This window comes from Leptothoe sp. ISB3NOV94-8A (genome assembly GCF_043421595.1).
GTDB lineage: Bacteria > Cyanobacteriota > Cyanobacteriia > Phormidesmidales > Phormidesmidaceae > Leptothoe > Leptothoe turfae.
In genome coordinates this window covers 115,344-230,686 of record NZ_JAXSQW010000001.1, presented here as the reverse complement: position 1 = coordinate 230,686, position 115,343 = coordinate 115,344, and the positions used below count along the sequence as shown (strand labels likewise).

Sequence of the window (115,343 nt, the reverse complement as noted above, 5' to 3'; positions counted from 1 at the left end):
GTATTCGTCTAGAAGAGAAGCAAAAGCTTCGTTATAACTACGGTGTGACTGAGCGTCAGCTACTGCGCTATGTGAAAAAAGCACGTCGTGCCAGTGGTTCTACTGGGCAGGTAATCCTGCAACAGCTAGAAATGCGCTTGGATAACACTATTTTTCGATTGGGTATGGGACCTACGATCCCCGCTGCTCGCCAAGTCGTTAACCACGGCCACATTACCGTCAACGGTCGCGTTGTTAGCATCCCTAGCTACCAGTGCCGTCCTGGTGATGTCATTGGCGTTCGTCCAAAAGACGTTTCGAAGAAGCTAGTGGAAGCAAACCTGGAATTTCCTGGTTTGGCGAATATCCCCACTCACCTTGAGTTTGATAAAGCCAAGCTCGAAGCTAAGGTGAACAGCATCATCGAACGTGAATGGATTGCCCTCAACGTCAACGAACTACTCGTAGTTGAGTACTACTCCCGTAAAGCGTAGACCTACTGTCGCTCTACTTGAATACTTTAGGCATACCCTGCTGTATTCTTACCGCGCTAGTTTAGTAATTTCCATTAGCCCCTGAGGTCCGTCAGCCCTAGGGGTTTTATTTATGGTTAATAGCCGCCAATAGCCGATAGCTCTTTGTCTACACTGGCATCCACGACAAGACAATCAGCTCGCCCTGGACCACGCCAATGCGTAGCTCATAAATAAACTCATAGCGGTCTTCGTTTCTATCCCAGGCTGTAATCCATAGCTCGTAGGCCCGAGTATCGCGCTCATGACAGGGGAGCTGTCGCAGAACATCAATTTGATAACCTCGGTAGCTCTGTAGAAGATCGGCAACAGCAGTGGTCACGGCTGACGAATAGTGTTGCTCTGAGTAAATTCTCGGAAATGCCATGAATGGACGCCTAGATGCGAGAGTGATTCTATTCTTAGCCTACGTGACGTTACGGATGGGGGTCAGGGTTTCGGGTAGTGTGTGAAGTTTTTGAGAAGAAAATCATAGTTTGGATTAGCAATGCCAAGTAAAATATTGACTTACAACCGCATGGATTCTTAGCTTGATGAGCATAGATACAGAAAGACTCCAAACCTTACTCAGCCGTGCTCAGCAGTTAACCGAAGCAGAAGCACTGGCGGATTTGCCAGCTGCGATCGCTGAGCGCCTAAAGACAGAAACTGCTACACCTTTAGTGGCAGCCTTGAATTTGAGCGATGCCCTATGGATTGATAATCCCTATAAAGCGGAAAAGGGGGCTTCACGGGCAGTGCGGGTGATCCAGCGCGACCAAGCCGTAATCCGTGCGCTGGCATTTTATCGCCTTAAAGGTGGCACTGATTTAGAAAAAACAGCAACATTTTTTGAAGAGACGTTTGCGGCTGCCACCAAACATGACGGACAGGTGAGCCATTCCGAATAGAAAACCTGTAGGGGCGCACCGCCTTGCGCCCTCTAGCAACAACCGCCGTACGCCCCTACGAAAAATCTCTTATGTGTGGTGATCGATGACGTGGGGAATCAGCGAGTGAGGTTTTTCTAAATCATAGGTGTGCATTAAGTCATTGTCTCCCATAATCTCTCTGGGAGGACCATCGGCAACAATTCTACCTTGGTACATGATCAGGGTGCGATCGCAAACCTCCAACAAAAACTCTAAGTCGTGGGAAGCAATTACCATAGTTTGTTGCAAGCCTTGCATAAAGGTGATCAAACGTCGTCGACTGCGGATATCAAGGCTGGCGGTAGGCTCATCGTATAAAACAATCTGGGGATTCATGGCCAAGAGACCAGCAATGGCCACCATTTGTTTCTCTCCACCCGATAGGTGATGGGGAGGGCGCTCAGCTAAAGGCTGTAACCCCGTCAAAGCAATTGCTGCATCTACTCGCTCATCTACCTGTTGGGGCTGTAGATCCATATTTGCTGGGCCAAAACGAATATCGTCTCGTACCGATGCAGAAAATAATTGGTTGTCGGGGTTTTGAAACAACAATCCAATTTGAGGATTAAACCCACCAGTCACAACAGGTTTATCCATCAGTCGCACAGTGCCAGACATGGGGGTAAGCGCTCCGCAGAGAAGCATAAACAAGGTGGTTTTCCCACAGCCATTGTGGCCGATAATCCCCACCCGTTCGCCAGGAGTAACCTGTATGCAAATATTATCAAGTATCTGGGGCCGATCAGGATAGGAAAAACAAAGATGCTCAATGGCAATCGCTGCTGTTATAGCCGGAAAAACAGCAGGCGCTACTGGCTTCTTGGGTAGCAGAGACGTCATAGATACTACTCAGAGAGTGGGCGTTTGTGCTTTGAAGAGAGATTGAAATGAATGTCAAGTTTTTAATGTTGAATTTTAAGTTGGAGAATCTGTTTAGAGAATTAAGATTTATAAAAATGAGGAAGAATAGACTTCAACGGAGATCTTGGATGTGATCAAAATTGAGTGGGCCATTCAGAACTCAAAACTAACCTATCCCCCAGGAACTACTGGCCAAATTTGCAGACTCATTAAAATCAGAGCAATGGTAGCGCATAATCCAATGGCTGCAATGTCAGGGGCACGCCCCCAGCCTTGAATCTGAGAGGACATGTTGCTACGACCATTACTATAACCTCGCAGTCGCATGGCTTTGTACACCCGCTCAGATTGTTCATAGCTGCGCACCAATAACGTGCCAGTTACGGCTGCCAATTGTTGCCAACTTTGACGATTACCCCCTGGTTGAAAGCCTCGCAGCCGCATGGCCTGACGTAAAATGGCGAGCTGGTCGGCAATGTCAAATAAATATCGATAGGCCAGCAGTGCCATTTCTGCCATTAATGTTGGCAACCCCAGGGAGACTAATGTATCAATCAGTTTTAACAGTGGGGTAGTGCCCAATAACAGCATGCCAATGGTGACGATAGAGAGAAATCGCCCTGCAATTAAACCCATGGCCATCAGGCCTTCTTGTCGGATGGCGAGGGGACCCCACTGCCAGAGAATGGTGCTGCCTGATAACAGGGGTAACGCGATTACCATGCCCAGGACAAAGAGCCCAGGATAGCGGAGGCGCGATCGCAAAAATGACCAGGGTAACCCGGAGAGCATATACAGCACAGCGGTCACCAATAAGCAAATTGGCACTAGCTGCACCTGTTGCACACTGGTAAAGCCCAGCATTAACAGCCCTAAGCCGACTAATTTGCTACGGGGCCACCAGCGATGCAGGGGAGATTGCAATGCTGTATAAGAGTCGAGGGTTAGTCGCATAGTTGTTCTCCCGATGAGGGCATGGGCTCAACGGGTCTGATATCTAAGCCGGTCAACAATTCTGGTTTTGTCCGCTGTAAAAATGTCACCAGCAGTGCAGTAAAAATGCCCTCAACAATCACCAAGGGTCCATGGGCGATCGCCAGGGTGAACAGGGCTGCCCGTTCAGTGGCGACATCAAAGCCAGCAGGCACCGTGAAAGTCAGCAGACTGATAAAAATGATCACCGCCAGTGCCATGCCAACAGCTCCCGCTAAAAATCCGCTCAGACCATAGCGCATTGATGGTTTTATAGAGCGGGGCAACCAATGCCGCAATTGAAAAATGCCATGGCCCACTAAGGCCGGTACACCAATGATGATGGCGTTTAATCCGAGGGTGGACAACCCGCCGTGGCCTAAAAATAAGGCCTGAAAAAATAAACCAATCAAGATCGCTAAAAAAGCGTAATAGCCCAAAATTGCTCCTAGTAGTCCACTGAGCACCAGATGCAGGGTCATGGGCGGGAGGGGGATCTGAATGGATGAGGCAACAAAAAAGGCCGCTGTCAGCATAGCCGCTTTGGGCATTTGGGCCGTCGGGTTGGGTTGCCGGTTAATTTTTCGCAGACATTGCCAGGTAACAAACCCGCTGACACCATACCCGATGATGCACAGTTGGGGGGGGACAAAACCATCTGGAATATGCACTAAGACTGTTTACCTCGCGAAAAAAATAAAACTGTCCCGATCAGGCCCCACAGTGCGGCTCCAGCACTGGCCCAGCGTTGTAGGGGATTAGTCAATGGTTCCGATGACGATACCAGAGCCGTTGTGCTCCTGGCGACAGCTTGAGGATTTTCTACCTGTGCCACCGCCTGATTAGTGACGGGAACGTTGACGGTGGTACCATGGCCCGCTTGCCGAATAACAACTTCCCAATCGCCTTCTGTGTCAGGACTAAATTCAAAATTCCCTTGTTCATCGGTTTGCCCCGTTAACCAAGGCTCATCGGGGTTGTCAGGCCTGTAAACCACCACCTGGGCTGAAGCCATGGGTTCTCCAGAAGAATAGCTGGCTTCGACGGAAAAGGTTTGGGTAACGGTTGCGATCGCACCGTGGCTCCAGCCCGGTTGCCCCCATAACAATACCAACCCCAAACCATTGAGCCACCATAACCACAATAGCCATCGCCCATTCAAACTAAAGGAAGATTCCCTTGAGTATTGTTTAGCTGAACCCACCATAGATGCACATAAGGAATTTCCCCAATTAGTTAAGCGTCTTCTCTTTTATGGGTTCAATGCCCCAGGGGGGGACATGGGCTAACTAAAGTCCCAAAATCGTAAAGTCGCTGGTGCCCAATGGAGAACACCAGCGACTTTAAAGGAAATTGGAAGACTCAATTAACCCTGAGCAAGGGATAAAGAAGTTAACAGTAGAGGGTCGAGCCAGGCAACATTTCTTACCTATCGAATGCTTGTGTTCGACAACCGACTTGCCAACAGTTCAGGTGCAGTTAGAACCTGGGCATAAAAAGGACCGTGGTCTGCATCTTGAGCAAGCCGAATATTCTGCACACGGCTAGCAATTTCAGTGCTTTTCACATCGTAGGTTTGAGTCGCCAACTTAGGGTACAAACCGATGCCAATGATGGGCACTAGCAAAGAGACAGCCACAAATGCTTCGCGAGGCTTGATATCCCAGGAGGTGTTGTTGGGAATTTCCAGCTCACCAGGAGTACCAAAGAAGATGCGACGCAGCATGGACAGCAGATAAATCGGAGACAAAATCACACCGATAGCAGCCAAAATTACGATGATTGCCTTAAATAAGGTGCTATAGGCATCACTGGTGGAGAACCCAAGGAAGACAGCTAGCTCAGCCACAAAACCACTCATACCGGGCAGCGCCAAAGACGCCATGGCACCGGCAGTAAACATCCCGAAGGCCACGGGCATGGCTTTGCCCATGCCACCCATTTTGTCCATCGCCAGGGTGTGAGTACGCTCGTAAGCCACCCCAGAGAGGAAGAACAGAACTGCCGCAATCAGACCATGGGAAATCATCTGTAGCAGAGCACCGCTTATACCCAAGGTAGTAAATGCTGCCAAACCGATGAGGACAAATCCCATATGGGCCACAGATGAATAAGCCATGCGGCGCTTGAGATTGTCCTGACCAAAGGCTGCTAAAGAAGCGTAGACAATGTTAATTACGCCAAGGATTGCCAGGATGGGTGCGAAGTAAACATGGGCATCCGGCAACATCTCGATGTTCATACGAATGAGGCCATAGCCTGCCATTTTCAGCAGCACACCTGCCAAAATCATGGACACAGGCGCAGGGGCTTCGCTATGGGCATCCGGTAGCCAGGTATGAAATGGAAAGACCGGTAGCTTGACGCCAAAGGCAATCAAAAAGCCCGTGTAGGTCAGCAGCTGCATCGGTAACGAATATTCCTTAGCAGCCAGCTCGCTGAAGTTAAAGGTGAGATTGTCACCGTAGAAGGCCATTGCCAGAGCTGCCAACAAAATAAAGATGGAGCCGATAGCCGTGTAGAGAATAAATTTAGTCGCCGCATAGAGACGCTTCTGACCGCCCCAGATAGAGATCAGCAGATAGACCGGTACGAGTTCTAGCTCCCACATGATGAAGAACATCAACATGTCTTGGGTCAAGAAAACGCCGACCTGGGCGCTGTACATCAGCAGCAGCAGTGAAAAATAAAGTCTGGGCTTCATGGTGATATTCCAGGAAGCAACCACTGCCAGCGTTGTGACTAGTCCGCTCAAAATCACTAAAGGCATGGACAGCCCGTCAGCCGCCAGTGACCAGTTAAGACCGATTTGAGGAACCCAAGCAAAGTTATCAACTAGCTGTAAGCCGGTCTGATTGAGATCGTAGTAGTTAGCAAATGTATAAAAAATGAGGCTCAGTTCGGCCAAGCAAGCGCCAAGGGTATACCAGCGGATAGTTTTACCCTCGCTATCTGGCAGCAAAGGAATAGGGATAGCCGCTAGGAGGGGGAAAATAACTAGCGCTGTTAACCACGGAAAGTGTTCAACAATCATGCCAACTCATGCGTACAACTCGTAGAGGCGCATTTTGCCGAGAGGCAGTTGGTCTAGCTTGAAGCGAAAAGGCTTGTTGTTTACAACGTACCCCCTGTCAGGGGAGCTACTGTCTTCGCGGCGGCCTTGGTCGAAGAGGTCGGAGGAATTCAGGAGCACGATGTACTAAAGAAAAACTAGGCTAACTAACCGGACGGCAATGAGGAAAAATACCTATTGAAATACGCCCAGTCACAGTATATGTAATTTGGTTAACTTTTGATAAGGTCTAAAGTCTTAAAAATCATTTGTTTTCTTAATCGGCCAGATATATAAAGCTCTTGGCAAGATGTTAGAGCATCACACATAAAAAAAAGATATAGAGGTAATCAATCACATTTATGTAAATTTGTATTTATAAAAATGTGAATAAATAAAAATATGTAATGTGACTAACCCTGTCTGTGGGGGCACTTGTGATGCGGCTTAGCTAATGAGGTTAGCTTGGGTGCCCTGGTGATCAATGGCGAGTTGATGAACGGTATAGGGGATATTGACTGATTGCCAGGATTTACCCAGGGTTTGCTGGATAGTGGGTGCGGTTTCTGGACTGGCTAGGGTCAATAGTGTGGGGCCAGCGCCGCTGATGACAAGGCCCCAGGCTCCGGCATTAAGGGCGTCTTGATGGATGTCGTCGTAATTTGGAATGAGGGTTTTGCGGTAGGGCTGGTGGATGCGATCGCACAGTGCTGTTCTCAACCAGTCGCCATTGCCAGTGGCTAGGGCTTGAGTTAGTAGACCCAGGTGAGCCGTATTAAAGATGGCATCAGCGCGGCTATAGCTTTCGGGTAGAACTCTACGGGCTGCAGATGTCGATAGCTCAAAGTCTGGAATGGCGACGATGGGAATGATGGATTCATGCCAGGGCAGTTGGCAGATGGCGAGAGGTATATTTTCACTATGGACAGCGAGTTGGCAGCCGCCAAGCAGGGCGGGGACAACGTTGTCGGGGTGACCTTCTAATTCGGTGGCGAGGCTAGCGAGCTGACTGTGAGTTAGGGGGCTGCCTGCTAATAGGTTTGCGCCGACGATGCCGCCAACAATGGCGGTAGATGAGCTGCCTAGTCCACGGGATAGGGGAACGTGGAGGTCAATCGCAATGTGGACAGGTGGGGCGCTTTTTTGTAAGTGGTTATAAAAGGCTTCGTAGGATTTGTAGACGAGATTGTCGGGGCCGGTGCTGAGGCGATCAGCTTCTTTACCGGTGATGGTAATGGTGAGAGTGTCGGCAGGGGTAAATGTGAAGTGGTTGTGGAGGGTGAGGGCTGCACCAAGGCAGTCGAAGCCGGGACCAATGTTGGCGGTGGTTGCGGGGACTGTTACTTGGGCGGTTTGAGGCATTGTGATTTGGTTAAAAGTGTCTTGTTTGAAAGGAAGCTGCAAGGGGCCTCCCCGTTTGGGAAGGGGCCCAACGGGCGGTGTGGGTTAACTGAGACAAACACAGCCGATACCCCGTAGGGTGGGTTGAGCCCATGGAAACCCACCAGGTCAAACCCCATAGAATTACCCCAAGTAACCCCAAAAACGTTCCCCCGTAGGGGCTCCCCTTGTGGGTGCCCTAAAGGCGAGGGCCAAGCAATTCAGGCACCCCGTAGGGGCTCCCCTTGTGGGTGCCCTAAAATCAAGGTTCCAAGCAATCAGTATTCCAGATTAGAAGTACCCGTGGCTATCCAACGCCGCTTTTAATCGGGCAATCACATCCGGCACCGAAATCGCCCCCAAATCCCCTTCCTGCCGTGTACGAATGCTGAGGCTATTGTTCTCAACCTCTTTAGCACCAATCACCGCCATCACCGGGATTTTCGCCTTTTCAGCATTACGCACCATCTTGCCTAGGCGCTCGCCACTGCGGTCAACCACAACGCGCATACCTAGCTGTTGCATTTGCTCAGCTACTTGCTCAGCAAAGGGCAGCTGCTCAGCAGTTACAGGCATTAGCCGTGCTTGCTCGGGGGCGAGCCATAGGGGGAAGAGGCCAGCATATTCTTCGATCAAAATACCGATCAGACGCTCTAACGACCCAAAGGGAGCTCGGTGGATCATCACCGGACGCTGACGGGTGCCATCCGCAGCGACATATTCCAAATCAAACCGTTCTGGCAGGTTGTAATCTACCTGGGTGGTGCCCAACTGCCACTCACGACCCAGGACGTCGGTAAAGATAAAGTCGAGCTTCGGTCCATAGAAGGCGGCTTCGCCAATGCCTTCAAAGTGCTCCATGCCTAAGGTTTCAACGGCACGGCGGATGGCGTTTTGGGATTTTTCCCACACGTCATCGGAACCAATGTATTTGTCAGAGTCGGGATCTCGGAAGCTTAGGCGAGCTTTAAAGTTGTCTAGCTGCAGGCTCTTGAAGACCGCCAGAATCAGATCGACCACCTTGAGGAATTCGTCGTCTAACTGGTCTGGGGTGACAAATAAATGGGCGTCATCAACGGTAAAGCCGCGTACCCGTGTAAGACCACCCAGCTCACCGGACTGCTCATAGCGATAAACTGTGCCAAATTCGGCCAGGCGCATAGGCAGCTCTTTGTAAGAGCGCAGTTCATCTTTGTAAATCTGAATGTGGAAGGGACAGTTCATGGGTTTCATGACGAAGCCCATTTCATTGGCTTTGTCCTCTTCTGTTTCCGCCATCATCGGAAACATGTCTTCGCTGTACTTTTGCCAGTGGCCTGATGTTTTGAACAGGTCTACCTTGGCAATATGGGGGGTGACAACGGAGAGATAACCGCGCTTAACCTGCTCCTGCTTAAGGAAGTCTTCTAGGGTAGAGCGCAGCAGGGTACCTTTGGGTGTCCAAAGCGGTAGGCCAGGGCCAACATCCTCAGAGAATAAAAATAATCCCAGCTCTTTGCCTAACTTGCGGTGATCCCGCTTTTTGGCTTCTTCACGACGGCGTTTGTATTCTTGCAGTTGCTCAGGGGTTTCCCAGGCAGTTCCGTAGATGCGTTGGAGCTGTGCTTTAGTTTCGTCACCACGCCAGTAGGCTCCAGCAACGCTTTCTAGATCAAAGGCTTTGGGATGTAATTTGCGCGTGCTTTCTACATGGGGACCAGCGCACAGGTCCCACCACTGATCGCCCAGATGGTAAAGGGTTATGGGCTCTTCGATACTATCTAAAATTTCGAGCTTGTAGGGTTCTCCTAAAGCTTCAATGCGTTTTTTCGCTTCTTCTCTCGATACTTCTTCCCGTTCAACCGGATAATCCTTTTTGATAATCTTGATCATCTCCTTCTTGATCGTTTTTAGATCTTTATCAGAGAAGGGATCGGGATTATCAAAATCGTAGTAAAACCCGTATTCGGTCCAAGGACCAATGGTGACCTGAGCTTTAGGGAATAAACGCTGTACAGCCATTGCCATCACGTGGGAAAACGTATGGCGAATGCGCTTAAGGTCTTCGGACTCGTCCGTTTTGGGAAGGTATATGTTTTCAGACTCAGCCATAGGAACTGTTCGGGTTCGATAACATCTGTCAGATTAGCTAAGACACTGGGTATCCCTATAAGCTTATAAATTAAAACGCTAATCTGATTCGCAATCAACGAATGTATCCGTTGATTGGGACACGTGCCGCATCCTAGCTTAGACAGGCGCTATGGCTTTGGCAATATGCATGCAAATTCAGTAAACATCGTGTGGGGTGATGTAGGTTTATCAGGGTATCAGAGTTCAATAACATCGATATCTGAGTTGCAATCTTTCTAAAGAGTTGTGCCAAACGGAAATCGGTGTGGTATCGTTGATGCTTGTGAAATTCAGCGCGTGTATTAGTTAGCGTTGCCCCCCGATTGAGGGCCTGAATTTTTAATGTACGACACAGTTTTTTCGGAAAACTAAATCCTTTCGTTTATGGCTAAAACCACAACAGCTGCCCCATTGGTATTGCATCCAATGGCTAAGTTTCAGCGTCAAGTGAAGTCCCTTGTAGAATCTGACGTCATCAAGTCCACCGATAAGCTCTGGAAAATAGCGTTCTTGTTTAGAAATAACTGGGAGCACTGGAAGCATGAGCTTGAAGAGTTTGAGTTTTCTATGCAAGATCCCATTAGCGATTTACTAGCTGTGGAGAGTTGGGAAGAAGAGCAGTAAGGCTGCCCATGGCGTCTGTCATTCTGTTGATCTGCTCTCAGGCAAACAGCATTGAGGATAGCCATAGCGCCAGAAATGGCAACAGGAAGAATAGTCCCATGACATAGCCAATGGCAACGATACGATAGTTGCGTGTAGCAGTGGCTAGCTGCTGTGCTAAGGCTAAAGGCACACTGCGTAAAGCTGGGATGCTATAAATCAAAATTACAGCTGCCAAATTAAAGCTTAAGTGCACTATCGCTAGCTGCAATGCCACTGGGCTGTCAACGGCCAAAGTGGCGATGAGGGCTGTAATACATGTGCCGATGTTTGCCCCTAAAACAAATGGGTAAATACTTTCCAATGTGGTAATTTCAGCGGCTGCTAGGGGCACCACTAGACTGGTGGTCATGGAGGATGACTGTAGCACTGCTGTCAACCCTGTACCTGTGAGTAAAGCACCCAACTTTGAGCCATGGCCCAGTGCCCAATACATGGTCTCCTTGGCAAAGGTGCTTAACCAATGTTTCATTAGCCAGCCTAAGGCGGTAACACAGATCATTAGGCCGCCAACGCTAGTCCCAAATAGCAGCAAAGCATCCCATGGTCCGGACAATGTATTAATGCCATAGGCTGCTACCCAATGGACGGGTTGCAATAGCCAGTCTATGGGAGATACAACGCTGGTGGGAAAAATAGCGAGCTGATTGCTTTGCTCTAAGAGTATTTGGCTTAGTCGCTCTAGGGGGTGCAGCCATAGTTCTATGGGAAAGAAAATAACCAGGGCAAGCAGATTAAAGCAGTCGTGAATGGTGGCAGCGGCGAACCCCCGTTCAAATTCGTCATCGCTGCCAAGGTAGCCCAGGCTGACTAGGGTATTTGTAATGGTGGTGCCAACATTTGCCCCCATCACCATGGGAATGGCCGTGGCTAAGGGGAGACCACCAGCAACCAGGCCCACCAATAGGGTGGTAATAATGCTGGATGACTGCACTAAAGCAGTGGCTAGAATGCCCAGTAACAGGCCTAACCAGGGAGTGGCGGCTAAGTTCAACCAGCTTTCTATCTGGGGACCAAAAATCGATTGAAACCCAAGATTTAGTAGATCAATAGAGGCAAAAAGGCCATAAATGGCTGTTAGGATACCGCCTGCGTAGAGCCAGGATTGACCTAAACTAGGTGTCTGAGACTCTAATGGGCTATTTTCTACTGAGGATAGTGTTTCAGCGGCTGCATTAGCCGTTGACGATAGATCAGTTGCTGCTGCTGTTGTTTTGTCGGTTTCAGCAAGAGCATTGGAGTCACTTTGAGAAGAAGAAGTTGCCATGAACGTTGATGCGCTAATTAACTGGGTTGAAGCCTGGGCTCCACCTGCGTGGCAGGAGGCTTGGGATAATTGTGGCTGGCAAATTCAGCCTGGTATTCTGTCTCAACCGGCGGGGGTCTTAGTCTGTCTGACGCCAACGCTGGCGGTCATGGCCGAGGCGATTCGGCTTAAAGAGGAGGGTGCCCCAGTTAACCTTATCTTTGCGCACCATCCCTTAATTTTTAGTCCACTCAAATCTGTGGCAGCGGGGGATACGGTTGGGGATATGGTTCGTCTCAGCATTACCCATGGCATTGGGGTGTACAGTGCCCATACTAATTTTGATCAGGTCGCTGATGGTACGGCTGATGTTTTGGCCCAGTTGCTACAGCTACAAAATTCGGTACCGGTGGTGCCCACCCAAGATGGTTTAGGCTATGGTCGAGTGGGTGATTTGCCAAGTGCTCAGTCTTTGGATGAGCTGCTGGCGTTGATTCAGGCTAAGCTCAACCCGCCAAATTTAATTCATTCACCGACGGCGGATTTACAGCAAGTGATTGACCGGGTTGCTGTGTTGGGTGGTTCCGGTGCCAGTTTTATGTCGGCGGTTGCGACAACGGGAGCCCAGGCCTATCTGACGTCCGATTGTAAGTTTCACCAGTTTCAGGAAGGACGCGATCGCAACCTGATCCTGATCGATGCAGGCCACTATGCCACCGAGCGCCCCGCCTGTGACAAACTTGTGGAGAAATTTCAGCAACAGGGCGTTACCTGGACCCAACTTAGCACCACCGACGAAGACTTCCGTCAGTTTTGGTGAGACATTTAGAGTCTAGACACTCTTCTTTACTCGCTTTAGTCCTTCTGCACCACCGACCCTGCTCACATCCTGTTCCAGCTTGGTCACTTTAATATCCTTAATCTCATCCTCCATGGCTTGGTCCAGGTTGCTGATGTAGTAAGACATGCTGTGATCAGCAATCAAGTCAAGGCCTGACTCGAATGCGCTTTTAACTAAGCCCATAAACCCATCAAAGGCTCGGTAAATAGCCTTGTAGTTATCGACTAAAAATCCCTTTGAATTAAAGTACTTTTCGGTTCCCAAGTGACCATAGAGATGCATTGGGTTTCGCAATGAAAACGGCGGTGGCACATGGGGAACAACATCATTGTTGTTAACAAAGCGAAAAGCCCGACCTGACAAGTTTTTATTGAGTTGTCGGCTAAAGGTAAGATCGCCTACACGAGGTTGTCCAAAGGTGTATAAGCCTGCAACATTAAAACCATTTTCTTGCAGTGATGCTGCAGCCATGGTGGCTAATGCACCTCCCAAACTATGCCCAGTAATGATTAATGGTGGTAGTTTTGCGGCAGTACCACTGACCTTTTGCCAACGTTCAATTTGTTTGAGAACGTCTCGTTCAATATCTGCCCAACCAAGAAAGAATCCTGTGTGAACTTTACCCTTGTAGGACGATACGGTGGTTTTGCCAGCCCGCCGAATTGTAAAGTTACGCAGTTTCATATCTAAATTTGTGGTCCAATCACGGATCTCTTGAGTACCGCGAAATACTAACACCATGCATTCGTTAGTTCGAAAGATAAAAGCCTGGGTATCACGTTTCCTAGCGTTGAAATATCGAAAGTTATTACGAATGTCGATTTTCCATAGCTCTGCGATTTTAGCCACATATCTCACATCTTCGTATACCAGCCGAGATGCTTTTGCCAAACTGAGGGCAAGCTTAGTGCTGTAATGGCTAACATCTCCTAGTTTCTCAAAATCACCTTCTTTATAGGGAGATCGCAAAATGCGATAACCAAACTTTTCAAACAGCTGTCTGACACCGTCAAAACCGTGGTCATAAATGTAGTTATAAAGCTGATCGTAAACTCTCGAATCACAGTTATGACGATAGGTCTCGTCTGCAATTAGCCTGATCCAATAGTTGAGCCAGGGTTTTACTTCCTTTACACTAAATGCCTTAGATTCAACCATGTAGCCAAAATGCTCTAGACCGTTGAGCATTTGGTTAAACCAGTCCCGCATCGATGTTTCTGCGTAATACTCTTCTATGTCAGATATCTGCTTTTCATGGTCAGATGTCGATTGATCAAGTTTTTCCTTACGATTTTTTCGCTCTTTAGAACTGCCCAAAGCTTCGTTCAAGAGCTGATTTGTTACCTTAAATGTCTTGCTTTTTGTTGCTGTTGTCTCAGGTATGTTGAGCGGATAGTCTCGATATTCCTCAAAGGCCAAAATACTTAACGCGCTGGAAATACCAGGATCATTTTCAAACTCCCGTGTGGCTCGCCGTAGAAAATCAATGCGTTGCCATTGGTGGTACTTACTATAACTACGGACGCCATAGGCCAAGGCGATGGCACTAAGGCCTACTGCGGCGGCAAATGCCCCCTGAATCCGTAAAAACCATTGCCGTTGAGTGGCTTCAATGGTTTCAAGGCTATCGCCATTTGGGGTTTGCGGTGTCTGAGCTTCATGGTCAAGCAGTGGCGAAATGCTGTCTTCAACCTGATTGATGGCAATGTTGCTTTCTGCCTTAGGTTCTGGAGTTGCTGGAGCGGCTCCCATCAACAGTACACTACCCATAAGTGCTGCTGTTCTGACTGAAAGAATACTCACTGAAAAACGCACCATAGTCTACTAATGAACCAAATTGCTTCGATGCTACCGAAGCCTGAACTCGTTTGTCGTAAAGGATAATGAAAATTGATGTATCTGATACCTGGCCGCAGGATACTGGGGGTGCGATCGCAATTCAAAACCGTCTGCGCAGCCAGGTAATCACCACCGACCAATTTGCAGCAATCACCACTGTGGCAGGCATTGATGCAGGCTTTGAGCAGGATGGCACCATCACCCGTGCTGCGGTTGTGGTTTTACAGCTGCCGGAACTAACACTGCTAGAACAGGCAATCGCCTATCGCCCCACGACATTTCCCTATGTGCCTAGCCTGCTATCGTTTCGCGAAATGCCGACGGTATTAGACGCCCTCAAGCAGCTAACCCTGGAGCCCGATTTAATCCTCTGTGATGGTGCAGGCATTGCGCATCCCCGCCGATTAGGCATTGCCAGCCATCTGGGGGTGCTGATGGATAAACCCACCATTGGTGTCGCTAAATCTCGTTTGCTAGGTACCCATGGAGAGTTACCTGCTGACAAAGGAGCCTGGGTGCCGCTAATGGATCGTGGTGAGCGGATTGGGGCTGTGCTGAGAAGCCGCACCGGGACTAAGCCGCTGTTTGTTTCCGCAGGACACCGCATTAGCTTGGAAACTGCCGTTGACTATGTGTTGCAATGTACGCCTAAGTATCGTTTGCCAGAAACCACACGGTTGGCCGATCGGTTAGCATCAAATCGAGGCCCCATGCCCTCAGTTGGCACCTCTGCAACGGATGGCACAGAGCAAATGGAATTATTTTGAGAAGGTCTTGAAATTGGATTTGCGCCCCCGTGTAGAGGCGTTCCCTGGAACGCCTCTACACGGGGGAATTTTGCAAGGCTAAATATGTTGAACCTTATCCTCTACAGGAAAACGTACCTTGGGTAAATGGGCATATTTATCCTCGTCCAAACGGTATCCGGCAGCGCACACCACCACCGAGCGATAGCCCATCTCTGGCAACCCCAGAATTTCGTCGTACTGATCCGGCATAAATCCTTCAATGGGGCAGGTGTCGATACCCAGTAAGGCTGCACTGACCATCAGCTGCCCCAGGGCAATATACACCTGACGGGTGGACCAGCTATCAACATCGGGTATCCCCTTCATAAAGCCCTTGACCACATTACTGAAGCCTTGAAGGGACTCCAGGTCCACACCCCGGACTTCTGATATACGAGCCATCGAGCGATCTACATCTGTTTCGTCTAGCCCAGTTTTGATGGCGAGCACCACCAGATGAGACGCATCCAGGACCTGAGACTGCTTCCAGGTAAATTCCAGTAGCTTTTGTCGAATGGCTACGTCATCCACCACAAAGAATTTCCAGGGTTCTAGACCAAATGAGGAGGGGGCTAAAACTAAACTTTGCTCCAGGGCTGACCAGGTCTCTGCTGGAATTTTTTTACTTGCATCAAACATCTTGGTGGCATAGCGCCAGTTAAGGGCTTCGAGGACAGATTCACTTGAAAAATTTGGGGCAGCCATGAAAAATACCGGTTCAACATGGCTTTTATAGCAGTTATGGGGGGATTTCAACACACAACTAAGATACTCAACCAGAATTAACGCTATGGGCATGCTGATGAGATATCATACGCAATCCTGACTGATAGCGTTCGGTATCGAAGGGCATCCACAAGGGAATGCCCCGACAGGGTTGTCCATTTTTAATTGGATTGAATGAATTCGGATTTGGTATCAGTTGCTCCTAATGGCCATAGCAGTTGTATGGCAGAGTTTGTTCTATGGTTGTCTCTTTATGGGATTGCGATCGCGTTTGCAACGCTTAGGATCTTTTAGAATGTCTTAAATTTTTGAGTGCCGCTAACGCAAACTGCTCTTCAGCTTCCCCTTGCAGTAGGTGAACCATGAATTTTCCCAGTTCGGTTTTAGGACTAATACCTGTTTCCTTTTCAAAAATAACGGCTAAATTCTTCACAGCCTCTGCTCTGCTGAAACAATAGTGCATTTCCTTGTCAAGCGTATCTTTGCTAGTCTGTAGCTTCTCATTGAGTTGGCTTTGGATGGATGCTTGCAGCTGAGCCCATTCCTGGGTCTGTTTAGTTGGATGACCTAAGACATGCATGCTCCACTCGTGCTCAATTTCACAGAGCCAAAAATTTAGGGGGGCATGATAGGTGGCTTTTACAAGAATCCGCAGTAATGTATATCGATCTTTAGCCTGGGTTAGTGGCGATGTCCATAACAATTGGCAATACTTAGTGGCGTCTGATGGAATCTCAACAGATTCTATGGGGGTTTCTATCTTAGAGGGCTTATTGCGGTGGTTACGAAATTGAGTCCAGCCCTTATGCACAAGACGGCGAATCTCTTCAATTGAGAAATCCATGCCCTGAAGCTCATAGATTTGTTGAATTTGAGCTTCAGTAAAACCGCTAATGTATTTGAGTCTTAGCGCTGTGAACTGTGGCGAAAAGCTGGCGGTAGAGAGATGATTCATCGCTCTACCGATTTTTGCTAAGCAGTCACGGGCACGGCTATCTGGTAATGAATCTTTTGCAAGAGAGGGTCCGTCTGTGTGTAACTGCCATTCATTTTCTAAATTAGCCTGGTTTAGCAAAAGACAATAATTGATCAAACGGCTCAAGGCGCTGAGGCTATTAACATAGCGATCAGGACGAATATAACAGTGTTGAAAAACCACCGACATAGACGCTATTAGATCCTTAACCATCAACGCCTGCAGTGGCTGAGTCCGTAAGCTATCGATTTTTTGATAAATAGCGTAATTGAAGGCGAATAATGAATGTAAGACATCACTACGGGGAGAGAATAGTCCCTGTAATCTTCGATATATCAATATGTCAGACAGAGCAGAAGAAATACTTTGAGTAGAGGGTTTTATGATCTCCAGTTCTTCTTTGCCAATTCGCTCTAAAAGATCGCTTCTTGAGGAATACCCAAGTTTTGTGGCTAACTTTTCTAAACGTTCCCAAGCATTGTCAGAGAGAGAAATATTACGGCGTTTGCGTCGCTGACTTTCATCGGTCAAGGTTGGTGGACGACCACGCTTGGGTTTGGAGATAGGGACAGGTGATACGCTCTCGGGTGAGTTAAAGGATTCAGCATCAGGTTTTGCTGACAAGGGCATGTGCTTTTACCTTGAATCTGCAGCTAAGCACCTATTGAATTAGGTTACGTAATAACCAGGTATAACATTAATCTATACAAATAATGTGGTCAGACTGGCCCTTGTATTAATCATTCATGACTATTTATCACGGCTAACCAAAGCCGACTGCTTTAAAGTTACGTAATTAATAGGCATATTGCCATCAGTGGATGGCTCCATAGGACTTCATTTTCAATTATTTGATGTTTAGAGACTATTTAAAGCTGAATTATATTTACACGTAGGTAATTTTGAAGTGACCTTATTTGTAAGGATTGCTCGCACTTTTAATGCACAAATGAGTAGAAAAACCTATAAAGAGTAGTATTACTTATATGAAACCATGATAAATTTAATTGCGTAACTTACGTAGCCTAATTATGCTTGCCTGCCAGTTAAGTATTTGTGGTTGGTGAAAGGCAAGTTTCAGGATATAGAAAGGTGGTTTTCTTGAATGTCTGTTTTAGCGATCGCATGCCAGTTTTTCGCTTGGCTGTGATGCTTTTGAAGCATCGTTTGAGAATGGTGGAGAGTTTCTGTAGATGTTGCTTTTGAATAGTCTTTGGTTATTGGGCCGATGGATCGAAAACAGCTGGAATGTATGGCGGTTAGTGAAGTTGTTGTTGAATTACTAAATGGATCACGATTAGTGATGCCAGAAGGCGTCGCTATCATCTTTATTCACTGGCTTAAATGTTTGACTGCTAATGGTTTTAGCGATGTGACTATTACCAGTAAAAAGCAGAAACATGAAATTGTGATGCAACTGGGCGCAGGAAGTGTTATCCAAACTAAGGTTCCCTTTCATCAAGCTGAAGATATCCGAAAGCGCCTGGCGAGCTGATCTTGTAAGGGTTCCTGATTTCTGCTGGAGGTGAGTAAGTTAGCTTAGACAGTAACAATAAATATGGTTGTTGATTGCAGAGAATGCAACAGGCCGGGCTCTGATGACTATGAGCTCGGCCTGTCCTTTAAGTAAAGGCTTTTAGAATATAGTTTGGAGATGATCTCAATGAGCTTTAAAAAAGAGTATCGTCAACTATCTACAGAAGGAATAGTGGTTGAGATTGTTCGTAAAAGTGAAGAGTGGCGTGTTCAGGTATATGGTGTGTATTGGTTTGCCAAGGCAAACAGGCATCTAGACTTTAATCCAGGAGATATTGTTCGAGTTGTTGGCCGTAGAGGGAATAAACTGATTATTGACAAGCAAAAATGTGAATCACTTTACAATATTGACGATCACTGACACAGCAAGTGTAATATGGGTTCCAATAATTACTCAAAGTCAGACGCCAGAAACCAGTAAGGTTCTGCATTCTGGCGTCTGACTTGTGGCATCTGACTCGTGGCATCTATAGCGCTTTGCTCTTCATCGTTCGCCCTTAGCGTTCTCGAAGAGTAGAGTAGTCTACCCTTGGGAAAAAAGTCCCGTTTTGAGTTGATACCCGTGATTAGAGCTATGAATCACCCAATAAACATCCGATTATGCTGTCGGTCATAGTGCAATTCGCCACAGGTGATCATGTTGTGTAAACTGCTACCTAATGAAGGCATAATTTCACAAATGGGGGAATGTAGCTGCTGAGAACATTCCTGGGCTAGTTCATAAAGACCATAAGAATGTGCTTTGAGTAATTTAGGTACTAACTGGCTAATGTTCGACACTAGACTTTTATCAGAGGTGAATTTCATGAGCACATATACCTAACGCTTCCCCTTAATTACGCCATAGGAATCGTTAATCTAGTGTGAGCTTGTACAGTCTGTTGAGAAAACTTCAAGATCCCACACCAGATGTTATTTTTCTTTGAATTTCCCTCAGAGACAACTTTGTTTTGAGGGTCTGATAGCCAATCCGAATAAAGAAAAAAACAGCCCTTGACAGGATTGTCAGAGACTGTTGGGTGTGTTGTATTAACGTTGTGTTCGGTCTCAAATAAGAAGCCCTCTATGGACGCTAAGGCTCACAGAGGACTTCGGTTTAGATATAAAGTTTAGGCGATAAGGCCATATGTTTGTATAGACATATGGTCAGAGATAGAGCGTTATGCAATAAATCGTTTCATCTATGAATCCACCCTATGACAGCATGAACCATGCGACATAATATGAGCGGTGAACCCCACTGACCCTTAATATAACCGTCAATTTTCCTTGGATTGTGCTTGGGCTCACAGCCAGATAAGAGCGTTGCCTCTGTGATTCATGCAATTTACGCATGAATCTAATTATGACCTATCCCTACCTGCCATAATCGGAGTGTCATCCAGCCCCCACGGTTATGAAACTAGTGCTCAAAGCACTCATTCGCAGCTATCAGATTTTAATTTCCCCCCTGTTGCCAGCGACCTGCCGCTATACACCTAGCTGTTCAAGCTATGCCCTGGTTGCTATCGAGCGCTTTGGCCCGTTGCGTGGTAGTTGGATGGCTATTAAACGCATTGCCCGCTGCAATCCTTGGCATGAAGGGGGCTACGATCCGGTCCCTCCGATGCCGATGGTGGGCAAAACTGACCTCAGCGATTTAGTGCTCTCTAACGAAGTGTCCGCCGAAGTGTCGGCTACCTCCCTGGATGACGATCAAGAGACATCCACACCCAGTCAAAACCAATAGTTTCTACCAACTCAGCTCTAGACCAGGTAGAGCCTTTCTAACCCAGCCCCAGCCCCAGTATGAAACGAGTCAATCTCAATGATTTAAAGGACCAGGGAGTTTCCCACAATACCGCCATTCGTAAAAAAGTCATGCTGCAGCCAGGGGATATTCCTCACCTGACTAACTTTTCCCAGGCGACATTTGCTCCGGGGCAGGTGGCTAGCGCCCATGCCCACTCGGATATGTATGAGGTGTTTTTTGTGTCAGCGGGTAGTGGCACAATGGCTGTGAATGGCATGGACCAAGCCCTGTTGCCAGGGGTATGCATTCTGGTGGAGCCCGGCGATGTTCATGAGGTGACCAATACGGGGGCAGAGCCCCTGGTGCTGACTTATTTTGGGATCACATAATGCCCTATGATGTGCTGCCGCCGCCGTTGGATAATCCTGTTTACCTAAACCATCGGCGTTGGATGCTGCGGGCCTTGGCACTGGCAGAAGTGGCTGGGGAGGCAGGCGAAGTGCCGGTGGGTGCTGTGCTGGTGGGTCCTAATGATGACGTCATTGCTGAAGCCGTTAACCGTCGAGAGCGAGATCATGACCCCACCGCCCATGCCGAAATTTTAGTGCTGCGTCAGGCGGGACAATCGTTACAGAATTGGCATCTCAATGACTGTCGTTTATACGTCACGTTAGAACCCTGTCCGATGTGTGCTGGTGCAATTGTGAATGCGCGGTTGGGTTTACTAGTGTATGGCGCAGACGACCCCAAAACCGGGGCCGTACGCTCTGTTATCAATGTGCCAGATGGACCAGCGTCTAATCATCGATTAGCCGTACAGGGGGGAATTCTCGCATCTTCCTGCCAGCAGCAGTTAAAAAACTGGTTTCGGCAGAGACGGCGGTAAAACTGTCCTGTCCACTGACAGAGCTAACCTAAAGATAGGTATATGGTATGTATACAAATGTGGAGTTGAGTATCGTCGGGCACATGGCTCACAATACCTATATCCCCTTTGGGTGTTTTCTTCATTGTCCTGAGTATCGCTAATGGCCTTTAGTCCACAATTTTTGCTTCCTAGACAGCCAGCACCCCAATCACGGACTATCCTCTGTCAATCGAAGCTATCCCCCTGGCTTACTCCGTTAGCCTACAAAATTGGTGAGAAGGTTCTTCTGCCGAACTTTTTTAAGACTATTCGCATCACTGGTCAGGAAAATATCCCCACCAGCGGTCCGGTTGTGTATGCGCCGACCCATCGTTCCCGGTGGGATCCTTTGTTGATAGGGTTGGTGGGCCATCAGTCAACGGGGCGTTACTTGCGGTTTATGGTGACGGCAGATGAATGCTTGGGTCTACAGGGCTGGGCTATTAAGCAACTGGGTGGGTTTCCGGTGAATGTGAGGAGACCTGCGATCGCAACTCTACGCCATGGCATGCAGCTCCTGAAAAACCAAGAAACCCTGGTTATTTTTCCAGAGGGTAATATTTTTCGGGAAGAGCAGGTCCAGCGTCTTAAACCTGGCCTAGCCAGATTAGCCCTACAGGCTGAGCAGTCTACACCCAATCTGGGGGTTAAGGTTTTACCCATTTCTCTAGCCTACGACAGCCTTCATCCCAGCTTTGGTAGCAGTACCGAGATCCGCATTGGTCAGCCATTAACTGTTAGCAACTACCTGCACACAGGGTCAGCTAAGCGACAGGCAACCCTCCTGACAGCAGACCTAAAGCAATCGTTAGAAGCGTTATCTCGATGTGAGCAACCGTTAGCATTGGCGGCGTAATCGCCCCTGAAAAATTTACGGCTCTCAGCGGCTACAAACGGCCTCAATTATCTGTTGTTGCATGGCAGCCAGTTCTGCCGAGGGCGTGTTGACGTTAAATAACGCTTGAATAGCATCTAAACGCAGTCCCTGGTCAACAAAATAGTCAGCGTGCTGGATGGCCACCCAATCTTCAGTGGGGCTCCAATCTTCAGTGAGTAAATCAGGATCTTTGGGAATGGTATTTAATGCCAGCTCGTTACTAATCTGTTGACGGAAATCTTCAGGTAACAGGCGAAAATCGGGAAACTTGGCTGGATTCTCGGCACCAGCATCTAAATAAACCTCTAACCGATAAATGGTATCAGATTGTAGTGGCTCACCACCGTACATCACATGACTGGTGGTCGATGCAGGGATATACTCCCAGAAGACTTCATTCGTGGCCTCATCCCGTAGAGCTAGCTTTTTAATGCTGCCGGGTTTGAAAACCATCACAGGCTGCTCGTGCCAAATTGCCGGCGTCCCTTCACCCGCCGTAGCCGGTGCGATAATGCACAGGTCGCCACGGGAAATTAGCGGTGGATCTTCATCGTCATTATCCAACAGACGTCTGACGATACTGTTTAACTGTGAGGCTGCCTGTGCCTCAGCAGTGGGCACCGTGGTAGGCACGATTGATGCCAATAGAACCCCTAAGGATGAACATAGTAATTTGGTATATACAGATGCTCTAATCATTGTTATTTCCTCTTGAATTGTGCAAGTTTTTGTCAGGAAAATTGTGTTTTAGAGTTTCTCTAGCATTGAACTATTGCTGTTTAGGACGAATGCGTTGAAAACCTGGCAAATGGTAAAGCCAGACTGTTGCCGTTGGTAATAACCATGGCATCAGAACAGATGCTGTAATATGCATTTGCAAACCAACTAAACCAGAGGCGGCGCTAAGGAGAATAATGCTGAGCCAGCGCTGTCGCTGCGATAGGTCATGTCGCCTCGCGACAATGGCTGAGCCCGCACCCAGAAAAGACGCCACACCCACCATCCACAGGGTGGGAATGGGAACAACCTGATGACGTTCTAAGAAATGATGTATGGCATAGGCATGGGCTTCAGTGCCTGTAAATCGTCCGGGTGGATAGGTCGATTGTGCAGGATAACGTTGGTGATGCCAGTAAACGACCGCAGGGGGTGGTTCTGTGTAATCTTTGGTATCTCCTAATCCAGCACCACCATAACCACCGGCCCCAATTAAAACAATCTGATTTTTCCAGGTCAGTGATGCAGATGGCTCCAATAGCTCAGACGATGAAATGGCTTGGTAAACCTGGTCGGCTGGGATAGAGAAATCTAAAATTGGCTGTAACCAACGCTGTTTAAGTAGTCGTGATAGAGCAGGGAGATGTTGCTGAGAGAGATTCTGTAATAGTGGATTGTTGGTTGGGCGAGAACTGACGTTAAGAAGTTGTGTCCTTAGATCTGTTGTACTTGAGATCGAGGGCGACAATGAACTGCCGCCTGCCTGTGCCAGGGCGGCTAAATAAGCAAATGGGCAGCGGGTTTGGCAGTCGGTGAGGGGGGGCCTCAGGTAGTGCCACGGGGCGTTGGCATATCCCTGCATGCTCCAGGCCAGATCGGTGACGCCTGACCGGGGACCAATTTCTTCCCCTCGGCTCAGAACCGAGCCTAGCACCAGCCAGATGCCTTGTTCGGCAGCATTTTGCAAGGATTGTCTTAAGATAGGCTCGTTTTCGTCCTGGCGTCGATCAAACAGATAATCAATGCCAATGACCGAACTTTGACCGGATGAAAGAATATCAATCAGTTGAGCAATATAGCGCCAATTCATCTGATATGGGGTAAAACCATCAATTTCCGAGACAGCTTTGTCGTCGATTTGCACCAGTAGTATGGGAGGAGTAGATGATGTGGGAATCTGTTGGGTGACCTGGCGATAAACTGACTGACTGTAGAGACGCTGGGATAGGAGCCAATCTCGTATGGAGGGTGTGATGGAAAGAAGTGCGATCGCACCCAACATCACACCCTGTCGCACACTGGGTAGCCAAGGGTCTAACCGTGCTTTCCAACCAAGCGGTTGTAGTTGAAAGAATGCTGCCCCACGATGACTAAATAAAGAGGGAATTAGGTGTGCCGATGGATAGGTTAACGTACTTTCTGAGCGAAGCGATTGGCTAGCTTTCTGTAAGGCTCTGTGGACATCGTCAAATTGAACTAACCGTCGTAGAAACTGGTTTAAAAAGGCCTGAGCTACCTGATTATGTATCGGTTCTCGCATTACCACAACCTGGTTTAAACCTAAATCCACCAGGGTGTCGGCAATATCAAGACCTTTGCAAGAGTTAAACAGGGCAAACTGTAAGCCATTTTGTTGGGCCTGTTTTAAGTAGGGACCCAGCTCGCGCATCGAGATATTGGCATTGGGGGCAATGGCAATTTCACCCCCAACGCTATCGGCTTCATTACTGTGGCCAAAAAAGAACAACATGTCCCAGCCGTTAGAATCGCTGATCTCACGACAAATCGCCTGGCCCAGATCTGCTACATTCATCCCCGGTCGCCAGCCCACCTGATGGATTTCGGCCAACGTACTCAACGTCTCGATAGCTTGTAAATCTCCAGAGAGATCGAGACCAGTTTCGTCACCAATGATCACCAATACTCGGGCTTTACGTCGATGTTTTTTGGGGGGTGTTGCTGCTGTGCGAATGTTGGCCGGTAAGCGGGCAATACAAATAGACTGATGCTGACTAAACTCAGCACTGACCTCCCAACTCTCCCAAGGCAGCCGAGAAAGATGTATGGGATTACAGGTGATAAATAGAGTAATGGTTTCAGGGCTGGTTGGATCGATTGTGGCCGCTTTACCCAACTGACGACGAATGGGAAACAGCGGTTCACTGCGGAGCCAACGATGAAATTCCGAAAGAAATTTGGCTTCTGCCTGCACCAACTGGCTATGCCAATCAGTGCGCTTAGAAGAGATTTGGCCAGTAACCCCGGCTCGCCCTCGCATAGGTTGCTCATTATTACCAAAGGCTGACTGGTAATAGCCTAAATAAGCCCGTTGCCAACGCTGGTAGAGTACCGTCAGCTGTTCTGGATAAGGCAGTTGTGCCATGAGCTGTTGCCCCTGTCCCCAAGTCAGCTCAAAGAAGCAGGTCTGGCTTATTTGATTAACGGCTAGGCGATAGGTTTGGGCCATTACGTTCCGGATTGACTAAATCGCAGTATTGCCAATTGTTTGAAAGTTATTCAAGTCGTGAATAAGTTCTAAGTAACCAGAAATATGATGATTTGACACAGTCAATAAATAGACTTATCTGTATTTTCACTGTTTAGATAATAATAAGTATACATAGCTCTATGGATTGAGAAATAAGCGTGAAAACCACTGATGTAGGTGAATGTTCATGTTTATGAACATTTTTATCTATTGGAATATTTATTACTTCTTAATACCTAGCCCCTGTCCTGCTCAAAACTCCTTTTTTGGTTGTAGAGATGATGCATGTCTCCGTCTATCTCAAGTGTTTTCTGGCTAGTGTGGTGTGGTTAGTGTCGACTGTAGTATCCCCTGTGGTGATAGCCCAGGGGGTAGAACCGTTGCCCCCTGAGCCTGTGACTCCACTGCCTGAACCGGAGCCATTGCCTGCCCCAGAGGATTTGTTGCCTCAACCATCGGTGCCATCAGATTTGCCTGAACAGGGGATAGCTGTGCCAGGTACCTTTGTGGTCAGTGCTTTTCGAGTGGTGGGTAGTACTGTCTTTAGTGAGTCGGAGCTAGGGGCGGTAACGGCTGACTATGTCGATCGACCCATTACGTTTTCTGAGCTATTTGAGGCGCGCGCAGCGATTACGCAACTCTATGTCGATGCCGGGTATATCTCTTCAGGGGCATTTATTCCATCCGACCAATTGATTGGGGATGGTGTGGTCACGATTCAGGTAGTGGAAGGTGGTTTAGAAGATATTCAGATTACTGGCCTCAAGCATTTGGACCCTGGCTATATTAGTTCTCGCATTGAGGTGAGAAATGACGCTCCACTAAATGTCAATCGTTTAGTGGAATCGTTACAGTTGTTACAGATTAATCCACTGATTGAGAATTTGTCGGCGGAGCTAGCCGCTGGCACCCAAACTGGCAGTAGTATTCTTAACCTGCAAGTGAAGGAAGCGCCGAGATGGGGCGGCACGATCTCTTTAGATAATTTTCGCTCAACAAGTGTGGGGAGTTTTCAGCGGCGGGCGACTCTCTCCAATATCAACCTGCTGGGTAAAGGGGATAGTTTTGTAGCGAGCTATGGCTACACCAATGGCAGTGATACCTGGGATTTGGGATACACCATCCCCCTGGGGCCTCACAACACGTCGTTGGCCATTGACTACAGCACGACCGACAGTCGCATCATACAAGATGCATTTGAGGTGCTAGATATTGAGTCGGACTCGACGAATTTAGCATTGAGCCTGCGCCAGCCAGTGATTGCAACCCCTACCGAAGAACTGGCTCTGGAATTGGCGTTTGACTACAGACGCTCCGAGAGTACGTTCCAGTTTGGGGATATTCGGTTGCCATTGCAAACGAGTGGCAGTGACGATGGAGTTACCCGTATATCGGCGATTCGGTTTAATCAGGAATGGACGCAGCGCAGTGCACGGGAAGTGTTGGCACTGCGATCGCAATTTAGTTTGGGTACTGACTGGTTCGATGCCACCCGTAATTCTGGCGATCGCCCCGATGGTCAATTTTTGAGCTGGCAAGGGCAGGCCCAGTGGGTGAAAGCGTTTGATAACGATCAGCTCTTTCTCGCCAGGCTGACGGGGCAGCTATCTGACGGGCCGTTGCTGTCGCTAGAACAGTTTCGTTTAGGGGGGCAGGGCAGTGTGCGGGGTTATCGTCAGGACCAGGCCACCACTGACAATGGGGTGTTTGCCTCAGTGGAAATGCGTTTCCCACTGTTTGAGGTGCCTAGTATTGATAGCGCCATGCAGATCGCCCCGTTTATTGACTATGGCGTCGGTTGGAACAACGGCGAACAGGTGGATCCCGATCCCAATAACCTGCTGAGTATGGGCACGGGGTTGCTATGGCAAACGGGCGATCGCATCAGTGCTCGTCTAGATTTTGGCATGCCTCTGATTGATCCAGGAGAAGAAGGAAACTCCTTTCAAGAGAGTGGTTTTTTGTTTAGCATCACAGGTCGCCTTTTTTAAGGGGCAGTCTCGTAAATTTACTGAAACTTTATTTCCCCACCAAATCGAGAAATGCTACCATTCTGCCTAAATTATCTGGACACAAAATACGCGCGCATCTCAGGCGCATCTGGTTTATCTAAGTTGAGTTTTGTCGGTTTCCGTAGGTCTGTCATGGCTGGGAGGTTTTGCGTGGAAAATATGCGATCGCAATGGTATTTTGCTACTAAACTAGCTGCTGTAGCTTTATTGGGTGGTTTACTCACACCGACGACAGCTAACGCCCAAATTGTGCCCGACAATACCCTCGGCAACGAAGCCAGTGTTGTCACTCCCGATACGCTTATTCGGGGAGAAAACGGAGACTTGATTGAAGGGGGAGCCGCCCGAGGTGACGATCTCTTCCACAGCTTTGAAGACTTTAATGTCAATGATCTCCAGCGGGTGTACTTTGCTAATCCAGAGGGGATTGACTCTATTTTTAGTCGGGTCACTGGCAACAGTATTTCGGAGATTTTAGGCACCCTGGGTGTGGATGGTGATGCCGATCTATTTTTCCTCAATCCCAACGGCATTGTTTTTGGCGAAGATGCGCAGTTAGACATTAGCGGATCATTTTTTGCCACCACTGCCGACGGTTTTGAATGGGGTGAAGGGCTAGTGTACAGCGCCACTAATCCCACTGCGCCACCTTTGTTGGCCGTAACGCTGACGCCAGGGCTACAAATCAGTGCCGCACAGCGGGCCATTGAAAATCGCGGCAGTCTTTCAGTGGGTCAAGACTTAACGTTAGCTACAGGAGATTTGACCCTGACCGGTGCACTATTGGCTGGAGAAAATCTGAGGTTATTAGCGACCGACACGCTGGAGATACGGGATAGCCAGACTCAGTCTTTTATTGCATCCGCTGATGATACATTGTTACTACAAGGCGATAGCTTAGTAGATATTTTTGCCCTTGCGCACCCCGATAGTGGACTGTTTTCAGGGGCAGATATGATACTACGCTCAGATAATACGGTCATTGGAGATACCCATTATTTTTCCGGTGGTTCATTCAGAATTGAACGACTAGATGGGACTGTGGGTGATCTAACGAGCCCTAACGATCCCGTGATTCTGGCTGTGGGTGATATTGCTATTGGTGACTATCAAGACGGCGCATCTTTACATGTTTTAGCCGGTGGCAGTGTGATTTTGGGGAATGTGGTCATCAATCAACCCGGCTCCGTTGATGACACCATTGGTCCTAACAGTACTAATCCTCTTTTTCGAGCTCTGTCCAACATCACGTTGAGCAATGGCAATACAATTGTTATCGATGGATCAGCAAAACCGACCCTAGATGTTCGGGCTGGAATTGATTGGAGTCAAGTGCCAGGGTTCCCAGGAGGGTCTGTCGAGACTCCACCGGGTTCTATTGGTCCCACATTAAATCCCACACCCAATGGCAGTCTGATTTTAATTGGCAATGTGGATGCCAGCCGAGAGAATGCAGCTGTCTTTGAAAATTCTAGTGTCTTTATTACCAATCAATTCAATCGTAACGATGCCCTACCTAGGGACGCTGTCACAAGTAGTATCTCCATCGGTAATATTGATACATCTACTAGCCAAAATCAAACGACCGAAATTGTTCAGGCTGGTGATGTTGCTATTGATGCCTTTGGCAATGTTAGTACCCGCAACATAAATGCATTTGTTGCTGAAGGTAGCGAAGGCATTGCAGGGGCGATCTCTATTCGTAGTGGAACTGGTTCGATCGATACAACGGCCAATGGAGATCCGAACGAAGGAACACTTTTGAGCTCAGCTGGGCGAGGATTTGCTAACTTTATCAGTTTAGAAGCGGCTGGTGATATTGATGTAGGTAACTTGCAAACGTTCACTAATGGCCTATTTGAAAATGGCACATTGAGGGGAATTCCTGTCGTAGATATTCTCAATGACCCTTCATCTGATATTCCCTCAGGGCTGGCTGGCAGTATTGCCGTACAGAGTGGCGGTAGAGTACGGATAGGGGATAATAATGCCATTAACACCCGTGGCATTGATGGTGCAGATGGTGGTAGCGTCAGCATCCGTAGCAATGAGATTCTATTAGATAATGGATTGATTATTTCAGATACGTCTCCATTTCCTCAAGAAAATAACAATATCGGCGCATTGGGGACATCGCAGGCAGGTAATATCTTGTTGGAAACGCAGGCCCTCAGGCTAATTAATGGCGCAGAAGTTTTGACCCGTTCTTTCAATGGTGGTACTGCGGGTGATGTTGTAGTCCGCCCCATTAATCCGAACCAACCATCGTTTGTGTTTATTGATGGTACTGTTGACATTGAAACAGACCCCACTACGGGAGCCTTTGTGAATGGAGGATTTTCGAGTGGATTGTTTTCAACAGCAGAAGAAACCTCCAGGGCAACTGAACGGGGGGAAGTTAGAATAACCACTGATGTTTTAACCATTCAAAATGGTGGCGTGATTAATGCCCGTACCCGCAGTGACAATGGTGCACCTGGCAGTAATGTATTGATTGATGTCAACAACTTGAACCTGTTGCGTGGTGGTCAAGTCCTTGCCGTAACCTTTGGTAATGGTGCTGCGGGGGATATTGATGTTGATGCTAACAATAGGGTCAATATTTCCGGTTTTGACAGGACCTTTAATCAACGGCAGGCGGACATGTTTAGGGCTCAATTTATCCGAGCTGCCGCTGCTGGCTTAGGGGCTGAAGAAGCCTATCGCGAGGCCCAGGATGCTACGGACTTTACCATTGACCCAGTGGCCGCATCCAGTGGCATATATGCTAATAACCGCCTAAATTTTGGTGTTCAGGCAGTGGGTAATGCCATTGTTCTTGAACCTACCACCCTGGGTCCTGGTTTACCAGGGGATGTGAATATCACAGCTCCGAATATTACCCTAGCTGATAGTGGACAGATTTCAACCAGTACTGCCCGCTCAGCCCGTAGCGGTGATGTCAACTTAACAACTCAAGTATTGCAACTGATAGACGGTGGGCGTGTGGCCGCCCAGACCTTTGGTCGTGGCATTGGCGGCAATATCCGAGTGAGGCCACTAAATGTGAATCAACCGTCTCGCATCGTAGTGGATGGTGTAGCACCGGTTCAAACTGAAAATTTTACGGTGAATGGTGCGACTTTTGTACGACCCTTTGGTGGTTCTTCCAGTGGGCTAGTGGCATCAACAGAAGATCAGGATATCTTCTACCTAGAAAATCCGTTTGTGCAAATACGAAACAATCTGTCATCTGAGATTGATGGCATTAACTCGACAACAGGTGACGGTGGCAGCATTTTAATTGAAGACATTGATACCGTTGAAATTCTCAATGGAGGCGTTTTAACGGCTCGTTCCCGTAGTCGGGCTGATGGTGGGGATATTATCATCCGTGGTGCTGAAACCGTAAGTCTAAGAGACGGAGGGCAGATCATTGTTGGTGCTTTAGATTATCGTCGAGGTGCTGCTGGGGATCTGATCATTGATGCGACATCTGACATTGAAATTGTCGGTGAGGATGAAGACTTTCTTTCTCGTAAAACAGCATTTGAAACCGGCTACCAGGCCTATCTTGAGGCTTTATTTAATAACACTCTTTTGATCACGGGGCAGACTGGTAATGCTGCTCTGATTGCTCAGGAAAGGGCACCGATTGCGGCTGCATTTAATGCGGATCCCATTAGGGCCAATAGTGCTCTTATTGCTCAGGCAGGTATCAACAGTAGGGAGAGTGGTGATATTCGATTAACAACGGAAGGGTCTTTACGCTTAAGAGATTCTGGGCAGATTGCTTCAGATACCTTTGGCCTAGGAGCTGCTGGTGATATTTTGCTAAATATTTCTGGTGATGTAGAGCTTTCTGAATTAAGTCGAATTTCTAGTCAAGTGCAGTCTAGGGGCGGGACAGAGGCATTTTTACTGATAAACGGAGATGAAGCTCAACGTCCTGTGCCGCTTACTGAGCAAAATCAAATTGTTATTAATAACGCTCGTAATATATCTCTTCAATCTGGCAGTGTGATTGCAGCAGGTACCTTTGGTCGAGGGGATGTCGGCACAATTCAGATCGCGACCACGGACAGTGTCGAACTAGATGGTGGCAGCACCATTCGAGGTAGTGTAGAAACCGGTGGGATTGGAGATGGTGGTGATATTAATGTGAATAGTCGCCGCCTTAGTTTAACTAATGGTGGTCAAATTCAATCGGGTGTTTTTAGGGAGCAAGAAATTAATGGGGTGTTGACCCCTGGTGGGCGAGGTGAGGGGGGAAGCATTAATATCAATGCTACAGATGTCACTATTGATGGCTTTGGTGAAAATCGTAGTGGATTGTTTGTAAGTACAGAACGTGGTGCTGTCGGTTCTGCTGGTACGATTCGAATCGGATCTACGGAAAACCCAACTGAAAATCTGAGGGTCACCAACTTTGGGATTATTAATGCAGCTACTAGTAATGGCAGCGACGCGGGAGGTATAGAACTAAATGTTGGTACACTTCGATTAGAAAACAGTGGACTTGTATCAGTCGATGGTACTCCTCTTGGTTCAGCAACTAATAGCCCTGGAAATCCAGGCAACATCGATATCTTTGCCGATAATGTTGGTTTATTTCAAGGTGGAAAGATTCAGGCGACAACGGCATCCATTGAAGACAGCGGTAATATTAACTTAACCATTGAAGGAGCTTTGGTGTTAGACGGTACCCAAACTTCTAGTAATCCGTCGGGTAGCTGTCTCACCTGTAACCTAATTTCTACTGAAGCCTTTGGTATCGGGGCTACAGGAGGCAATATTAGGATTCTTACCAATTCAGTGGCGGGTAATCTTTTTGAAAACAGCGATATTGTTGCTAATGCCCAGGGGCCTGGTGGTTCAGTTGATTTGTTAGCCAACAACTCCCTGGGCATATTTATCGGCTCAAGACCCCTGAGGGAAATATTCACCTTGCGCAGTGGCCGATCTTTGCAAAGTGATTTAGATGCGAGTTCTGAACTAACGGTCGATGACGGTACTGTGGCGACCGGCGAACAGCAAGATCTGCCTGAAGTGACTATTCCAGACATTGTTGATCCGACTGACCTGGTTGATCGTCGATGTGATCTGCTGGCCAGACAACAAAGTAATCGCAGTGAGTTTACGGTGACAGGCAGGGGTGGCCTGCCCTTTACCCCCGATGAACAGCTTGAGGGCAGTGACCTGCTAGAAGACTTTGGTCCTTTGGGCAGCCCCCTAGATGAAATACCCGATGGCTCTGAAGGCGATGATGTGTCAACCATACCGCCCGTGCCGGAGATTATTGCTGAGCCCCAAGGTTGGACCATGACTGAAGATGGTCAGCTCCTCCTATACGGTAGCGCCGAGAATGCTCAATCTCTTTTGAGTGCTAGCTGTCAAGCATCGACGTCTTAGGGATATGGGGTGACCACAAGGGGTATCCCTACGAGTTTTCTGCTTTGTCTGACTTCCTTGCTCTTTTCTCCAACTGTCTCCATGTTTTCCCGTTCCCTTCGTTTTTGCATAACGCTTTGTCTCACGGTGCTGCTCTGTGTTACCGTCATCCCTGCCAGGGCAAATTTGACGACGGCAGAGCTGATCAAGCGGGGCCAAACTGCCTATGGCCTGGGGCAATATCAGTCTGCAGTAGACCTTTGGCAACAGGTAACTCAGCAAGGAACAGCGCTAGAGCAGGCTAGCGGTTTGAGTAATTTGGGGCTGGCCTACCTGCAGTTGGGGGACTATGACGGAGCAGCGGCAGTAATTGCTGAGGCGCTAGATTATCTGGAGTTACAGCCCCAATCTAACCAACAGCAGCGTATCTTAGCTCAGGTGTTGAGTGCCCAAGGCAAGCTATATATGGCCCAGGGGCAACTCAATGATGCGTTGGTGGTGCAGAGACAGGCAACGACTGCCTATGAAGCCGTTGGGGATAAAGCTGGGGTGTTGCGATCGCAACTCAACCAAGCCCAAATTCTCAGAGTGCAGGGCTACTATCACCAAACTCTAATTCAGCTAGAATCGATTGCCACCGATGTTGATGCCCTCCCCGATTCATCGCTAAAAGCAGCAGGGCTAAGACAGCTGGGCAATGCCTTGCTGCTTAACGGTGACACCCAAGGGGCCGTTGCCCGTTTGCAGCAGAGTCTGGAAGTCTCTAAAGCCATTGACTCGGCCACCGAGACAACGGGGGCATTGTTAAGTTTGGGCAATGCTGATCAGGCTAAGTCAGCCAACTATTATCAGCAGGCTGCTGCGGTTGCACCAACAACGTCCCTGCGTCTACAGGCTCAAGTGAACTTAATAGGTCTTTGGATTAAGGCCGGTAATTTTCAGGCAGCGCGAGACCTGTTGCCAGTAGTTGCCTCAGATTTAAAAGAGCTACCCCAAGGGCGTAACGCCATTACCATTCGACTCAATCTGGCCAACAGTTTGATTAAGGCCAATGGCGCGGTTTGGGAAAACCGGAAGACCGCTCAGCTATTGGCCGAGACGCTGCAACAGGCACACCATCTCAACGACCAGCAAGGCCAATCCTATGGTTTGGGCTATTTAGGGCAGTTGTATGAATCTCAACAACAGTGGAAAAATGCCGCTCAGGTAACCCAACAGGCGCTGGCCTTAGCCCAGGGCAGTGGGGCCGACATTGCCCTATATCAGTGGCAGTGGCAGCTGGGACGGATTCTCGAAGCCCAGGGGAATATTGACGGTGCGATCGCGGCTTACACCCAAGCGTTGGAAAGTTTACAAAAACTCAGGGTGGATTTGATTGCCGCCAGCCCAGATGTGCGCTTTTCATTTCGAGAGGAGATTGAACCTGTTTATCGACAGCTGGTCGATCTGTTGCTTAAAGCAGATACCGGCAGTACCCAAGATAAAGAGAATAAGCTCCAGCAGGCTCGTAATGTTCTTGAATCTTTGCAGGTGGCAGAACTGGTGAACTTTTTTCGGGCTGATTGTGTTGTGACCCAGACCGTAGATATTGAGCAGGTGAGCAGCAAGGCGGCTGTCATCTATCCCATTGTGCTAGACGATCGGGTCGAAGTGGTTTTTCGATTGCCAGGGCAGTCCTTAAACCATCGCTCTGCATTGGTTGAAAAGGAGCGGGTCCTTAGTACCTTGTCTCGGTTACAACGCTCGATTTCCTATCCGGGGGTGGATTTGCGATCGCGATCGCGCAATGCCCGTTTTGAAGTAGTGGCAGATCAGCCACTCACATTTATAACACCGGCCCAGCAGCTGTATGACTGGTTGATTCGCCCCATTGAAGCCGATTTAGCTACCGCCGATATAGACGTACTGGTCTTTGTGCTAGATAGTGCTCTGCGCAATGTGCCCATGTCGGTGCTGCACGATGGCAATCAATACCTGATCGAACGCTATCCCATTGCCCTCACACCGGGGCTGCAATTAATTGACCCTGAACCCCTGGCCAATCGAAATATTCGAGCGTTAGTGGCAGGACTGTCTGATTCTGTCGGAGAGTTTCCCCCCTTGCCCAACGTGGATGCTGAGATTGAAGCCATTCAGGCTCAAGTGCCCAGTGAAGTATTGCTGAATCAATCCTTTGTTGAGCCAAATTTTGCCAGCAAATTGACCACAGGTAGAGGTTCGGTGGTGCATTTGGCCACCCACGGTGAGTTTAGTTCTGAACTAGAAGACACCTTTGTTTTAGCCTGGGATGGCCCCTTAAATGCCAATCAGTTAAGTGCGCTGTTGCAATCGGGGGAAATTAGCCGAGACGAAACCATTGAGCTGTTGATCCTGAGCGCTTGTGAAACCGCCACAGGGGACGATCGTGCCGCCCTGGGGTTGGCGGGGGTAGCGATTCGCTCAGGGGCAAGAAGTACCCTGGCCACCCTATGGCTCGTAGATGACCGTGGGACGTCGGAGTTAATGGGTAGTCTGTATGGTGAATTAACCTCCACCAATCTTTCCAAAGCTGAAATTCTTCAGAGAGCACAGCTTAAATTGTTAAATAACGAAGACTATCAGCATCCATATTTTTGGGCCCCCTTTGTGCTCATCGGCAACTGGTTGTAGGCTCATGTATAAGCTCTATTCACCTGCTTACGTCCTGTTCTTACGTCCTGTATAGAGACTGGCATCATGGGCTCCGCTCCTTCCCTTAAGCGTCGTCATTTTCTTCAGTTTGCTGGGGCTACCTTAGCCACCATGGGGTTAAGTCAGCTGGACTTTCTGACCCAGGCAGAGGGGTATGGTCAAGCGCTGGGGCAGAGCACCCCCCGCAAGCTGGCAATGTTGGTGGGCATCAATGACTATCCGTTTGCGTCGGGTAATTTACGGGGCTGTTTGACCGATGTTGAGCTGCAGTATGAGCTACTGGTCAATCGCTTTGGCTTTAATCCCAGGGATATTGTGCGGGTAACGTCTGGGGGGGCATTATTGCCCACCCGTGAGACTATTTTACGGGTCTTTAAAGAACATTTAATCGATCAGGCTCAACCGGGCGATGTGGTGGTTTTCCATTATTCTGGCCATGGTTCACGGGTTAGCGATCGCAATCCGCTTGATCCTGATAACCCCTTAATTGGCACCCTGGTACCGATGGATGCCAGCCAAGATGGTCAGATGGTGAATCACATCACCAGTCGCACGTTATTTTTGTTGATGGAGGCCATCCGCACCGACAATTTAACAATGGTTTTAGATAGTTGTTATTCCGGTGGTGGCTTTCGGGGAAATACCTTAGTGCGTGCGGCTCCCATAAGTGCCAATTTAGATGGGAAAGACCTGATAGCTAATGACGCGGAGTACGCTTACCAGCAAGCGTTAATGGCAGAATTGGAGCTGTCATTTGATGAGTTTCAACAACGGCGTCATCAAGGCATTGCCAAAGGCATTGCCCTCGGTTCAGCCAGTCGTAATGAAACGGCGTTGGACATGGCTTTTAATGGGTTTTATGCTGGGGCATTTACCTATTTGCTGACCCGATATCTGTGGCAATTGCCCAGCAGCACTCCGGCGTCGGTGGTACAGGCCAATCTGATTCGCAGTACTGCCGCTGCTGCCCGTCAGCAAGACCATGGTCAGGTGCCTCAATTTGAAGCCGCCCCTGGCAGTGGTAATGAACACAAACCTCTATACTTTGTAGGTCCCGTATCTCCAACCGCAGAAGCCGTTATCACTAACATTACCCGCACGTCTGCAGGCAATCAGGTGGAGTTCTGGCTGGGGGGGGTCTCACCGCAATACTTAGAGACACCGGGAGATAACGCCATATTTACGGTGCTTGACAATGGTGTACCCGTTGGAGAGATTGTTCAGGCATCACGCACGGGGCTGCTGGCTAACGGAAAGCCCATGGGAGATATGGCCTTACAACCGGGGATGTTGCTGCGTGAAAAATTAGTGGGCTTACCCTCTAACCCGGTGCTTAAAATTGGTGTAGATTGGTCTTTAGGGAATGAAGTCAGTGCCACTGTCTCTGCTTTAAACCAGGCGCTACTCTCCCAAACCAATATCAGCCGCATCAAGGCACAGGCGGTAAATGAGGCAACGGCCTTTGATTTTTTAATTGGCCGCATGACAGATGCTGATGCTCAACAACTGTGGCAGGAGTTGGGCAGTGGAGTTGAGATTCCGCCTGTGGGTGCGATCGCTCTATTGCGCCCATCTAATTTAGAACCGGTGCCAGCCTCCTATGGTCGGGTGAACGAGACGGCAACAGCAGCGGTGAGCCGATTAAAACCCATGCTCAAGCGATTGCTGGCTAACATTATTCTGAAGTCCCTGGCGTCCACATCCTCAGGGCTAGACGTCAGCGGAGAGATTTTTACAGTCAGTGGCAATGGTCCCTCTCTACCGATTGTTGCGCGAAGCGGTTCGCATAATGCCTTGACCCGTATTCAGCCGTTTAGGGCTAACGAAGAACTGAAAATTCGGATGGAGAACCGACATTATAACCAGGCGTTGTTTCTTAGCTGTATTGCCATTAGCAGCGCAGGTGAAATGACAGTTGTGTATCCGGTTGACTGGAATGCACCAGATGATGCAGCCCGCATTGATCCCAACAGTGCGTTAGAGATTCCCCGCCCTGAGGATCGAGTTCGGTTTCAAGTGAGTGGGGCAGGCTATGTAGAATTGTTGACATTGGTCAGCACGCGCTCGCTGCGCAATGCCTTAAGGGGGTTACAATCCATCGCTCGGGGGCGGGGTACAAGCCGTGGCTATGTATCGATGGATGCGGATGAGAGTTTAGGGGTGATCACCGAACTGCTCGGGGATATTAACAGCATGTCTCGTGGCGGTGACGCCAGACTGTTTGCAGAGAGTTTAGATGAAGAAACAACAGCGGTAGACAATGGGACAATTGCTGCTTTTTCAACAATTATTGAGGTGACTGATGATATTAGTCAATGATATGGACCAGTGCGCCAGCATAAACACCCAAAGATGAGGGGATATTACACGAGTTCCTGACTGATAGTGCCCATTATCGAAGGGCATCCACAAGGGAGTGCCCCTACGGGATGGTCCATTTTTAATTGGGCTTAATGAATTTGGATTTGGTATTATTCACTATCCGAAGTAATGACTTTAATGGTCAGCTTACGTGGAGATTCTTCATTCTCTTCAGATTGTTGTTGGGGTGGAGACAACATCATCCGGCTCCACATCACTAGCACAGTACTAAACACGAAGATTGGTAACATGGGAAGTATGGTGGTTGAAGGACTATTGGGCTTTCCAAAAACTTTTCGACGGACGACCTATGACCTGTTATAGAAAATGCCGCTCTGCATGGCTGATACCGTTTTGAGTTTTGTTATTGTCAACTGGCTTTCATGCCAGCTATGTGTGGCACATCGTATAGTTTGTTGAGTTGCTCTATGACTTGTTTTGCCTGAGGTTGTTGGCCCGTCGCATTTAAATACCACAGTGCATCCAGGTAGTATTCGATGGCGATATCTGGATGATGGGTCATTTCGGCAATATTAGCGATTTCACAGAGAATCGTTGCCATTCGACCCTGAGTAGCGCTATCCGGTGCTTCCAAGGACCCATAGGCTTCTAATGATGCCCTAAAGGATGCCAGGGCAAAGAGATAATACCGTTGAGCGTGATAGATTTTACCCATCATCCCCAGAACAATTGCAGCGCAATACTGCCCCTGCTGATGGTCAATATCCGCAAGAATGTCACTGAGTTGTAAACCCCGATCAAGCACGTGAAGCGCTATTTGGTGCTTATATTGATGGCTGTGGCGCAGGCCTAAACGACAGAGTCGTAGAATTTCGATCTTTAAGCGCACAGGCAATGACGGATTGGATGTTGCTGTTGGAGAGGCGTCTAGTTCGGCATCTAGTTCACAGTTAAGTTGGTTGAGGCACTCAGTTACCTGGGTCACTGCCATCTCGTCATGATCCCGTTGAAAGGCTTCGATTGCATTGAGGTAATCGAGGCAGGCCTGATCCAAATTCCCGAACTGAATATGCAAATAACCCAGGGTTTGATGGTAGCGACCGTCTAAATACATGGGGTAGATGTCCTATCGAGAGTCACATCTATGTATTATTCTGGTGCGCCCCAGGTTATACAGATCTCGCAGATCCCATTTAGGCTTTGTCAGCATTACATTACAATGCTCCGGCAAAATCCATGGCTAGTTGTCTTTCAAAATCAGCAAAGTTAGCTGATGGCTGTCTATTTTTGGAGTAGTATCCAGGAAAAATGCGCATACAGTAGATGGTTCAAGCACATTTAAGGTCAAGCTATCGTTGTAGCCATTGAGGGTACTCCAGGTTGAAGCCGCTTCCACGTTAGTTTTTTGATTGATAAAACGTCCGCCATAGATCCAGAGAATAACGCTAGGTTCTCCAACCCTAGGGCTATTTATGTTTTGCGGATCAAGGGTGAGAATGTAACAACCCGGTGTTAGGGGAATACGATTGGCTGTAGATTGAAGCGCTGATATTTGGTTTTCGTCAAACGTATAGGTATGCTCCTGGCTATCAACGGTTAAGCGTTGGTGACAGGTTTTAGCCTTACTAAAAGGAGCAATGGGGACTTCAGCATTATGGCCTCCGTTTGTCTGATTTGGGCTAGACGAAAAGACGGGGGCAACGGGGGGAATAGCTTGGGAGATCGGGGGTTCCGCTAACGCTTCTGGCTGGGGTGTGGCCACTGGTGAGCGAGCGACATGGATATCGACATCCGGTTCACTGGCATCCGGTTCACTGACATCCGGTTCACTGACATCCGGTTCACTGGCATCGGGTTCACTGGCATCCGGTTCACTGGCATCCGGTTCAATGTCCTGATCTGAGGCATCTTGCATTATTGCCCCGGCGACTAAGCCAGCAGCGGCAGCTCCAGCCCCGAGACCTGCTAAGGGTAAGGGGCTGGCATCGGCACTGATATCATCGTGCTCAGGTGTTAACGTTGGTTCTTCTGGTGCTGGTGCAATCACCTCCGGGACTGGCTCAGGGACTGGCTCAGGGACTGGGTCGGGCTGGGGGGGACAGGGAACGCGGGTATGGAGTGAGCGACCCAGGGAAATCCATTGATTGTTAGCGTCTTCGTAGCCGAGTTCTGCCAGGTAGTCGCGATCGCACCTCGCCACCGGCAGCACCATCGAGGCTCCATCACCGTCAAAAACACCCTCAGTGACCGGATGACTATCAACACTGTGGGGGGCTTGATGATCTAGGTCAATACCCGTAGCGTCGTAGATTTTTACTTGAGGAGAATAGGCCTCATTAGTCAATAAGGCCCTCTGTTGCTCTTCTGCCATGGGCCAACGAACCGAGACCGCTTCGGAGGACTCTGGCTCAATGGACAACCACTCAATTGGAGCAATACCAGGCACTTCAGGCGCTGACTCTTCTTGTTCAGCATCGCTATCTTGCGCTAAGGCAGCAGCTCCAAGGCCAGCCAAAGCTGCTGCCCCCAGACCTGCCGTCGTCAGAGAACTGAGGTCTGCGCCATCATCCATTGCCTTTGTTGTTTCCGACGCATCAGGCATTGCAGATGATGCTTCATCGGTTTGATTAAGTGCATCAGGAGCAACAGACTCCCCGACACCTTCAGCATTGACAACAGAATCCGATGCTATGGTTGGGACTTCAGCATCAGGCACTGCGTTGATGCTGCCGGGTATTTCCGGCCCTTGATCCGGCAGATCTGCCAAATGGGTCAGTTCAGGAGTTACGTCAGGAGCCTCAATGGCTTCATTATGGATATTCGATTCTGAATCATCAGGAACTACGATATCGGTATCGTCTATTTCTGAGTCAGGATCTGTTGCTCGATCTTCAACTGGATGAGCAAGAGCCGCTGCTCCCAAGCCTGCACCTGCTAGGCCAGCCAGGTTAATGTCTGACTCAACAGGTTCATTGCCCGGCTCTGTGGCTGGCTCTGGTGTTGGTGATTTAGCGAAGGCAGGATCGGATGATGAGGGCAGTGGCTCTTGAAAAACTGGTGCTTCATCTGTTACGTCAGGGGGTGGGAGCGGTGTTTCTGAAGGTAATGGATCTGGCAGCGAGGGTTCAGCATTGTCCCAGTCTCGCAGGGCGTGGTCAGATACTTCAGGTTGTTGCTGATCTCGGCGGAGCCAAAATAGAAGAGGTAATCCTAAAAGAGGCAGAGCCAACCACCCCCAAGGGAAAGGCCTGATGGCTCTCTCAGGCGTGACGTCACTATCTGGGGAAGGAATCAAAGCAATGTCGTCGGATGAGCTATTGGTCGCAGGCCCTTGTACTGTGTCTTGTACTGTGGGCTCTTCTGACTCCGCTGGTTCTAGGTCTTCTGGTTTGGCCGTTTCCGTAGGCTCTCCTGACTCTGGGGTCGATGTTTCGGTAACACGACCCTCAAATGCACGATTCTCTGGTGCACGATTCTCTGGAAGTGAGCTGGGCTCAACTAACGTAACTGCCTCCTCAACAGTGTCTTGATTAGCCGGGTCTTCAACAAAATCCAGGAAGGGTCTCGCTGCATCAGAGGGTGTAGGACCATCGTATACATAGGCTAGATCACCGTCCCCAATAGGAACGGACACCAATCCTTTTTCGATTTCTTCTTCCGTTAGAGGCCGATCAACAATGGCCAAGTCAATATCACCAGATTGCACGGCATCTAACGCGTCCTGAGTCTCACGGGAGGAAATCTCGACATTAGAGCCAGGTACCTGTGCCAAAAATTCTGTTCCCAAAGCCGTATTTAACGGATCGATGTTTCTGGCACTACTGATGTGAACTAAAGGAAGCTCAGGAACATCTGAGGCCCTAGCTGTTTTCGATGGCTTATCGGGAATATAAGCTCCCCAGTCCGATGCCCATGCAGGCCTGCCCATCTCCATTGGCAACCCCATTGACAACGCTGACATTGAGACAACAGTCAGCGTCATTAGAACAGGGCGTCTGAAGTTCACAGCCCTATGGGCATCATCGCTATGGCGATACGGTATATGCCGGGATTTTTGGGGAGCAACCATGGGCCTAATAGGAGAATATGATGCGGATTTTATTATTTGAGACTTTAAATTTCGTAGCAGTTTCAGCTCTATCTATCTTTCAGAATGGAGAGTGTGATCTCACCAGAATTATCTTGTTTATAAGTGTCAAAGAAAAGCCCACATAGGGTTGCTGTCTCTAACACATCTAAAGTGAGCGTATCATCATAGCCATTGAGACTGCTCCAGGTGGCACCCACTTTCTTCCCAGTCTTTTTGTTGATCACGGTGCCCCCATAAACCCATAACATCACCCAAGGTTCAGGGGCAAACTGTTTCTGCTCAGCCCAATAGCTAAAAGCCCCCCGCTCAATCCGGATGACATAGGTGCCAGGCTCTAACTGAGTCGAGTTAGCCGTAGATTGAAGCGCATTTAAACGCTCTTGATCGAGTACATAACAATGTTCTTGACTATCAACAACTACGCGCATTTTTAAAGCATCCCTTGTGTAATAAAGAAGAGTGTAATGACTGGCTCGCTATAGCTAATTGGCTTCTAATATCGATAAGATAACTTGTCCAGAATTGTCATCTTTGTAGGTGTCCAAGAATAATGCACAGAGGTTTGTTCCTTCTAGTACCTCTAACTTTAGAGCATCGTCATAACCATTCAATGTGACCCAGGTTGCTCCTACCTCAACATTGGTTTTCCGATTGATAACTCGACCACCATAAATCCAGAGTATCACCCAGGGTTCAGGGTCAAAATCTGGGGCATTGGTCCAATAGCTGAAATTGCCTGACTTAATCCGAACAATGTAGCTGCCTGGAGCCAAGGGTGTGGTATTGCCCAATGATTGGAGCCGACTCATTTGGGCATGATCGAGGACATAGCAACCGCTCTGACTATCAATGGTTAGGCGGCGATAGATGCATTCTCGACAGCTTTGGTCAATGGTTTGAGTCAGAACATCATAGAAAGATCGATTAGATTGGTGATCAGTGAATGCTAATCCTCCGGTTGCTGTTGCGACTTGGTGATATTCGGCTACGGCGGCTGCGGTATTGCCTGGAGACTTTTGGGTGGACAAGTAGGTGTGAATGGTCGTGCCTGTATCCTTAGCGGTTTCAATAACAGGCTGAACCGTTGGTAACCCATCAGCCTGATTATCTGGACTCAGGCTTTCATGGCCCATGTAGAAAAGGGATTGGGCAGCTCCCGGTCGCCAGTCAAGATACCGGGTGAGGGTCGAAATAATATGGGCTGGAGATGGCTGACTATCTGTAACGCCTTGATTTTCTAAAGATATCCCTAAGTGATTCAAATAGTCAGAGGCACTTTGCTGAACAGGAGTTTCCTCCCATGGTTCATGGGTTCCCAGCCACGTAAGGCGTACATCAGCAGGACGGGCATTGGTTGTTGTTTCAATTGCCTCGTCCATTACCTGTCCCATGGCCGCTACCTCTGCTTTCAGGGGGGCCTGAGTGTTTACCAGAATCACCATGTCTAGCAGCTGTGGGGGTGTAACAGGAGCCTGAATCTCTTCAGATAGCACATCTGGCTTGACAGGGCGAGGTGAGGGTCTAGCTGGTGTATCTGTGGGGGGAAACGTTAGAGGTATGTCAGATAGCGCCTGACCATAGGCATAATGCTGTTTTCCTTCTTCAGACCGACCTAGCAACATCAGTGCATCCCCTTTGCCAATCCATGCCTGTGGTCGTGTTGGCTCATTTTCAAGGGCTTGATTAAAGTAGGCTAAAGCCGTTTCTAATTGGCCTTGCTTTACGTAAATTTGGCCTAAACCAATCAATGCCAACGCATTATTGGGAGAGAGTTCTAAGACTCTTCGAAAGTACGGCACTGCATCATTTAGCTGTCCTGACTCTAGACAGGTGAGGCCTTTGTAGTAGACTGCGATGGGACTTTGCCAATTAACCGTATATTCAATGGGAATAACAGCCGGGATAGCAGGTGCTGTTGGTTCTTCTGGTGCGATCGCTTGAACTGGAACGGCGGGTTGTTCCTCGATAGTCTCTTCAGCGTCTGGTGTTGTCGGTTTCCAGACTGGGATGGGCGTACCTTGCAGCGCATTGGCCTGAGCGTAGCAGCGGTTGGCTTCTCCCTGTCGCCCTAATACTAGTAATGCATCTCCTTTAGCTTTGAGAGCGTTTACCAATGAACTATTTAACTGTAGCGCTCTATCAAACTCTTCTAGAGCGGCTTCCGGTTGCTGCAGTTTTAGCAAAGCATTTCCTTTGCCGAGCCATGCTTCGCTTTCATTTGGGTCTACGGCAGTCGCTTGGGTAAACTGCTCCAGAGCATTGCTCCCCTGGCCCAGTTTCAAAAATACTTGACCGAGGCCCAGTAGCCCCAAGATGTTTCTAGCAGAAAGTTCTAGTAGCCGTTGAAAGTAAGCTTTAGCCTTATCCAGTTGACCTGACTTTAGACAACTCACCCCTTTTTGGTAAACAGCATCGGCGTTTTTCCAGTCAACGGTTTCTTCAATGGGAAGAACGACTGGAGGAGTAGGTGGTACGGGTTTAACAACTAATTGGATGGGAACAGCGAGTATCACCGGAGCCTGGGGCGGTGAAGCGGGTATAGATTCTGCCGGAGTTGTTTCCGTAGGCGTTATTTCGGGAGTAACAGTTGGTGTTTCATGGTATGTTTCGACAGGTACAGGTGTAATCTCCTGAGCGGTTTCAGTGGCGGTTTCAGTGACAGTTTCAGTAGCACCAGGTGCTTCTGGTTCCTTTAGTTGTGTTGATGCTGGCGGTGTTGGAATAACAGGAGGTGGCTGTACAGGGCTGGGAGGCCGTGCAGGTACTTGAGACTCTGGGACAGAGACTTCCTGGGTAGCAGTCTCTTCTTCTGCCATCTCCTTTGTTTGTCTGCGTCGGCTAAAGCCAAATAAAAATAATAAGGGCAGCGGTAGGAGCCCCCACAGCCAGACGGGGATACCAACACCATCTGTATTGGTCGCTGTTCTAGTCAGCGCAGGAGGATTGAGGGCGGTCGCTACAGCGGCGGCCTCGGCTGTTTTTGCAGCTCCTACAGCAGCCTTGCCAGATTCTCCTGTCACCCAATTGATAAAGGGTAGAACGGTGTTAGCATTGTCCTTTCTATAGACATAGCCGCGCACTTGAGAATAGGGATAATATTTGTCGCTGGGCAGGGTGTCTAGCAGTACGGCTATTTTTACGGTCTTTACTTGTCGTTGGCCCTGGATTTGATTTGCGATCGCATAGCTAATACCATCATTTCCCAGCCGCCGAATCACCGCAGCAGTATCATCGGTGTCCAGACGCACCACCTGGGCACCTTGGGCTTGCTCAGAGTCTGTCAAAATGCCGTATTTACTGAGAACAAGACGGGTATCGCTGGTGAGGGGACGATCGATAAAGCGAATGGGGCCAGGTGTGCCACCGATTTCAGCCCAGTTAGTAATTTTACCGCGAAAGATTTGAGCAAATTGATCCAGTGTCAATGTGCCATTAAATCGATTGTTACGGCCAATGATGATAGAAATTGCATCCTGACTAACGGGAATTTCGATCAGTCCTTGAGCTTTCTCCTTAGCCGATAGAGAACGACCAATAGCGGCAAGATCAATATCATCCTTTAGCAATGACTCTAGTGCTGGGTCAGTACCATTCGCCCGCAGCGTCACGTCCGTTCCTGGATACTCTTGCTCAAAGCGTTGTTTTAAGGCCTGATTGATGGGCTGCATCAAGCTAGTCCCGTCAATTCTCAACGCTTGTTCTTGCTCACCCCCCTCTAACACCGCCTCAGTTTGAACCACCTTATTAACAACAGCGGGGGGGCTATTCGATGTTGTAGCAACTGTCGGAGTCATGCCATCAACTAGAGTGACAGCCATCGCTGGATAAGGAAATACAGTCAGAGCCAGAACTAAAACAAGACCTAGAAAGACCAAACGCCGGGAGGTGGGAGCTGACCTGCGGTGCGGTAGAGCCATAGAATTTGCCGTGTAGAGGTAGAGGTAGGCAAGTGATGGGTGGGGACACCTAAATGTAAGCTATTTGATTTTCGCAGGGATGCTGTGTCGGAAACAAATCATCTTTACGTTAGCCATGGCTGTAAGTCACGTTTCTCAAAACAGTAGGGCATCTGTTTTAGATAAAATTGCCCCCATAAAGGTTCTCTATAGAGCCAATAACCCTCTAAAAGTCAGGCTTAGTAGTCTCTAAAGCACTGAGCGAATTGCTTTAATGACTTAGTGTACGAACACTTAACCTAATTTATTGTGGTTAAAATTTGTAACACTAAGGAGTTGTTAAGAAACAAGTTCATAATTTCGATGCAGTAACGTTTACCTTGACCTCACCGTATCTCTTTCCACACCTGAACTTTGGCCATGAACGACACCGTCCTTTCATATATGCTAAGGGCAGTGATTGCCCATACAAAAATGGCTACTGAAAGAACCCCAGTTACTGTCCTACTTACGGCTGAAATATTAGAAAAGCTACGCCCTTACCAACAAGAACGCGATATTACCTCTGTGACTGAAGCAATTTTGACAATTTTGCATGAACAGTTAGAAATCACTGACAAACCGACACCGCCGTTCTCCCCCAGCCCTTCGATTTATGATGGTGTTGAAGATGGAGCCTGTGAGGTATTGTCCGAGTATTTAGGAGCCTAAGGGCATTAGCCAAAGATATCTAACAACAGTTTGGATGCCATCAGAAAACAAACCGTGGCAACAACTGGGCGAATTAAGGCTGCACCTTTGGCTAAAACGATTCTGGCTCCTATGGAGGAGCCTATCACCTGCCCTGCCAGCATGATTAAACCAACTCCCCAATACACCTCCCCAAAAGCAAGAAAGTAAAGCAGTGATGACACGTTGCTGGTGTAATTCAAAATCTTTGTATGGGCGGTTGCTTTAGTCAGGTTATAGCCTCGCAGACTGACGAGTGATAAGGCCATGAACATACCCGTCCCTGGTCCAAAAAAGCCATCGTAAAACCCGAGGAACGGAGCAATCAATACAGAAAACGGGTTGTGTGCTAAGCGTTGTTTCTGGTCAGTGGCTCCGAGCCGGGGTGATAGAGCAAAATAGGCACCCATGCCAATCAGTAAGAAAGGGATAATCGCTTTGAGAACAGTGCTTTCGATCTGTAGCACCAGCCAGACGCCAATCACAGCTCCAACAAAAGTCATAAATACGGTGAGCTGAATGTCCTTTAGGCGCACAATTTGTTTACGCAGGAAATAAAGAGATGCGACCAATGTGCCGCCGCTGCCTTGGAGTTTATTTGTGGCTAAGGCAGCGGCGGGCGGTATGCCCACCATCAGCATTGTGGGTAAGACAATGAGCCCGCCACCACCGGCGATGGTGTCTACACAGCCTGCTGCCATTGCCACTACGAATAGCAGCGTCACCATTTCAATGGTAAATTCCATTTGTGTGTCCCCTGAATAGTCATGACCGGTAATCAATGCTCAGGCAACTTATCACGTCATGCATAGGGGCTGGTTTGGGAGATAGCGCAATTTTCTACCAAAACAGAGCAATTATATTCAAGCAGCGTTTTAAAGATTGCCCCACAGTAGGGACTGTAGGTTGAACTGCAAAATTAGGTCGCTGAGGACAGCCATATGGATTACTACACGCTAGGAAATACTGGATTGAAGGTTAGCCGTTTGGCCCTGGGCACGATGACCTTTGGTGATGACTGGGGTTGGGGGGCTGATGAAGCTAATGCCCGCCAGTTGTTTGATGCCTATGTGGAAGCAGGGGGCAACTTTGTTGACACGGCAGACCTGTATACCAACGGCAATAGTGAGCAAATGTTGGGCCGGTTTATTAAGGATAGTAAGACTCGCGATCGCATTATCATTACCACCAAATTTAGCTACAACTCTGAGCCCGGCAACCCCAATGCAGGCGGCAACGGGCGCAAAAATATCCTGCGTGCCGTCGAAGGTTCCCTGGAGCGCCTTGGCACCGACTACATCGACGTCTATATGCTACATACCTGGGATCAGGTCACTCCGGCTGCCGAGGTGATGCGTACCCTGGATGATTTAGTTCGCTCAGGCAAAGTCCGACATGTCGCCCTATCGGATGCCCCCGCCTGGTATGTCGCTCAAGCCCAAACCCTGGCCCAAGAACGCCACTGGGAACCCATCAGCACCGTACAGCTGGAATACTCCCTAGCCGAGCGCAACATCGAGTTTGAGTACTCAGCACTGGCTAAAAACTTGGGCACCAGTTTGATGGTGTGGTCTCCCCTGGCCAGTGGTCTGCTTTCTGGAAAATATAAACCTTCTGAGCAAGGTGGCGAAGGTTCAGGTCGGCTGGCAATGCTCGCCAACAGCGGTAATCCAGCTTTTGACAAATTTACTGAGAAAAACTGGGCCATCGTTGCAGAATTGGAGCAAGTGGCCAAAGAGTTGGACCGTTCTATGGCACAGGTCGCCCTTAACTGGGTTGTCAACCGTCCCGCCGTTGCCTCAGTGATTATCGGAGCCACTAAGCTACACCAATTGCAAGATAACCTAGGTGCTTTAGACTTCGAGATTCCCGCTGAGCTACAGCAGCGCCTGGATGAGGTGAGCCGTCCCGATTCTCGTTTCCCCTACACCTTCTTTGAGCCTAGCCTCCAGGGCATGATCAACGGCGGTGCCACCGTTGGTGATCAGCCTAATTCGTTTAATCAGCCTGTTTTAGTCAACGGCTCAGGAGCAGGAGTCGTTGCAGAATAGGGTTAACCTTTACCACCGCTGATGTAGGCTGCGGTTAGCTCATGGTTTGGTGCTTCAAACATCTGCTGGGCGGTGCCAAATTCAATCAATCGCCCCACGCTGTTTTGCACCCAAAACATGCCCACCTGATCAGCAATGCGACTAGCCTGAGCCAAATTATGGGTAATCACCACCTGGGTATAACGAGGCCGTAATCGCGTAATCAAGTCCTCAACAATGCCGCTGGCAATTGGGTCCAGAGCACTACAGGGTTCATCCAACAATAAAACCTCTGGCTGTAGCACCAAGGCTCGGGCAATGCACAACCGCTGCTGTTGCCCACCCGATAGAGCTAGCGCCGACTTACGCAGACGGTCTTTTACCTCTGACCATAACCCCACATCCCTAAGCACGACTTCAATCGTCTCCGCCAGTCGATGGCGCTCGGTCATCCCATGTTCTCGCAAAGGCAGAGCAAGATTCTCCCAAATACTCAACGGAAACGGATTAGGCCGCTGAAAAATCATCCCCACCCGGCGACGCAGCGACAGGGTATCCGTATTCGGATTCAGAATCTCCATCCCAGCCAGCCGAATTCGCCCCTCCACATGACAATCAGGCACCAAATCACTCATCCGATTTAAGCAGCTCAAAAAACTACTCTTCCCACAACCCGAGGGACCCACAATCGCCGTAATTTGCCCCACATAAATCGGCAGAGAAACCCCATCAAAAGCGATGTGACGACCATAGCGCAGACTCAGCTCTTGAACTTCTATTAAAGGCGCAGACTCAGCAACATTAGAAGCAGCCTGTGAGTGATAAGAAAGCATAGTCGAGAAAATAACTAAGGTGGGAATCAAATTGAAAGGAGACTTAAAGAATTAAGAAGATAAAAAAGAACCTGGAGAATTTAGATAACCTTTCCCATAAGGCGCTTGTGCTTAAATAATCATCCTATGAGCCCATCTCATTCTATGAGCCCATCTCATTCTATGAGCCCATCTCATTCTATGAGCCCATCACTCATCCACCCATCTACAGCCCCAACCTGAGCCTTTATTTTTGTGCAGTCCATAACCTTACCTCACCGACCAACGCCACGTAATCAACGCCGTCACCCCATTCAAACCCAACAACACCCCCAACAACACCAACGCCGATGCCGCCGCATTCCCATCCCCACCCGGCACATTCATCGACAAATCAAAAATATGAATTGACAACGCCCGTCCCGAATCCAACAACGATTCTGGAAACCGATCTACATAACCGCTTGTGAAAATTAAAGCAGCTGTTTCCGCCAAAGCCCGCCCCATCGATAACACCAGACCCACCATGAGCCCCGGTAGCGCAGCAGGCAAGAGAATCTTGAATAATGTAGTGGTTTTAGAAAGACCCAGAGCAGCAGCCCCTTGTCGGTAACTGGCAGGTTGCGATCGCAACCCCTCCTCCGTCGCCCGAATCAGCAACGGTAACACCATACAAGCCAGAGTCAACCCTCCAGAGAGAATCGAAAACCCCAACCCCAACACCTTAGAGAAAAACACACTGCCAAATAACCCAAATACAATCGACGGCACCCCAGCCAAAAAATCCAGACTACGCCGTACCCACATCCCCAACCGCTTATCACTCACCGTAAACTCCGCAAGCAACAGTGCCGTGGCTAAGCCTAAAGGCAGCGCAATCGCTAAGCACACGCCTAATATCAACAGAGTAGACACCAGGATAGGGGCAATTCCCCCTTCCCGCCCCGCATTCATCGGCTCAGACAAGAGAAAATCTAGGGATAATTGCCCTAATCCCTGCCCAACAATCGATAACACAATCCATAGAAAAACGGCAGTAATACTGGCTGCTGTGGCCCAAGTCGCCAATGTCAACAAGTAATCGAGCCATTTTGTAGCGTTAACTTGAGAGACTATTCTAGACACCATGACGTCTGCCTTGCTCCTCTGCACCTAAAACAGATGTAATCATCACCAGTAACCCCACCAGACCCAATAGCACCAACCCACTGACAAATAGCACCGAGCGATGATCCATCGTCGCATAGGCCATTTCCAACGCAATGTTGGCAGCCAAAGAACGCACCGGCGCAAAGACAGAATTTGGAATCTGCACCACATTACCGCAGACCATAAGCACCGCCATCGTTTCTCCTAAAGCACGGCCTGTTGCTAGAACAATTGCTGTGATTAGACCGGAACGCGCAGTCGGTAAAACAATCCGGCTGAGTATCGTCCACCGTGACAAACTAAGCGCCTCAGCACCCTTTAAATAATCGCCAGGCACATCTCCTAGACTGGTTTTTGAAAGGAGTGCCACCGTCGGCAATATCATCAGACTCAAGATCAAAATCCCGGCCAACAAACTTTGCCCCGGTGGATGAATCTGATTAATCTTGGGTACTAGAACGACTAATCCCCAGAAGCCATAGACCACGGAGGGAATCCCGGCCAACAATTCCAAAAGTCGCTGATAGATAGAGGCCAGAAGTTTGGGAGCATAAAACTGACAGAACAGAGCTGAGAGCAAACCGAGGGGAGTTGCGATCGCAATCCCGCCCAACGCTATTAACACCGTTCCCAATAAAATTGGCACCAGGTTAAACTGTCCCTCCAACGGATACCAAGCCTCATCCCCGAAGAATCGCAGTATGCCGATAGACTGCAAAGCAGGTAGCGATTCCTTGAGGACAAACACCGTAATCAATACGCCGATGGCTGCGGTGATCCCTGCCAATAACCGGAGGCCATTTAGCAACAGCCAATCATGGCGCTTAGCCCGTCTAAGAGACGCAGATGAGTCCACCTGATGCGATAAATTACCTTTACTGGGAGAAATCAATGGGTACAAAGTTCTGTTGCTCCACAATATCGTGGACTTCAGGGGACTGGGCAAAATCAATAAATGCTTTCGTGAGTGTTTCTGGATCACCCTTGGTCACAAAGTTCAGGGTACGCGACAGGGGAAATGAACCATCCTGCACCGACGCTGTACTCGGGTTGATACCCTCCAACGGCAACAGCTTTAGCGGCGCGCCCCGAGCAATACTGTTTTCCGCTGCGCCAATGGACACATAGCCAATGGCATCTGGATTGCCAGTGATCGTCTTAATTCCCTGCTCATTGTCACCAATGATGACCTGGGCGGCGATATCACTATTTTCTAACTTAAAGTGTTTGAGAAACACCTCTAACGTGGAACGCCCTTCCGCCTTATTCACTACACTGACAGGTGTATCATCCCCGTCCACCGCTGACCACTGAGTAATGCCACCGGTGTAGATATCTATAACTTGCTCAGGGCTCAACTCCGTCACCGGATTATCAGCGTGGATAATCATCGCCACACCATCGCGGGCCACCGCATAGGCCGTGACATCCGTTTCATCTGCGGCTAAATCCCGCGACATCATGCCAATATCCGCCTGACCGCTGCGGGCATCAGCTAATCCCCGTGAGGAACCCCCTGTCTGCACATCCACCCGTACTTCGGGATGTTCTTGCTCAAAGCGTTTGCCTAGCTCTGAGGCGAGGGGTGCCACTGTACTAGAGCCCGTCAAAATAACTTTTCCCTGTAGTTCACCATCCGCTGATTCCGTTGGTGGTGAACAGGCTGATAAACCAGCCAAGGTTAAGGCAATTAACCCTAATCTTTTCAAGTCAAGCGTTTGTACCATAGACCGACGTCCTTTAAAGAGACAACGTTCAGGGCACTGTGGTCGAACATGATTGCTAGAGGATGATCCCCAAAGACCTTACCGAAACGATAGGACGCAACAGTCCAGGTTTAGGCTATTTCGCTCAATCAATACGTCGGGAGACAGCCGATAGAGTACCTGCTTACCATTCCTTTCTGCGATTACAAACTTAGCCTGTCGTAATACACGTAAATGATGGGATAAAAGCGTTTGCTCTACATCCAAAGCAGTCATTAGAGCGCCCACTGATTGAGGCCCAAACTGCAATTTCTGTAATACGCCTAACCGCGTGGTATCCGCCAAAATCTTGAGCTTGTCGACACACGTGACCTGATCCATAACCTTGAGATTGACAGGGGCAGCTTAGAATGAACTGAGATTCATATGAAATATGATTCATATAGGTTAACAAAGAGTTATGGGCGGTAGGGGCTCCCCTTGTGGGAGCCCTTGGGGCAACGCCTCTGCCGGTAACAGAGTCCCTCTAGGTAACGCTCCCCTCAACGACTAAACAATAGCCACACACCAACCAACGCCACGATCGCCCCGCAGACAGCTCGCACCGTAACCCGCTCGCCAATGACCAGAGCCATGGGGATCACCATGATCGGACTCATTGCCAGCAGTGACTGGGCGATGCCAGCCGGGGAATATTTCAAGGCCACTTGCTGTAGCCAGATGGCTAAATAGGTGCCAAAAAAGGCTGCGATCGCCACACCCCCCAACAACCGGCCAGATGGACGCATAAATACCTGCTCTTGCCGACGCCACAGCAATAATCCACCAATACACACCAACCCTGCCGACAGCCTGAGTAAGCTACTCCATAGCGGATCGACAGCCGTGTCGGCCAACGCCGCCCGTGACAGCACACTACCAATCGACTGCCCAAGCGCAGCCATGATCCCCAACAAGATCCCCCGAGTAATGGCCGCTTTTGAGCGGGTGCTTTGAACCTGAGGACTCCGCTCACTCACCACCCAGATGATGCCTGCCAACGTCAGCCCCATGCCCAGGCAGGCCAAAGCCGACAGCTGCTCCTGCAAAAACACCAGTGACATCAAAGCAGCCATAGGCGGAGCCAGCATTTCCAGTAATAAAGCCTGCCGCGCTCCCAAGGTATTCACCGTGGCAAAGTAAGCCGTATCCCCCAGTCCAATGCCCACCACACCACTAATTAACAGCAGTACCACTGACCCCATCGGCAACGATGCCAGCAACTGCTGCCGTACCGCCAGGGTGAGCACGATAAACCCAATCGCCATTGATCCCTTAATCAGGTTCAACACCAGGGGCGATAGCTGCTTCCCCAATCGGCCGAACATCAGCGTCGCAAATGCCCACAGCCCCGCCGCACTCAACGCCGCAATTTCCCCTTGAAACATCCTTAGTTAGTTCTCAATTGTGAGTTGTGAATTAAAGGCATCGTACAGGAGTTCTAAATTGTGGGTGGTCGGTTAGTTAATGGCATCCTAGAGAAGCGTAAGCTGTGTAAGAAAGTCTCAACCCCTTGCGGCGTTTAGCCAACCTCCCATGTCAGTTGCTCTCAACCTCCATCAAACACCCCACACCCCACACCCCATTCCCCATTCCCTGTCCCCCGCTCTTAAATCCCGCCTCGCCACTCCCCTAAACATTGGCACTGTTGAAGTTCACAGTCGGGTTTTACAGTCGCCGCTGTCTGGGGTAACCGATCTTGTCTTCCGCCGACTCGTGCGCCGCTACGCTCCACAGTCGATGATGTATACCGAAATGGTGAGCGCTGCCGAACTGCACCACATGCGCAAGCTACCCAAGGTGATGGAGGTGGATCCTGGTGAACGGCCCATCAGCATTCAGCTATTTGACCGTAGACCCGATTTTCTAGCAGAAGCAGCTAAGAAAGCCGCTGATCAGGGCGCGGACACCGTTGATATCAACATGGGCTGCCCCGTTAACAAAATCACGAAGAATGGCGGTGGTTCATCACTGTTGCGGGACCCTGATACAGCCGCCCGCATCATTGAAACCGTTAGCGCTGCCGTATCGATACCGGTGACGGCTAAGACGCGCATTGGCTGGTCTGAAGACGACATCAATGCTGTGGATTTTGCCCGTCGTCTTGAAGTAGCTGGGGCGCAAATGTTGACACTTCACGGTCGTACCCGCTCCCAAGGCTATAACGGCACTGCCGACTGGAGTTGGATTGCCAAAGTGAAACAGGCTTTGGCGATCCCCGTGATTGCCAATGGGGATATTTTTTCAGTGGATGCGGCAATTGATTGTTTAGAGCAAACCCAGGCCGATGGCGTTATGTGCTCCCGTGGCACCCTAGGTTATCCCTTTTTAGTCGGGGAAATTGATCACTTCCTCAAGACTGGCGAGCGTCGCCTGCCGCCCACAGTCATCGAGCGTCTACGTTGCGCCCAGGAACACTTGAGGATGCTGGCGGATTACAAGGGTAAAAGCGGTATTCGCCAGGCTCGTAAACATATGGCCTGGTACGCTAAGGGCTTTGATGGGGCCGCTGAACTGCGGGATCAACTATGCCGCATCGAGTCTGTGGAAGAAGGGTGTGGCTTATTAGACGAGGCGATTACGGTAATCTCCCCAGAACTTTACCGCCATAGCCTCCTAAAGCCCGCTATAGTATAAGCATTTTTAGAAGCGTTTTCGGGCCAGTATCAGCATGTCTTACGCCACCTACAGTTCCAGAGCAGATATGGGCGAACTTCGCCGTTTACGTAGTCTGCTACCCCCAGAACTGCAAAGCTGGGTTACGGTTGAGCCCGCTATGGATGTAGGCCCACCGCTGATTACCTCTGAAGAGCTAGGCAAAGATCAGGTCGAAGTTCAAATTGACTTGCCTAAGTGGGAACAGCTGGCCATTGACCAGCGTAATTTACTGTTTTGGCACGAAGTTGCCCGCGTTCAGAACGATACAATTCCCCGTGACGGTTGGGAGATGGCTGCTTTAGCTATTGGTCTTGGGGGTGCTGTCGGGGAGCTGTGGGTTCAAGATGGCCTCTTGCTGATGTTGGCTTTAGGGCTGTGTGGTATTTCTGGCTGGCGTTTATACAAGCGCAATAACGCAGAAAAGACCCTTAAAGAAGCCATGGACGCGGACGAAAAAGCCATTGCTTTAGCCACTCGTTTTGGCTACTCCCTACCCAATGCCTACAAGAGTTTGGGCAGTGCTTTGAAAACTCTAATTGAGCAGACACCCAAGAAAAAGCAGCGCGATCGCTATGTGAAGCGGTTAGAAGCATTAAAGCGCAGTGCTAATCGAGCTAAGGATCGAATTCGAGCCGATCGTGATGCTTCTCGAGCCTACTAGTTCATTAAAATTTTAGAAAAAATTGAAAAGTTGTCTGTATTTTTACAGACGTAATCTCCTTGCTTACATGTTTCAATCAAGGAAAGTTGTTATATCATTCAGCTGGGTTGATTGATCCTGTAGTATCCGTATAATCATGTAAAGAATTGCCACTTTGGCTATGGACTTTCACTTGGATACTATAAAGATTACGTCAAACCTTTTATCTAAGACCTTGAAGGTCCTACCATAATGGTGGTCGTTGCTCTGGCGTAGCTGTGCCACATGAGAAAGTCTGAGGATGAGCTATCTAGCCAGAAGAGTTTCCTGAAGAATAAAGAGGTAACGGTTAGGACACCATACTGACCGCTACGGGGTAGTTGAGTCGCTTGTCCAAATTAACAGTTTCACTTTTTGGTCAGTGTTTTTGATCTGTATAAGTTGTTTTGAGTGAGTTTGATGAATGTAGTAGTAAAGTAGTCAGTTTCTTTTAGGTGATTGATCCTTCAATTGCGAACTTTAAAGCTGCTCTTTTTACATAAACTTCAAAAACTCTAGTGCATTGCAGCCTGGTTACTACATTTGTTTTAAGACCAAGTTAGCCTTTGTTTAAGGATGTTTTTCTTTAAACAGATCGCGGCCAAAACTTAATGTCCTCAATGACAGGTGTTGCCCCAGGTAGTGTGTTTATCCTTTCTGAAAGCTGTTAAGGGAACCCTTTGGTTACTTGTTCATATCTTCAGAAAAGTGCCATGTAACTTGGCACATTTGCGAAAGACATACTGGGCATAATGTAGGACCGTATTATTGAAGCCTAGACGTATTTCTATAGCCTCAAAAGTTGGTCTTCTTAGCTTTCTAGCCCTGCTTGCGCTTGTTGCTTATCTGTTGACCACGACATCAGTAGTCAGAGCGATTTCCATGCGTATACTCATATATTCTTACAATTATCACCCCGAGCCCATCGGTATTGCCCCCTTAATGACCGAGTTGGCAGAAGGATTAGTTACCAAAGGGCATGAGGTGCGGGTGGTTACGGCTATGCCTAACTACCCCCAGCGTAAGATTTATCCCCAGTATCGTGGTCAACTTTTCTGTGAAGAGGAGCGCAACGGTGTTAAGATTCAGCGTTGCTATGTTGCTATTCATCCCAACCCCGGTGTTGTCACTCGTGTACTGCTAGACGGCAGTTTTTCGCTATTAAGTTTTTTACAGGCCCTCAAAGGGTGGCGGCCAGACGTTATTTTGTCGACTAGTCCGTCGTTGCCAGCCTGTATCCCCGTAGCGGTATTAAAACTTATCTATGGGTGTCCGACAGTGCTTAGCCTCCAGGATATTTTGCCAGAGGCGGCTGTTAGGACAGGGCTGATTAGTAATCAACTGGCTATCCGGATTTTTGAAGTATTAGAGAAGTTTGCCTACACCAGTGCGACTCGCGTTGCTGTAATTACTGATAGTTTCTCGAAAAATTTGGTCAGTAAAGGTGTACCTGTCAGTAAGATTAAGCGCATCTGCAACTGGGTTGATACTAACTTTATTCGTCCTTTACCGAAATATGATAATCAGTTTCGGCAAAAGTATGGATTACAAGATAAGTTTATTGTTCTCTACTCCGGTAATATTGCTCGTACCCAGGGGGTTAGAACGATTATTCATGCAGCAGAAGCACTACAGCATTTTCAAAATATTGAATTTGTCATTGTGGGCGAAGAGCGTCAGCTTGGTGATTTGAGAAACCTGCGTAAAGAGCTGGGGGTTAACAATGTGACGTTGCTACCCTTCGCGCCTCGGGCTGAACTACCAACAATGTTGGCAGCGGCAGATGTGTCGCTAATTATGCAGAAAGCCAGCGTGGTCGGGTTTAATATGCCATCCAAAACGATGGTGCTGTTGGCCAGTGGTCGACCCATTGTGGCGTCTGTGCCTGATGGCGGGGCCGCTGCCCAAGCTGTGAGAGATAGCGGTGGTGGTTTGGTCGTAGAGCCTGAGAAGCCAAAAGCCTTAGCTAAGGCGATTCAAGATCTATACCATGACCCTGAGCGGATCGAACAGTTGGGTAAACGAGGACGGGGGTATGCGATCGCAAACTACTCCTTTGAACAATCCCTTGAGGGGTATGAGACCTTACTCGATAGCGTCGTTGATAAAATGACGGCTACTACATCCATGTCCTCGACACTGCGGCCCAAGAAGATTACCCTTAAGCCGTAGTCACAGCTGCCAACTCAGTCTGAACACTGGAGACAACCTGGGGTAACAGAATAATAAAGGTGGAGCCTTTGTCCACTTCACTTTGAGCTGAAATTGTACCGTTTAACATGCGCACAAATTCGCGGGTGATGGTGAGGCCTAAGCCAGTGCCACCATACCGTCGAGTAGAGGACAGATCTGCTTGGGTAAACGCCTCAAAGATTTTGTCCAGCTGATCTTTTTCCATGCCAATCCCCGTATCGGCAACGGTCAATTCAAGATAGTCTTCTGTTTGATAATGGATGGTCTTAACCGTTAGAGTCAGCTGACCGTTTTCAGTAAACTTGTTAGCGTTGCTAAGGAGGTTGAGCAAACACTGACGTAGCTTGTCAGCATCGCTTTCCACGGACTCGACTTCACTTAGATTCTCGATCACGACCTTGTTGCGTTTAGCATCAGCGACTGGATGAATTGTGTCCATGACATCCCGTATCAGCTCAGCAATATGGACAGGTTCTAAATGAAGTTCCATGCGGCCAGCTTCAATTTTGGATAAATCCAAAATGCTGTTGATCAGATTTAATAGATGCTTACTAGAACCCTGAATTTTGCGAAGGTCAGGGACCATACTCTCATCACCATTGATCTCAGCTTCTTCTTGCAGAATCTCACTGTAACCAATGATGCTATTGAGCGGTGTGCGCAGCTCATGGCTCATATTGGCTAAAAACGTACTTTTTGTCCTGGTTGCTGATTCAGCCGCTTCCTTGGCTTCGACTAATTCAGCTGTACGCTCTTTGACCCGAGATTCTAGTGCTTGATTATTAGTTTCTAGGGCCGCTATCGACTCCTGCAGTTGCGACGCCATCCGATTAAATGTGTGGGCAAGAAAGCCGATTTCATCATCGCTAACAATGGGAATCGACTGCTCTAGCTCTCCCTTTTCCAGCTGAGTGGCCGCTGCTGTAATGGCCGCAATCGGCTTAGTAATACGCCGCGATAGTAAATAAATACCCGACAACAGTAAGCCCGTTGCCACAGACCCGATCAGCAGAATATTTCTGGCCAGGCCACGGGCAGGGGCAAAGGCCTCTGTCTGATTGATTTCAGCAATCAGCGCCAAACTTTGACCATCTAGCCAACGATAGACGCCGATGACGGGTTGGCCCGCGTAGTTTTGATAAAGACCCGACCCACGCTGACCAGCAGTGGCTGCATCGATCGCAAAGCTGGTTAAATTGTCCGGTGCCCCATTGTCTTTGCCTGATGCGATGAATGTGTTTCTGCGTTCTAATTGTCCGACAAGATAAGTGGTTCCGCTTTCCCCTAGTCCTGTGCGATCTCGAATCAGTGAATCAACATCCTGCAAATCTAAGGTGACCGAAAGCACACCAACGCGATTTTTACTACTGTCTAAAATAGGTGTGGCAAAGGTAATAGCCGTTGCCCCGGTAACGGGGGATATGTACAACGTTGGAACAATCTTGTCTGCAGCATTGGAAAAGTAGGTGGTGGTGGCCCCCAAGGGCTGATATGTTTTCTCTAATGCTTTATTAGTTGAAAATAAAACAATTCCACCCTCGGTGAGAATGGAAACTTCAGCTAGATTGGTCTTGGCTGAAATAATATCCTTTAAATATAAGGAAAGTTTGTCATAAGCGTCCTGCTTAGAATCATCATTAGCAAGCGCTTTGGTCTGTGTCTTGACCTCTGGTAAACGGGCTAAGAGTAAGATATCGCTACGCTGAACTTTAAACCACTGCGCGATTTCTTCTTCTTTAAGGGTAACGGCGACGCTGAGCCGATCAAACAATGACTGTTTAATAGTCTCTCGTGCTGAAAAGTATGTGCTAACTGAAATTGTCAGTACAGTGGCTGCTGACAATAATGATAATGGTGTAATTAACTTTAACAGCAGGCGTTTCTTTTTATTGTTCACGTTTGCCCTTTATGTTTGGTAGAGTTTGATCGCAGAGAGAGAGCACCCTGGCAATAGCTATTGCCAATCGTCAAATATTTGTTGAATCAGTTGAATGGCCTCATCTGCAGCTGATTCATTATCGAGTTCACCGAGGGCAATTTTATTCATAATCTGCCCCCAAATATTTTGCTCAGCGACCTCACCATAAGCGGGGTTTAATACTTGGTATGCAGGCCGTGTATTTTGTAGCTGTTGAACAGCGACAGAAATGTGAGTATCTCGCTGCTCTTGCCAGAATGGGTCTTTAAAGAGTTCGGGCATAACGGGTAAATACCGACCCTGGGCACCTTTGGTATAGGCCGATAGATTATTAGGCTGGGCTAGAAAGGCCAGAAAGTCTTTGGCCGCTGTCTGTTGCTTGGAGTTAGCTAAGATAACGGCCTGTTTAATTTCAATGACATAGCGCATGGGACTACCATCTGGCTTGCTGGGCCATTCGACCGTCGCTAGATTTTTATAGTAAGTCTCATCATCACTGCGCTGGGAACCTGGAGCCGAAAGGGTATGATTGACGGTCATCAGGCTTTTTCGACTTAGAAGCGAGACATTATTGCCTGTGTTATCCCAATCAACGGCATCTGGGGGAACCGTATTATTCTCGAAAAATCGGGCATAGTCTGCGATCGCAGTCACAAAGGATTCTCGATTTTCTGGTGTTATGGCAAAACTACCCGATTCATTTAGAACTTGAACATTATGGGCTTCTAAAAATTGTTCAAAGTTATTGTAGGTATCGAGGCTAAGGGACATTGGCATACCCACACTGTAAATGTCACTGCCTTGATTCGCCTGAAGTGTGGAATGAATATTCTGCCAAAAATCCCAGAAACTTTGCCAGTCTTTAGGAATAGTTACCCGACGTTCCCCGACGGCATTGATTAATAAATCTTCCCAATAATGAATATGAATGGCTGACTGCATCAGTGGCACAGCATAGTAGCTACGGCTGCCTCCAGTCTTATTCTGATAGTTAACACCGTCCAGCACGTTATCTGTGTAGTACTGTTTAATCGGTTGAATTACATCAGAGACATCGGCAAGTTCTCCATTCCACGCTAAACGAGGAATACTAGTTAAGTCAGCTGAGCCAGAATAGAAAATATCAGGAATATCTTCGGTACCGGTGCTCAATGCCCGATCAAGTGCTGCCAGAATGTCTTTCTGGGGAATAACGTTGAGTTCAACCTCTATCTGGCTTTGGGTTTTCCAAACTTCAATAATCTGTTTCAGTGCATCAATTTCCTCTGGATAAAACCCCTCTTGCCACCATATCTTAAGTTTGTTCTCAGATGGTATGTCATTAGGGGTGGAGACTTGTTGTCCGCGGGTACAGCTCGCAATCAAACCACCTAACCCAAACAGTGATAACTGTGCAAATTTGCGCCGTTGCATAAATACAATATCTCCAATAAAAATAGCTACTACCTCAGAGGTAAAACTATTCAAACAATCATGAAAAATCTGTATTCAGAAATGGAGAGATCAGCCTTAAAAATTCCACGTATTCTGACGATAGAGCGACCTACGGGAGCATCTAATAATTGGCCAAAAAAATTGCTTGAACGATTGCTATCGATATACAAACACCCTTCATCCTGATTTTTCGATATGCACCCAGATACTTTTAATAAAAGGTATTAACTTGCTAAACAGATTGCTTTTTGCCTCTGCCTAGACTCGTTAACATCACATCAAGCCTGAAACAATTCTCATCGTTTTATTACTGAAGCTTTAAATAAGAATATCACTCTGTATCACATATATAGTCTATGGGATATTACTGCAAGTCTAATCAATAAAATAGGAAAAATGATACTTACTGCCCATATCTTAATGTTTTTCATGAGGTCTTTCTAATGAAAACAATGATTTTTTAAATAATTTATTCTAAACACAACACAGCTACTTTTGTTACCATCAATGGAGTGATAATCAATACATGAGTTTGTGTAAATTCACCGGGTTTATCTAAATGTTCAAGTCCATTAGATGTGCTCAGGAAAGTAAGGTAAAGAAATCGTGTTAGATACAAGCTTTATCTTAAAAATAAGACGAAGAATTACCTTGTATTTTTAATAGAAACTACCCATCGAATGAGCATTTACTCGATGGGTAATCTGTCTTTATTAAGACTACGGTTTATATAAAAGGCCTTTCTATACCAATTTTTCGAACGTCAGCTACACAGTCTTAGGAAATAAAATCCATTAACGCCAAATTTTGGATGTACAGACGTTCCATGGAACGTCTCTTCAACACTCACTGTTGGAAGTTAGTTATGGCTTGCTCTTTAGCACGGGTACTTTAAACCTCAGCAGTGGCTAACTGGTGCTTAACGCGGGGAATTATCTGAGGAATCCGAATTTTGAACATAGCCCCCTTATTCGGTCTGTTTTGGGCTGTGACAACACCTCCAAGCATATACACAAATTCGCGAGTGATGGTTAACCCTAAGCCAGTACCATCAAATGGGCGAGTTGATGAATCATCAGCTTGAGTAAATGCTTCAAAAACATGTTCTAGCTGGTCTGGAGCTATGCCAATACCCGTATCTTCAACTGTAAATTCAAGGTAGCTTTCATCTTGATGCTGTGATGTTTGCACAGTGAGAATAATCTGACCGCGCTCAGTAAACTTATTGGCATTACTGAGTAAATGTAAAAGGCACTGGCGTAGTTTACCAAAGTCGGTTTCAATCGAACCCATGGTATTAGACGTATTGAGAGTGATGTGATTGAGTTTCTTTTCTGCGTTTGGTCGGATAGTTTCCAGGACATCTTCTACAAGAGCCATGACATTTACGGATTGTAGCTGTAGCTCCATGCGACCCGCCTCAATTTTGGACAGCTCAAGTACACTGTTAATTAAATTGAGTAAATGTTTACTAGAGCCCTGAATTTTACGTAAGTCAGGAATGAGACTGGCCTCACCAATAATTTCCACATCTTCTTCGATCATTTCGCTATAGCCAATGATACTATTGAGCGGTGTTCGAAGTTCGTGGCTCATATTAGCCAAAAAAGCACTCTTGGTACGAGTGGCAGCTTCTGCCACTTCTTTTGCTGCTTCTAACTCAACTGTTCGCTCCTTAACCCGTATTTCCAGTTCTTGGTTAGTACTTTCTAGGGTATCAAAAGACTGTTTGAGCTGCTGACTCATATGATTGAATGCCTGAGCCAGGACACCGATTTCATCTTTACTATTGACTGACAGTGACTGCTCGAGTTGACCGCTTTGGAGCTGAATCGCAGCTTTAGTAATTTCTGTAATGGGTCGAGTAATACGACGAGATAATAAATAAATACCTGATAACAATAACCCCGTTGCCACAAAACCGATTAATAAGATATTCCTGGCGAGGGCACGGGCTGGAGCAAACGCTTCCCGTTGGTTCATTTCCGCTAGGAGAGCTAGATTTTGGCTATCTAACCAACGGTAGACACCAATGACCGGTTTGCCTGCATAGTTTTGATAAAGACCAGCCCCACTTTCGCCTGAGGTGGCGGCATCAATGGCAAAGCTGCTGATATTACCTGCTGATTCTTCATCTTTATCAGAGACAATAAATGTATTTTGTTCCTCGATCTGGCCAACCAGGTATGTGGTTCCCGTTTTACCTAGTCCGGTTCGTTCCTGAATTAAGGCATCCACTTCTCTTAAATCTAGAGTAACCCTCAGCACTCCAATCCGATTTTTAGCTGCATCTAGGATCGGTGTTGCTAAGGTAATAGCTGTTGTACCGGTGGTGGGAGAACTGTAGGGAATGGGGGTAATATCGCCTGAGCCATCAGCAAAGTAGGTTGTATTGGCGTCTAGGGATTGAGACGTATTTTCTAGTTTTTTATTGGTTGAAAACACAACCATGCCATCGTCTGCCACAATTGACACCTCTGCGAAGTCGGGCTTCAGCGTGATGATGTTTCGCAGATAAGATGCGAGTTTTGTGCGGGCATTTTTTTTGAGTTCTAGAGCAGATGGCGGTTCAGCTTGGGGGATATCTTCCGGAGGTGGAGCCATGTCAGATACCAGGCGCTCAGTCTGGGTCTGAATTTCTGGCAAACGGGCCAGCAGCAGAATATCGTTACGATGGGTTTGAAACCACTGAGTGAGTTCTTCTTCCTTGAGGGTGGCTGCTACGCTCAAGCGGTCGTATAGCGATCTTTTCAGGGTTTCCCGTGCCGAGAAATATGTGCTCACTGAAATTGTCAATATGGTAGCGACAGACAATAACGACAGGGGAGTAATGAGCCGAAGCAGTAGGCTTTTAGATTTGATTTTCACGCTGAGCTTCCCTTACAGGCTGGATGGATGTCGTAGGCTGGGAACCCATAGTATCCAGACGAGCAAAGCAATTCCGGATCGCTATGACTGTCAGTTGTTCCCTTCTACACTTCCAGACGCGATCAGGGGTCGTCAGGAGCCCATACTCAGAAACAGTCTAAAAAATTAGGTGTTTCTAAACACAGCTATGTGATGACTGATACCGATAGGTCATGGGCACCATGGCTTTACTCTTCTGCTTTAGTTAATTGCTCAAGTAGTTTTCCTAAGCGTGTTTGAGCAGCCCCATAGGCTGGCCAGTCTCCCCGTTGTAGTGCTTGCTGACCTTGGGTATAAGCTTCTAGAGCAGATTGAATCAGGGCCTGTTGATCGGCTGTGGGAGATGCCGGTGTAGGTGGTGGCGTCGATGTTTCTGGAGTGGTTTCTGCCACTGAAGGTGTAGGACGAAGCTGCCCAAACAGTCTAGTTAAACTGTCTTCCAATGTTTGTTCCATCACAATTGTGTCTTTGTAGGCCACAATCACCCGTTTGAGTTCTGGAATAGCGTTGCTATTGTTATTTTGTCCCCGCGCTTGTAGATAGACAGGTTCTACATACAGCAGTGACTCCTCAATAGGGATAACCAGTAAATCCCCACGAAAGACTTCTGAGCCTTCTTGATTCCAAAGCGTTAATTGTTGAGAAATTTCAGTATCTTGATCGATACGGGAATCAATTTGGCGAGGGCCATAGATTAAGGCCTGTCTAGAGAATTCATAGGTTAACAGTTTGCCATAGTTATTCCCATCACAGCGTGCTGTCATCCACGCCACCATATTATTTTTCTGTACCGGGGTAAAAGGCACGATCAACATAAATTCTTCTGCTTCACCTTCGGGCAGTTTCATGATGACGTAGTACGGTTCCAGGGTTTCTGAGCTTTCTTCTCGTGTGATCTGAGTTGGGAAATCCCAGAGGTCTTCCTGGTTGTAAAACACATCTGGACGATCCATATGATAGGCTCGATAGACTTGAGCCTGAATCTTAAACAGCATTTGAGGATAGCGAAAATGCTGTTGGAGTGTAGGTGGTGCGCTTTCTAAATTGTCAAATAATGTGGGAAAGCTCTGTTGAAAAGAAGCCAGAATGGGGTCCTCTGTGTCAACAATGTAAAGCTTGATGGTGCCGTCATAGGCGTCGACCACAGCTTTAACAGGATTACGGATGTAGTTAGTGCCACTGCTGACAATACGCTGCATAGCGCGCCCCTGTAATACGTCTTCAATGCCCTCACTGCGCCATAGAGGTTCAGAATAGGGATAGCGATCGCTGAGGGTATAGGCATCAACAATCCATTGGAGTCGCCCGTCAATGATGGCTAAATAGGGATCGCTATCGAGGGAAAGAAAGGGAGCTAACTGTTGAATGCGCTGCTGAATTAATCGATGGTAGTGAATCCGAGAATTCTCTCCGAGAGAGTTGGACAGTAGCAGTTGCCAGTCGCCTAGGTTGTAAGCATAGGCCAGTCTTCGTAGCATGGAACCAATGGGAACACCCCCAGGACCTGTGTAGTTATATTGGGCGTTATCATTGCCTAGGGGATAGTCAAATTCAGCCTGGTCAGTGCCAGTTAAGATGTAGCGATCTGTTGCTTCCCCATAATAAATTCGAGGTTGCTCGATGGTGAGATCGACAGTGCTTGTTGGGGGTAAGTCCTTGATAAATAATTCCGGTAGACCATCTTCGGTAACCTTATTCACTGGGCTCATGGCCAGACCATAGCCATGGGTATAAATTATGTGTTGGTTGACCCATGTTTGGGCTTGGGCAGGTAGGGCATCATCCACTAGCTCCCGAGGCGATAACATTACCTGACGGTAGTCGTTATCTAAGGTGTAGCGATCAATGTCAACGTCTTGAAATTTGTAATAGGGACGTAGGGTTTGCAAACTACCGTAGGTACTTTGCAGAGGGCGATAGTCCCATAGGCGAATGTTGTCGATAGTGCCGCTATTACTTGCTAGAGTAGTGGCATCTAGCTGATTTTTAACGTCAAAAGATTCTTGCTGAACATCATCTAGACCATAGGCTAGGCGGGTAAGTTCAATGTTATCGGCGATGTAGGGAGCTTCTTTTTGCAGTTCGTTAGGTTCTACAACAAACTTTTGTTGTCCCCAGGGATATACCCCAGTCACCAGAACAAAAACGGCTACATAGAGACTAATGGCTGTAAGCGGTAGCAGAAAACCGCTACGCCACAGGGAAAGTAAGAATAAAATACCGACGGCAATGGTGATGAATCCCATGATGCCGTAGGCTTGCATACGAGCATTGACATCGGTATAGCCGGCACCAAAGACAACGCCTGTTGAAGAATAGAGGAGTTCGTAGCGAGCGAGCCAAAATCCTAAGGCAACGACAGCAGCTAATCCAGCTAACAATACACAGAAGTGGGTTTTGACTTCTCCGGTGAGAAAGTATTTCCAACCGCGTTCTGGGCGAATTTCTCCTTTAACCCCATAAATGCTGGCTGCAAGTGCTAGACTCCATACCAATATTTCGATGATAGCCCTATGTAAACTCTCGAAGAGGGGGAGTTGGAAAATATAAAAGCTCATTTCGCGCCCATACAGAGGGTCTTGGGCACCAAAGTCTACCGGGTGAAGAAACTTGAGGACATCCTGCCAGGCTTCAATACCATTGATGGCAGCGGTTAAAGCTAGCAACGTAATCAGACCGAAACTAACGTAGCGGATTAAGCTTGGTAAATAGGGATCCCACTGGGGATTTTGCACAACCCGTAGGGGACGTTCGCGAGTAATGCGTTGAGCAATTGCATAGTTTATGAATAAAATTAACCACCAGCTGGCAAAGGCTAGGATTGCGATCGCCCCCTGCCAGCGCAATCGAGTCCATAGAATATCTGCAAACCCAACCGAGTCGAACCACCACACTTCTGTGATCAAGTGCACGAAGGATCCAGAGAAGGTAAGCGCAAGAAACCCTCCGAGAATTAGCCACAACCACTTTGCACTCATGCTCTAACCTGTCAGATAACGCCCAAGTATCGGGGATTAAAGATGGTTTACACCATTTGTTCCTCGAACCTACAAAGCTTAGCGCAAGCTTATGAATCCCAGAGTTTTTTTTAAGTAGTCAAAAGAAACTAGTGCATAGTAGGCCATGATCACCGAGCAAGTTTTAACTTTTATGGCGTTGCTCTAGTGTTATGTAAATCTGAGAATTTAGGCTAAGTGGCGATGTCTAACCGCAGGTTTAAGGTCGATGCGCTTAATGTGCGAGTCTATCCAGATCCAGACTCGTTAGCTCAGGCGGCGGCACAGCAAGTTATTGTCCAGCTACAGCAGACACTTCAGCATCAGCCACAGGCCACCATCGTGTTTGCTACCGGGCGATCGCAACTGGGTCTATTAGGGTACCTTCGCCGTGATACCACTGTAGATTGGTCACGGGTGATCGGCTTTCACCTGGATGAGTTTTTAGGTTTGAGTCGCGAGCATCCGGCTAGCTTTGGCGCTTACTTGCACCATCACATTGTCCGATGGTTACCGTTTCAAGTATTTAATTATCTCAATGGTGATGCATTAGAGCCGATTGAAGAGTGCGATCGCTACACCCAGTTGCTCACCCAAAAACCAATTGATATCTGTTTACTGGGTATTGGCGATAACGGCCACCTAGCCTTTAATGATCCAGCCGTAGCAGATTTCCATGATTCTCGATGGGTAAAACTTGTACGCTTGGACAACATCAACCGCCAACAACAATTGACCTCTGGATATTTCCCACAGCTTTCAGCTGTTCCTGCCTATGCGATTACCCTCAGCCTGAGTGCCATCCGCAGTGCTCGATATAATCTCTGCTGTGTCTTTGGAGATTATAAAGCTGATGTTCTTAAAACGGTACTAACAGTCTCTCCATCTGAAGCTTGTCCTGCTTCTATTCTAAGACTTGATGGCAAAGGAAAAAACACTCTCTTTATAGATGAACCAGCCTGCCGACTCTTCTCAAATATGACATAAAGGTACAAGAGTCAACAGAGGCGAAATAAACGCCTACCATGCTAACGCTTGTACCCCATATCGCTCTCACAATTCCTACAGATTTGCCGGTAGCGCAACGCCTGTCACTGTTTCTTTTGTTAGATTTCCTGTATCAGAAATTTATGAATCAGCACTCAACACTGAGAACTGATCGTCCTCATTAGGCAGGGCACCACAAACTATTATTCTGTAACCCAACGGTCCAAATAGGTTCTTGTGAGATTTTTGTATTAGCTGGGTTAGCACGACTGAGCCAGACAACAGGCTCATCTAAATCCAATACTGTCTCACCTTCATCGGTGGTGATAGTCACTAGCTGTTGGTGAATGGTCATACCGTGGATAGGTAACCAACCAGACTGACCTTGCAAAAGCAAATCACGACTGTGATCGCGACGAATGAATAATCGTCGTAATACCCGCCAATCTTGCCACAGCCGTTTAGCACTATCACTGTTGAGATAGTAATCAGGCAGCACTTCTAGGGGCATGTAATCGTGTGTAGGGGATTGCCCAACCATGGCAAACTGCTGCCCCCAACTTACTCCAAAGATTATATTTAAAGCGTTATATATTAACTGAATCAGTCGTTCCCATAGCTTTGGCTGACGATGGGGTTGGGATGACCAAACCCCATCGCAGGGAATGGGGTTGTTAATTAAAAACATCGGATTGAACCATTTTTTAACGGGGTACAACTTGGAACTCCTATGGCCTATTGACCTTGACATAGTTCAGCATTCTGCCAAAGGATCTATGGACAGGAAAAAAATACAGAAATACATAGCTAATTCCGTATTTCTACGGATTCCAATGGTCAGACATCCATGGACGGTACCTACCTTAACTCCTATTCTTTGTTTAATTAAAGTTCTCTCATAAATTCTTGAAACCTTTATTTCTAAGGGTGTCTGTCTTTCATAGACGATCTTTATGTGCCCCTTATGCCCTGAATGTTGTCATGTCATGGCAGCCTCGTAGGTCACAATTTTACAACCGAACGTCCAACTTAATTGGCGATGCGATTCCTGACTACGTCGAGAGTAAGGCTGTATTTGATAGCCCAGTTGAAACTGCATGCTGAAACCTGGCTACATCATCCTGGGTCCCAATACTGAGTGCCGCTGCGCCAAAAGCTCAGGATCAAGGATGCTGAACGGCACTCAAAATAAGCGTATGTTATTTGATATGGAGATGTAGCATAGCTTGAAAAATACAAAAGGTTTGATGTGGTCTATCTGATGAATTGAGAGATTGTTGTGTGGTTTACCTAAAAATAGGGCCAGCCACAATATGAGGCCGAAGATCGTTCTCACATTGTGGCTGATTTCTCGACCTTATGGCCTCAACTTTAAGACTTCAGTCTTGTGGCCAGGAAAAGAACAGCTATTTTGTTGTTTTGGGTATGAGGCTGTAAAAGTTTGCGTTTCGGAAGATTATTTCAGTGAGCACACCATAATCTGACACAAGACATTTATCAGAATCAATGTATAGTCTGCTTGATCTTAATCACTTCGCTTGAGTCTAAACTAAACCATCTAAGTCAACAGAATTTTCATAAAGACAGCTAGAGTGGCCATGCAATATAGAAGGCAAAGACCATTAAAAAGCCATAGCAAACTGATCATTGAAAAATGAAGCCATGGATTAGTGTTGATTTGAGATGCAAAATTCATAGATGAGTATCTTTGCCGTCACAGATAATCTTAGTGACATAAAAATCTTTGATCGCAAGACTCTTAAAAAATTCAGGTTTGTTTAAATTTGTTTAAAGTCCATCGATCAAGTACATGGCTTGATTGTTTGTATGTAGGTTAGGTCTAGCAAACAATTTCTGACCTTTTGCGATCGCAAGCCCCGCCCGCACCAGCATTAAAGCATCCCATTCTCCTTCCCGTAATAGACATAGCCTCAGGCGACCCTCGACAGTCACCGTGCCCGAGACAACTGGCACAAAACGGATATAGTCGCTAACGTTGCTGCATGGGGTTCCCTGGGTGAATGGGTAATCGGGATTATCCGCTACTTTAGTAGCCTTTCCATCTTCCACCGTCACTAACATTGAACAGGTGTCACGACAATCGTGGGGAGAAGCACTATTCACATTTTTACAGATTTACTGTTAACTAGATTACTTTTTAAGTTGAATGTTGTTATGCCCTGACAATGGGATTATCTGCCAAGATTAGACAAAAAACCACCCTTATTTATGTTGACTCAGTAAGCAGGGTAACAACGTCCATGGCCACGACCGTTTAGAGGTTTCTGGTTAAGCTTGAAAGGTTACTAGCGGCGGACGACAGGCATCATTAGCTCAATTTTATCCCAATACTAGTCTGAAGATGTGCCTATATTTATCAAATAATGAGAGAGCAAAGGCTCCATGAAATTAGCGGAATTAAGTCAGCAGCAAAAACAGTTATTGCAGCAGTATAAAGAACGAGGCGGAGTCATCGATTGGGTAGCGATGGAGTTGGAGGAGCAACCCTACGATGATTATGATACTCATTGGCAAGCCGCAATATTAGCCTTAGACGCAATAGCCCAAGATATTGATGAGGACTTTCACACTATTCTCGAAAGCCCTGAAAATCAGCATCACAATCGAGATGATTTTTTTCAGTTGACATATGATGTCAGCAAATTTGTTGGGAATATCATCAGCTTGGAGCAATTCCTAGGTTCGTCCTTTAACGTGTCGTCTCGGAAACTGTTAGTCAGGGGTCAAAGCAAGCGACACGTCAATGACTTATTTTGGGTTGGCGACGCGGAAATTCCAGAGAATATCGTTGGAGAGTGCGGTTTTTATGAACCTGACAGTTTTGGGCTTGCTGATGCGTTTCTATCTCCTCCATACGGTATTACTGGATCGTCCTTAGAACTCAACACGCTATTTTTAGAGATCGCAGAACACTTCTTTGCATCATTCACTGATGCAGGGCAGATCTATAGCTGGAGCGACGATTGTTCCAATTACTTTGACGCAGGAAAAGAATGGTGGGGTACGTTGTTTTGCACTTACTTTTGCCGACCAGACTCAACGCTTGTAGTAGTAATGGCATCGACTACTGATTAGTGTGATCAAGTCGTCTGATAGGTTAATAGTAACTGTGGGATTGCTTATGGGGCAAAATTTTCAGCAAAACTCTAATCACTATTTTAGCTGTGTCAAACCAAATTGTTGTCCAGTGACGACACCATTATTAAATTTTCCTGATAGTAGCGGAACCTCTTACCTGTTCAATTCATCTGATAGCTCGAAGCTATTTTCCATCAGTATCTCCTGGAGCTATCTATTCGACGAAGTATTTATTATAAGTATCTTCCCTCAATACTCTTTTTATATAGTTTTTTCGTAATAAGGAGCATCCCCATACATCACCCATGCCAGGCATGATATAGCTTATTTTTAGGTGTGAAAATTTCATTGCACACTGAACCAATACAGGTTAAATGGTGTCCCCCCGCCCTTAAGTTATTTTTATTTAAAAAAATGAAGGACTTTATGAAGTCTACAAAACTAAAATCTTTTGTATGGTTACTGACTGTTGGAATGCTGGCTGTAACCACACTAACGACAACTGTGCATGAAACTGCATATGCAAAACTCCATGTTGACAATCCGTTTGTTGGGGCAACTGCCTACCTGAACCTGGACTATGGGGAAAACGTGAAAAAACAGGCCACCCAAACCGCTGGCAGATTAGGCGAAAAAATGGCCCAGGTCGCCACCTACCCGACCGCAGTCTGGATGGATCGCATTGGCACAATTACAGGAACAGCGACCGATGGCACCAAAATTGCCATGAGCTTACGTGAGCATTTGGATACCGCGCTAGCGCAAAAGCTCCCCGGTAAACCGATCACCTTTTTGATGGTGGTCTACAATCTACCGAACCGGGATTGTCATGCGTTGGCTTCAAATGGCGAAATTCCCCATGGCGGTATTGAGCGCTATAAAACTGACTACATCGATCCGATCGCAGAGATTGTTAGCGATCCGAAATATGCCCATATCCGAATTGTCGCCACGATCGAACCGGATTCATTACCTAACCTTGTCACCAACCTTTCAACGCCTGCCTGTGCAAAGGCAAAATCGAGTGGCGAATATGTCGAAGGTGTGAAATATGCTTTAAATAAGCTGTATCCAATCCCTAATGTCTATACCTATGTTGATCTTGGTCATTCTGGTTGGTTAGGCTGGGATAGTGCGTTTAGTCCGACGGTGACGTTGATCGCTGATACGATTAAGGACACACAAGCTGGCGTAAACGCAGTGGATGGTTTTATTTCAAATACCTCCGGCAGCACCCCGATAATTGAGCCGTTTATTAAAGAATATACTGGTGGCCAGCCGAGCCGCTCCTCTGATTTCTATGACTGGAACCCCTATATTGACGAAATCAGCTACATGGGCGCGATGTACGACGCTTTTGTGGCTGAAGGTCTACCGACGACGATTGGTATGTTAGTGGATACCAGCCGTAACGGATGGGGCGGCCCAAATCGTCCGACTGTTGCCAGCACCGCTACAGATGTGAATACCTTTGTAGATGAGTCTCGCATTGATAGACGACCTCATCGCGGTGGCTGGTGTAACCAGATCGGCATGGGTATCGGTGAACGCCCGGTCGTAGAACCTTATGAACATTTTGATGCCTTTGTATGGGTGAAACCTCCGGGAGAATCTGATGGTGTTAGCGAAGCTGGCATTATTGATCCCAATGATCCGGCCAAAGGATTTGATGGGATGTGCGATCCGAACGCGACCAATAGAGACAAACCACAATACTCGACTAATGCCATGGCTGGAGCCCCCCATGCGGGATGGTGGTTCGCGGAACAGTTTGAAATGTTGGTCGAAAATGCTTATCCCCCACTCCCATGACTTCCAATAGTAGACTCAGGACAAACTTAGACAAATATTGCAATTGAGGGGATAGGCAAAACATGGTGTAAAGATCACCATCAGAAAATTGTCCTAACATTCTCTTCGATTGCTATATCGTTAGTCTGGTCATGAACCACCTTCAAGACATCCAAATCGTTTCAAGACCAGCAGTGTTTCAACCGTAATCACACCGCTCCAATCCTGATGCGCCTGTTGCCATGCATCAGGGAACATATCTCCCCAAGACCAGGTGGGTAACCAAGCACCCTCTTCACCTTGAGTAGAAATCTCGTAGGCTAAATTTGCCGTTACGGCTTCTTCCATTCCAGCCATAAAAGGAGAATCAGGCGCATCTATCACTTGCAATGGCCGTAGACAATAGCCTTCCCAAGCCGCTGAATTCTTTTCAATGGTCCCATCAATCTGCTGGGCCACAGCTTGACGAATCTGTTCCCGGAATTCATCGGGTAGTGTTTTTGTCCTCATCAAACGTAGACAACACAACAGGTCATGCATGCCCATCTGCTCTGTATTTGATAATGCACCCATGACCCGCTCCGACACCTGAGAGATGATAGTCTCTGGGACAAGATGTTGATAGTCATACAGATATCCCAGTATCTCAGCGGTCGGGTTAAGAGAGAATAACTCCGATGTTTCTTCATCGTCTGACTGTTCCCACCAAGGAGCATGGGGACTCTGCTGAGCTGATTTAGGGATAATCGGCCAGTGCCATTCTTTTTGGTCTAAGGTCTTTAGCAGATAGGCGATCGCAACTGAGACGACCTCATGATCTGAGGTACCGTTAATTGAGCGAAGTACTTGAAAGGCAATGGATGTGCAAAGTGCCGAGCTATCATTTGTGCGCAAGTCAGGTTCTAGTCCATGACCAAAACCGCCATCTGGATTCTGGAATTCCTTCAGTGCGGTAACTACTGAGTCTGCTGATGCTCCGTTAAAGGCATGGTGGAATCTGGCAATTTCTAATGGCCGTCCTTTTTGTTCAATAAACTGTTGTGAGGCCTCTAAGGCTGTCCTGGTCAGAATTGGTTGGATCATTAGTCAGCTCTCTTGGAAAATAGTTTATTTGTACTATTTTAGAAGCTTTCAGTAATATTGGTTAAAAGATCGTATCAGTCGTTGCAGATATCGGGGGATAGATTCAGGCGGAAGCGATCGCAAAAATAGGCATTAGGGTTTAATGCAGGGCCATCGGTTAGGCTCTCGGGTAATGGCTGAATAACACCTGTGTTTTCTAAACTTGTATTAGATAGATAAATGACAGAAAAGGAGATAAGCGTGATGCTTATCTCCCGGTGAGTGAGTAAACTTTTGGGTGAAAATTTCCTAATGGAACGATGGGTTGTGACGAATCAGGTCCATAAACTCCTGACGTGTGCGAGCATCATCTGCAAACACCCCTTGCATCGAACTGGTAACAGTCCAGGAACCTGGCTTTTGCACCCCGCGCATTACCATACACATGTGAGACGCCTCGACAACAACTGCCACACCCTGGGGTTGTAAAAGACCCTGGAGGGCATTGGCAATTTGCTGAGTCAGTCGTTCTTGCACCTGCAACCGTCGTGCATACATTTCACAAATGCGGGCAATTTTCGACAGGCCAATTACCTTGCCATTGGGAATATAGGCAACATGGGCACGGCCTAAAATCGGCAAGATATGATGCTCACAAGAACTGAACAAATCAATATCGCGTATCAGTACCATTTCATTGGTGTCTTCATGGAAAACGGCTCCATTGAGCAGTTCATCCAGGGACTGATGATAACCCGAGGTTAAAAATTTGAGGGCTTTGACCACACGTTTTGGTGTGTCTCGCAATCCTTCACGGTCGGGGTCTTCTCCTAAGCCTAGAAGCAATGTTCTTACGGCTTGTCGCATGTCTTCGTCTGAAACAGGAGCTTTAGCTTCGGTATTGATTAACTGGCTACGAATATCGTCGGGTGAAATGGATAAGGTCATAAATAACGAGTGGGTGAATTGTTGGATGGATTTATCAAAATGTCGAGCGATCGCGAACCGATCAGCCCCCTTCAGAAAACGACTGAAAGACTGGATGTAGCAATTGCCGAATAGGCAACTACACGTCAGGTTAGCGGTGTACTACCCTGACAAATGATGTATCAGGCGAGGCAAGCCTTCAGCTGCTGCTGGATGTCATCACCATTGAGATGCCGCCCGATAAAAACAAGCTGGTTTCGAGGTGGGGTGGACCATTCTTCACCGTCAATAGAGAAGCGAGGACCACTTAGCTGAAAAATATTGCGCAGGTCACTTTCCTCAAACCAGAGAATTCCTTTTGCCCGAAAAACATTCTTTGAAAGTTTGTTTTGCAAAAAGTGTTCAAATTTTTTGACATGGAAGGGCCGATCGCTCTCAAACGCGATGGACACAAATCCATCATTCTCAAGATGGGCAGAGTGGTGATGATGGTGTTCATGATGTTCATGCCCATGGTGATGGTGCTCGTGCCCGTGATGCTCGTGCCCGTGCCCATGGTGCCCGTGCCCGTGCCCGTGATGGTGCTCATGGGCCGTCTGCTCAATTTCCTCCTGCACCAGCGCAGCATAAGCTTCGGGGTTGTTATACCCTACATCTAAAACTAGCTGTAGCGGCACTTGGCCCTGCTGACTGTGCAAAATCCTTGCCCCCGCTTTAACGCTACTAAGGTACTCTTCTAACGTCTTTACCTGGTCCGATGAAGCCAGGTCAACTTTATTAATAATTGTAACATCAGCGTAGGTGATTTGTTTCAAGGCGGCTTCACTCTCAAAATGATCGGGCGTGAAGGTTTCGGCATCTACCATGGCGATGATGGAATCCAAACGGGTGAGGTCGCGTAGTTCAGTACCCAGAAATGTAAGAATAATAGGCAGCGGATCAGCCACACCTGTGGTCTCAATCACCATATAGTCAACACGGTCATCCCGCTCCATGACTCGATAGACAGCGTCTACCAGGTCATCGTTAATGGTGCAACAAATGCAGCCATTGCTAAGTTCAACCATATCTTCATCCATTGTCACTAACAGCTGACTATCGATGTTGATATCGCCAAATTCATTAACGAGGACGGCAACTTTTAAGTCTTTATTATTGCTTAGAATATGGTTCAAAAGCGTTGTTTTACCACTGCCAAGAAATCCGGTAATGATGGTGACGGGCATTCCTCTTTTAGTGGTTGAGGGGAGTGTGGAGGCTGTCATGGAATAAACTCCGGAAGCAACAAGATGGATTCCCTAACTCCTTTGGAGTTAGCCAACGATATCTCTGGCCTAATTATGTTCACAAGGCCAACTTGCGGGTGTTGGGGGCGAGCATCGCCAACAGAAAAATAGCGAGTTGAACGGTGACAATACTGGGGCCCGAGGGTAAGTCGAAAAAGGCAGAAACCATCATACCAATAGCGGCCCCTAAAGCACCTAAGCCTGCTGAGGTCAGGATGTACTGAACAAAGTTGCGGCTAAGGAGACGGGCCGCACAAGCGGGTATCACGACAAATGCACTAATCAACAAAACACCAATGGCCTTAATGGAAATACCCACCACCAGAGATAACAACACAATGAACGCTGTACGTTGGGCAGACACAGATACGCCCCGAGCAATGGCCATGGATTCATGGAGTGTTAGGAGAATTTGCGATCGCAACGTTAGCCCCATAAATATGACACATACCACCAACAGCACGCCGCTAAAGATTAAGTCAGTGGTTTGCATTGCCAGGATATCACCAAACAACAGGTGGGTGATACCGCCTTTGTAGTCCTCACGAAAACTCAGCAAGATAATGCCAATGGCCAAGGATGATGAGTAAACAATATTTAGCAGCGCATCGGTCCAGAGACGCGTGCGTTCCAGGAAATAGGTCACACCCAACGCAAAAAGAACAGCAAAGGGTAACAACACCCAACCAGGATCCAGACCCAGCAAAAACCCAATGCTAATACCCAACAGGGCTGAGTGCCCCAGGGTATCACTAAAAAAAGAAAGCTGTCGGAGAACGGTAAAGCTACCCATTAAGCCGCCCATAAAACCAGTGAGAACACTGCCCATCAGTGCCCGTTGCATAAAGGGCAGTTGAAACAGTTCTATCACACGGGTAAATTCAGCCTGGATCGACATGGCAGAAAAACTAGCAAGATTAACAAGAATGGTGATAGCGAACAAACTCAGAGCCATAGGCCAGGGAGAGATTCTCTGGGGTAAGAGAATGATCGGGTTTTCCCTGGCAGAGCAGGGTGCGATTTAGACAGAGGACGCGATCGCAACTGCGACGTACCATATCGAGATCATGGGAGATCTGCAAAATGGCCCAGCCCTGGTCTTGTTTAAGCTGGTGCAGCAACCGATAAAATTCCGATTCGTTACGCACATCTAAACCAGCGGGAGCCTCATCGAGAATCAGCAGACGGCGGGGACGCACTAAACAATAAGCCAGCAGTACCCGCTTTAGCTCTCCCCCCGACAACGCACTCACAAGCTTGTAACGCAAATGCCAGGCGTCCACCTGGGTCAATGCCTGCTGCACTGCGTGACGGCGCGCCCGTCCACCAGCCCAAGGCAGCTGTAAGCCCAGACGATCCCACCCGAGACCGATCAGTTCTTTGACTGTAATGGGAATGCGGCGATCAAACAGAAAGTTTTGAGGCAGATAGGCAACCTGTTGTCTCACCTCAGCTGGCAATTTGCCTTTAGGAGAGAGCGGCTGCCCCAGGACAAACACCTCTCCAGACCGACGTGGCAAGATTCCCAGTATGGCCTGAATTAGGGTGCTCTTTCCGGCTCCGTTGGGACCCACAATTGCGGTATCCATGCCAGCTGGCACTGTGAACGATACATTCTGAACCGCTGCATAGGTCTCTCGGTAAACCGTCAACTCGTTGACGACTAAGACTGGATCGCTCAACTGTTCTCTCCTGGCCCCATAAAATCATTCTCCATACTAAAGCCACCAACCGCGGCTACCGGTTGAGGCGTCCAGAAAGGATACCAGGATTGTGTGGATGCCCCAAAGCTATCTGCCAGATTCTCAGCATTCTGACGCATGATTGTCAGATAGTAGTCTGGCTGTATCGCCTCGGTCGGACCTACTTCCAGAGGGTCAAACTCACTTACACCAATGGAGAGATCCTGTGCGATCGCCTTAAAGGAAGATTCTCCAGCCTGGGGCTCGGTCATAATGGTTTTTAACCCTTCCGCCTGCACTGTATCCACAACACGCTTGACATCGTCTGGAGATGGATTTTCTTCGGGAAGACCTACCAGAACTTCAGCTTCCAGTCCATAGCTGCTAGCAAAGTAAGCGGCGAAATCATGAAATACCACAAATGTTTGTCCAGCAAAGGGGGACAACATTTCCGTAATGTCAGCATCCAATGCCTGCAGCTCAGTAATAAATGCCGCCGCGTTAGCCGTGTATTCAGCCTCCCCTTCTGGATCGGCGGCAATCAAACCATCGCGAATATTTTCGACCTGTTCAATGGCTCGCTTGGGATCCAGCCAGACGTGGGGGTCAAATTCACCGTGGGCGTGAGCATGGCCATGGTCGTCATGGCTCGCTTCGGCATGATCATCATGGGCCTTCTCTTCACCGTGATCGTGGTCGTCGTGCCCTTCTTCACCATGGTCATGATCATCATGGGCCTTTTCCTCACCATGATCGTGATCATCGTGGCCTTCATGGCCATGGTCGTCATGGCCTTCTTCGCCACTAGCAAACGCAGCAATCTCTTCGCTAGAGTCGATGGTGACCAGATCGGAATTTTCCGCATTCTCGATCATGTCATCTAAAAAGAACTCCATTTCCAAACCGTTTTTCACCAACACGTCCGCACTGGCAACCGCCTGAATATCACTGGGTTTGGCCTGAAAATCATGGGGACCCACATTGGTGGGTAGCAACTGTACCACCTCGGCGCGATCGCCCGCTACCGCTTTAGTGAATTGGGTTATGGGCAAAAATGTTGTAACCACCTGCAATGAATCTTCGGGTGCCGCTGCCGAAGAGTCTGCTTCGCTGGTAGAGTCCGTAGGAGCAGTCGTGCAGCCACCTAGGGTAACGATTGCCCCCAGCGCCATAATCGATAACTGCTGTATCTGCCGTTGAAAACTCAGTCTAGACATTACTATTCTCTCTTCAAAAACAACATTAATTCTTTAAGCTTTATCTTGCTATGGACGTAAAGCTAGGGCAGCATCTTTGGCAAAATAGGTCAAAATCAAGTCAGCCCCTGCCCGTTTCATACTGGTCAAGGTTTCTAGCATGACGGCTTTTTCATCAATCCAGCCCTGCTGCGCCGCCGCTTTGACCATGGCGTATTCACCACTGACGTTGTAAGCAGCAATAGGTAAATTTGTGTTTTGTTTAATGCGACAAATCACATCCAAATAGGCCAGAGCCGGTTTCACCATGACGATGTCCGCCCCTTCCTTAATATCCAGCTCTACCTCTTTCAGGGCTTCCCTGGCATTAGCTGCATCCATCTGATACGTCTTTTTATCACCAAACTTAGGGGCAGAATCCAGGGCATCGCGAAATGGACCGTAATAGGCCGATGCATATTTAGCGGAATAGGCAAGAATGCCAACATTAATCCAACCGGCAGCATCCAGTGCCTGACGAATCTCGCGCACACGACCGTCCATCATGTCGGATGGGGCAACAAAATCAGCCCCCGCCTCAGCCTGTACCAGGGCCTGTTTGACGAGAACTGCCACGGTTTCATCGTTAAGAATTTGACCATTTTGCACAATGCCGTCATGGCCCTCGCTACTGTAGGGGTCAAGGGCTACATCGGTAATCACCAGCAGCTCCGGCAGCGCTTGCTTAAGGGCACGTACGGCGCGAGGGATCAAACCATCCGGGTTATAGCTTTCGGTACCCGCGTTATCTTTTTGATGATGGGGAATGAGCGGGAACAGGGCAATGGCTCCAATGCCTAACCCCCAAACAGTTTTTGCTTCCTCTAGCAATAGATCTAGGGAGTAGCGAAAACAGTTGGGCATCGACGGTACCGCCTCCTGCTGCCCCTCACCTTCCATGACAAACAGAGGATAAATTAGATCAGCGGCGGTTAGCACCGTTTCTCGTACCATACGGCGCAGCGCTCCGGTACGACGCAGACGCCGGGGACGATGCACTTGGCCAGTACTGCCACTATTATTATCAGCGGGTGCAGCTTCCTCTATCGCTTTAACAGCATCTGTGGCGGTGGGGAGGGGCGCTGACGTGGGTGACATAGATGTGGATGACATAAGATGGAAACCCGTTATGATAATGATTATCATTCCTAGGTATATTACATCAGTTTTTCGAAATTGACGCGATCATAATCCTTAAAAATTCCATGACTCAGGTTCACTGTACTCGGGCTCAAACAGCGGTACTCCAGTTACTGCGGCAACAGTCTGAACCGATCTCGGCTCAGGCGCTATATACGCTGATCAAGCAACATCAGCGGATTGGTTTGGCAACGGTATATCGAGCCCTTGATGCGCTAAAGCGCATGGGCAGGGTGCAGCATCGGGTAACGCTGACAGGGGAAACACTCTACAACGCGGTGGAGCAGGATCATCACTACATGACCTGTTTGCACTGTGGACAGTCGTTTCCTCTGAATACGTGCCCTTTGAAGGGTCTGGAGTTTTCTCTTCAGCATTCCAGCTCATTCACAATCTACTATCACACCCTGGAATTCTTTGGCCTTTGTGAGCCCTGTGCGGTGCAAGGTGGGTGAGGTTTTGGATTTAGCGAGCTAGAAAAAGGGGATAAGCATCACAATCATGTTAATAGTCTAAGATAGGTGCACACCCTAAAGGCTCTAAGTGGAAAGCCGATAAGAACGGTAGACTTGAGAGTCTTTGTCTTGAATTTGGACAGCATTTGGTGATGCAGTATGACCCAAGCAATTGATTTAATATCCTCGCCGCCATCACCATTGTCATTGCAAGATTTTCTTGTGTTGGATAGCAGTGATGATCGTCTATATGAATTAATTGAGGGTGAGCCGATGCCGATGAGCGATCCCACTGCTAATCATGAGGATGTGGCGGATAATCTTTGTGATCTGCTCAGGCTGCATTGTTTAGAGAAAAATTTGCCCCTCATACCTAAGCGTTCCAAGTTAATCTCTATTGGTTCTCGGAATGGACGAGACACTGCCAGACGTGGTGATATTGTTGTCTTTGCCAAGACTGAATGGGAACGGATGAAGGGGCTGTCCAGCTCAGCGATGGCTTATATTGCTCCAACCTTAGTGATTGAGGTGGTGTCAACAAACTGGCGAGATGACTATTTGACTAAGCTGGCTGAGTATGAATCTATCGGTGTTGAGGAGTATTGGATCGTTGACTATGCCGCGTTAGGGGGGATGCGGTATATCGGTCATCCGAAGCAATCTACAGTGTCTGTTTACACGATGGACCCTGAGACAGGTGAATTTGGTATGCCACAACAGTTTCGCGGGGATAACAAAATTAGGTCTACTGTTGTCCCTGAACTTGTAGTAACGGCCAAGGCTTTATGGAAAGAAGATTAGAGAATATTGATAACTATTGCATTCATCTGCGCGGCAGAGGCAAAAAAGATCATCGCCGTCAGGGATGCAACGCGTCAGGTGCAATATGTGGTAAAAACACAGAACTAAACCGACACTTATGAAGTATAGCAGACTGACTAAAAGCAAGCACTAATCACATAACAATAGAAACCTAAAGATTTATCGTGGCTATACCGAATAATTCAACGATAGAAACGCAAGACTGAAAAGCGGAGCAGCCAAAAGCTTAGAAACGCAGTTGAGATGTAGATCTAGGTGCAGGAACTGTGCGGCTAACGGTGAACGGTCAGGGGTGTGAGAGATTTGTTTAAAGCTCAACCCGTGAGCGTGAGTCGAGCGTCCCTCTCCACAGGGTAGTTAGAAAGCAGACCCCTACATAATTACGAACCTATTGTACCATTTTACTTGCTGGCGACACCGATTATTTGCGTCCGTTTCTTAGGATTACGGCTCCCACAGTTCCACAACAGGCTTTTCGCAAGATACCACATCGATCACTTCATCTCCCGTCCAAACTCGATAATGCTTTGCAGAACCGATAATGTCTTTGTACCAACCATGATTAGCATTGACGTAGTCTAAATACTTGGATCGGGAAAGAGCCTGAATCACTCCTGTATCATCACGCTCTTCGTAGTCGTCCCAGGAGGTATAGGATTCATCAACAACTTGCCATGCTATTGACTGCGGAAATCTCACCAACATCATCCTGCTCTCATCTTTGACTTCTACCGGGCGACTACCTTGGAGAAGCTTCTGCACTGTCGGATTGGGATCGGTTTGTTCATCATCAGGTTCGCCAACGAACATCTCTGTGAGAATCAGACGAAGGTCATCCTGGTAAACCACGGCGTGAAGTTGCCACATTTCTGCTTCGTCTAGAACTGTAAGCATATGCAAAGGATAGCTAACATTTCTGTTGAGCGGTTGTCAGTATTTGACAACGCAGTAATCTTTCAATAATCCGCTCCAACAGGCTTGTTAGGTGCAGTCTGGAACGGCTATTTTTCTAGTCTCGTTTGTAGAACGAGTCACCGCGTTGAAAATACCTCACAGCAATAGGGATATCAATGGCCGCACTCACCATAGTGAGTACACACACATACATGATAAACCAGTACAAACCTCTATCCAACATTTGTGTCGTGAGTAGATGAAATAAGTAAGGGAGTATTAGCAGCCAATGCGCATGCCCGATGGGACCGATGAGTTTTGAGAACGGTCGGCGACGATGAACTTGACTCCCAATAATAAAGGACAACACCCGACCGAGCAGAATCACCAGTCCAGGTGTTTCGCGAATGAAATACAAGCCGCCGAGAACTTGTGGCAATGGATAGAGGATTGCCCATATTCGGATTGTCCAAGGCAACGTGCCCATCGCTTTCCAAAACTGAATGAGATCTTTCAACAGATTCATAAGCTAATGAGAAAAATTTGATGACTTTTTACTGGGTATTCGAATATGACAGGATTAAAGCCTTGATTAGCAGGCTTTTGAACTCCTAGAAACGCAGATCAAGATCAAAGGATTGCTAGCTCGCAGCATTAGACTGGTTTAAGCGGCGAGATGTTCATCACCGCTTAAACCAGGTGGTCGAGTAGTTAGAGAGCATTTGGTGCTAACTTTGTTTGACGGACAACTAATTTGACGATGCTATCCATAGCACAGCAATCGACACTCTTTGAAGGTGATGGGATATAGCATCGAACAGGTTGTTGTCGGAAATCAGCCTGTAACTATAAGCTTGGTTGAGAACGGCTCACCATATCCTGGACCATCAACCATGTCCCTGTGACCTTTTGCCAAAGGACTTGATAATTACCGGTATCCGTTACGACACTGTTATCAATTTCGAGAGAATATGCTCCAAATTCCAACGCATAATCTCCAAAGTCATGGAAAGATTCTGTCGATAGAGTCAACTTTTTCAGACCATCCTCAAACATCCTGTTGAATGTCTTACCGATCGCAGCCTGTCCAGTTAACTTAGGAACATTCGAAAAGACCAACACGGCGTCCGATGCATACATCGCCTTTAATACTGAGATATCTTGCCGAGCAAACGCTTCCATCATTTCAGCATTGCGCTGCTCGATAACGGTTTTAACGCAACCACTCATCATGCCACCCTTTCCTTGCTATTGACGTGCTCCCAAAGATCAGAAGCAATTTCTGCCACTTTGCCGCGAACGGTATCTACGGCGAATTGAGGTGCCGTCTCTGGTCCACCAGAATTGAAAGGTGGAGCTGGACGGTACTCGAACAGTAACTGAATGACATGGGCAGCAGGCTCGCCAACGACATTGGCAATCACTGAAATAGCGAAATCGATTCCCGCTGTAATGCCGCCTCCAGTAATCCGGTTACCGGAGATGCATACCCGTTCATCCACTCGTGTGACGTTAGGGTAGCTGTCAAGCAGCTCTGCATAGGTCCAATGGGTTACTGCTCGGTGTCCATCAAGGAGCCCAGCTTCTGCCAAGATTAACCCTCCGGTACAGACAGAGGTGACATATTCTGCCTGTTCTCCTACTTCCCGAAGGAAATCGATTACCGCTTGGTCTTTCAACTGAGGCAATACATTACCACCACCGGCAACAACCAGAACATCTATTTTGGGACAATCCTCAAACCCATAGTGAGGGGTCAAGAGTGCACCGGCATCCGACATCACGGGTTCGGATGTCTTGGAAAACGTAAACGTCTCAAACTCATCAACCATTGCGAAAAACTGCAAGGGTCCATAAGCATCCATCATCGTCACGTGCGGGAAGATATAAATCCCGACCTTCTTTTTCTCAACCATAATCTTTTGCTCCAATGTTTTTGCTAAGAGCTAATATATACGGTATCGTACATAATTAAATCGAGGTTGTCAAAATTTTGTACGATACAGAATAAAATCATGAAAAAGTCACCCGGTCGACCCAGAAAATTTAACGAGGAGGAGGTGCTACAGCGTGCCGCCAAAGTGTTTCTGAATGAAGGATTTGAGGCGTCAAGCTATGAATCGATCTCAGAAGCTATGGGACTGTCAAAGCCGAGTCTGTACAATGCGTTCGGAGATAAACAAGCCTTGTTCACTCGCGTTGTTGCGGAGTATTCCCTTCAGGCTCATGAGTACATCGTCAAGGAATTTTCAGGTGCGGGAACCCTTCAAGCAGCCTGTCAAAAAATGTTGCTTGCCGCGGCTAAGTTTTATTCAACTCCAGACGGTCCGTCTGTAGGTTGCCTTCTTGTTGGCACTGCCCTACCTGCAAGTTCTCAATATGATGAGATTCGCGATACGTTGAGAGATTTCACCAAACGCATGGAGACATCCATAGAAAAAATCATTAACGCAGAATATAGCAAAGATGCAGCAGCTCTCGATCAACACCCCAAGAATATCGCCAGGCACATTAGCAGTTTGTTGTTCGCCTTGGCTGTCCGTGCAAGAATGGGGCTATCACGGAAAAAATTAAACCAAATAGCACTTGAGCTTGCAGAATTTATCTAGTGAAATGAGCATTTTCAGGTCAGAAGTATCCTCTCAGTGCCTTGATAACAGATTGATATAGCCGATGTGGCGGATAATCTTTGTGATCTCCTCAGACTGCATTGCTTAGAAAAAACTTACCCTTTGCACCTAAGCTATCCAACAACTATTAGGAGAAAATGCCGCCGCTTCAAACTGAGATGACTCGTTAAAGATTGTGTTGTCGAGGTCTGATGCTCTTAAGGGCCATGGCTGTGATGCTGCCATAAAGCACGCCACCCACTGCGCCAAGACAGAGTCCCCTAATAACTAAGACCATTGAAGCCCAAGAAATATCCAAAAACGATCCTGCGATAGACCAGACACCATAAAAGGCAATTGCTCCACCTAGAGTGTAACCAAGTACCCCCATAGTCCACCACAGCCGCCAGTTCGGGGTATGCTGACGTAAAACTAAAACTTGAGCAATCCCAACGGATATACCTACAGAAATTCCATGGCCGATAAGCAAGATCCCCCACATCAGTGAAGATGGCATTGAATCTACAGAGGAGGGAAAAAACTTCAATGCAATAAAGAGAATTCCCTGACCAGTCATGGCCTGCAAGAGATTACTAAAGGCCGCAAGGGCCGAGCCGACATAGGTCCCTAAACCTGTGGCGACTATCCAGTGCCAGATTTTTAACTGGGGTAAACGCTGCCTAAGGACAGATGCTTGTATCCCCCCTAAAAATAACCCCAATCCCCATCCAGCTGCGGACAGTCCGTTTCCTGTGGGGCCTAATAGCTTCATTGTAAAGATTGACAGCAACGACAGCACAAACCCTAGAACATTGCTCAGAATCCAACGTCTTAGATAGGTCATTTGCATAGTTTTAGCCTCTAACTGTCTGTCGTTGCTCTTATTGACGAGCGATTGGATACGACGACAACAGCAGTTGAGAAATTTGCTTAACTGCTGTTGTCGGCCTACTTGCTAGAGATCCAGACCGCAGTTACCTATTTCCTGATGTACCCAAATAATTTGGATTAGCTAGGGCAGCTCTCCTGTCAGAATCTTCCTACGAGAGGCGATTGTGACCAAAAAGGTGAAGATTAGCTAAGGCGATGCGATCGCACTGTCTGAGGAGGGTGCGATCGCTCGGTCCAAAAGTTATGTAGCTTACTGGCAACTACACATGTCTTATACCAGTAACCAACCCAACGACTCTTTAATCGTCAGCTGTAACTCACTAGCAAACGATGGTACAGCAACAATCTCATCAGAGACATGCTCTATGCTCTACTTGGAGGCGGGCCATGCCCACCCTTCGGAATATCCGTATCCAACGTTTGGAATTACGATGAAAAAGAGTTTCCAACAAAATCGTGCCAAACAACAATGCGATAATTTGATTAATAGTCCCCACCGTAACCCCTATTTATGCCATTGAGGACAACCCAGTAGGCTGGGTTCTAGGGCGGCCTCCCGGCCCTAGCCATGGAAACCCCAGTTTGCCTAGCTAGGATAGCTGTATTACTTCCGGGAAGGGGAACTCGGAGGGACCCCAAGCAACCGATTTTGGTTCCCTCCGATCACATTATGAATGAAGTTATAAGCCTTACAGATTTTCTCTGATGAACACGAAAGACCCTGCCTCCTGGGAAGGGAGAAATCGACACATTCACATTATTAAATTCCTGCTCCTAACCAAGGATAAGAAGTAAGAAACCCCACCCATTGCCAAAGCACTCAATTCTTGATCGCTGTGATAGATTGAGAATGATAATCATTCCAATTTTGACTTTCCATGGTCAGTCAAGTCTCCCGTCCACAGTCCGCAACCAGCCCCGGTGATGTAGAGCAGCTAGCGCGGCTGCGCCACACCTGTGCCCATGTATTAGCCATGGCGGTGCAAACCCTGTTTCCAGAGACAAAAGTCACCATTGGCCCCTGCACAGATACGGGGTTTTACTACGACTTTGACCGGGCTGACCCATTTACGCCTGAGGATTTAAAGCAGATCACAAAAAAAATGCGGCGCATCATTGGGCAAAATCTACCGATCATTCGTGAAACGGTAGAACGGGATGACATCCGCACTGAGATTGAGCAACTAAACGAACCCTATAAGCTAGAGATTCTGGATGGCATTCCCCCCGATGAACCGATCACCCGATACTACATCGGTTGTCCTGACCCGCTGCCAGCCAATGCAGAACCGTCCTTGTTCGATTCACCATCGACGAAAACCTCTGATGCTAATACTGCGACTTGTTGGTGGGATTTGTGCGCAGGCCCTCACCTGAGCCGCACTGGCGAACTACACCCTAAAGCCTTTGCCCTAGAAAGTGTAGCCGGAGCCTACTGGCGGGGCGACGAAACTCAGCCGCAGCTCCAACGCATTTACGGCACCGCCTGGGAAACGCCAGAACAATTAAAGGCCTACCTGACGCAGAAAGAGGAAGCCAAACGCCGCGACCATCGCAAACTGGGACAGACATTAAATCTGTTTAGTATTCAAGAGGCGGCGGGAGGCGGACTGGTATTTTGGCATCCCAAAGGAGCCCGCATGCGCCTGCTGATTGAAGACTACTGGCGTCAGGCTCACCTGCAGGGGGGATATGAATTGCTCTATACCCCCCACATTGCCAATCGCGACCTCTGGCAAACCTCCGGGCACCTGGACTTTTACCAGGAGAACATGTTTGAGCAGATGGCTGTAGAAGCGCAACAGTATCAGCTCAAACCCATGAACTGTCCCTTCCATGTGCTCACCTATCAGCATCAGCTCCATTCTTACCGGGAGTTGCCGATTCGCTGGGCCGAACTGGGTACGGTATACCGCTATGAGCGCTCTGGGGTGCTCCATGGTCTGATGCGCGTTCGCGGCTTTACTCAGGATGATGCGCACATTTTTTGTTTGCCAGAGCAGGTAACAGAGGAGATTTTAGGGGTGCTAAACCTAACAGAACAAATTCTGTCGGACTTTGGCTTTACCGACTATGAGGTGAATCTCTCCACCCGTCCGGCCAAGTCTGTGGGCAGCGACGACATTTGGGAACTGGCCACTTCAGCATTGAAAAAAGCACTGGATATCAAAGAGTGGGCCTACGTGATTGATGAGGGGGGGGGTGCCTTCTACGGTCCCAAAATCGATATTAAGATCAAGGATGCTATTGGTCGGCTATGGCAGTGCTCCACAATCCAAGTAGACTTTAACCTGCCGGAGCGATTTGACTTACAGTACGTCGCGGCGGATGGCTCTCGACAGCGTCCGATTATGATTCACCGGGCTATTTTTGGCTCCCTGGAACGATTCTTCGGCATTTTGGTGGAGAACTATGCGGGGATGTTTCCCCTGTGGCTGGCTCCGGTGCAAGTACGACTGTTGCCTGTCAGCGATGCTCAGCGAGACTATGCCAATCAGGTGGCCCAGACATTGCAACAACAAGGTTTCCGAGTGGAGGTAGATACCAGCGGGGAGCGTCTGGGTAAACAAATTCGCACCGCAGAATTAGAGAAGATTCCGGTTATTTCTGTGATCGGTCAGCGAGAAGTGGATTCTCAGACATTGGGTGTTCGCACCCGTCAGAGTGGTGATTTGGGAGCCCTGACAGTGCCAGACGTGATCGAGAAATTACAAGATGCGATCGCGCAAAAGACTATCTGTTAGTCATTCTTTTCAGTTTCTCAAACGTCAAAGTGAACCGATGAGGTTTCACAAAGTTGTTCAAGTAATGAGGTAAACGTCCATGACTGTTGTTCAGCACTACGCAACCAATTGTCTAGAAAACGTCAAGGTGATGCTGATTTCTCCAAGCCAAACTCTAGCATCATCGACGGTGGAATATTGCATTGCCAGCGGATTTGTCAAAATCATGCCCGCTGATGGCCGCACCTTGATTACCCACATCAGCAACGTCGTTATTGAGGTGGAATCATGAACCTGTTTTCTCAGTCTCGCCCAAAACCTAATCTAGCCGCGTTGCAACAGATCAAGACCTGGGTTTACGACCTTCTGAAGCTCGACTCGGATATTGGCATCTCGGTGAGCCAACTTCAGTGCAAAGAACCCGACTGTCCGCCAATTGAAACCGTCATTACTATTTTGAGCCAGCCAGCCCAGCAGTACAAAATCCACAAAGCGTTAGATGATATTGAGCTAGATGATTTAATTCGTCTATTTCAAACTGAGTAGCCCGTCCGTAGTTTCTGACCGTAGCTACGGTCAGAGTGTGCCACGGGAGCACTCATCTACTTCTCTGAGCGCCCCGTGGACTCACGGTCACGCTCGTATTGTCTGGTGAATACAAAAGGGGGTAACCAAGATTCGCGTCGGATTGTCCAAAGTTCGTAAGTGGGCCTAAGTTGATCAGGTGCGTCCAGGGATCCTAAGTTCACTTCGATTTCGTCTGCGGTGCGTGAGTAAACAGACGATCCGCATCGGGGGCAGAAGAACCGCCCGACGTAGTCGCGGGTTTCGCCCGTGATCGTCACCGCATTCTGCGGGAACACCGCAGAAGCGTGAAAAAGGGCACCATGATGCTTGCGGCAGTCGAGGCAGTGACAAAGGCCAACCCGGTATGGGAGTCCCGTCGCCACAATTCGGACATTGCCGCACAAGCAACCGCCGGTGAATCGATCCATGCTGCATCTCCTCTAAAATCAAGCAGTCGGAATGGTTACAACGAGTAGCACTAATCCGTTGCTCAAGGCGTATCCGCCGCCGCTGCTACTGATGCCGCTACTGCTACTGCTACAGGAAACAATTCAGGTGCGATTAGTTCCAATGCGTTAGCTTGCGATGATTTTGTTCCAACGGATTGTTGAACAACTTGGAAATTCCATGCTGAACAGATTCACCCAATCGGTGAACACTTCGATGTGATTGAACGGCGTACCTGTTCGGTCATTAGTCTCAGATCGAGAAGCAAGTTTTGATACCTTGCTGTAATCGTTGTGACAGAGCCGCAATTGCAAAGAATTGTTTAGGTGCTGCGATTGCAGTTCCATAAGGTCATCTAAATATAGCGCCCAGGAAAAATGATTATCATTATCATTGCCGTGTAAACTCTGAAAAGTTGTTTAGGTCTAGGATTTTTTTCCTTGCACCTATAGAGGAGTCAGTCATTGACATGGTTTCAATCCTAAATTCCACCGTTTCTTCAGCAGGCACTGTTTCAGAGCCGCTTTCAATCAGCGCTCTCTTAACGGACACTGATGTTGTTTCCCTGGAAGAACTACCGCCAATCTGGCAGCGCATCGCCAACCGCGAGGTAGCGGTGGGTCACCCTGAGCCGGATTTTCTAGTAGTGCTAGCGCGGTTGTTTCTAACCAAGGCAACGGACCGCAGTCCCGAGGTCTTTCGGGAGGGGTTTGACTTCCAAGCCTTCTACCGGCAAGAGGCTATGTCAACCTTAGAGTTTTTCGGTCAGGACTTCAGGACTACGGCTTACCCTGACTTCAATCAGGTAATGCAAACAGCCAGAGCAACTGACGGGGCCGAAAGAGTCGTAGCTTTTGTGCGGGACGTTTTCTCTCGGTTAGGCTATGCTTTACCAGCTTGTTTCTACTGGATGCTGCTGTGTCCAATTGAGCGAGCGTCAATCCACGAGGCTCGTCCCATGTTTTTCGACCCTCATATGCAAGGAGTGAAGCGGGCCTATGACGCCTGCCTGCATAGTCTGAATGTAACGGCAGTGCAAATGCTAGTGCAATCGTGTGCTAGTCGTCAGGGGCTGTTGATTCAACACGGCTGTGGCTGCGACCATTCGCTGGCTCAGCTAATTCCAGGCTCAGCAGAAGTTACGTTTGCTTTTGAAAGCGAGCTGGGGCGTCGCAAGGCAATAACGGCTTATCTCTGGCGCTGTTGGAATGAATATTTGCTGTTTCCGCTAGGGGTTCACGCTAAAAGTTTGGCCTTGTAAACACGTTTGCCGTCAAGGTGGCTACGGCAAAGGTTTACGAAAACTTAGTTTCTACCCCCCCGACCTGTTTGGGCTACCGTGTATACATAAGTCAGAGAATATCGCTAGAACCATTGATTCTAAAGGGTTTTAAATATTTACTAAAGCTACTAATTGAGTCTCAATCATGAATTCTATTGAGAAAGCTTTAGGAGGTATCAAGCTATTTAGGACCATAACTCTCGGTTTAATTCAATAGTCTCGTAGATGTGTATAGGCAGTAGCCGTAGGGGGGCTGTTGTTTTTAACAATTTCCACCAATCAAGACAATTGCATTACTGGCTGGGTTGAGCCTTGGCGAATTGCGATCGCAGGTGCTGGTATCAGTGGGTTTGCCATTCTCGGTCACTTAGTCACTCAACTACGTGACCAAACAGAGAGGCCTATACAGATATCTCTCTTTCAGCCAGAGCGTACCTACCAAGAGGCTAATCTGACCAAGGCTCAGAAAACTCGGCTGGCTCATTTCAAGGCACTAAATAAGCAAACATTCATCGGTGGCGGACAGGTTTACGACCCGATGCAGCCCGCCTTGTTCACCTTTAACGGCGGCAGTGCTGTCCGCGGGTTTGACTTTGCCCAACAGCGCTTCGACACAGCGAACTACTTCAACTGGATGCAGGCCAATCGTGACCTGCTAGCGGTGCTATACCCTGATTTTGCTCCAGAGCAGGGACAACAGCGTCATCCTGACCATAACCTGGACGATCTTCACGGAACCAGTCCCCGAGGAGCCTATGGCCTCTATCTAGACGAGCAGTTTCGGAGGCTGCTGGCCCACCTGCCTAGCCACATCATGGTGCAGACGATTCCTCAAGCGGTACAAAGCTTTGTCCCCTCCGAACAGAGGGTTCACGTGCAGACGGCAACCGCGTCTTATCAGGTCAATCAGCTCGTGTGTACCATCGGCCATCGGTTTGCACCCATTCGCCCTGAGTGGCAGGGACAGGTATTTGCGGCGTATCCGTGCGATCGCTACGGGGCGGAATTACCTGCCCATCTGACGATAGTAGGTGCAGGACCATCGGGTATAGAGGTGGCCTTGCATGCACTGCACAACCTGGGAGTAGAGCGAGTCAGTCTGGTGAGCCGCCGAGGCTATGCCCGACTGCCTCAGATAGAACCTGCTGTATCGTACACTTGCCCCTGGCTGACGCGGCAGCAGATGCAGCGCAATCCTACAGCTCGGTGGGCGCAATACTTGCTGAGACAGTCACTTCTCACGGCCTACCGAGTGAGTGATATCGCTTATCCGGGATGGGAGGCAATGCTACACATCGAGAATTATGGCTGTTTTCTCGCTGACTACCTGCAACAGGCAACCCCAGTCCACCCCCTAGCCCGTTTAGCTCGTCCAGTAATGTCTTTCTACGGTCAGACGAAGGACCTGCTGCCAAGCGACGAGCGGGTAAAATTGCGGCAACTGTTAAGCAGTGTGAAACATCTGTTTGCAACCCAGTCGTGGGCTTGTGCTGAGCTGATGCTAGCGGCGATGCGGGCTGGGCGTTTGTCTTTGCAAGCTGGCACATTCTTGAACCATTGCGAAACGCCAACGATTGTATGGCCTGACAGCAAGCAGTGGCAGCCAAAATCCGTGATTTTAGCTACCGGCTTCGATAGCCAGATCGCACCGATTTATAGTCTGGCTGTTGCCCAGGGTGCAGCGGTAGTCGACGACAGTGGTAAGCTAGCGGTCAACTCGACTACGGGGGCACTGATCGACGCGTATGGGACGACTACAAACTGTTACCAAATCGTAGGAACATCGCTGAGTTCAGTTGATCGACAAGCCGCTCAGACTGCCAAGGCTCTGGTTCAGCAGATGGCTCTGTCGCAAGAAACATCAGTCTGACCTCCTCGAAGCCTTTCCCTTTGGTCGTTTCGATCCATACCCATTGAGACGTTATTGGTCTGCCCGTGTAACCGTAACCTGACAGCCCCTAGACAAAGAATTTGATAATGATTATCATTCTCGTATCTTCAGTAATTCGGGTAACCCAGTGTGAGCCATCCCCAAACGGATCAGTCCTATGACGTTGTGATTGTCGGCGCGGGAGCCGCCGGTATTGGTTGTGGCGTTGTGCTCAAAGAGCTGGGTCTAGAGCACTTCACAATTTTAGACCGACACCAGGTGGGCGCTTCCTTTAGCCGCTGGCCTGAGGAGATGAACTTCATCACCCCGTCATTTCCCAGCCATGGCTTTGGGCTGCTCGACCTGAATGCAGTCACATTGAAGACTTCGCCTGCGATCGCATTTCGCCGCGAACACATTAGCGGCAAACAGTATGCACTGTACTTGCAGACCGTTGCCGATCACTTTGAGCTACCGATTCAGACTGAGATAGATGTGCAGAGCGTTACACATTTGCCCCAGGGAGGTTTTACCCTGCACACCAGCAGCGGCGAAATATCCACACAGTTTGTGATTTGGGCCGCCGGAGAATATCAATATCCCCGTCTCAATACCTTCCCAGGGGCAGAGCACTGTGTCCACAATAGTCAAATTCAGTCGTGGACCGATTTAGAAGGGGATGAATTCATCATCATCGGCGGCTATGAAAGCGGTATGGATGCCGCGGCCAATTTAGTGGCCATAGGAAAGAAAGTCGGCGTGCTTGATCGCACCGGAGCCTGGGCAAATCCCGACACCGACCCCAGCGTATCCCTATCGCCTTACACCCTGCAGCGTCTGGAATTTGTCTATAACACCGGTCGCCTGGACCTAGTGGGTAACGCCCCCATTGAAGAGGTCAAACCCATTTCCGGTGGTTATGCGGTCTACAGCGAATACCAGAAGTGGGTGACGGCCCATCCCCCGATTCTTTGCACCGGTTTCGACACCAGTTTGAAACAGATTTCCCCACTGTTCGACTGGTCCAAAGGTTATGCAGCCCTCACGGAAAATGACGAATCTACCCTTACCCCAGGTCTCTTTGTGAGTGGTCCCTCCGTCCGCCATGGCGACCTGATTTTTTGCTTTATTTATAAATTTCGTCAGCGGTTTGCCGTCATCGCCAATGCGATCGCCCAGCGTCTCAGCATTGACCCCACCCCCCTTGATGCCTACCGCCAGGCCGGACTCTTTCTCGACGATCTCTCCTGCTGCGACAACGACTGCATTTGTTAGCAAGTTTTGAATTTTGAATTCTTCTCCTCAGCTACCAACTCAAAACTAAGAGCTAAGAACTAAGAACTAAGAACTAAGAACTAAGAACTTGCACCTTTCTCCTCTCCCTTCTCCTCTTCTCTCCATGCCCAAGTCAGGTGTCAGGAAGTACCCCATCCACCCGTCTACTCATCTCCTCCCCCTTTCCCACTCCCCATCCCCATGCCCAATACCTTGCCTGCCCAGCAAACGATTGTCCTCATCGGCAAAGAAAGTACTGGCAAATCTGCCCTAGCGGCAGCACTCACCGGCCAATGCCCCACCAGTACCAATATTCAGGGCTCAACCATTGCCTGCGATCGCTATCAGGCAGGCGATACTCTCTTGATCGACACCCCCGGCATTCTCTTTCGTGCCGACACCGCCACCACCCGAGCGGCCCTGGCCCAACTCCAGGCCCATGACACCATTGTGTTGTTGGTCAAAGCCACACATATCGATGATGACCTGGCGGACCTGCTACCGTTAGTTGCCGGGAAGCAAGGGTTGGTAGTGGTCACCTTCTGGGATAAGGTCATGGCCTCTGAGTTTACCCAGCAGGTGGTGAAACGTTGGGAACAAGCTGCCCAGGTGAGATTTATTCCTGTGGATGCTCGCCATTTAAGTTCGGATCAGCGTCAACAGATTCTAGGGGCACTCCAGACACCGACCGTTTTTCCCCAACAGTGGCACCCGATCCCAGCGGGTTGGTACATTGAACCCCATCCTACCTGGCTAGAACATCGGCGCTGGGGCTGGTTGTTGGCAGTACTTTTATTGTTGTTGCCTGCCGTCCTTGCCGTTGGTGTGGCTAATGGGGTGGCAGGGGTGCTGGACTCCCTTGTACAAGCTGGATTAGATCCTCTGATTACGGTTCTGTCTCAAACACCATCACTGCTACAAGAGATTTTGATTGGCCGCTATGGCCTGGTCACCATGGGGCCGTTGTTATTTGTCTGGGCGGTGCCTACGGTGATTCTGTACGCTCTGTTTTTAGGCGCGTATAAAGCAAGTGGGTTAGTGGAACGCATTACCGTAGCGCTGCACCCACTCCTGCGACCGTTTGGCCTATCCGGGCGAGATTTGGTACGGGTGATTATGGGATTTGGCTGCAATGTGCCCGCCGTGATCAGTACTCGTGCCTGTTCCAGCTGTTCTCGGCAGACCTGTGTGAGTGCGATCGCATTTGGTGCTGCCTGTTCCTACCAGTTTGGAGCCACCCTGGGTGTGTTCAGCGCAGCCAATTTGCCCGGTTTAGTGGTGCCCTATCTGGGCTATTTAACCCTGACCACCCTGATCTATACCCGTCTGATTGCGCCCAAAGCCGCCCGCTCGGTCCACAATACATTGATGATCGAACAGCGCACCTTTTTAGAAATGCCCCGTTGGTCTGCCATCTGGCGTGAAACCCAGGGCACCCTCAAACAGTTTTTCACCAATGCGATTCCCATCTTTTTGGTGATTACGGTGATCGCTTCGGTGCTGGACAGTCTGGGTCTGATCACCCTTCTGGCTGACTGGATTAATCCCCTAATGGGGTTGTTTAATCTGCCCCCAGAGGCGGCTGTACCCATTATTTTGGCCTCAATTCGCAAAGACGGATTGTTACTTTTTGCCGAACCGGGCACCTTGGCCGTATTCACACCCCTGCAAATCTTGACGGGCGTGTACCTGGCTGGAGTGTTGCTGCCCTGCCTGGTCACCGCACTCACCATCGCCCGCGAACAGTCAGTACAGTTTGCGGTAAGGCTGATGGCTCGGCAGGCGATCGCCGCGATCTCGTTTTCAATGTTGCTGGCCTGGGTAGGCCGCTGGGGGTGACCAAAACCAATGCAGTGTTTAGACTGCGACAACAGCTTAATGTATTAGTAAAATGGCAAGTAGAGGAACGGTAGCGTAGTCCTCGTACTCCTCTTATGGGAATCTGAAAATGGTACAAACTCCTTCTAAAACGCTGACGCTCGAAGAATTTCTACAGTTACCAGAAACAGAACCGGCTAGCGAGTACATTGATGGACTGATTATCCAAAAACCAATGCCACAAGGAGAGCATAGCGTCATTCAAACTGAATTAGCGCCCGCCATTAATTTGGCCGTCAAACCCCAGCAAATTGCCCGCGCTTTCACAAAATTACGCTGTACTTTTGGTGGACGCTCCACTGTACCCGATATTACTGTATTCCTATGGGCTAGAATTCCACGCAAGGAAAATGGCGGGGTGGCCAACGTTTTTGCAATTGCTCCAGATTGGACAATCGAAATTCTTTCACCGAATCAGAGCCAAACTAAAGTCACTAAAAATATTCTGCACTGCCTGAACCATGGCACTCAGATGGGGTGGTTGATTGATTCAGATGAACAATCCGTTTTGGTTCATCGACCGGATCAGCCGACTGTGGTTTATGACGAACCAGAAATGCAGTTGCCAGTACCGGAATTTGCTAGAAACTTTAACCTCACAGTAAAAGAGCTGTTTAACTGGTTAATGGAGTAAAACTGAGAACACTATCTGTCTGCCGATCATCTCAACAAAATGCCTGCTCGCTATCATCAGTCGTGATTCCGCGATCGCGTTTTCAATGCTGCTAGCTTGGATAGGCGGCTGGCTAGCCAGATAAGAGCTAATGCCAGCTAGCCATTAGCTCTACGTTTTAACCCTCTCAGCGCCGTCAATCGTTAATAATTCAGCGGTCTCCATACAGACTTGGCTTGCCCCCTAGAGCGTTGCAAACGGCGAGCCAGCAGTGCGATCGCACCCATTCCGACTAATGCACCTGGTTCAGGCACCTGGGTGGCAATCATCCGTTGACCGAGTTGCTCACCTGCTCCCGGATCATCCAGAAGCTGTGCCCGCGTACGGGTAAAGAACGCCACATCCAGATGGGTGCCAAAACCCACCGGCAGCTCAGGAAACTCATCACCAAAATCAGTCAGGTGAACATGGGGGACGGGTTCTCCATCCGGAGCCGGAGCCGCCGACCAGAAGTTTAGCCCCGTTGCCCCGATGGCCTCCCCTGCTTCATCAAATAGGACGGTGTATTCTCCAATATCAATGCCATTCGGCTCATCGAAAAAGCCATCTTGCAAAATCTCACCCGTCTGAGTATCGAAATTAAAGTTGAACCCTGAATAGGTGAGGTGATTATCCTCAAACTCTTGAATCAGATTGCCTTGCGGATCGTAAAAGGCGATGTCAAATGCCTCTAAATCGTCACCTCGAACAATCCCATCTTCATAGGTTTGGGCATCGTCGTAGCTAAATTGCCCCTCAGCGCTATAACCCAGAATTTGCCCCGTCCATGAAAGGCGAAAGGTGACCGCCTGAGCTGGAGCCAGGGTACCTAGACTAAGGGCCGTGCCGATTGCAATCGCACCACCTAGCTTGCCGGTAAGGGAAACGATTGACTTGCCAAAACTGGACATCGAGAAAACCTCAATCTCTAATTAGAATGATTATCATTCTCACAATATGCGAATATACAGAGGTGGATGTGAACTCTTTGTAAAGTTGGTGTCTACGAATGTAAAGCAGACCGAGAAAGAGGCTTCCGCAGTTCCCAAATCAACGGCCAATCAACGCTCTCAGGCCCAACTATTGTTACTCTCTGTCCTATGTCATCTCCATTTGTTGCCCGTACCTCGGTTGAAGCTGTCGAAGAAGGGATGCTCCTGGCCCCTAAGTTTGACGCCCATGGGCTTATCCCCGTTGTCACCACAGATGCTGACACCGGCGAGGTTTTGATGCACGCCTACATGAACGAATCCGCATTGTTAAAAACCCTGGAAACAGGTGAAGCTCACTACTACAGCCGCAGCCGTCAGCGGCTCTGGCACAAGGGAGCCACCAGTGGTTTGGTGCAAAATGTGCAGCAATTGTTGATTGACGATGATCAAGATTGCCTATGGATGAAGGTCAAAGTGGCCGGTTCAGGGGCCAGTTGCCATGTGGGCTATCGCTCTTGCTTTTACCGCGAAATTTCTCTTGGCGAGGGCGATCTGGCGGGTCCCGTTACTCTCACCTTTACAGAAACCTCCAAAACGTTTAACCCCGTCGCCGTCTATGGGGATGCGTCTAATCTCACTCAACTTTAAACTGAAGGACAGTAAACTGAGGACAGTACCATGCCGCTGCGTCACCAATCCGCTCCACCCACTCCCTGGGATAGCGATCTGGATCAACCTGATATTGCTGCATCTGCCTATGTCCATCCTCAGTGCAGTCTGATTGGAGATGTGCAACTGGGTGAAAATGTAATGGTCGCCCCCAATACCTCTATTCGTGCGGATGAAGGGGCTCCCTTTTACATTGGTGCGAATACCAATATTCAGGATGGGGTGGTTATCCATGGGTTAGAGCAGGGACGCATTTTAGGGGATGACCAGCAAGCCTACTCGGTATGGATTGGCCATGATACCTGCATCACCCACATGGCGTTGATCCATGGTCCCGCTTACGTTGGCAATGAGTGTTTTATTGGCTTTCGCTCGACGGTGTTTAATGCCCAGGTGGGCCACGGCTGCATTGTGATGATGCATGCCCTGATCCAGGATGTGGAGATTCCCGCCGGTAAGTATGTGCCGTCAGGAGCGGTGATTACCACACAGCAAGCTGCTGACCGGTTGCCGGATGCTAACGATAGCGATCGCAGCTTCTCTCACCATGTGGTCGAAATTAATCAAGCCTTACGGGCCGGATATCGCTGTGCAAACGATATCGCCTGCGTCACCCCTTTTCAGAATGCGGTCTCCAGTAATGGCTCTCGATCGATGCCGCAAAATGGCAAGGCGGCTCCGTTACAGACAGACATCATAGACATCATCCGGCAACAACTCCACCAAGGCCACCGCATTGGCCTGGAATTTGCCGATGCGCGACGATTTAAGGTCGGTTCCTGGCAGAGTGGCCCGACAATTACCAGTGCCCATGAGGCTCAGGTATTAACCCAGATGGAACAGTTTTTGGCTAATCACCCTAGCGACTACGTGCGATTGTTGAGCATTGACCCTAGGGCAAAACAGCGTCAGCTAGAGAAAATAATTCAAAAGCCAGAGTAAGCATTAAAGGTTAAATCATTTGCCAGTAAGGGATGCGAATTTTGAAATCCCGATGGATACGGATATTCCAACAATGTCGTGCCAAACAACAATGCGATAACCTGATTAATCGACCCCGCCGTAACCCCTACTTTAATGCAATTGAGGACAACCCAGTAGGTTGGGTCCTAGGGCGGCCTCCCGGCCCTAGCCATAGGGGTTTGGGGAACTCGGAGGGACCCCAAGCAACCGGTTTTGGGTCCCTCCGATCATATCTCGATTAAGTATGAACGAAGTAATAAGCCTTACAGATTTTCTCATACTCGGATCAAGAAACTGGTAAATTTTTTATCCATCCCAATCACAACAGCTATGAAGCCGCCCAAAATTAGTCCTGTCATTACCTCCCGCCTGGGGCGTCGCGCTTTTCTCGCGATGACAGGGGTTATGATCGGCACAGCCGCCAGCGGTAGCCTTTGGAGTCCTGCGGCCCATGCTTACGATGTCACCCTCTCGCCAACGAACCCAAGGCTGGGCGATACTATCTCGGTAGTGATCTCCGGCGCTTCAGCGGCTAGTACTGCCCCGGTTGTTTCGGTCAATGGCACTGATTATCCCAGCTTTCTGGTATCCGGCAATCGCTACCGAGCCTTTATTCCCACCAGTCCGCTGGATACTCCCGGACGTCTGACGTTGGATGTTTCTGCGGCAGGCTCATCGCGCCGCCTAACGGTAAACCTGGCGGGTCGCTCCTTTGCCACCCAGCGCATTTGGCTTCCGGCGGGTAGCACCGACCTGGGGACCGATCACGAATTTGACCGCGTTGCTGAATTTAAGCGCATCGTCACACCAGAACGTCACTGGCAAGGAGCTCTGACCCGTCCTAGCCAGGGCTACGTCAGTACTGTATTTGGAGTCCGGCGATATTACAACGGCGAGTTCGCCGAGAACTATTACCACCAAGGTGTGGACTACGCCGCCGCCACCGGCTCACCAGTTGTCTCTCCAGCGGCGGGGTATATCCGGCTGGTAGGGCAGGTGGCTGACGGCTTCGAACTCCATGGCAACACCATCGGTATCGACCATGGTCAGGGCGTGTTGAGCATTATGATTCACCTAAGCCGTATAGACGTTGCCGAAGGAGACTTTGTTAACGCCGGACAGGTGATTGGCGGTGTGGGGTCAACGGGGGCATCAACTGGCCCGCACCTGCATTGGGGCCTTTATGTGAATGGGGTGGCCGTTGATCCGGTTCCCTGGCGCTTTGAGGGTGTTGAGTAGTCTTTATGAGCTTTACTCTGGCGTAAGAATAGTATCGAGACCAAGATGCTTCACAAAGGGGAGAAAGTCTCGATCTGAGAATAATAAAGAGTGTTTCTCTTCAATACAGAACGTGGCAATAATCACGTCGATTGTTTTTCGAATGGTGATGCCTTGCTTTCTTAGGATGCGAAAATTATCGGCACTTCTTATTGCTAAATGGGTATTTGTGAGTTGAAATACGGTCAATGATAAGAGGAGGTCTTTAGCTGTTGCATAGTCTTTATCTTGTTCTCATCTGATTGAGGTCACCTTCCCAAGGTAGCTTGCCTCGAAAAGCTTTGATTTTTTCTTGTCGTTTGAGTTGTATTAGCATTTTTAGGGCTAATTCGATGACTTGATCGGTAGCGGTTAGACCAGTAGTTTGTAAGGCATCGGCGATTAAGGCATCATCTATTTCAACGCTGGTTTTCATGATTTTCTTAATAGATTAGCTTCAGGTTATTTGAGTATTAGGCTGTAAATCATGGCTACAAATAGCTATCAACTACAGTGATAGTTCATCTGCATTATACCCAAGTAACTATTCTGAGTGCCTTAGCATACTATTCTCTGTGTTAGCCTATGCTGTTACTACGACGCGACAGCAAACTCTGTATATTGCCTCATCTTAGGCTCATGGAATGCTAATACGATATCCTCTTTGGGAACCCCTTCACGAATTAGATCAGTTGCGATACCGTTTTCAGTCCAGTCTTCTTCGATCCAAAATTTATCCTTTCGAATTCGGACATAGACTGTCATCCCACTAACACGTTCTTTGTTCTGCCACCCAAGATTCATCCAAATATAGTGAGATTTTTCCTCATCTACAATCAAAAATGTTTCAATATCTAGGTTAGAGTTGCGATTACTCAGCTCTACGTATTCAGTCAAAATACGCTTAATTAACTTTGGATATTCAGTTAATTTATCCATTGCAAAATCTCCTCTGTCTCTATGTCTACAACAATAATTGGAAGTTGATGTTTATTGAGAATGAGTTGAGTCACATCCTGAGTAAAAAATGCATTGTATGCAATATCACTGATAGCGACGTACAATTTACGGTCTGATGCTACTTCCTCTAGCAAATAGCGATAGATGTCATACTGGCCAAGAGCTTCTTTAAAGTCTTGCATCTTGGATGCTCCAACAAAACTTTTTACCTCCACAACTAGCTTCTGCCCATTTCGCTCAACTGCAATCGGACGTTCAGCACCAAGATCAGCGTATAGTACCGTTCTTCGATACTGAATGACGTAGGGATCATCTGTAATTAACCAGCCATCCTTAATCAATGCACTTTTTACAGAATTGTGAATAATGTCTAACCTGGGCATAGGTCAAGTATAAGTCATCTAACTATTGGCCAGACTATAACTCCCAGAACTTATAAGCATGGTGCGGACCCCAAAATTTATCGGTGGGAGATTAGAAGTTGCGGCAGGGTCCGCACCCTACAGCTTGCTCTGTTAACACCATGTACCATCCACTGCCGCTAAGGGCAGAGTTGTGTGGCGGTCAATATCTCTGATTTTTAAGTCAATAGCCTTTGCTCCGTCCGCATCGACGCATTATGGAGGACGGGACAGAAAACCAAATGTAGTTATTTTTGAGTCACTTCGCCAAGAGCTTCTTGCAGAATATCATCACTGACACCATGGCGCTTCAGACTGGCAATTAATGCAGAGACAGTATCTCCTTCTAAGCGTTCTAAATCAGTGCGAAGCCCTTGCCCGATGTAGGCACGAGCTAAGGGTTGATACCCCGAAAACCCGAGTAATGGAGCAATTCTTTTCAGGTCTTCAATCACATCTTCTGGCATCCGAATTGTGATTGTTGTCATTGGGCGATTTCTGTCTAACCGTTTTTTTAGTGCTTCAGTTTTCATAGTATTCACGTTCCTTGCGGGTAGCTTTACGGGCTGAAATGATACGGATCATGTCGTCTTCGCGTTCGATGAAAACGACGTACAAAAGGTTCCAACGCCTATCGAGACCAATAATGGCGTCTCGTACTTCGTCATTGCGGCTAGCATCGACAACCACCAAAAGCGGATCAAAGAATGCCTCAGCCGCTTACTGAAACGTTACGCCATCATGCTTTTGAGGATTAACTTGCGCTTTTTCATCGTTCCAGACAAACGCAATGCCGTTAAGTACAAAATACACATCCATACACCACAGTATAAATAAAACGTATTTACAACGTCAATACGTCAACATATGCCTGGTATGATTCAAATTCAATAGACTCTCTTCAATAAAGATTCTGAGATTACGGTATTCCAATATTCCAATTTATTTTCATCAAAACTGGGTAAGTCTACAGCAACAGAAGGAGATTGTTTGTAGATTTCTTGGAAAATGTGATCTTCACTCTTGAAAAAATTACGGTTAACAAAATGAGGTGGCCACCCATCTTTGTTAAAGTCATCAATTATTTCCCGATAAAGCGATACTAATTGTGACTGTGTCGTAATAAAAATCTTGCAAAGTAGCTTCGTGAGTACTTCCAGCTCCTGATCTGTAAAGCTTGAGAAAACTAGAGCTCTATTCATTGACAACATTCATCTCCATCAAAGCTTACTGATCAGGCCAATTCTAAAACAAAGCTTCCGCAACATGCCGCTTCAAAATCGCTTTGCTAACGAACCTTAGTAGCAGATATGGCGAGGAGCGAATTTACTCCTTTCCGACTGCTAGCTAGTGATTGTTAGCTCTCTGTATCCAGCGAGTGGATCAATCTCCCGCTTAAAGATAGTGTTAGGCACAATCCCCAAGACTATCTCTGCTGTCGTGTAGATGTTCGAGCCATCCATTAAATGACCACCGATGACATGGCCTTCACTATCTGATACGACAATGTGTAAATGAGCACCATGTTGTGAGAGTGTGCCTTCTAGCGACACTATCTCTAGCGGCTGTTTAAAAACTGTTCCTTCTGGTTGATTGGCAAATCGAATCGCTGCTTTGCGTAAACTACCCACACAACTCAGCATATAAGCGGCATCTATTTTTTGGTCGATACAGTATCTCAACAAAGATTGTTTGAGATCTTCTCCAGGCTTAAGACGAATAGCAATCACGTCCACATCTTTTTCCACGGGTATAGCGCTTACAAAGTCTACAGCTGAACGGATTACTTCAATCTGCATATCTAAGGACGGGTGAGGTAGCAGTGGCAATCAGGTTTTTCTATCAGGGTTTCCACTAGTGCATTCAGGGTAACTGCCGCCAAAAGACCACCTCCCAAACTGCCTTGAATGGTGATGTAAGGCACTGGTAGCGACATCAGCTGGCGCTTGGCTGCAGGAGCATGACCAAAGCCGATGGGCATCCCAATCACAAGAGCGGGTTGAAGTTTTCCCTGGTCAATCCACTGGCAGGCAGCCAGCAAAACCGAAGGGGCATACCCCACAACTAGCACACAGCCTGCCGGAACCTCCTGCAACCGTTGCTGCCAGAGATTATCCCGCCAAAATGCTTGCTCGGCATCATCGGCTCCGGCAATGTGGGGGTCATCAATCAGCGTTGTCACGGGATTTCCTAGATGGGCTAGCCGCGTCTGATCCAGGGTGGCAGCAACAGCGGGGACATCCACGACAACTGAACAGCCTGCTTTGAGAGCAGTACGGGCAGCAGCGATAGCCTTGTGACCGAGGCGCACAAAACTGACCAGACTGACATCGCCGCAGGCCAACACCAATTGATGCAACAGGTGAACCGTAATTTCAGAGTAGTGAGATAAATCGGGCAGTAACAGCTTCAACGACTCCTGAAATTGCTCCGGGTGTGTGGTGACTTCGGTATCAAAATGACTCCAGATCTGATCCAGTTGTCCCAATCCGGCTTGGACATCGACATCCAATTGCTTCAGCTGCGATAGCGCTTCTGCCTGGGCGATCTGACAGTTGCGATCGCGCCCCAACAGACCTTCTAGTGCTGCTGCTGTTTGGCGGAGCTGGGTCATCTGTTGTATGACCGTATGGTATTGCTGCTGTAGCTGGATGATCAATGTAGTATCCAGGGTGGCTTCAGGGTGGCTGTCTAAAAGCTGGCGAATGTGAGACAACTGAAACCCCTGCTGCTTCAGTGCCATTACCCGCCGCAATCGTTGCACATCCTGCTGGGTATACAGCCGGTAGTTACCTTCAGACCGCTGGGGCTGAGGCAGTAAGCCAAGGGTATGGTAGTGCCGTACCATGCGCGGGGTGACGCCACTCCCCACGGCATCCGTCAGTTCTTTAATAGTCAGATGGTCTGTCTTCATTCACTGAGTTTACAGTAACCTTGACATTGACACTAATGTCAAGGTTTATGCTGGCGGATAGTTTTTATTGGACAGATCAGATTATGGCTGCCAGAGCCCTTGCATCACCCCGTCTCTCGACTTTATTTAAGGATGTATTCAAGCACCATCCCGAGGCCGTCGCTGCGATCACCTGCGCCATCCTGGTATTGCTGGGCTGGCAGTCCCTCAATTTTGGCTGGGTGGGAGGAGGTCTTTTGATCCTGACGGTAGCTTACGTTATTGGCGGGTTCGACAGCGCCCGTGACGGTATTACAACTCTGTTACAAGAGAAAGAGCTGGATGTTGATTTGCTGATGATCGTGGCGGCGCTGGGCGCTGCCAGTTTGGGGCTATGGCAGCAGGAATACTACCTGATCGTCGATGGAGGCGTCCTGATCTTGATCTTTGCCATTAGTGGGGCTTTAGAAGGCTACGCCATGCAGCACACCGAGCGCAGTATCCAGGGGCTGATGAGCTTAACAACAGATACCGCCCGACTTCTGAACCACGGGCAGGAGCGCACTGTCCCCATTGCCCGTCTTAAGGTAGGCGATCTCATTTTGGTCAAGCCGGGAGAGCTGGTGCCCACCGATGGTGTAGTGGTAGACGGCGCGAGTATCCTCAACCAGGCTTCGATTACGGGAGAATCTGTGCCCGTAGAGAAAACCATTGGGGATGAAGTCTTTGCGGGTACGCTGAATGGCCATGGGGCACTGCGGATCAAGCTGCATCAACCGCCGGAAAGCAGCTTAATTCAGCGGGTAATCCGGCTGGTGCAGCAGGCCCAGACAGAAGCACCCCCCTCTCAGCAATTTATCGAGCGGTTTGAGCGGGGCTACGCCAAAGTGATTGTTATTACCGGAATACTACTAGGCATACTACCCCCTTTCCTGCTGGGATGGACCTGGGAAGAAACGATTTATCGAGCGCTGATTTTTCTGGTGGTGGCCTCCCCCTGTGCCCTGATGGCCTCGATTATGCCCACATTGCTATCGGGCATTGCCAACGGAGCCCGTCGAGGCATTTTGTTCAAGAACGGGGCACAGTTAGAGCAGATTGGACGTGTGCGTGCGATCGCATTTGATAAAACCGGCACTCTAACCACAGGCCATCTGCAGGTTGTGAACATGGTAGCGGCTCAGCCCGACTCAAGCCAGCTCCTACAGGTAGCAGCCGCGCTGGAGAGTCTGTCGGAACATCCCATTGGGGACGCCATTGTTCAGGCAGCCCGCCAGCAAAACCTCACCTGGGCAACAGCCACCAACGCTCAGGCCCAGGCTGGACAGGGCCTCACCGCCAATCTGGAGGGTCAAAGAGCCGTAGTCGGTAAAGCGGTCTTTGTTCGCACACAGGTAAAGACCATTTCTCCCCATTGGCTGGAGCAAAGCCAGCAGTGGGAATCAGAGGGTAAAACAGTGGTCTGGGTTGCCCAGGCGGGAGAACTGTTGGGACTGATTGCCGTAGCTGACATCGTTCGACCTGCCGCTGCCCAGGCTGTGGCCCGCCTCAAACAGTTGGGTATGGAGCATGTGGTCATGCTGACGGGGGACAATCCCCGCACCGCCAGCAGCATCGCAGAGCAGGTCGGTGTGGATCAGGTTTACGCAGAACTGTTACCCGAAGATAAAGTCGAGGTGATTCGTAAACTTCAGCAGCAGTATCAGAGCGTTGCCATGGTTGGAGATGGCATCAATGATGCCCCAGCCCTGGCCCAGGCCACCGTTGGTATTGCCATGGGGGCGGCGGGTAGCGATGTGGCGCTGGAAACCGCTGATATTGTGTTGATGGGCGATCGCCTAGAGCGGTTAGAACATGCGATTCATTTAGGTCGTCGCGCCCAGAGCATCGTGAAGCAAAATATTGTCTTTGCCCTGAGTTTTGTCGTGATTTTGTTAATCCTGAATTTTGCAGGCAATATCACGCTGCCGTTTGGGGTGTTAGGCCATGAAGGCTCCACAGTGCTCGTCACATTAAGTGGATTGCGATTGTTGATAAATAGGTAAGGGATGCGCGGGAAAATAATGTACCTGTTGAGAGGCTTGGTGACAATTAGTTCCCCTTCGTAAGGGGAACCGTCAGGGAGGGGTTTTCGATACTAGCGCTGTTGGTCGAAACCCCTCCGCCTACGGCACCTCCCCTTCGTAAGGGGAGGAAATCCTACAACACAATTTCAAACGGGTATTCTATTTATTGGCAGATCCCTAAGACGCTGGAGCATCCGCGACTCTGCAAGTACGATATGACGCTCATGCGCTGATCGACAGCCCGCGCGTCATCAAGATGAACAACTATAGTGCGACACGCCACCAACGTCAGAAAACGCGCTAGGTCTTAGATGATAGTATTTATCTTCTACCTCTTGTGATTGCTCATCATAGGGATAGCTAAGGACTTCTTGCAACTCTTTAACTAACGTGTAGTCACCCTGCATGGCTTGTTGATAGGCAGGAACAATCAACCACTCTCGCCATGTGTACTTTGGATTAATCTGTTTCATCTTCGTGGATATCTCAGCCAAATTGCCATCGTTAATGAGGTCGCGCCAGCTTTTTAGCCAAGATTGCCATTGTTCATCAAATTGTTGTGACGTTTTACCATAGAAGCTCTTTTTCAACGCTGAGACATCGTCTGGTATATGGGATAACTCGCGGAAGAAAATGGTGTAATCCACATCTGAGTGGGTCATTAGCTGCATTAATGTCTGAAACAGCTCTGGGTTAAATTCAGTTAAGCCAAGTTTGGCCGCCCACATTGTTTGGAGTTGTTGTTGCATGGCTTCTGCAAAGCCACGGCCTACTTGGTCAAACTGTTCTAACGCGTCAGCATCGCCCGCCAGTAAAGGTCTCACAGTTTTCCAAAACATGTAATAATTCGCTTCTGCTGCGTTCGGCTGATTGATGAATGCAAAGTGTTCGCCGCCACCAGTCCAGGGTTGAAACCAAGGGTCAAAAATTTCGCAAAACCCAAAGGGGCCATAGTCGAGGGTAAAGCCACCAGCGGCGCAGTTGTCACTATTAAAATTACCCTGGCAATAACCAACACGTAGCCAATGGGTCACCAGTGACGTCAGACGCTGGCGAAATAGCTTAGCTAACTCAACTAATTGATCTGCAAACCCAAGATTTGGATTAATGTCGCTTTTGTATTCTCGCTCAATTAAATGGGACACTACCATGCGCAACTCTTCTGATGCTTTTGGATGGGCATTGCTGCGATCGCGACGAGCAAATAACTCCAGCTGACCAACGCGCAAAAAAGATGGTGCAACGCGAGTTGAAATGGCTACCGGATTGTCCACCAAAACATCAGGCTCAAGCGAGCAGGAGTCTTGGGAATACCAAGGCCGGGTAACGGTCTCAGATTTAGAAACATACAGTGTCAAGGAGCGCGATGTGGGCACACCTAACGCGTGCATGTATTCTTGCGCTAGAAACTCACGCACACTTGACCGTAGTACTGCGCGCCCGTCGGCACCACGGCAATAAGGTGTTGGGCCACCCCCTTTCAATTGCATTTCCCAACGCTGGCCATTGATGATTCCTTCAAATATAGATATTGCTCGACCATCACCATAACCATTACCCGTACCGAATGGACAATTTTGGATATATTCGGTGCCATAAATCGACAGTGCATACCCTGTCGCCCAACCCACATGACGCATCGGCTCATGGGCGACAGAGAGATCACCAGAAAATAATTGCCGAAATTTTGCATCCAGCGCCAGCTGATCGCTCAACCCAAGTTCTTTAAAAAAGGTGCTGCTGTGGGCTACATATTCGGGTTCTGCAAGCGGCATGGGTGCCACAGGTACAAAATGACCTGAAAAAACCTGGCGGGCACGGTGATCATCCCCATCGACCGTGGCATCAGGATCGGCATTTAGGGTATCCATCAGGGAATAGTCTGCTAATTGCACAAACTCGTCGAAGGTGGTTACGCAGGGCTCAGCAGAAGCCTCTGCTGAGGGTGTAGATGGATATGACATTGTCGCTGGCGAGGGAAAGATTTATGTTTAATTGTAAAGGCTGGCATATTGAATGTGGAGCTTTCTGGGCTAATTGACTTGTTGGTATGCTCGATGATGCAGACCTATTACCGTTTAGCTTCCTCAATCAGCTGTGCTACTGCTTCCAAGGCACCAAATAGCCTGGCTAAATTATCAATAGTGTAGTTACCGGTGCTTCTGGTGAATGTGTCTAGCACCAATCGACCAAACTGCCAAAGGTTACCATCGGTGACGATGCCATAGACCGTAAATGTGGCATCCTCGTTTATTTTCTGGGAGGCTACTAACTCGGCTAAACATTGTCCCCATCCATGCTCAAAGTCGTTTTTCTTGGCTTCTACGACGACTACAATCGGCGTTTCTAGGACTGTTTTTCCGAGGTTTGAGCGCTTTGAAAAGATGTAATCTGGCGTCCCTGAAAGTGTGGAATCATAGGAGATACTCTTTTGAATCCAGAAAGAATAGTCTTGACTGTGTTTTTTATACAGCTCGCGCAGTAACGGGGATATAATCAGCTCGCTACGCGATGCCTCCGATGTGAAAATATCAATATTCTCTTTGCTAAATCGAAAATCGCTTAGAAAAGCTTCAGAGGGTGATATCTCCGTCACCGTAAGAAAGTCATGTTCATCATATTTGATGTCATACTTCTTCTGCACATCTGCAACAGTTTTGAAATCACTAAATGACATTTTTAGAGTTACCTATTCAAAGTCTTCGTCCAAATAAATGTGAATAAAAATATCACTCATAGATTCCGTACTCGTGAATTAATCAGCTGATCAGGAATACGATTTCGCTCAATGTATTCGTTGATTTCTGCTTGATGATCCAGGTAGTAGCTGAGTGCATCAAAAACCTGGGATAAACCAAGGTGTGGCAGTCTTTGGGGGATTTCCTCAGGTGAAACTCCAATACGCCACATTTCTACAATTGCTCTAACAGGTGTACGAGTACCTTTAATAATGGGCTCATTGCTCAGTATTTGGTCATTTCTGACAATATGGCAGTGCTCTGTCGTTTGTACCATACTGATGTTCCGGAGGGATCAATATATAATCGGTTCTATTTTAGCTTGAAAAGAAATTTCCGAGCCTGTTCAATCTGTTAGGGCAGATTAGATGCTCAACCTGACGTATGAGTACAAGCTACTACCGCAAGCCGATCAGATTGAGCACGATCTAGAGATGTGCTGCAAGGTCTCGAATTATGTGTGGAAGGAACAACTTTTTCTGACAGGTAGCTTACTTCCTAGAAGCTGATTGGTGACAGCCTCAGCAACTTTTGGAGAGAATTAATGTTCCCGTTCACTCGTCGCAAAAACTTTTCGCACTCAGCGAAAAGACTCAATACGATCGGTGTGCAACGGGGTTGTTAGGCTACCTCCGATTGCAGTTAGACTGCCCCCAACTTTGTTTTTATCGCAGTGACTATCTCATCTGCCAGTTCATCCACAGAGCTGACTCCATTTAGAACCAAATCGCAATTCTTCAAGACCCTTGCGTTTACTTGAAGATACATTTCTCGGGTAGCACCATTAAGATACCCCGTTAGATATTCTTTAAGATAGGCTGCCAGATATTCTGGATTTCTTTTAATGAGACACCATTCAACATCTCGAAGCAGCCGACGTGCTAAGGCAACTTCTAGCGGAAGGTCGATACATGCTACAAAATCAATAAGTCCATTCATCTCGGCTCGTTCTCTACCAAATGGCTCCTCAATAACAATGAAGCTGGCCGCCTTGATCATTCCTTTGTTATCGGGGAGAGAAATGGATTCCCCATGCCGTAACATCTGCAAGTCTTTAAGGAGTTGTGGGGTTTCCCATTGATTAGGATCGGCTCCCTCTCTAATCCACTCAGAGAAGTTCGAGGGGTATTTCGATACGGAAGCGTAGTCGTCGAAATAGAAAGATACAGCATCCTCTAGCAAACTAGTTACTTTTTGAACCAGAGAAGTTTTTCCTGATCCAGAGGGTCCACTTATAGCAACCACAAAACTTGGCGATTGTTTGTTAGTCATCCTGTCCATGCCCTTAAGTCTTGGCAGCCTAACGCCAAGCTCACCGGCACATGCTGTGGAGAAGTTTTTGTGTGATAATCGAGCGCAGTGACCCAAACAAAAACGGGCGGAGCTGCATGTGTCCGTGTGCAGCTTTTTGTTAGGAAAAATTCAACTCCATAATTGTCTCTTCGAACTCTTCTTGATTAACCACTTCGAAACCAAATCGCTCAAAAAAGTGTTTCATTACGTCATGACCTTCAATGTAACATATCAAAATAGAAGTAATACCGTTCAATGATTTTATCTCCTGAATCGCTAAGTCAATTGCTTTTGTCCCATAACCTTTTCTTTGTTGACTTACATCGATCAATAGTTGATCTATAAATATTTCGTTTGATTTCCCATCTCTATAGTTCGGATAATATTGAAGAAAACCGACAGGCTCATCTCCCAAGTAGATACCTCGATTCACATAGTATTCATAGAACTTTGACGCTGCAATAGCCTCCGATGGGAGCGCAACAAAACCCTCCTGCTTTTCTGTAATTTCTAAGTCGATCATATCGACCCAATTGTCTTTGGTAATATTTCTTAGATTAATATCCAAAACATACACCCTTACTAAGATAGGCTTCTAACTCTTATTTAGACTGATTCTTCGTAGTATATCTCGCCAAATCAGATGGATAGGCTGCAAGTTGTCCACATAGTACGCTCAAGTTAGGTGAATATATTACAAGTTTCAGTATAGCTGCCGAGTTTTATCAGTATTTTTTTTAATTACAGGTCAAAATAAACACATTCTTTTTGTGTCCAATACCTACAGAATCACAACCACGAAAGCTACCAAACCAAGTCAGAGACCAGATTCACTTAAACCATCACTCCTATCGCGCTGATTTACTGCCGATGCCAACGGACGGCTCCATCGGGCTGATCAACCACCGTAACCCCCGCTGCCGCTAGCTGATCGCGAATATCATCTGCTGTTATAAAGTCTCGCTGTTGTCGGGCCGTTTGGCGCTGCTGGATAAAGTCTGCGATCGCACCCTCATCCAATCCACCCGTTGCCACGTCACTGTCGGCTTTGGCCTCTAATGCCCTGTTTCAGGAGCAAACTGAGCAAATAGGCGGCTCCAGCAACAAGAATAATCGTTGCGCCGGAGGTGAGGTTGAAAAAATAGGAGAGCCACAGCCCTGTCGTCGTAAACGCCATCCCCAGTAGACTGGCCAGGAACATCATCTGCTTAATGTCCTGGACAAATTGGCCAGCGATCGCTGCGGGAATGGTTAACAGGGCAATGACCATAATCAACCCCACCACCTGCATCACCATCACGACAGTCAGGGCGATCGCTGCCACCAGCGTGAGGTAAAGGGCATCCACCGGAATGTTGCGGGTGATGGCAAAAACAGGATCAAAGGAAATGGCCAACAATTCTTTATAAAAGAGAAAAACCATCGCGCCAATCATCAGGTTAAGGATGAGCATAATGATTAACTCCTGGCGGGGAACTGTGAGGATACTGCCAAAGAGATAGCTCATTAAATCCGCTTTGTAGCCCTGGGTTAAATCAATGGCAATAATGCCCACTGCCATACCGATGGCCCACATTACCCCAATAATTGTATCGGCCCGTTGTTGGGTCTTGCGCTCCACCCAGCCCATGCCCAGGGCCGCAGTCAGGGCAAAGGCGATCGCTCCTAACACTGGATTAACGCCAAAGAAATAGGCTAATCCAATACCCCCATAAGCAGCGTGGGCAATGCCCCCACTGATAAAAACAATGCGATTGACCACTACAAAAGTACCAATAATGCCGCAGGCAATGCTCACCAGTACCCCAGCCAGGAGAGCATGACGCATAAAGTCAAATTGCAAAGCTTGTCCAATGGTTTCAATCATTATGGTGGTGAGAAAAAACGCGGTGAGGAACACCGTGGGCAATCAGATCTACGGGGCATTGATAGGTTTGTTCAAGCATTTCCGACGTAATTAACTTGTCATTGTGGTAAAAAAGGCGATGGTTAAGGCACCCCACCGTCTTAACGTAGGTGGACACAGCACTTAAGTTATGGGAAATCATCAAAATGGTCAGAAATTGATTGAGATCCGCCAGTAAGTCATAAATACTTTTCTGGATTTTACTATCCACGTTAGCGGTGGGTTCATCCAAAAGTAAAATATGGGGTTCAGAAGCCAGAGCCCGCGCAATGTAAACCCGCTGCCGCTCTCCACCGGATAGCTGACCGATGGGGCGATCGCGTAATGCCAGCATTCCCACCTGCTCCAAGCTGCGAGTGACCATACTCTCATCTTTGCGGTTATATCGTCTCAGCAAAGGGCGTTTACCTGAGCGTCCCATGCGAACTACATCCTCTACCCGAATGGGAAACTCCCGATCAAATTCCAGGAATTGGGGCACATAGCCCAGGTATTTTCGACCCTGAGACACCGGGCGACCCATGATTTTGACGTCTCCGCTATTGGGTGAAATCAGCCCTAACAAGACCTTCAACAACGTTGTTTTTCCCCCGCCATTGGGGCCAATTAAACCGATAAAATCTCGTTCCTTCACCACCAGGTTAATGTCTTCTAATACCGGAGTTGTCCCATAGCCTGCCCAGACCTGATGCAGGGTAATGACCTCGGTCATTTAATTTCCGCCCCTGTTCTGGTTCAGCACGTCGGCAAAGGTTTGGGAAACTTGCAACAGGTTATCTGACCAGTTGGGGGCCAGGGGAGTAATGAACAGGACTTCTCCAGCAATTTCGGTAGCGATCGTTTCTGCACTTTTGGTACTAAATTCTGGCTGGGCAAAAATCACTTGAATGTTTTCTGCGTTTGCCTGTTGTATCAGTTCCCCCAGTTCCGCTGCACTGGGTTCCTGACCACCTATTTCAATAGGCACCTGTTCCAGGTCATAATCCTGGGCAAAGTATCCCCAGGCCGGATGAAAAACGATAAACTCACGATTCTCAACCCCGACTAAGTTTTGTTTAATTTGTTGATCTAACTGATCAATTTCGCCTAAAAACTGGGTCAGATTGGCTTGATAGGTTGCCTCATTGTCGGGATCGATCGTTACTAATCCCTGATAGATATTTTGGGCTTGAATCTTGACCCGTTGCGGTGACAACCAGATATGGGGATCCAGAGTTCCCTCGGCGTGATCATGTTTTTCCTCATGCTCATGCTCTTCTTCATGGTCATGGTCCGCTGCTTCCTCGGCATGATCTTCGTCGTGATGATGATGGGCAGCCATTTCCAATCGTTCAATTCCCTGGGCAGAATCAATCATCAGCATCTGGGCATTAGCAGACTGAATCTTGTCCATCCAGGCGTTTTCAAAAGGAACGCCAATACTGACGTAAGCTTCCGCCTCACTCAAGTCCTTCAACTGTTGGGGCTTGGGTTCGTAGGTTGCCGGTGATTCCCCCGGTTGCACCATTACGTTCACCTCAACCCGATCGCCTCCGATTTTTTCAACAAAGTACTCCTGGGGCAAAATACTAACCGTAATGTCCAACAGTTCCAGAGGTTCACTGCTGACCGGAGTCGTTGCAGTCTGGGCTTCATTCCCTTCACTGACAGAATCCGTTGACGGGGAGTTGCAACCCGTCAGCACAATCATCCCCACCAGCAGGGATAACACACTCGACTTCGGATAACTCATTGGTTCTACCCCCCAAAAACAACTTGACGCAATACAGGTGATGATAGCTCACTTGAGAATGATTATTATTCTCAAGTGAGTCAAAATTATGGAAATTCTAAATGTGAAATCTAAATGATAGCTGGTGTTAAAGGCGATTATTCCGGGAGGTGTCCCGTTCCTGGGAACATCACTTGCAAGACGATCTTGAACAGCTCCAGAGATTGGCCCAAGACTTTGCAGTTGAACTGTTGTCTTGGAAACCCGAATTGATAATCTAATAATGGGGCTGTTGGCGCTATCGTTGATTTACTGCTGATGCCAACGGACGGCTCCATCGGGTTGGTCGACCACCGTAACTCCCACTGCCGCTAGCTGATCGCGAATATCATCTGCTGTTATAAAGTCTCGCTGTTGTCGGGCCGTTTGACGCTGCTGGATCAGCTCAGAGATTGCAACCTCATCCAATTTACCCGTTGTCGCATCAGTATCACTGTCGGCTTTGGCCTCTAACCCCAACACCTGAGCCAGGTGCAACAACGTTTGCCACTGCCGCCAGAGAATCTCTGGACTGGATTGGGTCTGCCCTTCATGCATCAGACGATTCCCCTCTCGCTGTAGCCCTTTGGCTAGCTCAAACAGTACGGCCAGAGCACCCGATGTATTCAGATCATCGTCCATGGCGGTTTGAAACCGTTTAACCCACGGGTCTTCTGAGGTGGGTTCCTGAGGAGAAGCCTGGAGGCTGGCAACTGGCCATGACAATGCGGCTCCATGGTGGTTGCCAAAGAGAAGTCCGGCTTTTAGCGTTTGCCAGCCGTTGACTGCAGCTGCGATCGCATCTTTCGTAAAATCCAATGGTTTCCGATAGTGCCCCTGCAGCACAAACAGTCGCACCGCCATTGGGTCTACCGGTTGTGGGTATTCTGCCCACAACCCATCCAGCAGGTCACGGATCGTAGTGAAATTGCCCAGGGATTTCGACATTTTTTCACCATTCACCGTCACCATGCCATTGTGCAGCCAGTAGCGAGCAAGCGGTTGTCCCGTCAGCGCTTCCGATTGAGCAATCTCGTTTTCATGGTGGGGAAACACCAGATCGCCACCACCACCGTGAATGTCAATGGTTTCACCCAATCGCGCCCGGATCATGGCCGAACATTCAATATGCCATCCTGGTCGTCCCAGGCCCCAGGGCGATTCCCAGGCGGGTTCACCCGGGTTTGCCGATTTC

At 48.3% G+C, this 115,343-nt stretch carries 100 protein-coding genes and 3 pseudogenes (2 of these 103 cut by a window edge); 38 read left to right on the top strand and 65 right to left on the bottom strand.

The window, feature by feature from the left end; genetic code table 11:
• Positions 1-473 carry the 3' portion of a 30S ribosomal protein S4 gene (rpsD, locus tag SPB21_RS01110; protein ID WP_163659434.1) on the top strand. The gene continues 136 nt to the left of window position 1, outside the view, so the window shows 473 of its 609 coding nt (coding positions 137-609); the start codon falls outside the window, past its left edge; it ends in the stop codon at positions 471-473.
• A 148-nt stretch (positions 474-621) separates the two neighbouring features.
• On the opposite strand, the gene SPB21_RS01105 is transcribed toward rpsD, so the two are convergent.
• Positions 622-879, bottom strand: coding sequence for a hypothetical protein (locus SPB21_RS01105; protein WP_163659435.1), 258 nt, complete (start codon positions 877-879; stop codon positions 622-624).
• A gap of 166 nt (positions 880-1,045) precedes the next feature.
• Between SPB21_RS01105 and SPB21_RS01100 the strand changes: the two genes are divergently transcribed.
• A complete protein-coding gene (locus SPB21_RS01100; protein WP_163659436.1) occupies positions 1,046-1,402 on the top strand; it encodes a hypothetical protein in 357 nt (118 codons plus the stop codon).
• Between the two features lie 69 nt (positions 1,403-1,471).
• Here SPB21_RS01100 and SPB21_RS01095 read toward each other — a convergent pair whose 3' ends face one another.
• The 7 genes from SPB21_RS01095 to thrS (SPB21_RS01065) form a co-directional block, all read right to left on the bottom strand.
• Positions 1,472-2,263 (bottom strand): energy-coupling factor ABC transporter ATP-binding protein, encoded by a 792-nt coding sequence (locus SPB21_RS01095; RefSeq protein WP_499865083.1) that lies wholly within the window; start codon positions 2,261-2,263, stop codon positions 1,472-1,474.
• A 192-nt stretch (positions 2,264-2,455) separates the two neighbouring features.
• Complete coding sequence (gene cbiQ, locus SPB21_RS01090) at positions 2,456-3,238, bottom strand: cobalt ECF transporter T component CbiQ (RefSeq protein ID WP_499061546.1); 783 nt, start codon at positions 3,236-3,238, stop codon at positions 2,456-2,458.
• Entirely contained in the window at positions 3,229-3,927 is a 699-nt protein-coding gene (cbiM, locus tag SPB21_RS01085) for a cobalt transporter CbiM (RefSeq protein ID WP_163701314.1), read from the bottom strand. Before cbiM ends, cbiQ begins: the two co-directional genes overlap by 10 nt.
• A complete protein-coding gene (locus tag SPB21_RS01080; protein WP_163701317.1) occupies positions 3,927-4,463 on the bottom strand; it encodes a carboxypeptidase-like regulatory domain-containing protein in 537 nt (178 codons plus the stop codon). The genes cbiM and SPB21_RS01080 overlap by 1 nt, the downstream gene beginning before the upstream one ends.
• Before the next feature lie 222 nt (positions 4,464-4,685).
• Positions 4,686-6,290: an NAD(P)H-quinone oxidoreductase subunit 4 gene (locus tag SPB21_RS01075; protein WP_163659441.1), complete on the bottom strand. Its 1,605-nt coding sequence runs from the start codon at positions 6,288-6,290 to the stop codon at positions 4,686-4,688.
• A 465-nt stretch (positions 6,291-6,755) separates the two neighbouring features.
• Positions 6,756-7,670, bottom strand: a complete 915-nt coding sequence (gene thrB / locus SPB21_RS01070; protein WP_163659442.1) for a homoserine kinase — start codon at positions 7,668-7,670, stop codon at positions 6,756-6,758.
• Between the two features lie 309 nt (positions 7,671-7,979).
• On the bottom strand, positions 7,980-9,779 hold the full coding sequence (gene thrS, locus SPB21_RS01065) for a threonine--tRNA ligase (RefSeq protein WP_163701320.1): 1,800 nt from the start codon (positions 9,777-9,779) through the stop codon (positions 7,980-7,982).
• 405 nt (positions 9,780-10,184) lie between these two features.
• On the opposite strand from thrS (SPB21_RS01065), the gene SPB21_RS01060 reads away from it, so the two are divergent.
• Complete coding sequence (locus tag SPB21_RS01060; RefSeq protein WP_163659443.1) at positions 10,185-10,424, top strand: DUF4327 family protein; 240 nt, start codon at positions 10,185-10,187, stop codon at positions 10,422-10,424.
• 37 nt (positions 10,425-10,461) lie between these two features.
• On the opposite strand, the gene SPB21_RS01055 is transcribed toward SPB21_RS01060, so the two are convergent.
• Complete coding sequence (locus tag SPB21_RS01055) at positions 10,462-11,730, bottom strand: Na/Pi symporter (protein ID WP_163659444.1); 1,269 nt, start codon at positions 11,728-11,730, stop codon at positions 10,462-10,464.
• Between SPB21_RS01055 and SPB21_RS01050 the strand changes: the two genes are divergently transcribed.
• Positions 11,729-12,529 (top strand): Nif3-like dinuclear metal center hexameric protein, encoded by an 801-nt coding sequence (locus SPB21_RS01050; RefSeq protein ID WP_499865082.1) that lies wholly within the window; start codon positions 11,729-11,731, stop codon positions 12,527-12,529. The two genes, SPB21_RS01055 and SPB21_RS01050, sit on opposite strands and share 2 nt — an antisense overlap.
• A gap of 12 nt (positions 12,530-12,541) precedes the next feature.
• On the opposite strand, the gene SPB21_RS01045 is transcribed toward SPB21_RS01050, so the two are convergent.
• The gene (locus tag SPB21_RS01045) at positions 12,542-14,368 is read right to left on the bottom strand and encodes a lipase family protein (protein WP_499865081.1); all 1,827 of its coding nucleotides are present in this window, start codon (positions 14,366-14,368) and stop codon (positions 12,542-12,544) included.
• Positions 14,369-14,433: 65 nt separating this feature from the next.
• On the opposite strand from SPB21_RS01045, the gene nfi reads away from it, so the two are divergent.
• Positions 14,434-15,156 (top strand): deoxyribonuclease V, encoded by a 723-nt coding sequence (gene nfi, locus SPB21_RS01040; RefSeq protein WP_163702433.1) that lies wholly within the window; start codon positions 14,434-14,436, stop codon positions 15,154-15,156.
• A gap of 78 nt (positions 15,157-15,234) precedes the next feature.
• Here the strand turns inward: nfi and SPB21_RS01035 are convergent, their stop codons facing one another.
• Positions 15,235-15,882: an NAD(P)H-dependent oxidoreductase gene (locus SPB21_RS01035; protein ID WP_499865080.1), complete on the bottom strand. Its 648-nt coding sequence runs from the start codon at positions 15,880-15,882 to the stop codon at positions 15,235-15,237.
• 301 nt (positions 15,883-16,183) lie between these two features.
• A complete protein-coding gene (locus tag SPB21_RS01030; protein ID WP_499865078.1) occupies positions 16,184-17,509 on the bottom strand; it encodes a CopG family transcriptional regulator in 1,326 nt (441 codons plus the stop codon).
• Positions 17,510-18,107: 598 nt separating this feature from the next.
• Here SPB21_RS01030 and SPB21_RS01025 point away from each other — a divergent pair.
• Positions 18,108-18,374, top strand: a complete 267-nt coding sequence (locus tag SPB21_RS01025; protein ID WP_163659455.1) for a hypothetical protein — start codon at positions 18,108-18,110, stop codon at positions 18,372-18,374.
• Between the two features lie 168 nt (positions 18,375-18,542).
• Positions 18,543-18,776, top strand: coding sequence for an NfeD family protein (locus SPB21_RS01020; RefSeq protein WP_499865076.1), 234 nt, complete (start codon positions 18,543-18,545; stop codon positions 18,774-18,776).
• Positions 18,777-18,994: 218 nt separating this feature from the next.
• Here SPB21_RS01020 and SPB21_RS01015 read toward each other — a convergent pair whose 3' ends face one another.
• Positions 18,995-19,222 (bottom strand): hypothetical protein, encoded by a 228-nt coding sequence (locus tag SPB21_RS01015; RefSeq protein WP_163659458.1) that lies wholly within the window; start codon positions 19,220-19,222, stop codon positions 18,995-18,997.
• 589 nt (positions 19,223-19,811) lie between these two features.
• Between SPB21_RS01015 and yidD the strand changes: the two are divergent.
• The 4 genes and pseudogenes from yidD to SPB21_RS00995 all read left to right on the top strand — a co-directional run.
• Positions 19,812-20,027 (top strand): annotated as a pseudogene (yidD, locus tag SPB21_RS01010) (membrane protein insertion efficiency factor YidD); the annotation flags it as partial.
• A 176-nt stretch (positions 20,028-20,203) separates the two neighbouring features.
• Entirely contained in the window at positions 20,204-20,536 is a 333-nt protein-coding gene (locus tag SPB21_RS01005) for a cupin domain-containing protein (protein ID WP_499865074.1), read from the top strand.
• Entirely contained in the window at positions 20,536-21,033 is a 498-nt protein-coding gene (gene tadA, locus SPB21_RS01000; protein ID WP_499865073.1) for a tRNA adenosine(34) deaminase TadA, read from the top strand. The genes SPB21_RS01005 and tadA overlap by 1 nt, the downstream gene beginning before the upstream one ends.
• A 142-nt stretch (positions 21,034-21,175) precedes the next feature.
• A complete protein-coding gene (locus SPB21_RS00995; RefSeq protein ID WP_163659464.1) occupies positions 21,176-21,910 on the top strand; it encodes a lysophospholipid acyltransferase family protein in 735 nt (244 codons plus the stop codon).
• 24 nt (positions 21,911-21,934) lie between these two features.
• On the opposite strand, the gene SPB21_RS00990 is transcribed toward SPB21_RS00995, so the two are convergent.
• Positions 21,935-22,630, bottom strand: a complete 696-nt coding sequence (locus SPB21_RS00990; protein WP_499865071.1) for a hypothetical protein — start codon at positions 22,628-22,630, stop codon at positions 21,935-21,937.
• Between the two features lie 70 nt (positions 22,631-22,700).
• Positions 22,701-25,115, bottom strand: coding sequence for a CHASE2 domain-containing protein (locus SPB21_RS00985; protein ID WP_499865070.1), 2,415 nt, complete (start codon positions 25,113-25,115; stop codon positions 22,701-22,703).
• A 299-nt stretch (positions 25,116-25,414) separates the two neighbouring features.
• Here SPB21_RS00985 and SPB21_RS00980 point away from each other — a divergent pair, with 299 nt between their 5' ends.
• The 4 genes from SPB21_RS00980 to SPB21_RS00965 all read left to right on the top strand — a co-directional run bounded on the left by SPB21_RS00980 (position 25,415) and on the right by SPB21_RS00965 (position 37,507).
• Positions 25,415-27,127 carry a ShlB/FhaC/HecB family hemolysin secretion/activation protein gene (locus SPB21_RS00980; RefSeq protein ID WP_163702446.1) on the top strand — a complete coding sequence of 571 codons (1,713 nt, stop codon included), beginning with the start codon at positions 25,415-25,417 and terminating at the stop codon, positions 27,125-27,127.
• Positions 27,128-27,280: 153 nt separating this feature from the next.
• Positions 27,281-32,539, top strand: a complete 5,259-nt coding sequence (locus SPB21_RS00975; RefSeq protein WP_499865068.1) for a two-partner secretion domain-containing protein — start codon at positions 27,281-27,283, stop codon at positions 32,537-32,539.
• 81 nt (positions 32,540-32,620) lie between these two features.
• On the top strand, positions 32,621-35,167 hold the full coding sequence (locus tag SPB21_RS00970; protein WP_499865067.1) for a CHAT domain-containing protein: 2,547 nt from the start codon (positions 32,621-32,623) through the stop codon (positions 35,165-35,167).
• A 66-nt stretch (positions 35,168-35,233) separates the two neighbouring features.
• Positions 35,234-37,507, top strand: a complete 2,274-nt coding sequence (locus SPB21_RS00965; RefSeq protein WP_499865066.1) for a caspase family protein — start codon at positions 35,234-35,236, stop codon at positions 37,505-37,507.
• Positions 37,508-37,659: 152 nt separating this feature from the next.
• On the opposite strand, the gene SPB21_RS00960 is transcribed toward SPB21_RS00965, so the two are convergent.
• The 5 genes from SPB21_RS00960 to SPB21_RS00940 all read right to left on the bottom strand — a co-directional run bounded on the left by SPB21_RS00960 (position 37,660) and on the right by SPB21_RS00940 (position 45,517).
• Positions 37,660-37,800 carry a hypothetical protein gene (locus SPB21_RS00960; protein WP_163659476.1) on the bottom strand — a complete coding sequence of 47 codons (141 nt, stop codon included), beginning with the start codon at positions 37,798-37,800 and terminating at the stop codon, positions 37,660-37,662.
• Positions 37,801-37,919: 119 nt separating this feature from the next.
• Positions 37,920-38,624 carry a hypothetical protein gene (locus SPB21_RS00955; RefSeq protein ID WP_499865065.1) on the bottom strand — a complete coding sequence of 235 codons (705 nt, stop codon included), beginning with the start codon at positions 38,622-38,624 and terminating at the stop codon, positions 37,920-37,922.
• A gap of 126 nt (positions 38,625-38,750) precedes the next feature.
• Positions 38,751-41,579, bottom strand: a complete 2,829-nt coding sequence (locus SPB21_RS00950; protein WP_499865063.1) for a DUF4912 domain-containing protein — start codon at positions 41,577-41,579, stop codon at positions 38,751-38,753.
• A gap of 68 nt (positions 41,580-41,647) precedes the next feature.
• Entirely contained in the window at positions 41,648-42,028 is a 381-nt protein-coding gene (locus tag SPB21_RS00945; protein WP_163659483.1) for a hypothetical protein, read from the bottom strand.
• Positions 42,029-42,082: 54 nt separating this feature from the next.
• Positions 42,083-45,517 carry a substrate-binding domain-containing protein gene (locus SPB21_RS00940; RefSeq protein ID WP_499865062.1) on the bottom strand — a complete coding sequence of 1,145 codons (3,435 nt, stop codon included), beginning with the start codon at positions 45,515-45,517 and terminating at the stop codon, positions 42,083-42,085.
• A 399-nt stretch (positions 45,518-45,916) separates the two neighbouring features.
• Between SPB21_RS00940 and SPB21_RS00935 the strand changes: the two genes are divergently transcribed.
• On the top strand, positions 45,917-46,207 hold the full coding sequence (locus SPB21_RS00935; protein ID WP_499865061.1) for a hypothetical protein: 291 nt from the start codon (positions 45,917-45,919) through the stop codon (positions 46,205-46,207).
• A gap of 5 nt (positions 46,208-46,212) precedes the next feature.
• Here the strand turns inward: SPB21_RS00935 and SPB21_RS00930 are convergent, their stop codons facing one another.
• Positions 46,213-46,971 carry a TSUP family transporter gene (locus SPB21_RS00930; RefSeq protein WP_499865060.1) on the bottom strand — a complete coding sequence of 253 codons (759 nt, stop codon included), beginning with the start codon at positions 46,969-46,971 and terminating at the stop codon, positions 46,213-46,215.
• A gap of 195 nt (positions 46,972-47,166) precedes the next feature.
• Here SPB21_RS00930 and SPB21_RS00925 point away from each other — a divergent pair, with 195 nt between their 5' ends.
• Positions 47,167-48,276, top strand: a complete 1,110-nt coding sequence (locus SPB21_RS00925; RefSeq protein ID WP_499865058.1) for an aldo/keto reductase — start codon at positions 47,167-47,169, stop codon at positions 48,274-48,276.
• A gap of 2 nt (positions 48,277-48,278) precedes the next feature.
• Here SPB21_RS00925 and SPB21_RS00920 read toward each other — a convergent pair whose 3' ends face one another.
• The 6 genes from SPB21_RS00920 to SPB21_RS00895 all read right to left on the bottom strand — a co-directional run bounded on the left by SPB21_RS00920 (position 48,279) and on the right by SPB21_RS00895 (position 53,349).
• Entirely contained in the window at positions 48,279-49,088 is an 810-nt protein-coding gene (locus tag SPB21_RS00920; RefSeq protein WP_499865057.1) for a phosphate ABC transporter ATP-binding protein, read from the bottom strand.
• 249 nt (positions 49,089-49,337) lie between these two features.
• Positions 49,338-50,195, bottom strand: coding sequence for a phosphate ABC transporter permease PstA (gene pstA, locus SPB21_RS00915; RefSeq protein WP_163659495.1), 858 nt, complete (start codon positions 50,193-50,195; stop codon positions 49,338-49,340).
• Positions 50,185-51,117 (bottom strand): phosphate ABC transporter permease subunit PstC, encoded by a 933-nt coding sequence (gene pstC / locus SPB21_RS00910; protein ID WP_250564658.1) that lies wholly within the window; start codon positions 51,115-51,117, stop codon positions 50,185-50,187. The genes pstA and pstC overlap by 11 nt, the downstream gene beginning before the upstream one ends.
• A complete protein-coding gene (locus SPB21_RS00905; RefSeq protein WP_499865055.1) occupies positions 51,092-51,943 on the bottom strand; it encodes a phosphate ABC transporter substrate-binding protein in 852 nt (283 codons plus the stop codon). Before SPB21_RS00905 ends, pstC begins: the two co-directional genes overlap by 26 nt.
• A gap of 78 nt (positions 51,944-52,021) precedes the next feature.
• Complete coding sequence (locus tag SPB21_RS00900) at positions 52,022-52,303, bottom strand: ArsR/SmtB family transcription factor (protein ID WP_163659498.1); 282 nt, start codon at positions 52,301-52,303, stop codon at positions 52,022-52,024.
• A gap of 161 nt (positions 52,304-52,464) precedes the next feature.
• On the bottom strand, positions 52,465-53,349 hold the full coding sequence (locus SPB21_RS00895) for a DMT family transporter (RefSeq protein WP_499865054.1): 885 nt from the start codon (positions 53,347-53,349) through the stop codon (positions 52,465-52,467).
• A 148-nt stretch (positions 53,350-53,497) separates the two neighbouring features.
• Between SPB21_RS00895 and dusB the strand changes: the two genes are divergently transcribed.
• The 3 genes from dusB to SPB21_RS00880 all read left to right on the top strand — a co-directional run bounded on the left by dusB (position 53,498) and on the right by SPB21_RS00880 (position 57,470).
• Complete coding sequence (gene dusB / locus SPB21_RS00890) at positions 53,498-54,598, top strand: tRNA dihydrouridine synthase DusB (RefSeq protein WP_163699140.1); 1,101 nt, start codon at positions 53,498-53,500, stop codon at positions 54,596-54,598.
• Positions 54,599-54,632: 34 nt separating this feature from the next.
• Positions 54,633-55,280 (top strand): DUF3318 domain-containing protein, encoded by a 648-nt coding sequence (locus SPB21_RS00885; protein WP_006518962.1) that lies wholly within the window; start codon positions 54,633-54,635, stop codon positions 55,278-55,280.
• 900 nt (positions 55,281-56,180) lie between these two features.
• The gene (locus tag SPB21_RS00880; RefSeq protein WP_499865052.1) at positions 56,181-57,470 is read left to right on the top strand and encodes a glycosyltransferase family 4 protein; all 1,290 of its coding nucleotides are present in this window, start codon (positions 56,181-56,183) and stop codon (positions 57,468-57,470) included.
• Here the strand turns inward: SPB21_RS00880 and SPB21_RS00875 are convergent.
• The 4 genes from SPB21_RS00875 to SPB21_RS00860 all read right to left on the bottom strand — a co-directional run bounded on the left by SPB21_RS00875 (position 57,460) and on the right by SPB21_RS00860 (position 66,728).
• Positions 57,460-59,388, bottom strand: coding sequence for a sensor histidine kinase (locus SPB21_RS00875; protein WP_499865051.1), 1,929 nt, complete (start codon positions 59,386-59,388; stop codon positions 57,460-57,462). The two genes, SPB21_RS00880 and SPB21_RS00875, sit on opposite strands and share 11 nt — an antisense overlap.
• A 57-nt stretch (positions 59,389-59,445) precedes the next feature.
• On the bottom strand, positions 59,446-60,822 hold the full coding sequence (locus SPB21_RS00870; protein WP_499865049.1) for an ABC transporter substrate-binding protein: 1,377 nt from the start codon (positions 60,820-60,822) through the stop codon (positions 59,446-59,448).
• 912 nt (positions 60,823-61,734) lie between these two features.
• A complete protein-coding gene (locus SPB21_RS00865; RefSeq protein ID WP_499865047.1) occupies positions 61,735-63,627 on the bottom strand; it encodes a sensor histidine kinase in 1,893 nt (630 codons plus the stop codon).
• A gap of 311 nt (positions 63,628-63,938) precedes the next feature.
• Positions 63,939-66,728, bottom strand: coding sequence for a UPF0182 family membrane protein (locus SPB21_RS00860; protein WP_499865046.1), 2,790 nt, complete (start codon positions 66,726-66,728; stop codon positions 63,939-63,941).
• 222 nt (positions 66,729-66,950) lie between these two features.
• On the opposite strand from SPB21_RS00860, the gene SPB21_RS00855 reads away from it, so the two are divergent.
• Positions 66,951-67,733, top strand: a complete 783-nt coding sequence (locus tag SPB21_RS00855) for a 6-phosphogluconolactonase (protein ID WP_499061518.1) — start codon at positions 66,951-66,953, stop codon at positions 67,731-67,733.
• Positions 67,734-67,914: 181 nt separating this feature from the next.
• Here SPB21_RS00855 and SPB21_RS00850 read toward each other — a convergent pair whose 3' ends face one another.
• Both SPB21_RS00850 and SPB21_RS00845 read right to left on the bottom strand, forming a co-directional pair.
• Positions 67,915-68,421: a hypothetical protein gene (locus SPB21_RS00850; protein WP_163659509.1), complete on the bottom strand. Its 507-nt coding sequence runs from the start codon at positions 68,419-68,421 to the stop codon at positions 67,915-67,917.
• 1,100 nt (positions 68,422-69,521) lie between these two features.
• Complete coding sequence (locus tag SPB21_RS00845; RefSeq protein WP_499865044.1) at positions 69,522-69,857, bottom strand: hypothetical protein; 336 nt, start codon at positions 69,855-69,857, stop codon at positions 69,522-69,524.
• A gap of 279 nt (positions 69,858-70,136) precedes the next feature.
• Between SPB21_RS00845 and SPB21_RS00840 the strand changes: the two genes are divergently transcribed.
• The gene (locus SPB21_RS00840) at positions 70,137-70,829 is read left to right on the top strand and encodes a hypothetical protein (protein ID WP_163659511.1); all 693 of its coding nucleotides are present in this window, start codon (positions 70,137-70,139) and stop codon (positions 70,827-70,829) included.
• 429 nt (positions 70,830-71,258) lie between these two features.
• Positions 71,259-72,644 carry a glycoside hydrolase family 6 protein gene (locus SPB21_RS00835; protein WP_499865042.1) on the top strand — a complete coding sequence of 462 codons (1,386 nt, stop codon included), beginning with the start codon at positions 71,259-71,261 and terminating at the stop codon, positions 72,642-72,644.
• A 129-nt stretch (positions 72,645-72,773) separates the two neighbouring features.
• Here SPB21_RS00835 and SPB21_RS00830 read toward each other — a convergent pair whose 3' ends face one another.
• From SPB21_RS00830 to hemB, 7 genes are all read right to left on the bottom strand, one after another.
• Entirely contained in the window at positions 72,774-73,706 is a 933-nt protein-coding gene (locus SPB21_RS00830; protein ID WP_499865040.1) for a hypothetical protein, read from the bottom strand.
• Positions 73,707-73,994: 288 nt separating this feature from the next.
• Positions 73,995-74,633, bottom strand: coding sequence for a GTP cyclohydrolase I FolE (gene folE / locus SPB21_RS00825; protein WP_163659517.1), 639 nt, complete (start codon positions 74,631-74,633; stop codon positions 73,995-73,997).
• A 161-nt stretch (positions 74,634-74,794) separates the two neighbouring features.
• On the bottom strand, positions 74,795-75,877 hold the full coding sequence (locus SPB21_RS00820; RefSeq protein WP_499865038.1) for a CobW family GTP-binding protein: 1,083 nt from the start codon (positions 75,875-75,877) through the stop codon (positions 74,795-74,797).
• A 79-nt stretch (positions 75,878-75,956) separates the two neighbouring features.
• Positions 75,957-76,796: a metal ABC transporter permease gene (locus SPB21_RS00815; RefSeq protein ID WP_163661633.1), complete on the bottom strand. Its 840-nt coding sequence runs from the start codon at positions 76,794-76,796 to the stop codon at positions 75,957-75,959.
• A gap of 19 nt (positions 76,797-76,815) precedes the next feature.
• Positions 76,816-77,580: a metal ABC transporter ATP-binding protein gene (locus tag SPB21_RS00810; protein ID WP_163659521.1), complete on the bottom strand. Its 765-nt coding sequence runs from the start codon at positions 77,578-77,580 to the stop codon at positions 76,816-76,818.
• Complete coding sequence (locus tag SPB21_RS00805) at positions 77,577-78,797, bottom strand: metal ABC transporter solute-binding protein, Zn/Mn family (protein WP_499865037.1); 1,221 nt, start codon at positions 78,795-78,797, stop codon at positions 77,577-77,579. Before SPB21_RS00805 ends, SPB21_RS00810 begins: the two co-directional genes overlap by 4 nt.
• Positions 78,798-78,845: 48 nt before the next feature.
• Positions 78,846-79,913: a porphobilinogen synthase gene (hemB, locus tag SPB21_RS00800; RefSeq protein ID WP_250564659.1), complete on the bottom strand. Its 1,068-nt coding sequence runs from the start codon at positions 79,911-79,913 to the stop codon at positions 78,846-78,848.
• A gap of 107 nt (positions 79,914-80,020) precedes the next feature.
• Here hemB and SPB21_RS00795 point away from each other — a divergent pair, with 107 nt between their 5' ends.
• Together SPB21_RS00795 and SPB21_RS00790 are read left to right on the top strand one after the other, a co-directional pair.
• A complete protein-coding gene (locus SPB21_RS00795; RefSeq protein WP_163659525.1) occupies positions 80,021-80,410 on the top strand; it encodes a Fur family transcriptional regulator in 390 nt (129 codons plus the stop codon).
• A gap of 159 nt (positions 80,411-80,569) precedes the next feature.
• The gene (locus SPB21_RS00790; protein WP_499865036.1) at positions 80,570-81,211 is read left to right on the top strand and encodes a Uma2 family endonuclease; all 642 of its coding nucleotides are present in this window, start codon (positions 80,570-80,572) and stop codon (positions 81,209-81,211) included.
• 465 nt (positions 81,212-81,676) lie between these two features.
• Here SPB21_RS00790 and SPB21_RS00785 read toward each other — a convergent pair whose 3' ends face one another.
• The 4 genes from SPB21_RS00785 to SPB21_RS00770 form a co-directional block, all read right to left on the bottom strand.
• A complete protein-coding gene (locus SPB21_RS00785) occupies positions 81,677-82,126 on the bottom strand; it encodes a hypothetical protein (RefSeq protein WP_499061513.1) in 450 nt (149 codons plus the stop codon).
• A 115-nt stretch (positions 82,127-82,241) separates the two neighbouring features.
• Positions 82,242-82,652 carry a hypothetical protein gene (locus SPB21_RS00780; protein ID WP_163699114.1) on the bottom strand — a complete coding sequence of 137 codons (411 nt, stop codon included), beginning with the start codon at positions 82,650-82,652 and terminating at the stop codon, positions 82,242-82,244.
• 320 nt (positions 82,653-82,972) lie between these two features.
• Positions 82,973-83,359 (bottom strand): YybH family protein, encoded by a 387-nt coding sequence (locus SPB21_RS00775; protein WP_499865034.1) that lies wholly within the window; start codon positions 83,357-83,359, stop codon positions 82,973-82,975.
• Positions 83,356-84,042 carry a DJ-1/PfpI family protein gene (locus SPB21_RS00770; RefSeq protein WP_163659531.1) on the bottom strand — a complete coding sequence of 229 codons (687 nt, stop codon included), beginning with the start codon at positions 84,040-84,042 and terminating at the stop codon, positions 83,356-83,358. The genes SPB21_RS00775 and SPB21_RS00770 overlap by 4 nt, the downstream gene beginning before the upstream one ends.
• Positions 84,043-84,141: 99 nt before the next feature.
• Between SPB21_RS00770 and SPB21_RS00765 the strand changes: the two genes are divergently transcribed.
• A complete protein-coding gene (locus tag SPB21_RS00765) occupies positions 84,142-84,735 on the top strand; it encodes a TetR/AcrR family transcriptional regulator (RefSeq protein WP_163699109.1) in 594 nt (197 codons plus the stop codon).
• Positions 84,736-84,922: 187 nt separating this feature from the next.
• Here the strand turns inward: SPB21_RS00765 and SPB21_RS00760 are convergent, their stop codons facing one another.
• Positions 84,923-85,585, bottom strand: a complete 663-nt coding sequence (locus SPB21_RS00760) for a hypothetical protein (RefSeq protein WP_499865033.1) — start codon at positions 85,583-85,585, stop codon at positions 84,923-84,925.
• Between the two features lie 919 nt (positions 85,586-86,504).
• Between SPB21_RS00760 and thrS (SPB21_RS00755) the strand changes: the two genes are divergently transcribed.
• From thrS (SPB21_RS00755) to SPB21_RS00745, 3 genes are all read left to right on the top strand, one after another.
• Complete coding sequence (gene thrS / locus SPB21_RS00755) at positions 86,505-88,370, top strand: threonine--tRNA ligase (RefSeq protein ID WP_499865032.1); 1,866 nt, start codon at positions 86,505-86,507, stop codon at positions 88,368-88,370.
• Positions 88,371-88,449: 79 nt separating this feature from the next.
• The gene (locus SPB21_RS00750; RefSeq protein ID WP_163659539.1) at positions 88,450-88,641 is read left to right on the top strand and encodes a hypothetical protein; all 192 of its coding nucleotides are present in this window, start codon (positions 88,450-88,452) and stop codon (positions 88,639-88,641) included.
• Positions 88,638-88,895, top strand: a complete 258-nt coding sequence (locus SPB21_RS00745) for a hypothetical protein (RefSeq protein ID WP_499865030.1) — start codon at positions 88,638-88,640, stop codon at positions 88,893-88,895. The genes SPB21_RS00750 and SPB21_RS00745 overlap by 4 nt, the downstream gene beginning before the upstream one ends.
• 56 nt (positions 88,896-88,951) lie before the next feature.
• Here the strand turns inward: SPB21_RS00745 and SPB21_RS00740 are convergent, their stop codons facing one another.
• Positions 88,952-89,344 (bottom strand): GFA family protein, encoded by a 393-nt coding sequence (locus SPB21_RS00740; protein ID WP_499865029.1) that lies wholly within the window; start codon positions 89,342-89,344, stop codon positions 88,952-88,954.
• Positions 89,345-89,832: 488 nt separating this feature from the next.
• Here SPB21_RS00740 and SPB21_RS00735 point away from each other — a divergent pair, with 488 nt between their 5' ends.
• From SPB21_RS00735 to SPB21_RS00715, 5 genes are all read left to right on the top strand, one after another.
• Positions 89,833-90,624: a hypothetical protein gene (locus tag SPB21_RS00735; RefSeq protein WP_499865028.1), complete on the top strand. Its 792-nt coding sequence runs from the start codon at positions 89,833-89,835 to the stop codon at positions 90,622-90,624.
• A gap of 277 nt (positions 90,625-90,901) precedes the next feature.
• A complete protein-coding gene (locus SPB21_RS00730) occupies positions 90,902-92,515 on the top strand; it encodes an FAD/NAD(P)-binding protein (RefSeq protein ID WP_499865026.1) in 1,614 nt (537 codons plus the stop codon).
• A gap of 150 nt (positions 92,516-92,665) precedes the next feature.
• Positions 92,666-93,790 (top strand): NAD(P)/FAD-dependent oxidoreductase, encoded by a 1,125-nt coding sequence (locus SPB21_RS00725; protein ID WP_499865025.1) that lies wholly within the window; start codon positions 92,666-92,668, stop codon positions 93,788-93,790.
• Between the two features lie 201 nt (positions 93,791-93,991).
• Complete coding sequence (locus SPB21_RS00720; RefSeq protein WP_499865024.1) at positions 93,992-95,629, top strand: nucleoside recognition domain-containing protein; 1,638 nt, start codon at positions 93,992-93,994, stop codon at positions 95,627-95,629.
• 109 nt (positions 95,630-95,738) lie between these two features.
• The gene (locus SPB21_RS00715; protein WP_499865023.1) at positions 95,739-96,302 is read left to right on the top strand and encodes a Uma2 family endonuclease; all 564 of its coding nucleotides are present in this window, start codon (positions 95,739-95,741) and stop codon (positions 96,300-96,302) included.
• A gap of 182 nt (positions 96,303-96,484) precedes the next feature.
• Here the strand turns inward: SPB21_RS00715 and SPB21_RS00710 are convergent, their stop codons facing one another.
• Entirely contained in the window at positions 96,485-97,231 is a 747-nt protein-coding gene (locus SPB21_RS00710; protein ID WP_499865022.1) for a PEP-CTERM sorting domain-containing protein, read from the bottom strand.
• A 189-nt stretch (positions 97,232-97,420) separates the two neighbouring features.
• Here SPB21_RS00710 and hisI point away from each other — a divergent pair, with 189 nt between their 5' ends.
• From hisI to SPB21_RS00695, 3 genes are all read left to right on the top strand, one after another.
• The gene (hisI, locus tag SPB21_RS00705) at positions 97,421-97,900 is read left to right on the top strand and encodes a phosphoribosyl-AMP cyclohydrolase (protein ID WP_499865021.1); all 480 of its coding nucleotides are present in this window, start codon (positions 97,421-97,423) and stop codon (positions 97,898-97,900) included.
• A 30-nt stretch (positions 97,901-97,930) separates the two neighbouring features.
• Positions 97,931-98,863, top strand: a complete 933-nt coding sequence (locus tag SPB21_RS00700; RefSeq protein ID WP_499865020.1) for a RuBisCO small subunit-like domain-containing protein — start codon at positions 97,931-97,933, stop codon at positions 98,861-98,863.
• A 351-nt stretch (positions 98,864-99,214) separates the two neighbouring features.
• Positions 99,215-100,123 carry a M23 family metallopeptidase gene (locus SPB21_RS00695; protein WP_499865018.1) on the top strand — a complete coding sequence of 303 codons (909 nt, stop codon included), beginning with the start codon at positions 99,215-99,217 and terminating at the stop codon, positions 100,121-100,123.
• A 12-nt stretch (positions 100,124-100,135) separates the two neighbouring features.
• Here SPB21_RS00695 and vapC read toward each other — a convergent pair.
• The 8 genes and pseudogenes from vapC to SPB21_RS00655 form a co-directional block, all read right to left on the bottom strand.
• Positions 100,136-100,390, bottom strand: a pseudogene (gene vapC / locus SPB21_RS00690) (type II toxin-antitoxin system VapC family toxin); the annotation flags it as partial.
• On the bottom strand, positions 100,386-100,577 hold the full coding sequence (locus SPB21_RS00685) for a type II toxin-antitoxin system VapB family antitoxin (protein ID WP_499865016.1): 192 nt from the start codon (positions 100,575-100,577) through the stop codon (positions 100,386-100,388). The gene SPB21_RS00685 and the pseudogene vapC, both read right to left, overlap by 5 nt.
• Before the next feature lie 158 nt (positions 100,578-100,735).
• On the bottom strand, positions 100,736-101,080 hold the full coding sequence (locus SPB21_RS00680; RefSeq protein WP_023073437.1) for a XisI protein: 345 nt from the start codon (positions 101,078-101,080) through the stop codon (positions 100,736-100,738).
• Entirely contained in the window at positions 101,068-101,484 is a 417-nt protein-coding gene (locus SPB21_RS00675) for a XisH family protein (protein ID WP_163665230.1), read from the bottom strand. The genes SPB21_RS00680 and SPB21_RS00675 overlap by 13 nt, the downstream gene beginning before the upstream one ends.
• Positions 101,485-101,750: 266 nt before the next feature.
• A complete protein-coding gene (locus SPB21_RS00670) occupies positions 101,751-102,035 on the bottom strand; it encodes a hypothetical protein (RefSeq protein ID WP_023073435.1) in 285 nt (94 codons plus the stop codon).
• Positions 102,025-102,321, bottom strand: a pseudogene (locus tag SPB21_RS00665) (BrnT family toxin). Before SPB21_RS00665 ends, SPB21_RS00670 begins: the two are co-directional and overlap by 11 nt.
• Before the next feature lie 524 nt (positions 102,322-102,845).
• Positions 102,846-103,301: a PPC domain-containing DNA-binding protein gene (locus SPB21_RS00660; RefSeq protein WP_499865014.1), complete on the bottom strand. Its 456-nt coding sequence runs from the start codon at positions 103,299-103,301 to the stop codon at positions 102,846-102,848.
• Positions 103,302-103,303: 2 nt separating this feature from the next.
• On the bottom strand, positions 103,304-104,416 hold the full coding sequence (locus SPB21_RS00655) for a precorrin-8X methylmutase (RefSeq protein ID WP_499865012.1): 1,113 nt from the start codon (positions 104,414-104,416) through the stop codon (positions 103,304-103,306).
• Positions 104,417-104,499: 83 nt separating this feature from the next.
• Here SPB21_RS00655 and SPB21_RS00650 point away from each other — a divergent pair, with 83 nt between their 5' ends.
• Positions 104,500-106,440, top strand: a complete 1,941-nt coding sequence (locus SPB21_RS00650; protein ID WP_499868649.1) for a heavy metal translocating P-type ATPase — start codon at positions 104,500-104,502, stop codon at positions 106,438-106,440.
• Between the two features lie 272 nt (positions 106,441-106,712).
• On the opposite strand, the gene SPB21_RS00645 is transcribed toward SPB21_RS00650, so the two are convergent.
• From SPB21_RS00645 to cysS, 10 genes are all read right to left on the bottom strand, one after another.
• Complete coding sequence (locus SPB21_RS00645; protein ID WP_499865010.1) at positions 106,713-108,425, bottom strand: protein adenylyltransferase SelO; 1,713 nt, start codon at positions 108,423-108,425, stop codon at positions 106,713-106,715.
• A 107-nt stretch (positions 108,426-108,532) separates the two neighbouring features.
• Positions 108,533-109,138 carry a hypothetical protein gene (locus SPB21_RS00640; RefSeq protein ID WP_163665222.1) on the bottom strand — a complete coding sequence of 202 codons (606 nt, stop codon included), beginning with the start codon at positions 109,136-109,138 and terminating at the stop codon, positions 108,533-108,535.
• A gap of 56 nt (positions 109,139-109,194) precedes the next feature.
• Positions 109,195-109,476 carry a DUF433 domain-containing protein gene (locus SPB21_RS00635; protein WP_499865009.1) on the bottom strand — a complete coding sequence of 94 codons (282 nt, stop codon included), beginning with the start codon at positions 109,474-109,476 and terminating at the stop codon, positions 109,195-109,197.
• Between the two features lie 365 nt (positions 109,477-109,841).
• Complete coding sequence (locus tag SPB21_RS00630; protein ID WP_163698150.1) at positions 109,842-110,471, bottom strand: P-loop NTPase fold protein; 630 nt, start codon at positions 110,469-110,471, stop codon at positions 109,842-109,844.
• Positions 110,472-110,610: 139 nt separating this feature from the next.
• The gene (locus SPB21_RS00625; protein WP_499865008.1) at positions 110,611-111,060 is read right to left on the bottom strand and encodes a GNAT family N-acetyltransferase; all 450 of its coding nucleotides are present in this window, start codon (positions 111,058-111,060) and stop codon (positions 110,611-110,613) included.
• Positions 111,061-111,353: 293 nt separating this feature from the next.
• Positions 111,354-111,527 (bottom strand): CysS/YqeB C-terminal domain-containing protein, encoded by a 174-nt coding sequence (locus tag SPB21_RS00620; protein WP_499061489.1) that lies wholly within the window; start codon positions 111,525-111,527, stop codon positions 111,354-111,356.
• Position 111,528: 1 nt separating this feature from the next.
• Positions 111,529-112,359, bottom strand: a complete 831-nt coding sequence (locus SPB21_RS00615; RefSeq protein ID WP_499865007.1) for a metal ABC transporter permease — start codon at positions 112,357-112,359, stop codon at positions 111,529-111,531.
• On the bottom strand, positions 112,352-113,110 hold the full coding sequence (locus tag SPB21_RS00610; protein WP_499865005.1) for a metal ABC transporter ATP-binding protein: 759 nt from the start codon (positions 113,108-113,110) through the stop codon (positions 112,352-112,354). The genes SPB21_RS00615 and SPB21_RS00610 overlap by 8 nt, the downstream gene beginning before the upstream one ends.
• Positions 113,111-114,130 carry a metal ABC transporter solute-binding protein, Zn/Mn family gene (locus SPB21_RS00605; RefSeq protein ID WP_499865004.1) on the bottom strand — a complete coding sequence of 340 codons (1,020 nt, stop codon included), beginning with the start codon at positions 114,128-114,130 and terminating at the stop codon, positions 113,111-113,113.
• Between the two features lie 288 nt (positions 114,131-114,418).
• Positions 114,419-115,343: the 3' portion of a cysteine--tRNA ligase gene (cysS, locus tag SPB21_RS00600; RefSeq protein ID WP_499865003.1), read on the bottom strand. It continues 566 nt past the right edge of the window; the window shows 925 of its 1,491 coding nt (coding positions 567-1,491); its start codon lies off the right edge, out of view; it ends in the stop codon at positions 114,419-114,421.

Bases quoted from the DNA above. Each gene is read 5' to 3' on its own strand.
- SPB21_RS00885 (WP_006518962.1), top strand. From the start codon at position 54,633: ATGTCTTACGCCACCTACAGTTCCAGAGCAGATATGGGCGAACTTCGC.
- SPB21_RS00655 (WP_499865012.1), bottom strand. From the start codon at position 104,416: ATGAAGACAGACCATCTGACTATTAAAGAACTGACGGATGCCGTGGGG.
- SPB21_RS01015 (WP_163659458.1), bottom strand. From the start codon at position 19,222: ATGAAATTCACCTCTGATAAAAGTCTAGTGTCGAACATTAGCCAGTTA.
- SPB21_RS00610 (WP_499865005.1), bottom strand. From the start codon at position 113,110: ATGACCGAGGTCATTACCCTGCATCAGGTCTGGGCAGGCTATGGGACA.
- pstA (WP_163659495.1), bottom strand. From the start codon at position 50,195: ATGGTGTCTAGAATAGTCTCTCAAGTTAACGCTACAAAATGGCTCGAT.
- SPB21_RS00650 (WP_499868649.1), top strand. From the start codon at position 104,500: ATGGCTGCCAGAGCCCTTGCATCACCCCGTCTCTCGACTTTATTTAAG.
- SPB21_RS01055 (WP_163659444.1), bottom strand. From the start codon at position 11,730: ATGGCAACTTCTTCTTCTCAAAGTGACTCCAATGCTCTTGCTGAAACC.
- SPB21_RS01035 (WP_499865080.1), bottom strand. From the start codon at position 15,882: ATGGCTGCCCCAAATTTTTCAAGTGAATCTGTCCTCGAAGCCCTTAAC.
- SPB21_RS00775 (WP_499865034.1), bottom strand. From the start codon at position 83,359: ATGATGAGTGGTTGCGTTAAAACCGTTATCGAGCAGCGCAATGCTGAA.
- SPB21_RS00935 (WP_499865061.1), top strand. From the start codon at position 45,917: ATGAACGACACCGTCCTTTCATATATGCTAAGGGCAGTGATTGCCCAT.
- SPB21_RS00855 (WP_499061518.1), top strand. From the start codon at position 66,951: ATGTCTAACCGCAGGTTTAAGGTCGATGCGCTTAATGTGCGAGTCTAT.
- SPB21_RS00790 (WP_499865036.1), top strand. From the start codon at position 80,570: ATGACCCAAGCAATTGATTTAATATCCTCGCCGCCATCACCATTGTCA.
- SPB21_RS00895 (WP_499865054.1), bottom strand. From the start codon at position 53,349: ATGTTTCAAGGGGAAATTGCGGCGTTGAGTGCGGCGGGGCTGTGGGCA.
- SPB21_RS00795 (WP_163659525.1), top strand. From the start codon at position 80,021: ATGACTCAGGTTCACTGTACTCGGGCTCAAACAGCGGTACTCCAGTTA.
- SPB21_RS00710 (WP_499865022.1), bottom strand. From the start codon at position 97,231: ATGTCCAGTTTTGGCAAGTCAATCGTTTCCCTTACCGGCAAGCTAGGT.
- SPB21_RS01020 (WP_499865076.1), top strand. From the start codon at position 18,543: ATGAGCTTTAAAAAAGAGTATCGTCAACTATCTACAGAAGGAATAGTG.
- SPB21_RS00960 (WP_163659476.1), bottom strand. From the start codon at position 37,800: ATGTTACCAATCTTCGTGTTTAGTACTGTGCTAGTGATGTGGAGCCGG.
- SPB21_RS00905 (WP_499865055.1), bottom strand. From the start codon at position 51,943: ATGGTACAAACGCTTGACTTGAAAAGATTAGGGTTAATTGCCTTAACC.
- SPB21_RS00640 (WP_163665222.1), bottom strand. From the start codon at position 109,138: ATGTCATTTAGTGATTTCAAAACTGTTGCAGATGTGCAGAAGAAGTAT.
- SPB21_RS01075 (WP_163659441.1), bottom strand. From the start codon at position 6,290: ATGATTGTTGAACACTTTCCGTGGTTAACAGCGCTAGTTATTTTCCCC.
- SPB21_RS00700 (WP_499865020.1), top strand. From the start codon at position 97,931: ATGCCGCTGCGTCACCAATCCGCTCCACCCACTCCCTGGGATAGCGAT.
- SPB21_RS00680 (WP_023073437.1), bottom strand. From the start codon at position 101,080: ATGGATAAATTAACTGAATATCCAAAGTTAATTAAGCGTATTTTGACT.
- SPB21_RS00925 (WP_499865058.1), top strand. From the start codon at position 47,167: ATGGATTACTACACGCTAGGAAATACTGGATTGAAGGTTAGCCGTTTG.
- hemB (WP_250564659.1), bottom strand. From the start codon at position 79,913: ATGTCACCCACGTCAGCGCCCCTCCCCACCGCCACAGATGCTGTTAAA.
- SPB21_RS00615 (WP_499865007.1), bottom strand. From the start codon at position 112,359: ATGATTGAAACCATTGGACAAGCTTTGCAATTTGACTTTATGCGTCAT.
- SPB21_RS00830 (WP_499865040.1), bottom strand. From the start codon at position 73,706: ATGATCCAACCAATTCTGACCAGGACAGCCTTAGAGGCCTCACAACAG.
- SPB21_RS00850 (WP_163659509.1), bottom strand. From the start codon at position 68,421: ATGTTTTTAATTAACAACCCCATTCCCTGCGATGGGGTTTGGTCATCC.
- SPB21_RS01005 (WP_499865074.1), top strand. From the start codon at position 20,204: ATGAAACGAGTCAATCTCAATGATTTAAAGGACCAGGGAGTTTCCCAC.
- SPB21_RS00765 (WP_163699109.1), top strand. From the start codon at position 84,142: ATGAAAAAGTCACCCGGTCGACCCAGAAAATTTAACGAGGAGGAGGTG.
- nfi (WP_163702433.1), top strand. From the start codon at position 14,434: ATGAAAATTGATGTATCTGATACCTGGCCGCAGGATACTGGGGGTGCG.
- tadA (WP_499865073.1), top strand. From the start codon at position 20,536: ATGCCCTATGATGTGCTGCCGCCGCCGTTGGATAATCCTGTTTACCTA.
- SPB21_RS00675 (WP_163665230.1), bottom strand. From the start codon at position 101,484: ATGCCCAGGTTAGACATTATTCACAATTCTGTAAAAAGTGCATTGATT.
- SPB21_RS00645 (WP_499865010.1), bottom strand. From the start codon at position 108,425: ATGTCATATCCATCTACACCCTCAGCAGAGGCTTCTGCTGAGCCCTGC.
- SPB21_RS01080 (WP_163701317.1), bottom strand. From the start codon at position 4,463: ATGGTGGGTTCAGCTAAACAATACTCAAGGGAATCTTCCTTTAGTTTG.
- SPB21_RS00815 (WP_163661633.1), bottom strand. From the start codon at position 76,796: ATGTCGATCCAGGCTGAATTTACCCGTGTGATAGAACTGTTTCAACTG.
- SPB21_RS00760 (WP_499865033.1), bottom strand. From the start codon at position 85,585: ATGCAAATGACCTATCTAAGACGTTGGATTCTGAGCAATGTTCTAGGG.
- SPB21_RS00880 (WP_499865052.1), top strand. From the start codon at position 56,181: ATGCGTATACTCATATATTCTTACAATTATCACCCCGAGCCCATCGGT.
- SPB21_RS00670 (WP_023073435.1), bottom strand. From the start codon at position 102,035: ATGAAAACTGAAGCACTAAAAAAACGGTTAGACAGAAATCGCCCAATG.
- SPB21_RS01050 (WP_499865082.1), top strand. From the start codon at position 11,729: ATGAACGTTGATGCGCTAATTAACTGGGTTGAAGCCTGGGCTCCACCT.
- thrB (WP_163659442.1), bottom strand. From the start codon at position 7,670: ATGCCTCAAACCGCCCAAGTAACAGTCCCCGCAACCACCGCCAACATT.
- SPB21_RS00660 (WP_499865014.1), bottom strand. From the start codon at position 103,301: ATGCAGATTGAAGTAATCCGTTCAGCTGTAGACTTTGTAAGCGCTATA.
- SPB21_RS00950 (WP_499865063.1), bottom strand. From the start codon at position 41,579: ATGGTTGCTCCCCAAAAATCCCGGCATATACCGTATCGCCATAGCGAT.
- SPB21_RS00720 (WP_499865024.1), top strand. From the start codon at position 93,992: ATGCCCAATACCTTGCCTGCCCAGCAAACGATTGTCCTCATCGGCAAA.
- SPB21_RS00945 (WP_163659483.1), bottom strand. From the start codon at position 42,028: ATGCGCGTAGTTGTTGATAGTCAAGAACATTGTTATGTACTCGATCAA.
- SPB21_RS00870 (WP_499865049.1), bottom strand. From the start codon at position 60,822: ATGCAACGGCGCAAATTTGCACAGTTATCACTGTTTGGGTTAGGTGGT.
- SPB21_RS01100 (WP_163659436.1), top strand. From the start codon at position 1,046: ATGAGCATAGATACAGAAAGACTCCAAACCTTACTCAGCCGTGCTCAG.
- SPB21_RS00605 (WP_499865004.1), bottom strand. From the start codon at position 114,130: ATGAGTTATCCGAAGTCGAGTGTGTTATCCCTGCTGGTGGGGATGATT.
- SPB21_RS00685 (WP_499865016.1), bottom strand. From the start codon at position 100,577: ATGAAAACCAGCGTTGAAATAGATGATGCCTTAATCGCCGATGCCTTA.
- SPB21_RS00635 (WP_499865009.1), bottom strand. From the start codon at position 109,476: ATGGTACAAACGACAGAGCACTGCCATATTGTCAGAAATGACCAAATA.
- SPB21_RS01095 (WP_499865083.1), bottom strand. From the start codon at position 2,263: ATGACGTCTCTGCTACCCAAGAAGCCAGTAGCGCCTGCTGTTTTTCCG.
- SPB21_RS00985 (WP_499865070.1), bottom strand. From the start codon at position 25,115: ATGGCCCAAACCTATCGCCTAGCCGTTAATCAAATAAGCCAGACCTGC.
- SPB21_RS00980 (WP_163702446.1), top strand. From the start codon at position 25,415: ATGATGCATGTCTCCGTCTATCTCAAGTGTTTTCTGGCTAGTGTGGTG.
- SPB21_RS00805 (WP_499865037.1), bottom strand. From the start codon at position 78,797: ATGTCTAGACTGAGTTTTCAACGGCAGATACAGCAGTTATCGATTATG.
- dusB (WP_163699140.1), top strand. From the start codon at position 53,498: ATGTCAGTTGCTCTCAACCTCCATCAAACACCCCACACCCCACACCCC.
- SPB21_RS00900 (WP_163659498.1), bottom strand. From the start codon at position 52,303: ATGGATCAGGTCACGTGTGTCGACAAGCTCAAGATTTTGGCGGATACC.
- SPB21_RS00770 (WP_163659531.1), bottom strand. From the start codon at position 84,042: ATGGTTGAGAAAAAGAAGGTCGGGATTTATATCTTCCCGCACGTGACG.
- SPB21_RS00990 (WP_499865071.1), bottom strand. From the start codon at position 22,630: ATGATTAGAGCATCTGTATATACCAAATTACTATGTTCATCCTTAGGG.
- SPB21_RS01025 (WP_163659455.1), top strand. From the start codon at position 18,108: ATGGATCGAAAACAGCTGGAATGTATGGCGGTTAGTGAAGTTGTTGTT.
- SPB21_RS00965 (WP_499865066.1), top strand. From the start codon at position 35,234: ATGGGCTCCGCTCCTTCCCTTAAGCGTCGTCATTTTCTTCAGTTTGCT.
- thrS (WP_499865032.1), top strand. From the start codon at position 86,505: ATGGTCAGTCAAGTCTCCCGTCCACAGTCCGCAACCAGCCCCGGTGAT.
- SPB21_RS00780 (WP_163699114.1), bottom strand. From the start codon at position 82,652: ATGAATCTGTTGAAAGATCTCATTCAGTTTTGGAAAGCGATGGGCACG.
- SPB21_RS00860 (WP_499865046.1), bottom strand. From the start codon at position 66,728: ATGAGTGCAAAGTGGTTGTGGCTAATTCTCGGAGGGTTTCTTGCGCTT.
- thrS (WP_163701320.1), bottom strand. From the start codon at position 9,779: ATGGCTGAGTCTGAAAACATATACCTTCCCAAAACGGACGAGTCCGAA.
- SPB21_RS01030 (WP_499865078.1), bottom strand. From the start codon at position 17,509: ATGCCCTTGTCAGCAAAACCTGATGCTGAATCCTTTAACTCACCCGAG.
- SPB21_RS01105 (WP_163659435.1), bottom strand. From the start codon at position 879: ATGGCATTTCCGAGAATTTACTCAGAGCAACACTATTCGTCAGCCGTG.
- SPB21_RS00995 (WP_163659464.1), top strand. From the start codon at position 21,176: ATGGCCTTTAGTCCACAATTTTTGCTTCCTAGACAGCCAGCACCCCAA.
- SPB21_RS00970 (WP_499865067.1), top strand. From the start codon at position 32,621: ATGTTTTCCCGTTCCCTTCGTTTTTGCATAACGCTTTGTCTCACGGTG.
- SPB21_RS01060 (WP_163659443.1), top strand. From the start codon at position 10,185: ATGGCTAAAACCACAACAGCTGCCCCATTGGTATTGCATCCAATGGCT.
- SPB21_RS00750 (WP_163659539.1), top strand. From the start codon at position 88,450: ATGACTGTTGTTCAGCACTACGCAACCAATTGTCTAGAAAACGTCAAG.
- SPB21_RS00715 (WP_499865023.1), top strand. From the start codon at position 95,739: ATGGTACAAACTCCTTCTAAAACGCTGACGCTCGAAGAATTTCTACAG.
- SPB21_RS00840 (WP_163659511.1), top strand. From the start codon at position 70,137: ATGAAATTAGCGGAATTAAGTCAGCAGCAAAAACAGTTATTGCAGCAG.
- SPB21_RS00820 (WP_499865038.1), bottom strand. From the start codon at position 75,877: ATGACAGCCTCCACACTCCCCTCAACCACTAAAAGAGGAATGCCCGTC.
- SPB21_RS00630 (WP_163698150.1), bottom strand. From the start codon at position 110,471: ATGACTAACAAACAATCGCCAAGTTTTGTGGTTGCTATAAGTGGACCC.
- SPB21_RS00940 (WP_499865062.1), bottom strand. From the start codon at position 45,517: ATGGCTCTACCGCACCGCAGGTCAGCTCCCACCTCCCGGCGTTTGGTC.
- SPB21_RS00930 (WP_499865060.1), bottom strand. From the start codon at position 46,971: ATGGAATTTACCATTGAAATGGTGACGCTGCTATTCGTAGTGGCAATG.
- SPB21_RS00740 (WP_499865029.1), bottom strand. From the start codon at position 89,344: ATGGATCGATTCACCGGCGGTTGCTTGTGCGGCAATGTCCGAATTGTG.
- SPB21_RS00695 (WP_499865018.1), top strand. From the start codon at position 99,215: ATGAAGCCGCCCAAAATTAGTCCTGTCATTACCTCCCGCCTGGGGCGT.
- SPB21_RS00835 (WP_499865042.1), top strand. From the start codon at position 71,259: ATGAAGTCTACAAAACTAAAATCTTTTGTATGGTTACTGACTGTTGGA.
- folE (WP_163659517.1), bottom strand. From the start codon at position 74,633: ATGACCTTATCCATTTCACCCGACGATATTCGTAGCCAGTTAATCAAT.
- SPB21_RS00785 (WP_499061513.1), bottom strand. From the start codon at position 82,126: ATGCTTACAGTTCTAGACGAAGCAGAAATGTGGCAACTTCACGCCGTG.
- SPB21_RS00735 (WP_499865028.1), top strand. From the start codon at position 89,833: ATGGTTTCAATCCTAAATTCCACCGTTTCTTCAGCAGGCACTGTTTCA.
- hisI (WP_499865021.1), top strand. From the start codon at position 97,421: ATGTCATCTCCATTTGTTGCCCGTACCTCGGTTGAAGCTGTCGAAGAA.
- SPB21_RS00975 (WP_499865068.1), top strand. From the start codon at position 27,281: ATGGCTGGGAGGTTTTGCGTGGAAAATATGCGATCGCAATGGTATTTT.
- SPB21_RS00745 (WP_499865030.1), top strand. From the start codon at position 88,638: ATGAACCTGTTTTCTCAGTCTCGCCCAAAACCTAATCTAGCCGCGTTG.
- SPB21_RS01045 (WP_499865081.1), bottom strand. From the start codon at position 14,368: ATGGTGCGTTTTTCAGTGAGTATTCTTTCAGTCAGAACAGCAGCACTT.
- SPB21_RS00955 (WP_499865065.1), bottom strand. From the start codon at position 38,624: ATGTATTTAGACGGTCGCTACCATCAAACCCTGGGTTATTTGCATATT.
- cbiQ (WP_499061546.1), bottom strand. From the start codon at position 3,238: ATGCGACTAACCCTCGACTCTTATACAGCATTGCAATCTCCCCTGCAT.
- SPB21_RS00920 (WP_499865057.1), bottom strand. From the start codon at position 49,088: ATGCTTTCTTATCACTCACAGGCTGCTTCTAATGTTGCTGAGTCTGCG.